The sequence below is a fragment of the Maribacter corallii genome (assembly GCF_047345415.1).
Taxonomy (GTDB): domain Bacteria; phylum Bacteroidota; class Bacteroidia; order Flavobacteriales; family Flavobacteriaceae; genus Maribacter_C.
This window is the reverse complement of sequence record NZ_JBLFEP010000004.1, coordinates 288,358-403,700: the sequence shown is the minus strand read 5'-3', so window position 1 is coordinate 403,700 and position 115,343 is coordinate 288,358. Positions and strand designations below refer to the sequence as shown.

The following is a 115,343-nucleotide window of genomic DNA, read 5'->3' as shown; positions in this document are numbered from 1 at the left end:
CTTGCCCTTGTTTTAACGGGTTGTGGTGCTTACCTGAGTCAGCCCTATGCGCCTCAAGATGCCAGAATCGGTGAGTTGACCTCAAAGACCGAGGTGCTGAGAAATTTTCCCGAACCCTATCAAGAGATTGTGGTCGGGGTGTATAATTTCAAGGATCAAACCGGGCAATACAAGGCACAAGAAGGGGGCAGTACCTTTAGTACGGCCGTTTCACAAGGTGCCACCACAATGTTGATCCAGTCGTTGAAAGATTCGAGATGGTTTACACCAATTGAACGTGAGAATCTGGGGAATTTACTCAATGAACGTAACATCATTCGTTCTACTAGGGAAGAATTTTCAAGAAATGCCAGCGTACGCCAACCCGCTTTGCCCCCATTGTTATATGCCGGAATACTTCTGGAAGGAGGCGTAGTATCTTATGATACCAATATCATTACCGGTGGGGCCGGAGCTCGTTATTTTGGAGCCGGAGCCTCAACCAAATACCGTCAAGATCGAATTTCAATGTACCTAAGGGCCGTCTCGACCAGTAACGGTAAAATTCTTAAAACGGTATACGTGTCCAAGACCATTTTGTCACAATCAGTAGATGCTAGTCTGTTTCGCTATGTGAGCTTTCAACGTTTATTGGAGGCCGAAACGGGCTTCACAAAGAACGAGCCTGTGCAATTGGCCATGAAGGATGCCATTGAGAAAGCAGTCGAAGCACTGATTATAGAGGGCATCGAAGAAGGGCTTTGGACGACTAAGGAAGGCGGATTGACCAATAAAAAATTGATGGACGCCTATAAGGCCGAAAAAGAGTTTGAAGAATCACAATTGTTATATGACCGATTACAGACAACGGAGCAGTCGAAAAATGCATTGACCTTGAGTGGTACTTCCTCGGTATTAAATGGCGATTTGGGAAATAAAACACTTTCGCCCGGCTTTAATTTTGGTTATTTACGGGCCTTAGGTCCTAAAATGAACCTTGCGCTGAGTATGGATTATCTTAATTTAAAAGGAGGAAATTCCTTTTCCCGTGAGAACGTTTCCGCCCAGCTTAATCTTGAACTGAAGATCTTGCCCTATGATCAATTGTCTCCATACGTCTATGGAGGTGGGGGAGTGATTTTTGATATCGCGGAATCTGATTCAGAAGATAGTGCTACGATGACCACCCCAAAACTTCAGTTGGGTGGAGGACTGAACTATCGTGCTTCCAATAAAGTCGACATTCGACTTTTCATAGAAAGCAATTTTACTTTCACCGATGAACTCGATGGTATAGTAAGTGGTAAACGAGATGATTACTACTATAATTTCGGCATCGGTTTGAAATACAAGTTTAAAAAATCGCAAGCCAAAACTAGCAAGTAACCAAGAATGAAGGGCTTTGGGCCTATAAATGCAATGTGCAACCGCAAAATCCGACTATTTCGATAGCGTTGCGAAAAAATGATACAATGAGAAAATGTACGCAACAAACCTTTTTCTATCTGATGATACTATTCTTGATCAGTGCCTGCTCTGAAGAGCCGATCGATGAAAGCACATTCGGTACATTGACGGGAAAAGTAGTGGCTAAGGGTGACAATACCCCATTGCCCAATGTAAAGATTTCTTCTACGCCTGTATCGACGACTGTCTTTACCGATGCCGAAGGTAATTTTGAGATTGGGGAGGTTCAGAGTGGAGAATATTCCATACAGGCCGAACTTTCCGATTTCAAGACGGCCTTTGAAGCGGCGAACATCTTGGAGGGTAAAACGGTAAATATCGTGTTTGAACTTGACTCTTTAGAAGTGAACAATCTCGTACCCTTGACTCCAATGTTGTTATTTCCTGAAGATGGGGCGACGAATATAGGTACACAGGCTGAGTTTGCTTGGTCCTCTTCACAAAACGATGATGACGAAATCAACTATACCTTGGAATTGCGAAATGGGGCAACCAACGAAATAGAGACTTTTGGCGATTTGAAGGATACGACCCTACTTGTCGATAATCTGGCTATTGGCAAGAACTATTTTTGGCAGGTGACGGCTTCAGATGGTGTTAATACTTCAGTGAAAAGCCCATTGGCAGGTTTCTCGACCGATGGGGGAACCTCAAATCGGTTCTTGTATGTTAGGGACATTGCGGGCAATAATATCATTTTTTCAGGAGGAGAGCCTGTAGGAAACGATGATGAGGAATTGAACCAAAACGAGTTGCAATTGACTCCTTCGAACACCAACAGTTATCGACCTAAAAAGGACAATACGGTCAATAAGATTGCCTTTCTACGATCGGTAGGGGCCGAGACACATATCTTCACTATCAACACCGATGGAACCGGATTGACTCAGGTAACCGAGGCTGTACCTGTCGCTGGATTTAGGCAAGAAGAGGTTGAATTTACGTGGTATGATAATGGGGCCAAACTCTACTATCCGAGTTTTAACAAGCTATACTCGATAAATGCTGATGGTTCAGGTTTAGAAGTGGTGTATTCCACTGCTATGGGTGTCTTGATTTCAGAAGTAGCGGTTAATCCCGCCAATAATCTAGTGGCCCTAAAAACAAATAACCTTGATGGGTATAATGCCCGGATAGTTGTGGTAGACGTCGATTCCGATTCGGAGGTCGAAGTGGTATCCAACGGCCAAAATGGAGGTATGGGCGGATTGGATTATTCGGCCGATGGAAACAGGCTTTTGTTCACCCGAGACGTTTCAGGAGTTGAAAATGCAGAATATCGTCAATTGGATTCCCGTGTTTTTGAGTATAATCTAACCGACAATAGTACGAGCGAAATCGATACCATAAAAGAGAGTGGAACAAATGACCTAGATCCAAAATATGCCCCTGACGACGGCGCTATTATCTTCGTGAATACATCGAATGATGGCATTTCGGAAAAAAGAATATATCGTACGGTCGATAATAATAGTAACAACATTCGAAAAGAACCGCTCTTTACCGATGCCTTTATGCCCGATTGGGAATAACAGATAATTACATTGAAATCTGGTGAATCCCGCTCCGAAAAGGAGTGGGATTTATTCGTTAAAGCAACAACTTCGTTAGACTTATTCTTCTATTTTTGCACAAACTTTATAGAATGAGTTCATCCCATAGTGAGAGATATAGCCAGAGAGGGGTTTCCGCCTCAAAGGAAGACGTTCATAATGCCATCAAGAATATCGATAAGGGATTGTTTCCCAAGGCCTTCTGTAAAATAGTACCGGATTATTTGACCAATGACGAAGCGTACTGTTTGGTCATGCATGCAGATGGTGCCGGCACTAAATCTTCGTTGGCCTATATGTATTGGAAAGAAACCGGTGATCTATCAGTTTGGAAAGGTATTGCGCAAGATGCCCTCATTATGAATATCGATGATTTGATATGTGTAGGGGCAACTGATAATATCATGCTCTCCTCGACCATAGGAAGAAATAAGAATCTGATTCCCGGAGAAGTCCTTTCGGCTATTATCAATGGCACCGAAGAACTCATTGCTGATTTAAGATCCCACGGCATCACGATCCATTCAACCGGCGGAGAGACCGCCGATGTCGGTGATTTGGTACGTACGATTATCGTTGACTCGACCGTTACTGCGCGAATGAAACGAAACCAGGTCATAGATAACGCCAATATCAAGGCGGGGAATGTTATTGTGGGACTGGCCTCTTTCGGTCAGGCTACCTATGAAAAGGAATACAATGGAGGTATGGGTAGTAATGGACTCACTTCGGCACGGCATGACGTTTTTTCGAAATATTTGGCCGAAAAATACCCCGAAAGCTTTGATGGGGCCGTACCGAATGAACTAGTGTACTCAGGTGACGTGAAGTTGACCGACCCCATTGAAAACTCCCCAGTCGATGCAGGTAAGTTGGTGCTTTCACCAACGCGTACGTACGCTCCAGTCGTCAAAAAAGTTTTGGAAAAATACGATGCGAAATCCATACATGGCATGGTGCATTGCAGCGGGGGTGCCCAAACTAAAATACTTCATTTTATCGACCGGTTGCATGTGATCAAAGACAACCTGTTTCCGATACCACCACTGTTCCGATTGATTCAAGAACAATCGGGAACGGATTGGAAAGAAATGTACCAAGTGTTCAACTGCGGTCATCGTCTAGAGTTTTATGTGGACGGTTCCATTGCGAATGACATTATTGCCATAGCCGGACAATTCGGTATTGAGGGTAGAATTATAGGTCGTGTGGAAGAGAATTCTTCCAAAAAATTAACGATTCAGAGCCCGTTCGGAACATACCGTTATTAAGGCATACGATTACCTCTAAAACTGCGTTTTGTATAGTAAATAAAAGCTATGGAAAGAAAGCAGTTTTTAAAGAGCTTGGGTGCCGGTGCAGCTTTTGCATTGACATTCCCTTGTATTCATGGATGTTCGAGCGATAATCAGGAAACCCCGGGTACTATTGTGGAAGAGCCATCAGGTGTCGATTTTACTATAGATTTAATGTCTTCGGAAGCTACAAAACTGGCTAATAATGGAGGTTTTATTCTTAAGAATCTAGTTGTTGTGGTGAAGAACCTCGAAGGCGAATTTGTAGCTGCCAGCCAAGTTTGCAGTCATGAAGCATACGATCAAGTGCGATTTGTAGAAAATGATGGTGGTATTTTTTATTGTGATGTACATGGTTCACGCTTCGCCCAGAACGGATCACCTTTGAATCAAGTAGACGGTAATCCCGCGAGACAACTAAAAGTCTACAACACCGAATTGAACGAGGAGGAAAATGTACTTCGCGTTTTCGAATCTTAGTTTTCAAAATAAATAAATTGAAAAAGCTTTTTTTCCTTGTCATAATGCTTAGCATGGCCGGTAGCTATGCACAAGATTGGCAACCCTCATATACCGAGGCAATAACCTTGGCAGTGGAGCGTGAACGGCCACTTATTCTTGTTTTTTCCGGTTCTGATTGGTGCGCGCCCTGTATAAAACTGGATAAATGGATTTGGCAATCGGATGAATTTCGGTCGTATGCCAAGGAGAACTATGTCTTGTATCGGGCCGATTTTCCACGCAAAAAAGACAACGGACTATCAAAAGAGTTGGTGGCTCAAAACAGGTCATTGGCCGACCGATTCAATCCTAAAGGCTATTTTCCACTAGTGGTCCTCCTAAACGGAAGCGAGGAGGTATTGGGGGCAACCGGATTTAAGAAAGTGACGCCTTCGGAGTATATAACACACTTAAACACCTTCATAAAGTGAGGTTTCTCTTTTCGATCTTTTTCGTTTTTCTTGTTTTTTCCGGCTTTTCGCAGGATTCCAAGCATGTGACCGTCAAAAGAACGATGAAACTCATGGGCAGTCGTTTTGATATTACCGTTCTGGCTATTGATGAAGAGCTGGGGTATATCAACATTGAAGAAGCAGCGGCCGAGATTACCCGTATCGAAAAAATAATTTCAGCATGGGATGAAAACTCCGAAACGGCATTGATCAACAGAAATGCGGGAATAAGACCCGTCAAGGTTAGCCTAGAGCTGTTCAAGTTGATTGAACGTTCAAAGCAGATTTCCGAACTGACCGATGGTGCCTTCGATATCTCTTACTCCTCCATGGATAAGATCTGGAAATTCGACGGCAGTATGGAAAAAATGCCCAGTGCGACCGAGATAAAGAATTCGGTTGCTAAGGTGGGCTACAGAAAAATCATCTTAGATCATGATAATCAGACCGTATTTCTCGAGCAAAAAGGCATGAAAATCTCCTTTGGGGCTATAGGAAAAGGGTATGCGGCAGATAAGGCGAAAGAACTTTTAGTGTCGAAGCAAGTGGTCGGGGGAATCATCAATGCCGCAGGAGACCTATCTACCTGGGGTACCGATCTCAGCGGAAAAAAGTGGATTATAGGCATTGTGAACCCTTTAAGCAAAGACAAAATAGTGTCATGGTTACCGGTAGTGGAATCTTCGGTAGCAACTTCGGGTAATTATGAGAAATACGTCACTTTCGATGGAAAACGATATTCACACATCATCGATCCAAGAACAGGGTATCCCTCTTCAGGAATTACCCAAGTCACCATCTTCGCCAAAAGTGCCGAGTTGTGTGATGCCTTGGCAACAGCCGTTTTTATAATGGGTAAAGATGCAGGACTTTCGTTGATCAATCAATTGGGAGGTACTGAAGTCATCTTGTTTGACACCGATAACAAAGTACATAAAAGTAGTGGAATATTGTTTGACCGAAAACCGTAATTTTAAAGCATGGGGAAAGTAGCGTTAGTAGTGTTGTTCGTAGTTCTTAGTACCTCTTGTGTAGCGGTCAAGGAGTACGAAAAAGTGTACCTGAACGATGATGAGATGCAACTGTCGGCCAAGAGCATGGAACGTTTTGAGACCAATTTTCAAATTTATAGAGAAGCGGCCGCTGGTGCCAATGGAGGCAAATCGGGTGGCGGCTGTGGGTGTAATTGAACAAGATGTTCGAGGCCAACATGACACAGATTTGTTTTACCACAAAGAGATGAATGTTCATCCTGGCCAACCGAAGGATTTTTAGTAGTATAAATGGAACACCTGAAATATTATTTTTTGAACAAATTGCTGCTTTTCGTTATCGTGTTCGTAGGAACGGTCTCTTTTGCGCAAGAAGATACGAGTTATAAAAAACGGGTTTTAGAGGCTACCGAAATTGAATTGCTATTCAGTTACTATGGTCAAGATGGTCAGAATGCAGCAGTAACCGGTGGTGAAGGTACCGAAGAGTTGACCGATGCTACCTCAAGTATTGTGGTTAAGATTCCGCTCAACGAAGACGATGTACTGACCGTCGATGCAGGTATTTCAGCCTACACTTCCGCCTCTTCAAGTAACGTGAATCCTCTTGATGGAGACGCGAGTAGAACGGTAAGCCCGTTTAGTGCTTCATCCGGAGCTTCTCGGCAAGACGTCTTGACCTATTTCAATCCTTCATATCAACATACTTCGAATGATCGCAACTCCATTGTAAATGCCAAGGCCTACGTTTCCGCCGAGTATGACTATTTCTCTCTTGGATTCGGTGGGGGATATGCCCACTTGTTCAACGAAAAAAATACTGAAGTTTCGGTGAATGTACAGGCCTTTTTGGATAAATGGAATTCACAATACCCCATTGAGCTTCGAAACGGTTTCTTTGATTCGCGAACGAGCGGTACTGGTACCTACGCTCCCGACTTTACTGCTTTTGAAAAAGAAACGAGAAACTCGTATTCAATTTCTTTGGGGCTATCCCAGGTATTGGGCAAAAAGCTACAGGGGTCTGTTTTCTTGGATTTGGTATCACAGACGGGATTATTGAGTACACCATTTCAACGGATTTACTTTGCCGATTCACCTGATTTTTTTATCGAGGATTTTCAACTGGCCGATGATGTAGAACGATTACCCGACAGCCGATTTAAGGTTCCCATTGGCGGACGGTTGAACTATTACTTGAACGACCGTGTTGTGCTGAGAAGTTACTATCGCTTTTATGCTGATAATTGGGGTATTACCTCGCATACGGCGAATCTAGAAGTTCCTATCAAATTGAATGATAGTTTTACGGTCTACCCCTCCTATCGCTACTATTCGCAGACGGCGGCCGACTATTTTTATCCAAAGAAAATAGCGCTTTCTACACTCGATTTCTATACCTCTGATTACGATTTGTCGGGTTATACCGCCAATCAATATGGAATAGGAATTCGGTACAAGGATATTTTTGCAAAGGCCAAGGTTTTGACCTTTGGTTTGAAGAACATAAATCTGCGCTTCAATGCCTATGATCGAAGTGATGGTCTGAATGCTCTTATCATGACCTTGGGTACTACCTTTGTTGGGGATTAGAACTTATGTACCCCTCATTTTCCAAGTCTTTTTTTGATTGAATTAATTTAGAGTAGCCGTTTTTAAGAAGGTAGGTGGAATCACTAATGCTTAAAATTTCTCGATAGAAATGGTCGGTAATAATGATTGCGGAATCATTTTTCTTTTCTAAAATCAACTTTTTGAACTTCTCGACATAGATTGGTGCCACAAAAGAAAAAGGTTCATCGAGCAAAATTATTTTTTTGCCCGAATTCAAGATGAGATAGGTTTCAATTACGCGAAGCTCACTGGATGAAAGTTCATTTATTTTACTGTTGGTATATATCCCAAAAGAATCGAACGTATTGGTAAAGTTGCTCCAATTAGCCTGAAAAAAATCAAAGGCACGGGATATCTTCATATTGACAGGGAGCATTTTGTGCTGGGGAAGATAAGCTACTAAATTTCTTTCGAACAACGATTCTTTTAGGTGGTTTCCATCCAAACGGATGTTCTTGTATGTAGGTTTTAAGTCCCCGAAAAGAATGCGTAGTAAACATGTTTTTCCAGAGCCGTTTCTTCCAAGAACTCCTGTAATTTTTCCCGTTTCACCCTTTAGATAAACACCATAAAGAATTTTCTTTTGGTCAAAACTTAGTTCTACACTGTCAATTTCAACTGTCAAAATTGATGCAAGGTTAGTATGAGAATACTAGTAAAAAAAGAATCGATTACAAAAGAAGTGAAAATTAGAAATACTGCCGACATTCCGAAGTTTTTGTAAAAAATCAGCTTTTGTTTTAAACTTGGTTCGAAGTAGGCAATCAATAGAATTACGAAAAGCAAAAACTTAAATACCAGAATCACTGCTAGGGACATTTTCATAAACCCGAACATAAGTGAAATCAATAAACTTAGAACAAGAAGCCTTTTGTAAAAGTGAAACCCAAGCTGTAGCGTTTTTAATCTGAAAATAGAATGCATCCAATACTTCCGGTATCTTTAAATGTACAAATTTATTGTAAATTCGTCCTTCGAATTGATGCACGATTATGATTGACAAACTTAACATAGTAAAGCAACGCTTTGACGAGGTTTCCGACCTGATTATACAGCCCGATATCATATCGGATCAAAAGCGCTATGTGCAATTGACGAAGGAATATAGTGATCTTAAAGCCCTAGTCGCAAAACGAGATCAATATGTCGAGCTCACCAATAATATCGAGGAAGCCGAAGAGATCATTGCCGATGGAAGTGATGCCGAGATGCTTGAAATGGCGAAAATGCAGCTTGAAGAGGCCAAAGCGGGATTACCTGTTTTGGAAGAGGAAATCAAGCTGATGTTAATACCCAAAGACCCTGAAGATGCCAAGGATGTCGTCATGGAAATTCGTGCAGGTACAGGTGGTGATGAAGCCAGTATTTTTGCTGGAGATCTTTTTAGAATGTATACCAAGTATTGCGAATCAAAAGGTTGGAAGACGAATGTTATCGATTTGAGCGAGGGTACCAGTGGCGGTTATAAGGAAATACAGTTTGAGGTGTCCGGCTCCGATGTTTACGGCACTCTAAAATTCGAAGCGGGAGTGCATCGCGTGCAACGCGTGCCACAGACCGAGACCCAAGGCCGTGTTCACACCAGTGCGGCTACGGTAATGGTGCTTCCAGAGGCCGAGGATTTTGATGTTCAGATCGACCCCAAGGACGTGCGTATCGACTTTTTCTGCTCATCTGGTCCTGGTGGACAATCTGTGAATACGACCTATTCGGCAGTACGGTTAACACATATACCTACGGGATTAGTGGCTCAGTGCCAAGACCAAAAATCACAACATAAGAACAAAGACAAGGCCTTTCGGGTACTACGCTCTCGTTTGTACGACTTAGAACTGGCCAAAAAACAGGAAGAAGATGCTGCCAAGCGAAATTCACAGGTCAGTAGTGGCGACCGTTCCGCGAAAATTAGAACTTATAATTATGCGCAAGGTAGGGTGACGGATCATCGTATCGGATTGACACTCTATGACCTACAGAATATTATCAATGGTGATATTCAAAAAATCATTGATGAACTTAGCCTGGTAGAAAACACCGAAAAACTCAAGGAAGCTTCGGAGACCTTCTAATTACTTATGGAATGACAACAGAAGCTTTATTAGAACAAATACATAAAAAAAAATCGTTTCTCTGTATCGGATTGGATACCGATCTCGAAAAAATCCCTACGCATTTGTTAGCGGAGGAAGACCCCATTTTCGCCTTTAATAAGGAGATTATCGATGCTACACATCATTTATGTGTGGCCTACAAACCCAACATTGCTTTTTATGAAGCCTACGGTATTCAAGGATGGGTGGCACTAAAAAAGACGATTGACTATATTAATTCAAAATATCCCGAGCTCTTTACAATAGCCGACGCTAAAAGAGGGGATATTGGCAATACTTCTACGCGATATGCCAAGGCATTTTTTGAGGAGTTGGCGTTTGATTCCATTACGATCGCCCCATATATGGGCCGAGATTCCGTAGAGCCTTTTTTAGCGTTCACAGATAAACATACCATTCTACTGGCGTTGACCTCGAATGACGGCGCTTATGATTTTCAAACCAAGAAAATAGAAGGTATTGAACTGTATAAAGAGGTCTTGAAAACCACACAGACCTATCAAAATTCTGAGAACCTGATGTATGTCGTCGGCGCCACCAAGGCAGAATATCTGTACGACATACGGAAAATTGTTCCAGACAATTTCTTGCTTATTCCGGGTGTTGGTGCGCAGGGTGGAAGTCTTGAAGAAGTATGCAAATATGGTTTGACCTCGAAGGTAGGCCTTCTTGTAAATTCCTCTAGGGGAATAATCTATGCGTCAAACAAAACTGATTTTGCGAATGCGGCCGCGAATTGTGCCGAGAGAATTCAAGTTAAGATGTCAGGGGCGTTGAAAAACCTTAATTGAATGCTATACCAAGTTTTCAAGAACTCTTTTGATTTTATTGGCTTTCTGCTCAAAAAATTCCACTAATCGGGCATCGTTGATATCCGAAGCTTTATCCAAAAAATTCTGGTATTGGTACTCTAAAATATGAATCATGTTTCTGTTAGCCGCGATAGGGGTAACACTTCCTACTTTGCAATATTGATTTTCCATAGTCTTATAAATAAGTTCTGGTAAATATACGCTCGGATTGATGCTTTGGATGTTTAAAATCGTTGTATTTGTCGATAAATCAGTTCTTTTAATAATTTCTTAGGAATTTCTTAATTCACAAATCACGTCCAAATGGGTTAAAGTGTTAAATAATCCGTTAAAGAGCACGAAGCTGCGAAAAGATTTAATACATTGCAATGTTACCAAAATAGGTACGCGAGACACTTTGCTGAATTACAATACATATCTTCATCAAGATTCAAAAGTCTGGGTAACTTTCGTCCATGGCGCTGGCGGTAGTTCGTCTATTTGGTATAAGCAACTGCGTGAATTTAGAAAACACTTCAATGTGCTGTTACTTGATTTACGAGGGCATGGCAATTCGGAACCGAAATTAAAAGAAGCCTTCAGTGATAAGTATACCTTTGATGTCATTACCAGTGACATCATAGAGGTAATCGAGCACCTGCAAATAAAAAAATCACATTTTGTCGGTATTTCATTAGGTACGATACTCATACGAAATCTGGCCGAGCGATGCCCTGAAAAAGTGGAAGGCCTGGTCATGGGAGGTGCTATAATGAAGTTGAATTTAAGGTCGCAGTTATTAATGCGACTAGGCAATATCTTCAAGTCGGTAGTGCCGTATCTATGGCTTTATAAGTTCTTCGCATTTATCATAATGCCAAATAGCAACCACCGGGAATCTCGCTTACTTTTTGTTCGAGAAGCGAAAAAATTATGCCAGAAAGAGTTCTTACGATGGTTTACATTGACTTCCGAAATCAATCCCCTGTTGCGTCTATTCAGAGCTAACGATATTAAGATTCCTACCCTGTATGTCATGGGAGGAGAAGATTATCTTTTTCTTCCGTCCGTAAAAAAAATTGTTCAAAAGCATCAACATTCAAGTCTACTGATGATCGAACATTGTGGACATGTGGTAAACGTGGAACAACCTGAAATTTTTAATAGATTGGTAATTAACTACCTATCGGATTTAAGTTGGGAGTCTATTTTGGTCCAAGAGGCATTAAAGCAGGAACGTACCACCTTGTCAGCTGTTCGGTAACTACTGCAACAGAATCATGAAATCAACTAGGATACTCTTCATAGGTGTATTTGCTCTTGTAACGGGAACTATGTATGCTCAAAAAGCACCATGTAGCTGTTGTACTGAAAATCACAGCGCCTTTGATTTTTGGGTCGGTCATTGGATCATAACGGATGGTTCCGGTACCGTTGTCGGTACCAACCATATTCAAAAACTAGAAAACGATTGTGTTTTACAAGAGCGGTGGAAAGGGAGTAGTGGTAGTACGGGTATCAGCACCAATTTTTTTAATTCCCAAACCGGATACTGGGAACAGTTGTGGGTAGATAACCAAGGTACCCATCTCAAACTTAAGGGAGGTCGCATCGGAAATCAAATGATTCTTTCTTCTGAAGCGTTTACACATACGGATGGAAAGGTCTACAGAAATAGGATTACTTGGACACATAATACCGATGGCACCGTTCGTCAATTATGGGAAATGGTCGGTAATGATGCCCCGGTTATAATTATTTTCGACGGCTTGTATAGAAAAGAGGAGTAGCTTTTCCCGTTAATCGGAATCTATTCCTACGTCCGGCGGGCGGCCCGATTTGGTGAATTTGGTTTCTTTCAAATACCTTGTTAGCCCACTCCGATGTTGTTTGCTTTTCCTCAAAAAAAAAGACCGATATGAAATCGGTCTTTCTTAAATTCAATTTGACTGGCTATTTTAGTTATATCCCTGATTCTGCTCCAATAAGGGATTTCGATCCCTGGCGGATTGCGGAATCGGAAATACTAATTTGTTATCGTCAAAAGGCAAGCCTCCGATAGCTCGTTGTGTCCTTTTATAATCATGTAATGTAAAGCCTTCAAAAGCTAGTTCCAATTCGCGCTCAAGAAGAATAAGGTCTAAAGTTAGGCTTCCAAGTGCAGGGGCTGAGGATCTTGCGCGAAGTGCATTGATTTCGTCCAAAGGGGGTAGTCCGACGCTGCTCCCCAACCTAAAATTACATTCTGCCCGAATCAAGTGCATCTCAGCAATTCTCACTGGAGTGGCATTTGCAAATTGTCGCGTGTGTTTTGACGTCAGTGTTAACCCCGTACTTACCCCTTCTCCCGGATAATTGAAGTTTTTGCGTTCGTCAACATCGGAATCAAATTTATCTAAATAGTCTTGTGTGATGGCGATATCACCGCCTCTACCTCCCAAAGCTTCTGTAGCATAGTGCGTATTGGTAAGATTCGTACCCTCTTGGTTGTTGATGATCCATGAAAAAATGGTTTCTACCGTATTGTCATCGGTATCAAATGCCTCGGCGAAAGTGGCCGTCAATTCATGTCCACTGTTTTGAAGAACGTCGTCCGCTGCATCTCTTGCAGCTGTAAAATTACCTTGTTGGAGGTATACACGTGCCAGCATCGCTTGAGCAGCGTACTTATCGGCTCGCGCATCATTGGTGTCGGGCAGTTTGGCATAGGCATCGCCTAAATCCGAGACGATTTGTGCATAAACTTCCTCTACCGTATTTCTGGGAATACGAATAGTGATATCCGGGGGGGTGAGTATGATAGGTACTCCGAGTTGTGTGTTACCTCCCGAGGCATTATACTGTTGGCCATATAGCTTTACCATATCAAAATAGACGAGACCTCTTAAGAATTTCGCCTCTCCTTCTACTCGATCTCTCTCGGCCGCATCATCGAACTTATCAAGATTAGCGAGAACCGTATTGACATGGCCCATTATCGCATAGCTGTCATTATAAATATTAAGCGCGCTGCCGTTGTTGTTGAGAAGAGCCTTGCTGGCAATCTCGGATAAGTTCGCAAAGGTTCCGTTCCAACTCACTTGATCCGTATTTCCCAAGAGTTCTGAAACGATGTTCAGTTCGCCACTATAGTTACCGTTATATAGTGGTGCTACATTATCAGGGCTCGTATTTCTACCGATGTCATAGGCAGCCAGAAGAATTGAATTGATATTTTCCGGTGTTTCGGTTGCCGCACCAATACTAATACTTTGCTGCGGTTCTAGATCTAGTTCCTTTTCACATGATATGGCGATCATCGAAAAGAAGAGAATAACTAAGAATTTTATCTGTTTCATGTGTATATTTTTTATTTAGAAAGAAAGATTGATACCCATCGTATATACCTTAGCTGGTGGTGCCGAATAAAACGTGTTTCCAACATTCGTATTGGTATTCGCATCGTCGTTTGATGATTCAGGGTCGTAACCTCGGTAGTTCGTAAAAGTCAGCAAATTAAGTCCTGACACATAGATTCGAACACGACTCATACCCAGTCTATCCAGTGCTGGGGTGGGCAACGAATAACCCAGTGTAAGGTTTCTGAGGCGTACGAAGTCTGTATCTTGTAAATATCTCGAACTTGGCGAATGCCCATTATTTACAAAGAGTCGCGCTTGAGGTACATCGGTAATGTCACCCGGGTTTTGCCATCTATTATTATAGATATACTCATCTTGGTTGTCTAGGCCGTTGCCAAAACCGGTTTCTTGGTATTGACCGGCATTGTTATAGAGCTGGGCTCCCCATTGGCCTTGAAAGGTAAACGAAAAGTCTATGGTTTTATAGTTCAAAGTACTGGAGAACCCCCCGATGATATCTGGATTCGGGTTACCGACTACTACACGCTCGGCTTGCGAAAAATCATTGGTCACGCCTTTGTTTAGCGTGCCATCGGCATTTTCGGTGTTGAGCACGTACTCCGCATCCCCTGTTTGAGCGTTGACACCGGCGTACTCTACCATGTAGAACGAATTTATAGGTTCACCTTCTCGCAAAATATTACGACCCGTTATTTGGTCTTCTGCATTCGGCAAACTTGTAATTTCATTCTTGTTCGTTGCAAAGTTGATACTGGTTTTCCAAGTGAAATCCTCGGTTTGTATGTTGGTGGTATTCAAGACAAACTCAAAACCACTATTTTCTAGGTTACCGATATTCTGAAGCACTTGGGCTGAAGGCAACTGGGCTTCAAAAGGCACACGGGTAAAGAACAAAAGGTCTTTCGTTTTTTTGACATAGTAGTCGATTTCACCGCTTATGCGGTTGTTTGCGAAACCAAAGTCCAAACCGAAATTCGTCTGTTCCGTTTCTTCCCATTTCAAATCAGGGTTTTCACCTTGTGTAAATTCAAGTCCGGATTGACCGTTATAGTTCGTCCCGCCGTAAAGTCCTAAACTCGGAAAATTAGCAATCGGGGTATTACCATTGATTCCCCAACTTGCCCTAAACTTAAGTAGGGATAACGTATTTGATTCCTTAAGAAAATTTTCTTCGGAAATAATCCAACCTAAAGACCCTGATGGAAAATATCCAAACCTATTGTTTTCCCCAAAGCGCGATGAACCATCTTGTCGAATACTTGCCTTTAAGATATAGCGGTTTTTATAATCATAAGTGGCCCGAGCAAAGTAAGATATTTGTGCCCAATTCGTGAAGGTACCCGTACCGTCCGATATGGTGGCAGCACTTGATACCGATTTGAAATTATCCGTCGGAAACCCATCACCGGTTACTGAACTGGCCCTATTCTTAAATCGGGTGTAGTTGGTTCCCAATACAAAATCTAAATTGGAGTGTTCACCGAATAACTTGTTGAAGGTCAGATAATTATTTGTGGAAATGATTTCAGTACCATTGTCCGAGGCAAATGATTGGCCATTGGTGGATTGAAATGGCGCTAACCTTCCCGTATTTCTATCAACGGTCTGATTGAGGTAGTCGTACCCTATTTCAGATTTGAACTTCAAAGATTCTAATAACTTCAATTCCGCAAAGAACTTGCTGAGAAGCCTTCTCCTTTTTGTTAGGCGGAAGGAGTGTTTGTCTTGCAATAGAAAGTTGGCATAGAGAGTACTTCCGTTCAATTCCCCGTCTGATAGAAAAACGGGTGCTGTAGGTACTTGGGCTATGGCCTGCAGAGGAGTGGTAAAAGAATTATCCCCCGATATCCGATCAATTACCGTGCTGGTATAACCCAAGTTGAAGCCCACATCCAACCAATCGTTTATATCATGGTCGATATTCGCTCTCATACTAATTCGTTCCAGGCTATTGCCTCTAATAATACCGTCAGAATTGTTATACGACGCCGATAGAAAGCTTTTGGTCTTTTCCGTACCACCTGCAAAGGAAATATTAGCATCGCGAACAAAACTATTTTGAAATGCCTCTTCTTGCCAATCCGTATCTATGTTTCTATAATCTTGATCACCCTGATATCTTTGCAATCGTACATCGACCCACTCATCGGCTTCTGCTTGCGTAGTAAAATCAAAAGCTGGGGAGTTAAAAGCCGATTCTTGCAGTAGTTCGATATACTGAGCTGAATTTAACCAATCCCTTTTGTTTGTCGGTTGACCAAAACTGGTAGATAGATCTACGGAAATCGTTGATTTTCCTTCTTTACCTCTTTTGGTGGTTATCAATACCACCCCATTGGTACCTTTCGCACCGAAAATTGCAGTCGCAGAGGCATCTTTAAGAATATCGATGGACTCAATGTCATTTGGATTGATGGCTAAGAGCGGATTCAAGTTCGACTGTATAGAGGAAATGTTATTGTTGTTCATCTCGATACCATCGATGACATAGAGCGGTTCTTGCGAAGCCGATACGGACGAAAGCCCACGAATGATCACTTTGACACCACCTTCGAGTTTACCATTGATTTGGGTAATCTGTACCCCTGGTGCCTTGGCGACGAGCGCATTTTGTAAAGCTGGAGTAGAAATGCCGCCTATTTGATCAGAGTCGATCTTGGCCACATTATCGGTTAAAAGACGTTTTGATTGGGTTCCGAAACCCACCACTACAACTTCTTCCAATTGTGATGCATCTTCTTGCATTTGTACATTGATAATCGACGAGGAACCGACAACCCGTTCAATTGTGGTTTGGCCCAAATAAGAGAAAATCAATACCTCTCCCTCACTCGCATTGATGGCATAGTTTCCATCAAAATCGGACTGGGTACCTCGGGTAGTTTCCTTTACAACGATGTTCACGCCGGGCAAGGGAACATTATCTTGATCCGTAATGTTTCCTGTTACTGTTTTTTCTTGAGCTTGAACCCATGATATACTCATTATGAGTATTAGGAGCAGCCCATAACTTTTTTTTCGCATACTTCAGATTTTTAGATGTAAAATGCAGCCCTGAAAGTTGATAGCTAATTCAAATAATTACCCTAAAAACTGAGACAGAAGTTCTTTTTTAGAAGTAAGTCTTCAGAGCTGCTGTTATTACAATGAGTTAGTCACTGGGTCAAAGTAAGTGGCTCTTAACATTCTTTTGGGAAACACTTATAAACGTTTCCTTCTCCGAAGAAAGTTTACGAGTATTTTACCTTAGAAGTAGAAGTAGAAGTAGAAGTAGAAGTAGAAGTAGAAGTAGAAGTAGAAGTGGAAGTGGAAGTGGAAGTGGAAGTGGAAGTGGAGGTAGAAGTAGAAGTAGAAGTAGAAGTGGAAGTGGAAGTGGAAGTGGAGGTGCTGGAACCACCTTACCTATATAAAGTTGAAAGTGGTGTTTGATCCATCTTGATTGGGTAGTAGTGGTCGGCCTCTGAAGGCGCCGATAGAATGGTCGAGTGTAGCTTTGGGAAGTAGTAAAGGGCAGCCCGAGCGGGTCGTATTGATGACTAATTCAAATAACTACTCTAAAATGAGAAAGAAGAATGATTTCTAAGGAGTATACCCTTCGGAACTGCCATTTTACCATTTGATTGATGAACATCCAAATTAAATACAAAAATGGAGTAGCGGGGAAAGCCTTATAAAAGTTTCCCTTACCGAAGAAAGTTTACGAAATGTTTACATGGCAGAGCTAAGCGCCATACGCTGGTACTGGCTTGGTGTAAGTTGCGTATCTTTTTTGAAGGCCTTATTGAAGGTTACTTTGTTGTTATAGCCCACCTCATAGGCAACATCTATGATATTCAGATTTTTTTGAACATCATTGTTCAAGATTTCTTTTGCTTCACGAATTCGATATCTATTGATCAGTTCATGAAAACTCATATGAAAGTGTTCGTTAATGACCTGAGAAGTATTGTGTCTGGTGGTATTCAACCTATTGGAGAGGGCTTCTAAACAAATAGAACTATCCTTATATATTTTTTCTTCGTCGAACAAGAGGATGAGACTATCCTTTAGTTCAAGCGACAGACTTTTTGTGAGTCCAGATTTTTCATACTTATAAAACAGTTTGCTAAGTGAATAAGATCCATTGAAAACCGCTGGTTGAACGTTAGCGGAATAACCAAGGTACATGACCATTAAGGCCATACACATTACTTGCATATGATACAAAAAACCAATGGTCATGTTATTGGCCAGTAAAAATCCATAGGCCGAATAGCAAACCACATAGAGCATATGAATAACGAAAATATTCTTTTGCCACTTACTATTTTCAGAACTAAGCTCCGTATTCTTTTTAGATGACACATAGAGTTTTCTGATAAAATAACCATAAGTCAGCAGCGATAGTAATTTGAATACGATGATGGCAACATCCGAAAAACTTCTGCCGTCAGTTCGACTCAGCATGATTTCCAATTTCTGATCAGCAGGCAATAAATAACCTGGAATCAGATAGATAATGAATAGGACGGTAGGTAAAAAGTGCAGAAGGTCGATTTTCTTGAACTTGTATTGATGTGTAATTCTCTTAAAGTAGAGGTAGAGTAGCGGCCCGTAAAGAAAAGAGAACACTGTTGAAATTCTATACGTATGTGGAAACTGCAATTGATATTTGGTGATGTACAAGAAAATATGAAGTATGAAAACCGAGTGCAAGAATATAAAACCACTGATTAAGACTTTTGCGACAAATTCTACCTTCTTATTGAAATGGAGAATTATAGCGATATAAAAACCGATTAGGGCAACGTAGAGGTAGATAAAAGATAGGGTGCTTAATTCTGGTTCGGGTATTTCATGGCCCGCGGTAGTTTCCTTGATATTTTCCAGTGTGCCCAGACCATACCCGACAAAGTATTCAGAGTCGAATTCCCTTAGGTCATAGTCATTTGAACCCATAAGGTTCGGCAATAGATATGAGGTCATACGATTCGATGCCTCTCCTCTAAAGTCTATAGACAGACTAGGGTAGCATAATTCGCATACGAGTAAGAATAATACCGTTATTCCTGATTGCCTCATTTTGATTGATGGATGAATTAGCTAGGTTTAAGTTAGGAATAATTACACTTCTAGGCTATTAAACTGATTGAAAAAAGTAACTCCCGATAATAGTTTACCCTTTGTTCTTGCCCTAAGAATGGTCTTTTATCGATGAAGCGCAGTATTTATTAACATTTGAAGCTTCTCCGCATATGTGCAGGGTAAATGGAAAAAATCTCGGAAAAGAGCAAAAAAAAACCGATGCTCCCACCGGTTTTTTACTAACTAACTAACTCAAAAAATTACTAACTCAAATAATTCAATATTCTTTTCTTGTATAATGCGCTAAAAAAGAGCGAAACAAAGTTGAAATTCTCTTTAAACTCTTAAAATAACAACGGCGAAATCAACAGAATATTGTTGGAATACAAAGAATAATTTTTGGTTTCAATCCTGCAATCCAAAAACCTTTCGTAGCAAATCCGTAGTTCTTGAGGAAACTTTGGTACGTATCTCTTTTTCCTCCACTGCAATCATGGTATAAACACCATTTAAGGCCTCATTGGTAACATAGTCGGTCAAATCGGGGTTAACATTTTTTGTTAAGGGTATGCTATTGTATTTCGTAATCAGGTTCTGCCAAATTTTATCGGCCCCTACTTTCTCAAAAGAACTTTTGATGACCGGGTTGAACTTGGCATACAATTGTTTTTGAGTCGCTGATGTAAGGTATTGGGTAGCGGCATTATCATTACCCAAAAGAATACCTTTTGCATCATTGAAGGTAATCCCTTTAACGGCGTCCACAAAAATGGGAGTTGCTTCGCCCACAGCATTTTCAGCCGCTCTATTCAATACTTTAAGACCTTCGTCAGCCAGTTTCCCTAACCCGATATCGCGCAAGGTCTTATCCACTTTTTGAAGTTCTTCGGGCAAAAGTATTTTGACCAATTCGTTTTTGAAAAAACCATCTGTTTGGGTCAACTTGGTGACTTGCTTGTCAATGCCCATGTCTAGGGCCTGCCTTAGGCCGTTTGCTATTTCTGCATTTCCTATGCCTTGCCCTTGTGGCAATTGATTCACAACTTGCTGAAGTTCTGCACAGGCCGTAAGTTGAAAAATCACAATGATTGCTAAGATGGTACGTTTCATATACTGGTTTTAAATCTTTTGTTCGATACTAGAACGATTGACGTTTGTCGATAGTATTCGAAACCGCCATTCTTTAAGCTTATATTTCTTTTTGAAGACGCCTACTAAGAAAAGATGACCGTTTTGTTGTTGTAGACCATCGTTTTGCGCTGTACATGTAACTGTATACCTCGGGATAGTACGATTTTTTCAAGATCACGGCCCTTGGCAATAAAGTCTTTTACCGTATGTGTATGAGAGACCGTGGTCACATCTTGCGCAATGATAGGTCCGGCATCAAGGGCTTCGGTGACGTAATGACAGGTAGCCCCAATAATTTTTACCCCGCGCTTGAAGGCGGCATGGTAAGGCTTTGCCCCTGCAAAAGCAGGTAAAAAAGAGTGATGAATGTTGATGATTTTGTTGGGGTAGGCATCAATAAGCCGGCTGCTGACAATTTGCATATAGCGTGCCAGTACGATAAAATCGATTTGACCTGACTTGAGAAGCTCTAACTGCTCCAGCTCTGCTTGGACCTTTGTTTCTTTTGTTACCGGAATATGGTAGAAGGGAATGGAGAATTGTTCCGCTATCGATTTCAAATCGCTGTGGTTGCTGATAATAAAGGGAATAGCAACGGCCAATTCACCCGAATTATGCCGGCTCAGTATATCGTACAAACAGTGATTGTATTTTGAAACGAAGAGGGCCATTTTTGGAACTGTATCATCCGCATGTAAGCTCCAGCTCATTTGATATGGATCTATGACGGTTTGCTCAAATTCCGCTTTGAATTCCGTTATGGAAATCCGGCCTGACTCAAATTCACTTTCCACTCTCATAAAGAAAACATTGGCCTGCTTATCCACGTGTTGGTCTAAGTAGATGATATTTCCTCCATGAGAATGAATAAAGCCCGTAACGGCATGTACAATACCCGACTGGTCAGGACAATGAATACGAATGGTGGTTTTCAACTGCTACTGATTTGACCGTAAAATTAGAACAATTAACGAATCAAAACCTTTAAAATGTGTGGTATTTGTAAATGTGGATTGAGTACTGGGCCTTATTCGCTCGTTTCCTGTACTTTCAAGAAAGGCATCGTCTAGTCATTTCGAATGGTCCTTCTCCATTTCGTGAACGATTTGCGAAAACTCTTGACTTCGGTACGTAAAAGGTTGAGGTATTCCTTGTCTTTCACCCCATCCTTTTCAAGACCAAGACAATAGGAATTGATATTTCGAATCATGATGTTGATAAAAGAAGCACTGCTTAGACGCTCGGCATAGGATTTGGATTGCTCGGCCTGAGCAATCTGTTCTGGAATCAATACAGTATCATTGACTAATGAATCAGCAATGGTGTCTCGCAAACTCATGGACTGATAGCGGGTAATCACATTCCTTTGCATAGAAATATACGAAGCTATCGCCTTGCTGATTTCACGCAATTCCAGCGCTTTTTGGTATACCGGTATGGAACCTAAATTTTTGGAAGACATTCCTCTTGTATAATAGCAATTTATTAGTATAAAGTTACGCGCAAATCCATTCTGTTCGCTTTGTAATAAAAAGCTATTTTGTATATTTACTTTCGAAAAATAAAAAATATCGAAAAATAGTTTTGAAAGTTAAGATAGATGATTTAAACTGGAAGATTCTTGAGTGTTTGCAGGAAAATGCAAGGGAATCTTTTGCGAATATCGGACGAAAAGTGGGGCTTACGCCACCGGCAGTGGCAGAACGGGTAAAGAAAATGGAAGACCTTGAAATTCTTCAAGGATACAATGCTATGGTATCACATGCTCTTACCGGTCATCAGCTAAAGGCCATTATTACACTTCGAGCCTTCATGGGTAAGCTAAAGCCCTTTTTGGCTACAGTGGTCACCTTTGAAGAAGTGGTGAACTGCTATCGCATAACCGGTAATGAAAATATCGTTATGGAGGTAGTACTAAAAGATCAGTTTCACCTTGAAAAGTTTATTGACCGACTCATTCAGTACGGCGAAACCCGAACCCATATTATTTTATCGAATGTGGTGAGTAACGCACCTATCGTGAAAGGTTGATGTTCGGTCTTGGCTCGTATAGAGAGCTATGGTTAAGCATTACTTAAATAGTCATGAACGCCTAATTTTGGTTAACTTTATTAGCCATAAACTTTTTGTTCATGCCGATTATCTTGGAATATGCAATCACTGCAATAGTCTGCCTCATTACAGCGGTGGTCATTCAGCGCATTTACAAAAAGGAAGAACAACGAACGGATTCTACTGACGATATTAAGGGTATCAGCTGGTTCGGTCTTGCAATTTTCATTTGGGGTTTAGGAAGTTTGATCAACCTGATCGCTGTTTGGGGAATACAGGTATCGCCATCAAACAAGTTTCTTATCTATTGGGGGGTTGTGGTATCGCTTCTGAATTCGATGTTTATATTGCTCTCGTTGCCCTCTATCGAATATAGGGGTGAAAAGGGATTGCTCATACGTTTGGTAGAACGCTTTTCAGAACGTGAGTTCATCCGTATGTATCTGGGCATCATGTTGATGCTTTCGTTTGTCTTTTTTTCGTCTTCCTATACCAACCCGGCGATCAGTAATTCGTTGATTTGGCTAATTGATATTCCTATTTCCGTTATCGTTGCATTTGCACTTTTCAACGCCTTGAACAAAGCATTCCGAAACCGGAATATGCGTTTTATGTATTTGCCCAGTTTTTCACTTTTCGCCCTTATCCTTGTTGCTGTGACCCATAGAATTGTACCCATTGATATCTTGCCGACTTCAATTGACATCGATTCTTGGAATATTTTGGGAATGGTTACCAGTATCTCCTTCAAATTTTTATTCATTCTCCTTTTTTCGATTCTATTGTACAGCTGGAAGTTTTTATCTGAAAAAGAAGAACAACAGTCCCAACTTGAAAAATTGATTTTCGAAAGGGAAGAACTGCAGATCAATACAGAGGAATTGGTCTTGCAGAACAAAAATTATCGAAGAGATATCGCGATGCTTGAACAAGAATTGAAGTCCTTGCAGGAAGCATCGAAAATAGCACTTTCCGACCGGCAGAAAGAAGTGCTGGGAAATCTAGGGGCGCTGGGTAACAAAAAGTCATACACTGAAATCGCCGAGGCCATGCATATCAGTGCCGATGGTTTTCAAACGCATGTCCATCAAATCAAAAAGGCACTTCACATAAGTGGCAATGCTGGAAAGAACCTTCTGATTCAATACGCCCTAGAGAACGATATGCTGCAGTACGCAACATTGGATTCAGATTGAAATCTAGCATTTTCCAATAGCCATACTTCACTAGTTCCCTTCAAAAGTTAAGCAGTACGTAACCTTTTGTAATCCCAAGGTATACCTCAATTTCGAGCCTAATTGTATTAATTAGTTAGCATGAAGTATATCTTATTGCTGTGCACGCTTTTTCCGATCGTAGCGGCAGCTGAAACGAGTTTTGACCAACAAATTAATGAAGCTTTCGGTAACGCTACAGGGTGGTTCGTAAGGGGGATATTTGCGCAGATACCCCTGAACGAAACAATTGGTGTGCCTTGGGTCTTGATCATTTTGATTGCCGGGGCAAGTATTTTCACTATTTACTTTAAGGGGATAAACCTTCGAAGTTTTGGTACGGCCATTCGAATCGTTAGGGGCGATCATGACGATCTTGAGGTCCTGCCAAAAGTGGAACTTGAAGATAACCCCGATACCATAAAGGTAGAAGGTCCTCAAGGCGAGGTATCCCATTTTCAGGCGCTGACTGCTGCGCTGTCCGCAACTGTGGGTTTGGGAAACATCGCTGGGGTAGCCATTGCACTCAGTGTTGGAGGGCCCGGAGCTACCTTTTGGATGGTTTTGGTCGGTTTTTTGGGTATGGCATCCAAGTTCGTGGAATGTACTTTAGGCGTCAAGTATCGTGAAATCACTCCGGAAGGTACCGTCTACGGCGGCCCTATGTACTACTTGACCAAAGGTTTGCAAGAAAAAGGCTTGAAAAAATTGGGCAAAGTGCTGGCCATCATCTTTGCGGTAATGTGTATCGGTGGTTCTTTTGGTGGAGGTAATATGTTTCAGATCAATCAGGCTTTTCAGCTCTTTGAATACGTTACCGGAGGTCAAGAGAGTTTCATTTATGGCCAAGGTTGGATTTTTGGGGTCATCATGGCTATCTTGGTAGGTGTTGTTATCATTGGGGGTATTCAGAAAATTGCCAAAGTGACCGATAAAATCGTACCGGCTATGGTCGTTCTTTATGTGCTTGCCGTAATCACCATTTTGGTAATTCAGATGGATTGTCTTCCGAGTGCTTTCTACTCCATTTATGAAGGGGCATTTATGCCAGAAGGCATTGTCGGTGGTTTTGTAGGTGTACTGATCCAAGGTTTCCGCCGAGCGGCCTTTTCAAATGAGGCAGGTATTGGGTCTTCCGCAATAGCACATTCCGCTGTGAAAACCAAATATGCGGCCAGTGAGGGAATGGTAGCTCTCTTAGAGCCCTTTATCGACACGGTTGTTGTTTGTACCATGACAGCATTGGTGCTTATTGTTACGGGGCAGATTACTGTCGGTGCTCAAATATCCGATGCCCAAGGGGTAGTGCTGACGTCAAATGCGTTAAAAAGTGGGTTTTCGTGGTTTCCCTATCTCTTGTCTTTTGCAGTGGTTCTTTTTGCTTTCTCATCAATGATCTCATGGTCCTATTACGGCTATCAGGCGTGGTCCTTTTTGTTCGGAAGGGGAAAGAAAGTAGAATATGCCTATAAGCTGATTTTTTGTTTCTGCGTGGTTATCGGTGCTGCTGCCAGTCTAGAAGCCGTAACCGATTTTTCGGACGCCATGATATTCGCCATGATGGTGCCGAATATGATAGGACTTTTTTTGCTGCTACCAAAAGTGAAGGAAGAATTGGTGCGATATAAAAAAGCGATCAAAAATCGGACATAAATGATTCTGAATATTTGTAGGAAAGCGATTTAATCGTTTATTTTATATTCATGGAAATGGACAAGATCAATGAGTATCTGCAAATCGCAATAGATAAGGCCGTTTTTTTCTTACCGCGGATTATTCTAGCCGGAATTATTCTATGGATAGGTTTTAAAATTGTCAAGAGATTGGTGATTTGGGTGGGAATAGCACTGGAGAAAGCAGGGTTTTCCGAAACCTTACGACCGTTTCTTACTTCGACAACAAGTGTAGTGCTCAAAGGTGCCGTACTTTTTGTTATCGCCTCATTCATTGGCGCCGATTTGACGGGTTTAGTGGCGATACTGGCCGCAGCGGGCTTTGCCATCGGCATGGCGCTTCAAGGTAGTTTGGGCAATTTTGCCTCTGGTATTCTTATTTTGACACTAAAACCCTATAAAATCGGGGATTGGATACAGATAGAGGACAAGTTTGGAAAAGTAGAGGAAATCGGGATTTTCAGCACGGATGTACTGACACCTGGAAACAAGATACTGGTAGTTCCGAATTCCATGGTGACCGATACCGTTGTCACCAATTTTTCGGAAAAAGGAAAGATACGATTAGAATTAGCGGTGACCATGCCTTATGACGAGAGCTTTCCGAAAGTAAAGAGAATCATTGTCGACGCCCTATTGGCATTGCCCAAGGTGCTTCAAGACCCGATACCTGAAGTGGGAATCGAAAATTTTGATTCACATAGCGTTCAGCTTTTGGTACGGCCCTATGTACTGCCTGAGGACTTTTGGGAGGTCACCTTTGAGGCGCACAAAGCGATCAAGTCTACGTTTCACACCAATGATATTAAAGTGGCCTACTCGGAAGGAGTGGAGATGGGTCGCATTGGTGAATAGAAAGGGCTTATTTAAAAAAGGAGTTACTTGTGATTTATTGCTTAATTTTAAGCAACGGGGCTTTTGGCCGGATTTTTGATGGATTTCTTGATTAAAGAGCCAATTACACAAATGAAAAAATACGTACTCCTTCTTTTCCTTTCTTTTTCCCTTTATAGTACCGCACAGCAAATCACTTTAAAAAAAGGAGCCATCATAGATGGTATCATCACAAAAGATTCTGTATCGGAAACTTTTGCCGTTTATTTGCCCAAGGCATTTGAGATGTCAAAAGAATGGCCGGTGCTCTTTATCTATGATACGAAAGGTAGGGGTAAGCGAGCTATCAGTATGTTCAAAGAAGCGGCCGAAGAGCAGGGTTATATTTTGGCGGCATCGAACAATATACAAGATAGCCTATCGCTATCGAAGAACGTATTGATTTCAAGCAGAATGTTCAACACGCTTTTTTCTATGGTTCCCATAAGGCGTAATCAAGTGTATACCGGAGGATACAAAGAAGGTGCCCGTTTGGCTTCCCTCATACCGACGTTTATAAAGCAAGTCAAAGGAGTTATTTCCTGTGGATCAGCAGTCGCGAATAGCGAGGTCTTAAGTAGCAAGAACCCTTTTCATTTTGTGGGTATCGTTGGTGTGGAAGATTATAATTATACCGCTATGTTGAACACGGAAAAGGTGCTGAACCGATTGAAGTTTCCGAATCATCTTTTGATTTTTGAAGGAGGGCAAGATTGGCCTAAATCTTCACAGATAAGTAGGGCAATGCAATTGTTGACCTTAGGGGTGATGGCAAAAGGAGAATTGCCAAAAGACGAGGCATTTATTGAAAAGGGCTATAAACAAAGTTTAGGGGAAATTAGTAGGTTGGTCACTGAAAATAAGCCGCTGCTGGCCAATAAGCTGCTTCAAGAAATGATAGAAGGATATCGCTTATTGAAAAATGTAGATTCCCTGAAGCTAAGTGGGAAAACCTTGCGGAAAACGCGGCAGTTCAAGAATGCGAATCGGGCCTTGAACCAGGTCTTTTTCAAAGAAACTTTTATAAAGGAAGACTATGTGTATTATCTGGAAGAAGATATTGTAACCTACAACTATAACAATTTGGGCTGGTGGAAGTATCAAATGGAGAAACTACAGGAATATGAAAAAGCCATTAATAAATATGAAAAACAAATGGGACGACGGCTTAAAGGGTTTATCAATGCGTTGATCGCAGATAATATCGATATTGCCAAAAGTCAAGAGCCTGCGGATGAAGAAGCAATGAATTTCTTATGGATGCTCAGTACCATAACCGATGTCAGCGCGTACCAATCGTATTTGAACATCATTTCGTATAATGCAAAAATTGAAGACTATGGCACGGCCCTGTTCTATCTGGAGGAACTGCTGAAAAATGGCTATACCGATAAGGCTGAACTATACTCGTTAGAACATACTGCCCTGTTTCGTATAATGCCACAGTTCAATAAGGTCGTGGCCAAATATTTGAAAGACTCCCGATACGATGTCATTGAACAATAAGATGAGGTGCCTTGGCAAGGTTCCAGTCAATGACCAGGCCTCCTGCCAAAGATTCCGCAATTTCCTTTCCATATAAATACTCGCAAAGATATAGCGCAGCTTCAAAGCTTTTTGCACCTCCGGCAGAAGTGATATACTTACCATCATGTACGAACAGCACACTATCTTTTACTTCAAGTTGAGGAAACATTTTTTTATAGGTACCGATATCACTGGGAAAGGTAGTAGAGGCCACGTCGTTCAGCAGCCCGGCCTTTGCCAGTACGAAGGCTCCGTCGCAATGACTCGTCATGAATAGCGCATTTTTATCTATTTTTTTGACGAAATCAAGCATGGCAGTGTCGTTCAGGTCGGTATCCAAATGATGTTCTGCGCTGGGTACCACTAAAATGTCTATTTGCGGAAGACTATCTTTCGTATAATCGAAATCCGGAATAATACGTACCCCCTCAAAGGTGGTGATCGGTTGCAAAGAATTGGCCACGGTGAAGGTATTCATCGCCTTTATGTTTTTCCGGTATTGAGTATGCTGAAAAATATCAAAAGGGGCAGTGAATTCAGTGTTATAGGTGCCTTCCATAATCAAGAAGGCGACGTTGTATCTATTGTCTTTCAAAGAAGGTAACCCACTATCATCCTCGGGAGTTGCCTCCGGTTCTTTTTTCTGATCCGCGCATGATGTGAGAAGTATGAAAAGAGAAATCGTAAAGAATATAGGTCTCATAAAGTTAGAGTTTTTTGCAAAATACGACCAAAAACCTAAACTATAATGAATCGCTTTTAGTTGTATTTTTATAACTTAAAATAAACGTATGAGATTTTCGGTTTTTCTTATTTCCGTTTTCTTGGTATTGGGAACGGCCTGCAAGCAAAAGAAGAAATACCATGATACTGTACAGGAAGAACGTATTTCGGAAAGAACGGATGCGATTCGCAGTATTATCGAATTTCAGGAAGAATTGAATAAAGAGTTCGAAGATCCCGAGACCTCCCCTTTGCCCGATCGTTTTAGAAAAGACTTCGAAACGCTTGATTTTTTTCCAGCGGATACCTCTTATGTTGTTCAAGCTCGTTTTGTTCGAACACCCGACGCCATTCCCTTTATGATGCCCACGACTACCGATAGAACCTCGGAAGAGGTCGTTTTTGGAGTGGCGCATTTTTCCTTGAACGGCAAGAAACATCAGTTGGAGATCTATCAAAATAAAGAATTGATGCTCGAAGAGGGGTATGAAGAATACCTATTTCTGCCGTTTACTGATTTGACCAATGGAGAGGAGACCTATGGGGGCGGTCGCTATTTAGATTTGTCAATTCCCAAAGGGGATGCGATAACGCTTGATTTTAATAGATCATATAATCCGTATTGTGTCTATAATAAAAAGTATTCCTGCCCTTTAGTGCCTAGTGTCAATCATTTGTCGACCAAGGTAACGGCCGGGGTCAAGGATTTTAAAAAAGGATATGACTAATACTAAAAAAAACCCTAACGATTCCGTCAGGGTTTTTGAACTTAAAAACTATAAATAACTCAACCAATTAAACTCATGTTTATTAAAAGGAGTACACTGCTGCCAATATAAAAGAGGCCAGACTGCCTTGTGGCATTAAATCTCCATCAAGAAAAGCATCTTCAGATGCGCTATCCAAGCGTAATTCCGGTTTGATCATTAAATCACCAATAGTTGCGCTTCCTGTTAAGGTAACGGCTATTACATTTGCGTCTCCATCGGCATCAGTTGCACCAATAGCTCCAAAGCTTCCGGTCTCCGCAAAGTATTCCCCTCGCAATCCAATAGCAAAATTCTCCGAGGTGGTTAACTGTGGATAAAGGGCCACTCCGGTAAATCCTGTACCATCAGTATCTTGGTACGAGGCATTGATTCCTAAGAAGAAGGAGTCGGATACATCGAAACCACCAGTATAGTCTATTTGAAATAGCGATTTAATATCTGTATCAACGATGTTCCCGTTCGCCGCATCTACTTGCTCGCCAAAACCTTGGGGGCCATATACCAGATTTAAATATTGACCGGAGTATCCTAATTGAGCACCAAGAGTATAGTTGCCAAATGGATTCACATCGGTTAAATCCGTAGCGTTCATTACGGCTAACATAGCGGACCAGTCGTTCCCTAAATCAAAATCCGCTTTAAGACCTGCATGAGAGAAGGGACCATAGGAAAACATGTATGAGGTACTGTAGTTAAAATTAGCGCTAGGAGATATTACTTCATATCCTAAAAAAGTATTGAAATTACCCAATGTTAATGTCACCTTATCGCTGACGTTCCAGTATACATATAATTGGTTCACAATATTTGCCGATCCGATCGGAGAACCAAAAACAGCTTCCTCACCTCTAGGACCGAATACGAGGTCAGCAACAAAACCCACTTTTTCTCCTTCATAACCTGCAATTAGATTAACCATACCTAGGGCGAAACCAGGGCGATTTGCAAATGAAGTGCCTGGTACCGTTGGTGATATAACTTCCGTAGTATTTCCCGCGGCATCCACAACGGGCAATACCTTATTCAATCCTCCTAGATTTGTTCTGTAGTAGGCATCGACACTTCCGCTAAAACTGAATTTGGATTTGCTTTCTTCTTCCTCTTCTTGAGCACTCATGTTGGGAGTAATCATAAGCAGTAATGTCAATAGAAAGATATTTTTTAAGTACTTTGTATATAGAATCGCTTTCATAATATTTGAGTTTAAATTTCCCTGCGACGGGTTTTTAAGATTTGATGTTTGTTAGCGTTTTAAAAACGGAGCGTTCTGCAAAACGCTCCGTTTGCCTTTATTTCAATTAGTCATTCGTAAAGTCTGGATAGGCGTCCATACCATGTTCGTGAAGGTCAAGTCCTTCGATTTCTTCTTCTTTCGATACTCGCAATCCTGTAATGGCTTTAAGTGCGCCCAGAATGATTCCTGAAGTGATCACACAAAAGGCGCCGATGATCAATACTCCGTAGAGTTGCACCATGAATTGTCCTCCACCGGCTTTAGAACCAAAGATTCCAACGGCCAATGTTCCCCAAATACCACATATCAAGTGTACCGCAACAGCTCCAACAGGGTCGTCTAATTTAAGTTTGTCAATGAGCGCTACGCCCAAGACAATAATAATACCGGCAAGTAGCCCTATGATGACCGCCTCGTTGGGGGACATTAAATCGGCACCAGCGGTAATTCCGACCAGACCGCCTAAGATTCCGTTCAAGAACATGGTCAAATCAAGGTTCTTGTATAGTATGTAAGAGAGAATCATTGCGGCCACACCTCCTGCAGCTGCCGACAAGCTCGTGGTTACCAATACCAAAGAGGTCAATTCAGGGTCGGCAGATAAGACCGATCCTCCGTTGAAGCCGAACCAACCCAACCATAATATGAGTACACCTGCTGTGGCAAGCGGGATACTATGCCCCGGAATCGCCTTGGGCTTGCCGTCTTCCCCGAATTTTCCGATTCGAGCCCCTAATAGGGCGATAGCGACCAATGCGGCCCATCCGCCAACGGAGTGTACCAATGTGGATCCTGCGAAATCATAGAATCCCCATGCATCCAAAAAGCCGCCTCCCCATTTCCAGGCCCCAACGATGGGATATACGAGTCCTACGTAGAAAATGGTGAATATCATAAATGCACCTATTTTGATGCGTTCCGCTACCGCTCCTGAAACGATTGTGGCGGCCGTAGCTGCGAACATTCCTTGAAAAAGGAAATCGGTCCACCAGGTATAGCCGCCATCGGCATACTCAGGGGTCATTCCACCTTCCGGGGCAGCAATACCGAAGCCTGCAAAACCAAATATTCCTGAAGAACCTTCTTCAAAACCGGGATACATCATATTGAAGCCCCAAGCATAATAAAGCAAAAGCCCTACTGTAATGATGAAGATGTTCTTAAATAAGATGTTTATGGTATTTTTTTGTCGTGTTAATCCTATTTCCAAAAATGCAAATCCGGTGTGCATGAAGAATACTAAGGCCGTGGCCAACATCATCCATACATTATTTGCTGTAAATAATCCTGCGTCCATTTTTTAAAAGTTTAGTGGGTTGTTTTTAGTTGATTCCAGCGTGACCGCTTTCTTTGGTTCGTATTCTGTAGGCCTCCAGTACTTCGGAAACAAAGATTTTTCCGTCTCCTACATTGCCGGTATAGGCCGATTCTAAAATGCAGTTGATCGTTTTTTCCAAATATTCATCGGAAACCACTATCGAGAGATAGCGACGTTGAATGTCGGTTGTACTATACGAAATACCTCGGTATACATGACCTTGTTTTTCATTGCCTACTCCAGTTACATCCCAATAACTGAAGAAGTTCACTTCAATCTCATGAAGCGCTTTCTTGACGTCATCAAATTTTGACTTTCTGATAATTGCCTCGACTTGTTTCATTGTGTTACTATTTAAAAGGTTTAATTGGTTATAAATGATGAATCGAATGTTCGAGAAAACAATTCGCGAATACATTTAAACTCATCATATTGTTTTTGTTATTTATAGCGTCAAATGTATGTGAAAAAAAATAAGACCCTGTAATTTTTAGGGTCTATGTCGCAATTTTTATGTTTATATAAAATTATACCCCTAAATTTTAAGGGTATGTGAAATTTATATTAGAAATAATGATGATTTACTTAGAAGAGGGTCGATGAAATGTTGTTTTTTTTGAAAAAATAGAGGTGTTTGGTGCAATTCTTTAAGAATTGTTCAAAAAATAACGAAAAGGTTGCTATTCTGTTAAATAATTAAAAAAACCAGGGTATGGCCGATTTATAGGGACTTCGCTAGCCAAAGTCCTAATGCGATTGCTAGAATGCCCACCACAATGCTCAAAACCGTATAGATGGCGAAGTGAAAAAATGCCCCATCGTTTAGAAGTGAATGCTTTTCGAATGCGAAAGTGGAGAAGGTGGTGAAGCCACCACAAAAACCCGTGCCTAGAAGTAGTATTTGGTTCTGTGAAAGATAGTTGTTCTTTAAAGACAGTCCTAGTACGAGACCGATGAGTAAACAGCCAACGATATTCACTAAAAAGGTCCCTAAAAAGAAGTGTTGAAAATAAGGGTTGAGGTTTTTTGAAATGAAATACCTGAGCATACTTCCCAATCCTCCTCCCAAAAAGACCAATAATAGTTGCTGCATACTCAAAGGTATGAAATGAGTATTTAGGATATAAACTAGTGTCGGAAAAGTTAAATGTGGTTAATAGTAAAAAAGACTGCTTTGAGACGGAAAAGAATAGAGGATTACACCGCTTTCTTATATTTGGAAGAAATCAAATCAATTGGATATATTTTGGATGCCGAAGTCTCCGCGCGTCCATCGGTCGTCTTTCTTTTTCGGCCAACGGTGTTCGAACTTATGAACAGCATGATGGCATTGACTCCGATAATTACAAAAAGAATAGTAAAAAATGTTATCATTTTATTGCCCCTTATACGATAAACAACGCAAAATTACGATGTTTGGTATATTATACGCGATAAAATGCAAAATTGTTCTTAAAATCGATGTTTTTGTCACACTCTCAAAGAATATGTTAATTTTTAAGTAAATACTTAATACAGAAGAGAATAACTAAGAATATTATGAAGGAAATGCCTACCCATTTTACTCCTTTATAATTTTTTAGATGTAATTTTTTATCTTTTCTGTAAGAATAAAAGACGATTATCGCAAAAACTACAATAAATAAGAGTGCAAAAACTATTTGCCCGTTGCTGAACATATTTTCTATTTTTACGCAAAGCTAATCGAAAACAAATAACAATGAAAAGTAAGATAGAAGCGGTACGGTTGTTTCATAACTCATTTGGTTTGGGTGTATCGGAACGTATGCGTGCCGATTTGGGGGAAAACACAAACAAACTTCGGTTTAACTTGATGGACGAAGAGAACAAAGAGTACTTTGAGGCTGCACAAAACAACGATATGGTTGAGGTTGCCGACGCCTTGGGTGATATGTTATATATTCTTTGTGGTACTATTTTGGAGCACGGAATGCAACACAAGATAGAAGAAGTTTTCGAAGAAATACAGCGCAGTAATATGAGTAAATTAGGAGCCGATGGAAAACCTATTTATCGTGAAGACGGCAAGGTTCTCAAGGGGCCCAATTATTTCAAACCCAATATCGAAGCGATTTTAGAGGTATAACAAACACCGAAATAGATGCTTCAAGCGTTATCAGGTAGCGCTTCGAATTCCTTTCTTTTATTCTCGAACCATGCGGCCATAGCTTCTGGCGATTTCATCAATTGCCGCATATCTTCCATGGCTTTAAGATGGTCTGCATCGCTTTTTTGAAACATTTCGGTACCATGTTTTTTGCTCATTTCAGCGATTTCCTCGAAAGTATTGGCAGTAAATTCGAGGTCGCAAGCGCCACCCAATTGGTGACAGGTCATTGTTTTCATACGATATACTTTAGAGTAATTTACTAATTTCTGAATAAAGAAGTTTCGATAAGCTTTGGAGGCATATTGCCGATTTTAAGAAGTCTCTCATGAAAGTCCCTCAGCCTATACTGGGCACCCATTTTTTCCTTGAAACGCGAGCGCATCTTTAGTATTTCGCTCATTCCCATAAAGTAGCCGATAAAATAACCTGGTCTCTCCGAGGCCGAATCTATTTCGAGCTGTGCGGCCCACTGAAGAAAACCGACCTTCTCGGTCATCATCGCTATGGCTTCTTCATAGGTCATTTTCCCGGTATGCATGCCCACATCATAAACTACTCTTGCATTCCGCCAGAGTCGTAGTTGTAATTGTCTCAGGTGAATTCTCTTATTCGGAAAGAATCCGGTCTCGCTCATCAATTGTTCATTGTAAAGTCCCCAGCCTTCGCTGAACAATGATATTCCGTTTTGTCTGCGGAGGAGACTCGGATTGTGCATTTGATATAGTCCTTGAACGTGATGTCCGCCATAGGCCTCATGAGGGGCCGTTACTATGATGACACCCCAATCATGTTCTACGAGATATTCTTGTTTGGTCTTTTCGTCCCATTGGTCTTCAAACGGATTGATCATCCACTTTGCGGTGAACACACTATCCTTGTCTTTTTCGCGAGCTCGTGAAAAGTTACCATAATAGGATGTTTTTCTCAAGTATTCCGCTCTGGGCACTACCTGTACTTGTTCTTTCCAAGGTATAGGTATGAGGTCTTTACTGATAATATGTGCCTTTGAACTATCGACCCAAAGTTGATGTGCCGCTATCATTTGGTCCGGCTCGGGGTACTCGTTTTTGATTTCAATGACCAGTTCTTGCCATGTTTTGGACGGGTCTATTTCCGTAGCCAGGGCTTCTAGTTCCGTGACTGTCTTATCAAACTGCTCTCGCCCGTATTTCCAAAGGGTCTCATCATCGTAATCCAGTAAGAATTGACTCTTGAGTACACGATTGTACGTTTCTTTTCCCATCGCGAAATGGCGCTTCGGTTTTTTAGGTAGTTCCTCGTCAATAAAGAGGGTAAACGATTCAAGGCTTTCTCGGGCCTTTGTGATGAGCGGAATTAATTTTTGGCTTTCCTCCGATGCGGTAGCAAATGTCATTAAATCCGAACCGAATAGCGTTTTCGCGTTATTGGCCATAAACAGGGATAGCTCTTGAAATCGGGGTACATAATACTCTAATTGATTCTGACCGTTCTCTAATTGAACGGGTATCGCCTTTAAGCGCATTTCCAATTGTTCGATTTTTTCGGATAGTGCTCCTGGTCGCTCCATGCTATTGCCGAGCGCACGAAAAGACATATAGTTTCTTGGATCGAATTTCCAGGTTTGATGTTTCGCTTTCCTGATCTCTCGCCCTTTTAAAATACTATGCGCAAATCTCCAATCGATCCTATCTTCGAAAGAGAGTTGATGGGTGTCGATCTTGGCCAATGATTCCAGTTGTTCGCGCGTACGCTCAAGTTCAGAAGCAAAGTGTGTTGCACTTAAATCAGGAATGTCCGTCGATGTGTTCGAGGAATTAAAACTTTCGATGAAGCGTTGGAAGTCAGAGATCGTTGAGGATTCCGCTTCCTTTTCTTTTTGGCATGATAACAATACTATCAAGGCCAATATGGGTAGTGTTTTTCTCATAATTGTTCGAGTGGCGCTTCTTTAAAAATACAAAAAGGCCAGAACATGCTTTCCTGAGCGTACTATAACCCAATAAGCGCTATTTCCCGTAGACTATCTTTCCATTAAAAATGGTCATTACGACCTGTGTTTTTAAGACGTCACTTTCAGGAACCGTCATCAGGTCTTGATCATATATGGTAAAATCGGCAAGTTTGCCCGGCGTGATCGATCCTTTGATAGCTTCTTCGAAAGCCCCGTAGGCAGCGTCAAGGGTGTATGATCTGAGTGCCTGATCACGTGTCATTTTCTGTTCCGGTTCATATCCCTCTTCTGGAAGACCTTTTAGGGTTTTTCTACTGATACTGGCGTAAAAACTTGCAATTGGGTTTAATGGTTCTACGGGTACATCTGTTCCGTTGACGATAGGAATACCGCTTCGTAACAGGTCTTGCCACATATAGGCACCTTCTTTTATTCGTTTTTCACCCAAACGGTCAATGGCCCATGGTCTATCGGATGACATATGTACGGCCTGCATAGCGGGTATGACGCCAAGACCGGCAAAACGGGGAATATCTTCAGGGTGAAGATGTTGGGCATGCTCGATTCTGAACCGGTGATCTGCCCGAAGTTCTGGCAGCTCATCAAAAGCAGCCTCGTAGCGGTCAAGTATTTCGCGGTTGGCACGATCACCTATGGCGTGGGCACAGACCTGAAAACCGTTTTGCAATCCGTTCAAGGCGGTTTCCTTTACAAATTCCATAGGTAGGGTCTCATGACCAAAATGATCAGGTCTATCGGAATAAGCTTCCAGTAACCAAGCTCCCCTTGAACCAAGTGCCCCATCGCAGTTCAGTTTAACGGAGCGAATGGTGAACAGATGATCCGGATCTACGACCGGACCCTTCTCATACCACTCTTCCAGCAGTTCTTTGTCCCAACCGGTAAGCATGGCATACATTCGTATACCCAACTTATCCTCATCCTTCATTTGATTATAAAGCGCAATAGTCTCACGACCGATACCCGCATCGTGAAAACCTGTGATGCCATTTCTATGACATGCCGCAACGGCGAGCTCGAATGCCTTGATGGACTTTTCAGGAGTGGTCTCAGGAATGTGCTGGGTAATCAGGGTCATGGCACGCTCATTGAAAATTCCTGTTGGACTTCCTAGATTATCCATCATGACTTCACCACCTTTTACTTCAAATTTATTGACGCCCTCCTTATCCAATGCAGTGAGGCCTGCAATTTCCATAGCCTTGGCATTGGCAAAACCAGCATGGCCACTGGCATGTCTCAAGTATACCGGATTGTCCGGTGATACCTCGCTGAGTTTATAATGGGTTTGAAATCCATTGACGGCATCTTCGGGTAGCGCATCCCATTTGCTTTGGTGCCATCCTCGCCCGGTAATCCATTCACCGGGTTCGGCACTTTTTACGGCCTGCGCGACCGCATCAACGATTTCTTGATAACTTGTCGTATGGATCAGGTCAAGGTTCAGTTCATTATAACCCAGACCCATAAAATGCCCATGCCCCTCAATCAAACCCGGGGTCATGGTCCTTCCTTGAAGGTCAATGATCTGTGTTTGCTCGTTTTGATATGCTTCCGCTTCGGCAAGACTACCGGCGAAGAGTATTTTATTGTCTTTGGTGGCTACCGCCTCTACCATGGTTTGGGTAGTGTCGACCGTATAGATAGGTCCTCCATGTATAAGTAGGGTAGCGGGTTCTTTTTTAGGGTCTGAACATGCGATGGTCATTAGACCCAGAAAGGCGGTGGTAAAAAATAATCTAAAGGACATGAAAGTTGGTTTTGTGCTTGAATTTACAACTTATTGGTCAAGTTGAATTGCGATTGCGGAAGATTTGGTAAATCACTTGTACTAATCCCATACAAATTTCCACTCTCCATTGGTCTGTCTCCTCCAGACGGTGTGAAAAATTCCGGTATTCTCCTTGATCGCACCTGTAGAATCTACTGATTTGAATATGTAGTCGCCATAGGTGTAGGCCAAATCCCCCGAGTTGCTGACTTCAACAAAAGTGGGTGTCCATTGGAGCGTCTCGTTTGGTCTCATATCTTGTAAATACCAGTCTTTTATGGCGGATTTGCCTTGAACGACTTTGTTCTTTCTTCTGATGACGCCATCAGACGCGGCATAGTGATGAAACGCATTCGCTAAGCCCTCGCTTTGGGCCATTGCATTGAAATCCTTTTCAACTTGTACGATTTCAGATTTCCATTGTTCAATGTTCGGTTTGGGTTTTTCGGGGCCACAGCCGCATAGTACAAAGATTACAAAAGCGGATAATTGAAAAAGTCTTTTCATAGCGGTTACTATTGATAGCTTTATGGGTTATTGGTGATATCCTTTTTTTACCAGACGTTTGGAAATCCACCAATAATTTCCGCTGGGGTCTACAATTCCGGATTGACGGTCTCCATAATCCATGTCCATTGGTGCAAATTCTTCTTTGGCCCCATATTCAATAGCTCTTTGGTGGACTTCATCTACGTTATTGACATATAAGTAAAAGGCCGTTCGCATGTTGAGAAAGGGTTTCCGTGCTTGACTTATCATGAAACAGGAAGTACCGATCTTGAGAATAACGTTGGCCAGATCACCAGTTTTTGGATTGACGGTACGATGAACCTCTTGCGCATCAAAGGCCTCTTTTAAAAAGGTAATAAGTGCTAGGGGTTTTTCCGCGAATAGATACGGGTTCATGGTGCCGAACCCATCAGGTGTATAGGTGTCAAATATAGTATTCATCTCAGGTTGTGTTTCATTGTGTATGCTGCGAAAGCAATTTGAATCAAGAGGTTCGCAAGATTTTTCCATTTTTTGCCTCTGGCCAGTTCATCTACTAATTGGTCAGGTTGGTGTACTACTTAGGTCAAGGTTTTTCCGATTTCCTCTACAAGACAGCTTCAGCGAACACCTATAATACAATAGAAATCCGGTTGCTTTGCGGCACCTTCGAACAATTCCGCAAAAGTCGCTTTTGAGGTGGTCAACGCTCTCAGTTCACTTTCCGAATAGCCCATGAGCCACAAAATTGCTTGGTGCGATATGTTCGTCGTGAGGACTTGTATCCCATTTTGTCCATTTAAACACAGTAACAATCGGGCTTTGGATTTGCGATTATTGAAAAACTTCGCTGATTTGAACCACAGGTTGAACATTGGTGTAGTTGGGAATATCCCCGACTATTTTTTCCGCATTCGGCCCAAAAGTACTTTGATAGTCTTCAAGGCTATCAAAATAGAGGTATCCAATCGCTAAATAGGGCATCTGTTCATTTGGTCTTCCTGCCGCTATTCCCTTGTCGATTTTTACAGCCTTAATGGTCTCACTGAGGAGATTGGCGACCATGGGCATATGCTTTTTCGAATAATAGTCCATGTCAAATGTTTTCCCTTCTCCATTAGGGTATAGTATCGTCACTTTGACCATGCCTGGTTTCTCTTCCGGGGTGTCGGATGATATGGTCTGTTGACCATAAGAAAAAAATGTGGCGGCACTTAACATTAAGATAAAGATCTTGGTTCTCATTTTCTGCTATTTATGATTGCCTAAAAGTTACCAATTTTTCTTCGCATACCTTCCTTATCTTGAGTGTTTTATATTGATGCTAGAGCTGACATGTCAATCGACCATGAAAAGGGCATTAGCGAAAAAGAGCTTCCCGTTTTCCCAAAACCCCCTGAAAAGCGGATTGTCTACCATATAGACGACACTGCCGCGGCCGAAGTCCTCGACCCCGAATACTAAGGTTTTGTTGATATTTTTTTGCGCGATACTGCCGGCAAAACCTGATACGGGTTTGTTTTGTTTTTCCTCAAGGTACACCACATTCCCTTCGCTCATATAGTCGAAGGCGTCATTGCCCAATTTTAAGGTAAAGTAGTTGTCATCGTAGCCAAAAGCCAGTGGATGAGTGTTGTCCACTTTAGTTTTGAAGATAGCTCCTGTAATGGCATTTTTAATGCGTTCTCGTTCTGAACCATCAAAGGGGCGCATTGTATGAGCACTGTCTTTTTTGATTTCCTTCTTATTTAGACCAAAGCCCTTCTCACCTGAAATGGCATCTATAGATCCACCCATGGCTATCAATTTTCCGCCGTTTCGTACCCACTCCTTCAGATCTTTCAGCGTATCTTCTTTCATGAATCTTCGATACCCCCAACCACCTGGAAGGACCAAGACATCGTATTCCGAAAGGTCTACCCGGTTCATGTAATCCGCATCGATCACAGCAAAGGGGTAGTGGAGTTGCTGCTCGAAAAAATGCCAAATCTCCCCAAAGCGAAGAGTGGATGTTGGTTCTCCAGATAACACGGCGATTTTGACATCATTGACCACCTGTACCCAACCTGAACCAAAGTCTTTGCCACTATCTACGAATCCGGTTTGGGCAGGAGTCAGGTTTTTGTTGTGCTTTTCGGCAACTTTCTGCAAGGTTCCCAAATAGGCTTTATGGTTTTTATTGTCTCCCTTAGCGATAATCAATGTCCCCCTGGGATAACTTTTTCCATCAAGGGTGAAGGGTTTATAGTTATAACGTACGCGAATATTCTCTTGAATCAACTCGGCCAAAAACCGTGCGTCGTTCATGCTGTTCCAGTCGGTTAAGAAGGCATAGGAACTTTCGCTTAAATTAGTTGTTGCTGATTCCGTTTTGGCATATGCCGTACCCGATACTGCTGTGGTGGTAGCTATGGCATCTAATCCATACGCATGGGGTAATGACCAAGCAGTAATATCATAGGTCACCGAATCACTGAGTTTGGCATTGGGCTCAAAGAGAACCTTTACAAGCGTGCCTTTTGATTGGTCTCCAGGTATAATCAAACTATTGGAGCTGGTTTTCATACTACCTGTCTTGCCGGTCTTGTATCGAAAACCTTTTACAGTTGCTTGTTTACCGGCCTGATATGTAATCTCATGTTGGTCTAGCAATCGGGTCAAGGCATCTATTTTATCTTGATCTCCGTTTAAGACATAACTTTTGTACGTAAAGTTTTTGTTGGTATAAAATTTCTTGAATTCATCGTTCAATTTTTGTGCATTTTTTGATGCGACCTCAACGGTAGAAAGTCCGGTCGTGTGATGATGTGCGATTCTATCCTTCAGTGTCAGGGTATCACCGATACTCGTGATAATACCTAGGCCGGCGCGTCCGCTTCCACCTTGTTCATAGGTCATGCCGATCCCTCCATTGTAGGTAGGGTACGTGTCGCCGTAGCTCGGATATAAAAGGTCGAAAACTTCCTTTGTAAAATAAAACCACCCATTTGCATCAAAATACCTGGCATGGTTTTTCCCAACGGTTTTTTGAAAGTCGCGTTGAAAATCTGTAATTACTTCATGATAAGGTTCCGCAGCCGGAGAGAAATAGTAGGGGTTGTCCACACCCTGCTCATGAAAATCAACGTGAACGTGTGGTAACCATTTATTGAAAAACTTCAGTCGCTGTTGACTCTCCACTTGGGTCAACCATGCCCAATCGCGGTTCAGGTCGAACATGTAGTGATTGGCACGTCCACTGAGCCAACCTTCGTGGTGTTCCTTACTATTAGGGTCTACATTATTTGGCGTGTTTTTGGTTTCGTTATACCAATTCACGTAACGGTCACGACCGTCAGGGTTGATACAGGGATCGACCAAAACAACCGTATTCTCCAAGTAATCCGATTTTGTAGTGAGTAGTTCATAAGTGGTTTGCATCGAAGCCTCAGTACTTACACTTTCGTTGCCATGTACATTATAGCTCAACCAGACAATAGCCTTTGAAGGATTGCCTTCGCCAGATGTATTCTTCAGATGCTCTGCACGAATATTTTCAAGATTTTTTATGTTTTCAGCCGAGCTGACATAGGCCAGTAATAAGGGGCGTCGTTCATTTGTTTTGCCATACTCGTTTAGTTGCACGCGGTCAGGTGCCACCTTGGCCAAGTATTGATAGTAATCGACCACCTCATGGTGTCTTGTGAATTGAGTGCCGAGTTCGTAACCTAAAAATTCAGAAGGTGATTTTAGTTCTTGTGCAAGGGCGTTGACCATTGCTAAAAGAGCGAATAGTAGTAAAGCTTTTTTCATCTAGCGTTTCATTTTGGCGTAATCTCAAATCTAACGATTACTACTGAGAATTCTAAGAATAATCTTTGTTCTGCACAATTTTTAAGATGAAGTAATTAACTTATTTTTAATACGTCTAAAACCCAGTATTTTTATATTTACGGGATTTTATTTTTCACTATGGATGTTGACTGTTTGCCCTTTAAGAAAACCTGTTATTTTTCTCAATTAATTTGCGATTATTTGGATAACAAAGAGGAGCTGAGACCTTTTTTCAATCGATTCCCGGATAAGAAGGGTTTTCAAGGACAAATAGAGGAGAAAGCGCAACAGTTTCAACAAGCGAACCGAGATATACTGTATCAATCCCTGAACCAGCAGTACGAAGGGTTTGCCATTACCAAACAGACCCAAAATCATATCAAGCAGTTAAAGGAACCTATTACCTTCACGGTAACGACAGGGCATCAGTTAAACCTTTTTACGGGACCGCTATATTTTTTATATAAAATAGTCTCGACCATCAATTTGGCGAAACAACTGAAAAAGGAATATCCGAGGTATAACTTTGTTCCGGTGTACTGGATGGCCACCGAAGACCATGATTTCGATGAAATCAATTACTTTAATTACGCCGGTAGAAAAATACAATGGAATAAAGAAGCCTCTGGGGCAGTAGGCCATTTATCTACTGAGGGGTTGGCCGAAGTCTACAATACCTTTGCCACTGAGTTGGGGACTAGCCGAAATGCAACTGCACTTAAAGAACTGTTTGTAAAGGCTTATGTTGATCATACGAACCTGACCGATGCCACAAGGTATCTGGCAAATGCCTTATTTGGTGATTATGGCCTTGTCATTGTTGATGGTGATGATGTTGACCTGAAACGCCTTTTGATACCTTATGCTAAAAAGGATATTTTTGAAACTCTTCCATTTACCAAAGTCAACGAAACGATAGCCACCTTGAAGGGGGTATCGGATGCCTATGGAATACAGGTAAACCCACGCGAAATCAATTATTTTTATTTGTCGGAAGGTGTCCGTGAACGCATCATCGAAAAAGACGAGCGATACCATGTGAACGATACGGCAGTTTCGTGGAGCAAATCGGAGTTATTACTGGAGCTCGACGAACATCCGGAGCGCTTTTCCCCGAATGTTATCGCCCGACCCCTCTATCAAGAAGTGATCTTACCCAATTTGTGTTACATTGGAGGAGGCGGTGAAATCGCTTACTGGCTTGAGTTGAAAGCTATGTTCGAAGCGATGGAGGTTGCCTTTCCGATCTTATTGCTCCGTAATTCGGCATTGGTTATTACCAAGAAACAGTGTGATAAATTAAAAAGGCTCGAATTGAAGGTTGAAGACCTTTTTCTAAAACAAAATAACTTCATCAATAGGAAAATACGCGAAATATCAAATATCGATATAGACTTCTCGCCACAGAAAAAGCTTTTGGAAGATCAGTTCAAATTCCTTTACGACTTGGCAGAACAGACCGATGTCTCTTTTATTGGTGCTGTGAAGGCACAGGAGGTGAAACAGAAAAAGGGGCTTGATCGCCTTGAGAAGCGTTTGCTGAGAGCACAGAAACATAAACTGAGGGACCACGTGAACCGAATGACGGCAATTCAAAATGAGTTGTTTCCTGGGCAGTCCTTACAAGAACGTAACCAAAATTTCTCTGAATTGTATTTAGAACGTGGAGCAGTGCTTATTCCTGAATTATTGGATGCTTTAGATCCCTTACATTTGGAATTCAGTGTTCTGAGTTATTAGAATTCCTTGGGTTTTAAGCAAAGGCATTTCCTTTTTAAACACTGTTTGGATATAACGTGCCATAATAAGAAAGGCCACAATCATTACAATTGTAGCCTTTCGGGTATTGGTCAATGGTTTGGTTAATTGACCAAGAAATGTTTGCTTTCTGCCCAGTAGTGACCTTGGGCCTTGACAATGTATTTACCACTTGGAATATTGTTGATGTCCAGATGAATTGTCGCCTTTCCGTCAATCATTTTGAAGGATCTAGGTACACTAACCATCCTTCCATTGATATCGTAAACGACCACTTTTACATCCTCTTTTAACTGAGGTCCAAGCGACTTCTTACCAGCCAATTTTGGTGTAATTGTTCCAAATTCAAGGGTCAAGGCATCTCCAGAAGCTACTGGAATCGGATATACCTTTGAAATTTTAGTTGGGTTATCGTTCACAGGGGTTTTATTGCAGTTAACTTCCCCAACTACGATTTTATCCTCGGCAAAGCAGTCCATGCAGTTCATTGCTTCAAAAACGTAGGTACCGGGTTGGTCAACACTGATGGTTTTCTTATATGGGTCACTTATAATATTGCCATCTCGAGTTGTCCACCTGTATTCCACACCGTTTTCCTGACATTCGGCCAAGGTAATATTGATATCACCATTGGAATAATAGCCATCACCACCCTCGGTCGAGAACCAGCCAGACGCTCCGAATCCTGATCGTACTACATCTGCACCTACGCCCATTTGAAATGGTGCTCCCAACATAGTAACCTTGTAGACACCGTGGTTTTCAGAAGTAATGGTACCGTTCCAATCGGTCCAATATTCCCAATCCGATGCATCATAATCTTGACAATCGTTTAATTTAGGGCTACCTAAAGTGGGTGTCTTAGTATATCCTGAAAAAGTCACATCTACATCGATCTTGTCCACACCATTGGTTGCCTGAGCCGTATATCTGGCATCTCCGTTGGCCAGTCGTTCAAAGCGCTGTTCAGAAGCACTGAATTTTGCGGAGGTTCTTCCTATTGAAGTCAACCAAATTTCGAAGCTGCCCGTAGGTCCGTAACAGCGTTCTTGTTCAAGAATAGGATAAACACACCCACCTTCACAAGCATCGGACTCATCTTGAATGGTTGCTGTTAACTCGATAACTTGGCCTGAGTTTCTACAAATTGGGCGAGATTTTCCAGCATCAACGGTGATGCTACAAACCTCTTTCAATCGCAAGCCCGCGTCTATTGTAAGGTCATTTTCTTCCGAAATGTTGAAACAGTTCGTTTTTCCATCTTCTTCCGCATTCGAATCTAATGAACTATCTCCTGCAAGGGCTGATGTGAATTCGAACTTTTCAGGCTCCGCCCCGAAAACTATATAATAGTCTCCTGAATTCGAACAAACTTCAAACTGATAGTATCCAGCTTTGCCATCGCTATCATCCGCAGAAGTGGTCATGTCAACTAGGTCACCGCCACATTGATATAGCTCCACCGTAATGTTATTGACTCCAGCCGAACCATCGTCTTGGAGTCCGTTTTGATTTTTATCCAACCAAACATAGTCGCCGATAACGATTTTATTTTCAACTGTAACTGTCACTTCTTCAGTAGCTTCACAGGATCCGTTTGTCACGGTCACGCTATAAGTGGTATCCACTTCAGGGGCCACCTCGATGGTCTGCTTGGTTTCGCCCGTTGACCATAAGTAGGTTCCTTCTCCCGTTACCGTCAGGGTAGTTGAGTCTCCTCTGCAAATGTTCTTATCTTCTCCGACCTCAGCGGTTACCGTATCGATATCCACGTAGACCGAACGCATATCTGTGCAGTTATCACAACCCTTTACTGTCACAGTGTAATTGCCGGATTGTGTTACAGTAATAGAGGGAGTAGTTTCACCGGTTGACCACAAATAGGTCAAATCTTGCCTACTAGGGCCTGTGTTCATGGGTTCTAGCGTACCGAACCATTCTGTACATTCCCCGAATGTACCTCCGGTCCAAGCACCTATTCCGTACTGACCTTGTTGAAAACCTGCGCCATCAGCCAAAATATAGTGTTGCTTAATATCCTTCAATTCAACGGTCATTGTCCGTCCATTGGCCGTAATGGTACCGCTGAAGGACTTATAAAAGGTTCTTGGGTCCGCGGCGATTCCAACTTGATAGCAATGGTCTTGCCAAGTGTTACCATTGTTGGCTTTGTCATAAAGTTTAATGTTAACAGTACCGACAACACCATTTGGGTCAATCACGGACCCAGAGATTTTTGCCGTATTATTGGAGAATTCCTGTAGCATTAAATCCGTTCCAGCTCTCCAGATATCATGTAAACCTTTGCAATCGCCACCTTTTTGAAAGATGACTCCGGTCCCCCAAGTGGGAAAACAGGACTTGCCTTCTGTGCTGGCGTCCTTTATTTTATATGATGAAATAACTTCTTGACAAGTGTTTCCGGAATAAACGTCTGTCGTCAAGAGCGCTTCGCCTTGACAATTTTTTTGAATTACATCTATATCAACGGTTAAATCGCAATTTGTTTGTTGCGCAACCAATAAAGTACCTGCCGGCCCCATAAGGAGTAATAAGAAGGCCAATAGATAGCCTTTTACTCGGGTTGTTTCAATGTTAATGTTCGAATGGTAGTGTAGATTTTTATTCATATTGGTTGGGTTTTTGGTATATGTTATTTAAAGTTTGATAAAAAAAGACATACCTCTTCAGAATCGATTATTATCAGTAGTTATACTGAGCGATCCTGTTTTAAGAGATGTAAGAAGTCACCGCTGAAAGCGTTTTTGCGGATTTATGATCAGTTGTCATCAGTAGCGATACTGATTGACTCTGTTCTAAAAAGGTGTAAGAGGTCACCACTGAAGGTGTTTCCGCTGAAATGTGGTGTTGAAGATTCTTCGAATTCAATATTTTTCATGGTTTGTATTGATTTGGGTTGTAGGTCAAAAGTAGCCATTGCCCTATAAAGGGTAAGATAACGGTGTCAGAAGTTCGATAAGGCGTCGAAAAACTCTACCAGCAACCTTAGTGCTGTCGTTTATCGATATTTTTTGAATTTATGTGAGAATCCATTTTTCCGTCTAAGTGCTTAAAAAACAGGATGTAAAGGAGTATTGATGTTCTGTTGCTACTATTTATATTCAACTTTTTTTTCAAAAAAATGACGAATAGGGTAGGGTTTTTAGATGCACCATTGTTTCATATACAAATTGCTATGAAAAAAGATTTGATTTCAGCGTCCCCATCGAATTAGCTTTGAAAGACGTTGAATGATTCTAATAAGTTTATGTGTTTAGGTTGGTTTTTTGATTTTGATGAAAAGTCCGGGGTGGTTCCCGGACTTTTACTTTTATTGCCCTTGAAGCATAGATAGCTATCGTACAGTGAAAAAAACTATACTTTTTTGTAAGGAGTCATTTTTAATGGCGTCTTATATAGTGACTTTGAAAAAGAAAGTTAGTTAAAAAAGTTTGGTTGGTTTTCCCTGGTGGTTCGGGGATGAAACAAAAAGCTCGGAGTACTTACTCCGAGCTTTGTTTTTTTTCATTCCATATCCGCATCACTGCTCCACAACAATTGTTTTTTCCGATACCTGATACCCTGCAAAAATACCTACGCCGCTTTCTCCCTGAATGTTATTCGGAGCGATGCTGTATTCGATAAAAGGGTTGCCGTCATTATCACGGTTCAAATTTGACGCTTGAATGTTTTGGTAAACGATTTCGTCGATATGGGCTACCTGTAAAGTAACTTCTTGGGGTTGTGTATCCCCTTGCTCCCCAAGGTAGATTCGAGTGGTTTCACCTAAGGTAATTCCGTCTTCTACACTATCGGACAATAGGCCATCTGATTCAAAGAATAATGGAGACTCGAAGGTATTCGCATCGAAAGTTTCTTGCGTAAATCCACCTAGAATATAAAAATTACGCTCTCCCAGAATATCCTCAAAGGTAATATCTATTTCGGCGATTACACCTCCAAAATCATTGTTGAATATGCGTATAATTTCCACTATCTCCGGAGCACGTTTCGGAATAGTGCAGGTGGCGCTAAAGGTTTTTCCGTTGGCAACTACATTCAAAACATATTGTCTGCCTTCTAAAATAGGGAGGTTCGTGGCATCGGAGATATAGGTTTCCTCTTGTTCCGAATAGCTGAAATCCGCCGTATTACCCTCGGAGTCCGTAATACTTACTACGGCATCCTTAATCAAAAACAGTTCGTTGTTCGCCTCCTCATCGTTGTTGCTCAAGACGGTGCCAATTGCGGGAAGCGCCTTTGATACCTTAACACGCAGTATGGTGTCAATAGGGGAAATGTAACTCGTAATCGACACCTTTTCTTCGGTATCTAGGAGCTTGTCGGCATCAACGGTTTTTTCACAAGCGATAAGCAACGTAGCGGAGGCCAAAACGGATAAGTATATCGTTCGCATAGTTTTAAAATTTAAAGGTGTAATTGAATGATGGGATGAGCATGAGTACCGATATGCGGGTCAGCTCTTTTTCCCTTGTATCGTTGGTAAAGTCGTCATCGCCTTTATCGTCGAACTTTTCATCGACCCAATAGATAAAAGGGTTCTGACGGGCATAGGTGTTGTATATCGAGATGCCCCAGGTGCGTTCTCGGTTCTTTCGTAACTTTTTATGAAACTGTACGCCCAGATCTAGCCGATGGCTGGTCTCTCCCCTAAAGTTGTTGCGGCCCGTGCTGAAATCTTCAGTGGAGCCAAACCCACCAAAAAAATTACTGGGATTACCGACCGGTAGATTTCCTTGGTTACTCAACCGTTGCAAATTAGGTAAGGTGTAATTGTTTCCCGTTGAGAGCACCCAGGTGGCAGACCAGGTTATTCGTTCGTGGGGCTTATAAATGCCGACGACGGAAATATCATGTCTTCGATCGTAGCGGTCAAAAAACTTTTGGCCTAAATTCAATTCGTCGAATTGACGTTCAGACCAAGATAGGGTATAACCTAACCACCCTGTTAAGGGGCCTGATTGTTTTCTGAACAGTATTTCGGCACCATAGGCCCACCCTTGGCCTGAAGTAATGTTCTCTTCCCAGTTGGTAGTTTCCCCGGATTCCAGGTCATCGATTGCTAAAAAGGAGGCCCCTTCCTTGTATGCGATAACGTCGTCCATTTTTTTATAGTACCCTTCTACGGTCAACGAGTAATCCTTATCTAAAAAGTCTTTTGCAATACCGATGGCAAATTGTTCAGATCTTTGTGGACGTACGACATCGGTAGATGACACCCATAAATCGGTGGGTAGGCCTATTCCGGAACTTGACAATAAATGGATGTACTGGTTCATTTGAGAGTAAGACGCTTTAAGAGCCAGGTCCGGTTTTATATTATAGGAAAGTGCCAAACGAGGTTCGAAATTGAAATAGTTCTTTTTCTCATAATTGAATGCGCTGAATCGCAATCCTGGGGATAAACTCAGTTTGTCGGTTACCCTCCAATCGTCTTCAACATAAACCGCACTTTCTAAGGACTTGAGTTCTTGTTCGGTATCTACATCATTATTGAACTCTTTGATCAAGACCCGTTGCGGAGTAAAGTTATGACTTGTGGCCATGGCTCCGAAGCGTATGCTATGCTTATTGTTCGGGTAGTAGTCGAAATCGGTTTTTAAGGTGTAGTCGTTGATGCCCGAACTGGTACTGAAGGTGTAATCATTGCCATCGAATTCTGATTTGGATTCTTCCTCTGAATTGACCTGGAATTCATAGTTGCTGAAAATGGCCGATGTATTTGCGAAAAGTTTACTGCCGAATTGATGGTTCCATCTAAGAGTTGAGGTGATGTTGCCCCAGCCCAATTTATTTTGCCCTTTCGAAAACTCATCATCGTAGTTCGCATAGAATTTGTCCCGTCCATAATAATTACTCCAGTAAAGTTTGTCTTTTGAACTAAAGATATGGTGTATCTTAAAATTGAGGTCGGCAAAGTAGTACCCACCGGTACCTTCACCATCGGTTTCGTTTCGAATAAAGGGTTGGGCGAGCACATCGGCATAGGTGCGTCGTCCGCTAACGATAAATGAAGTTTTGCCTTTGTTGATCGGGCCTTCGAGTAATACTGATGAGGAAATCAAACCAATATTGAACTTGCCGGAAATCTTTTCTTTGTTACCATCCTTCATATCGATTTTGATGACAGAGGATAATCGACCACCAAAACGGGCGGGGAATCCTCCTTTAAAGGCTTCTACTGATTTAATGGCATCTCCATTAAACACGGAAAAGAAGCCGAAGAGATGATTGGAGTTATACACCACGGCATCATCCAGAATGATCAGATTTTGATCGGGAGTACCTCCACGAACAAAAAATCCGGAGCTACCTTCTGAACCTCCTTGAATGCCCGGTAATAACTGTAACGATTTCAAAACGTCCTTTTCTCCTAATAAGGCAGGAATATCCTGCACGTCTAACGGATTGAGACGCATCGAACTCATTTGTGTCACTTTGCTTTCCTTTACTTTTTCGTCTGCAGTGACCACTACTTCTTCCAAGGATTCCGTAGCCGGCCTCAAATCAACTTCCCAGGTGATATCCGCAGTGAGGTCTATTTGTCGTTTTTCGGTGGCAAAGCCGATATAAGAAATAAGCAATTCATGCTGTCCTTCAGGTAGAGTCAAGGAAAAGAACCCGTAATCATTGGAAACGGTTCCAAGTTTTAATTCAGGAACATAAATGGAAACACCTAACAGGTTTTCGCCGCTACCGCTTTCCTTGATATACCCGCTGATGGTATATTTTGCCTGGTTTTGTTGAAGAATCCTAAGGTAATCAGACTCATGGCTGGTTACTTCCGAGGAGAATGGTTCCAGTGCTGGAAGGTGACTTTTATTTTTTCCATTGGCCACGTAAAAAAAGCATAGAAAAAATACGGAGCAATAGATGCGTTGCTTCAAATTGGTTGGTGTTTTCGGTTCGTAAAATTACCTTTCCCTATTACACTTAAGAACGGAGAAAAAAGATAATGAGTGTTTGTTCTGGTTTATTTTTTTACGACTGGAAAGACACAATTTCAAGAGTATTTGGTTTGGTTTTGAGGTGACAAGTACAGGTTATTTTAAAAGCGATGTTGTTAAAGAACTAATAAATATGCGTTAATGCTTACAATTTTGAACTAGTGTAAATAACTATAAGCTATAAAAATAGGTATAATTTTATTTTTGTAGGAATCGATTTAAATAATTCTAATTCAGTATTTTAAAAGAAGTTATTTAAATAAAAACCACACATAATTTTTGACCGAATACAAGTGGTGCAAAAAGCCCCAACACAAGGTCGGGGCTTTATGACGAACTCAAATTAATGCTTAATTAATTACCCAAGGTGCGGAAAATTCTTTTTCTGAATCTTGGGCAAGAGGATTCCAGATAGTAAATTCAGTGCCATCCTGGTTAAAGAAGAGTTGCCTAATATTGCTATTTCCTCCAATGGCGATTCGACAGGCCGCTCCGATTCTTTCGAAGTGCGTTTGACTTGCATCTCCCCAGTTATTGACATCATTTTTATCAGCCCAAGTTCCGTCTCCATAGTAACCGGCATATTCATTCCCTGGTTTTCCGAAGAAATGAACGATGTTGGCACCATCGGAAGACCTGTTTTCAAAGTACCTTGACGCAGCTATAAACCCGTCACCGGCGAAAGGAAATGGTGAATCACCAAACATGGAATTTACAGGATATTTGATGTTCTCACCTTGGGAATTCGTATTGTAGGCTCCAATAGGCAAGATTGTAGGTATTTCAGTACCATTACAGTTACAGGCTTTATAGCTGAATATCTCACCTAAAAGCCCAGTTTCGTCATAAATATGTATTTTGCCATCAGCAATATTAACCGCCGCGCCAACCGAATCGAAGGAAGATACCCCTAGCGGACCACTGGGGTCCTTGATGTCGAAGACACCCAGTACCTGCCCTAAATCTACATTGTACCAAGCGTATTTAGTACCTGCTTTGTTATAGAACACTGCATTGGGTCCTTCAATTTGAGCGGCTGCACCAATTCCATCATCAAAAAGATCGACCAAAGCTAGATAGCTTTCGGGTGGCAAAGTGCCTTTCAACTCGCAGTCAACCACTTCGAGTTCGGTTGAGATATTGGTTCCGACGACCTTGTCCGGACGTTCTACACTTCGAACTACGTATGACAATGGGAGGCCGGAACGTATGTCGTTCGTCTCATCTAAGAGCTCCGCAATACGCTGAATGTTGGTTTCGCCAACCAATTTCGAACTACCATTACCCCCGTAGGCAATAACTTTGATTTTCACATCTTTCAATTCTTCAAGAGCACTCGCCTTGACCTCACCACTGACGCCTACAGTCACACCTTCATAGGTAGCGCTAAGTTTGGCCTCCATCTCTTGTCGGCTTGAGGTGGACTCCACAAGCATATAAAAAATCCTTCCATACACCACCGATGATATAAATGTGGCGGGATTATCGGCTTGAACATAGGTGGCCAGATTTTCGGGGGTAACACTTTCATCGAAAATCTCATCGAGACTTGTAGGTAGATCAAAACTCATGTCATAGAACTTCTGCGTGAGTTTTACCAGGGTTCTATTGTAGCTTTTCCCGGAACTGAAAGACATGTTGCTTTTGACTTTGGAGGCAAAGGTCTCTACTTTTATGCCCATTTCCAGAGCCAATTCCTTCTCCGATTCTACTTGAAATATCTCAAGTGCGAAATTATCGGGAAGCGCTTGACTGCCTGCTATGATTCGGTTCATTCCGTTTTGGATGCTACTTTTTTTGACCTCATCGACTTTAAAAAAAGACTGTGCGTTACCATCGTTGAGGTTGTAGGAAATCGTACCTCCGGCCCTTTTGACCACTATGGGCGCGGGAATCGTTTCATTCAAGGTTTTTCCTTGAAGTAGGGCTCCTGGGAAAATGACTTCCGCGTTCGTATCGAATAATGGAAACTCACCATTACCGTCGGTGACACTAACACTTCTTTTGGTACAGATGTAACGCTTGGTAACATTCTCTCCATTTTCGTTCGTTTCGGTAGGATTTTCAGTTTTTACCGATAGGGTGTCTTTGGTGACTTCGTTCCTTGAGGTCGGGAATGATTCCGTATCACCGCCAAGTTTGATAACATCTTCAAAAGTAGTAACCTCTGGGGTCGGACCTGGACCTGGTTCCACGGGATCATCCTTACTACAGGCAAGCCCAAGTAATATAAGAGTGAAAGTAATCAGTTTGCTGAAAAATCTGTTTTGTGTTTTCATGATGCTATTGTTTTGTGGTTAAACGAGATACCTTTTGTGTGACTTACTCGATTGTTAGACTGCAGTTCCTCATCGAGTAAGACCACAAAACGGTTGTCATTGTCTAGATTGTTTTTCAATGACACCACAAACCTAGAGCGTAGGTTTTAGGAAGTAAAAAAAAGAGGGTGGACAAGAGGTGGACACCCCTAAGTTAATTCGAGGACAAAAGGTAGACAGGCTCGGTAGCGCCTTACTTCAAAGGCTTAGCACCAAATCTTGTAAAGAGTCTTCGGTGGACAAGTCCAGCTTTTTACGAAGGCGATAACGTGCTTTTTTTATCCCTTCGGGGGAAATATTGAGGATATTCGCAATCTCCTTAGAGGAAAGATTCATCTTTAAAAGCGCCAAAAGGCGCAATTCATTTGACGTAACTTGGGGGTATTTTGATTTGACCGTGCTATTGAAGTCTTTGTGTACTTCCTCAAAATATCGTGAAAAGTTTTCCCAATTATTATCATCTTGTAAATCAAAGTTGATGGAGCGGATCAATTGGTTGTATCCCGCACCCATGTTTTCTTTTTCCTTGAGTTCCTGCGCTTTTAACTTCAAGTTTTCCAGCGTTTCGTTTTTTCGGGCAAGGTTTAGCGCATGGGTGGTCAGTTCTTTCTTCTTGAATTCCAGTTCAGCATCGACTTTTTCTTTTTCAAGTCTGTTGCGTTTCATTTTTTGGCGAATGGCATAAAAGCCGATAAGGGAAAGAAGTAAACCGATACCCATCAAAATGCGCTGAAGGTTGCTTATGGATGCTTGTTGCTCCAAAACGGTGATTTCTTTTTCTTGAAGAACAATCTGCTGTTCTTTTTTTTCGGTGTCGAATTTGGATCGAAGTTCTTCAATTCGCTTTGACTTGTCTGAATTTAGAATGCTGTCCGAGATGTTGTGGAAATCCACATAATACGCATAGGCTTGCTTATGGTTTCCCAATTCGCTATATAGTTTCGATCCATCAAAATAAGCCCTTTGCAATAAATCTTTGTTCCCTGTTGATTTTGCATTTTGAAGTGTACTATCTAAATATTGGATTGCTATTTTGGGCTGGTTCACCTTGCTATAGAACAAACTGGTTGACAGCCAGTTTTCACCTAAAATTGCGGGTCTTTTGGCTTCCTTTGAAATTTTTGTGGAGGCCTTGATATAATCTATTGCCTTGTAATACTCCCCCTTCTCAGTAGCAATATCTCCAAGAGCGCCCAAAATCATGGTCTCAATCGATGGGCTCTGAATTTCACGGGCTAATGGTAGGGCGTCATTTAGGTAGTCCATGGCCGTATCATACTCTTTTATTTCCATATAGGTGTCGGCTATGGTGAGCATCGATTCCGCCTCATAAAATTTGTCATTAATACGTCTATAAATCGCCAAAGATTTTTTATCATATTCCAAAGACTTGTCTATATTGCCCAGATGATATTCTATTTCCCCAAGAAGGGCAATGGCGTCTGCCTCTCGGTCCGGTTGGGCAATTCTTTCGAAAATTTTTAATGCTTTCAACGTCTCGACGAGGGCAACCTTATAATTTGCCTTTTTTACCTGCGTATATCCTTTTAAATAAAATGATGAGGCCAAGCGACTGGAATCGATAGGTCTTTGAACGCTTTGAATCTCAATATTCTCTTCAATTAGGTTAAGGGACTTATCATAATCCGATTCAGCAAACTTGAGAATAGCAAGACCATGTCTAACGGCCGTTTCTCCCGAAATATCCTTGATTGCGATATATTGTTGTAATGATTTTTTGTAGGATGCAAAGGCGGAATCCTTTTTACCAATATTGTTGTAGTAGACCCCTAGGTTGTAGTTTGACTGCGCAATACCCTTTTTATAATCTAGCTGTCTTGCCAGTTTTACGCTTAGATCAACATAGTTCTTAGCGGCATCGATGTCATTGTATAAAGTTAATTCATGGGCTTGGGCAAGTACCTCGTATTTGCGTATGCCATCATCCAAATTTTGATATAGCGTGAGTAGGCTATCCAGTTTTTGATTTTGCTGGGCACAGAGCGGGGGAGATACGACACAAACAACCAATAACCAAAATACTATTTTGGATTTCATATGGGTTTGGCTTTGTTTAAAGATACGGTTTCTTTGTAATTAGGGTCATTTTTAAACCATTTATTGGGTAACAGGCCCACCCTGAATTTTTGGGCCTTGTTCAGACGGAAGAAGTCGATCAACGTTTTTTGTTAAAAACCTCTCGTAAATAACCTTCAAGAACCCTTTCCCAAATTTTCGATTTTCCTATTTTTGCCCATGCAAAACAAAGTCCTGATTCTAGACTTCGGTTCCCAATACACCCAACTCATCGGTAGACGTGTTCGTGAGCTGAATATTTTTTCCGAAATCAAACCTTTCAACAAGCTTCCCGAAGATGTATCGGAGTACAAAGCGGTCATTCTTTCGGGCTCGCCTTTTTCGGTTCGTGCCGATGATGCCCCACATCCGGATCTTTCGCAAATCAAGGGTAAGATACCCTTACTGGGGGTTTGCTATGGGGCGCAATACTTGGCGCATTTCAATGGTGGCAATGTTGAAAAATCGAATACGCGTGAGTACGGTCGTGCAAATTTAACAGCGATTTCGAGTACGGAGCCCTTTTTTTATGAGATTACAGAAGGGTCACAAGTTTGGATGAGCCATGCCGATACGATTAAACAACTTCCGGAGGATACTACGCTTTTGGCAAGTACCAATGATGTCAAAAACGCGGCTTTCAAATTTGATGGCGAAGACACCTATTGTATTCAGTTCCATCCTGAGGTATATCACAGTTCGCAAGGCAAACAATTACTTGAAAATTTCTTGGTGCATATTGCGGGCTTAAAACAAACCTGGACGCCCGATGCCTTTGTCGAAACCACTGTTGCCGAGCTCAAGGAAAAGATTGGGGATGACAAAGTGATTTTAGGACTTTCAGGCGGAGTAGATTCTACGGTTGCGGCCGTCTTATTACACAAAGCCATTGGCAAAAACTTGCATTGCATTTTTGTCAATAATGGATTATTGCGTAAAAATGAGTTTACCGATGTTTTAGAACAGTACGAAGGCATGGGCCTCAACGTAAAGGGAGTAGACGCTTCGGCACGCTTTTTGGATGCCTTGGCAGGGGAAAGTGACCCCGAAACCAAACGAAAGACCATAGGTCGGGTGTTCATTGAGGTATTTGATGACGAGGCACATCTAGTTGAAGATGCCAAATGGTTGGCACAGGGTACGATTTATCCTGATGTAATCGAATCGGTTTCCGGTACGGGAGGCCCGTCGGCTACCATCAAGAGCCACCATAACGTTGGGGGATTACCCGATTTCATGAAATTGCAAGTGGTAGAACCACTCAAAATGCTCTTCAAAGACGAAGTGCGGCGCGTAGGTAAAAGTATGGAGGTAGGTGATGAGCGATTGGGAAGGCATCCGTTTCCAGGTCCAGGATTGGCCATTCGCATACTCGGGGATATAACTCGTGAAAAAGTAGCGATCTTACAGGAAGTGGATCATATTTTTATTCAAGGATTACGCGACTGGGGATTATACGACAAAGTTTGGCAGGCCGGCGCCATGTTATTGCCAGTGAACAGCGTAGGAGTCATGGGTGACGAACGTACTTACGAAAAATGTGTAGCTTTACGAGCAGTGGAAAGTACGGATGGCATGACGGCGGATTGGGTAAATTTACCCTATGAATTTTTACAAAAAACGTCAAATGACATTATCAATAAAGTCCCTGGAGTGAATCGTGTCGTATATGATATTAGTTCCAAACCACCAGCAACGATAGAATGGGAATAACTATGAATCAAGTTTTTAAAAGCCTGTTGATGCTCCTCCTGTTTGTTTTTATGGGATGTAAAGCAACAGCACAGCAATTTTCTACGCACTCGGTCAGAAGTGGTGAAACCTTAGCGGGTATCGCAAAAAAGTACAATGTGACCGCGGCAAGCATCCTTACGTATAATAAGGAAATAAAAGCGGGTCAAGACCTCAAGCCAAATACCATTTTAGTGATTCCCGCCGCCGCAAAACCCACTGCTATCGGTGATCAGTCATCCGAAGCCGTGCCTGAAGAGCCGATTGGTTTTACCTCGCACAAGGTTCGGAAGAAAGAGACGCTTTATGGTATTGCGAAGCGCTACCATATCACGGAAGATGATATCAAACGGTACAATCAAGAACTATACTCTAATCAACTAAAAAAGCGCATGGTGCTGCGTATTCCGAAATACAAAAGAGTGGCTCCGGGCGAAAATACCATCAACGAAGACGATTTTGAAATCTATACGGTAGCGGCCAAAGAAACGCGTTGGAGTATTGCCCATAAATATGGAATTACCCTCGATAGTATGGTAGTTCTCAATCCGGCATTGGAGAAAAATTCGAGTTATCTGGCCGAAGGGCAAGAATTGAGAATGCCTAAAAAACCGGGGAGCAGTGTTCAGAATCAAGTCACGGAACTCTACATCTCGTATACCGTTCCGCCGAAAATGAACTTTTATCGGCTTCAACAACAGTTTGGGGTCAAGGCAGAGGAAATCGTGAAATTGAACCCTGAACTTAAAGACGGGCTTAAGGAGGGGATGGTCATTCGCATTCCAGAACGAAAAGTTGAAGGGGGAGACATCAATACTGATAACTATATTTTTTATGAGGTAAAACCAAAGCAGACCGAATTCTCGTTGACTCGAAAATTGGGTATTTCCTATAAAGAGTTGTTGGCCCTGAATCCTGATTTGAAAGAGGGTTTGAAGGCTGGGATGGTCTTAAAATTACCCAAGGGACAGACGGGTAATTTTGAAGTGCGAAATGCCTTGGTGCTGGACAAAATCGATTTGTTGGATAGTATCAACCCTGAAAATAGACCTAAGGTCATGTTCCTGTTTCCGTTTCGTTTGAACAGATTGAATCTTGCGAATAAGGAGAATGTACAAAGGACTATCGGTACTCGAAATAGCTTGAAATACAGTCTGGGGCTTTATTCAGGAGCCTTAGTCGCCTTGGACTCTATCGCTTCGTTAGGTATTTCTGTGGATGTGCGAACGTTCGACAACGAATTGGACCTAGCCAAAACACGTGAAATTCTCCTTCGGGAAAACCTGTCGAGCTATAGTGCGATCATAGGACCTTTAGATGTTGCCTCCTTGCGTGAGGTGGCTGTGCGTTCTTCTCAATATCGGGTGCCAGTGGTAGCACCGATACCTGCAAAGACCGATTTGAGTATGACCAATGTTTTTTTCTCCTACACCCCAGATGAAGTTTTACGGGTTCGAATGCTTGATTATGTAGAAAAAACAAGGGAAGAGCAAAATATTGTAATCATCGCCGACGGTGCGAATACAGTTGCCAAAGATTCTATTCTACTTCGGTTTCCCGAAGCCAAGATTGCCGAGGTGATAGAGGAAGAGAAGAATATCGGAGTGGTACGTGATAAGTTAGGCGCATTGCTGTCCGAGGAAAAAGAGAACTGGGTTTTTGTGGAATCCGGAAACTATAAACTGATTTCCAGTGTGACCTCGATTTTGAACTCTTTTCATAATGCCCTCTTAGATCCAGAAAAAAGTAAGGAAAAATTACAACTGCGTATGTTTACTACCAATAAGAACAATGCCTTTGAAAACGATGTGATTTCCGGATCGCATTTGTCGAATTTGAATTTTACCTTTCCGTCAGTGTATCGTGAAGCAAAGAACAATAGTTTCTCCAAAAGGTATCGAAAAAAATTCGGCGATACCCCTGATCGTTATGCAGTTCGCGGCTTTGATCTTACCTATGATCTTTTATTGAAATTGGCGTATAAGAATGATTTGATGCAAGTATCCCGACTTATCGGCCAAACGGAATATACAGGCAATAAATTTTCATATGAAAAGGATATCGCCTCTGGATATTTTAATCAAGCCTCTTATATTATGGCCTACGATGATATGCGAATCGAACAATTGACCGATTGATATGACTTCAAAAGTAACATACAAGGGAGGATTGCGAACCAGTTGCGAGCATCTTCGTTCCGGAGATGTCTTTTTGACCGACGCTCCCATAGACAATAACGGAAAAGGAGAAGCTTTTTCACCCACTGATACGGTGGCCACGGGATTGGCCAGCTGTATTTTGACCATGATGGGTATGAAAGCCGCTGGTTTGGAAGTCGACCTTGCCGAGGCCACTGCGGAGGTGACCAAGCATATGTCATCCGATCCAAGGCGGATATCGAAAATCGAGATCGATTTACAACTTCCCAAAAACGTGTCAGAAAAGCATCGGAAGATTTTAGTACACACGGCTAATACGTGTCCGGTGCATTACAGTCTGCATCCCGATATCGAAAAGATAATCACGTTCAATTGGGTGCGCTAAAAGTTTTTTTGATTACGGGACTATGCTTGTTCGGTCTTGGTCCACAGCAAGAACTTGAAACGATTTCATGGAGTGAGCGAAAGTTGACCTGGGAAGATTTCAAGGGAGAACCTCCCCAAAGCGATCGGGTAGCAGCGACCACGGCCAGTGGCATATCATATCGATTCACGACCCTGTCCAATACATCGAAACACCTTAAGGTAAATTTTGAGATCAGTACCCATTTCTACCCAAATGAATCGTGGTATAAGCCTGAACTATGTGATGATATTATCTTAGGTCATGAGCAACTACATTTCGACATCACCGAGTTGTTCGCACGTAAACTGAGAAAAGAGTTTTTACAAGCTACCTTTGACCGTACGAATATAAAGTCCAAGGTCAAATCGATTTACAATAAGAACAACAAGGAACTTAGCGCTTTTCAAAATCGGTATGATGCTGAAACGAATTTTTCGAGAAATCGAAAAAACCAGCACATTTGGAACTTGAAAATAAAAGAGGCGTTAGAAAACCAGTAGCCTTGTGCGACTCGAATCGGTTGCTAAAAACGAATCGAACCTCCGACCGTTAAAAAAGCAACACCGTATCCCGCTTCCGCAAAGACCCCAAACGTATCATTGAAATACCATCTACCCCCCACAAAAAGAGTGGGTGCTATTCTACTGCGCACTTTGAATACTACTGAATCACCAGAAAAATTCGCAATATTATAGGCGATCATCGCACCCCCATAGAGATCAAGATTTTCCACTTCAAGTCCATTGAAATGGTACGCCCCGCGAAATCCCACCGTAGTATACGTCCATTTTGAATTCACCCCAACGGTTTCGTAACGGTAATTCTTGATTCCGAGATACCCTCCTAGGCTGATAACCCCAGGGCCTCCAATGTCCCATATTCCCCGCTCATAGCTGGCGCTGATTCCGGGTGAAATCGATGACGTCAAGAAATCACCATAATCGCCTCCCAGGCCGATACCGACGTTCACAACATTGGTGCCTACATTAAATTCTTGCGCATTGACAACCCCAAGGGCGAAAAATGCGATAAGTAATGGAATGATATTTTTCTTCATAATAGAAAGTCAAGAATAGTTTAAATACCGTTTTTAAATCAAATTAGGGCCGACTAAAGTAAAAGTGACCCTGCTTATTTGTCCTACAAAGGTGCAAAAAAAACGGATTCTAAAATGTGAAGATTCTATTAATGAACGATTTTTAATCAAACATCGCAGATGGTGACTCCTTCTTTTAAGGCAGCGATCGGGTCATCCCAAGTGGGAATGAATTCCTGGGCAACATATCCCTTGAATCCCGTATCCACTATAGCCTTCATTATCGCTGGATAATACAGTTCTTGCGTTTCGTTTATTTCATGTCGACCGGGATTTCCTCCTGTATGATAGTGTCCGAAGTATTGGTGGTACTCCTGAATGTTTCGAATGACATCACCTTCCATGATCTGCATATGGTAAATATCATATAAGAGTTTGAAGTTGTCGGAACCAATAGCCTTACAGAGCTCCACGCCCCAAGCCGAACGATCACACATGTAGTCCGCATGGTCGACCTTTGAGTTCAGTAATTCCATTTGGATCACAACCCCGTGTTTTTCGGCTGCGGGCATGATTTTCTTTAATCCCTCGGCGCAGTTTTTTAGTCCTTCGGCGTCATCCATTCCATTCCGGTTTCCACTAAAGCAAATAAGATTCGTATATCCCGCTTCGGCCACCAAAGGAATTACCCTTAAGTAATCGGCAATTAATTCTTCATGTAGTTTGGGGTCGTTCCACCCCTCTGGTATTCCCTTGCCTGCACCCCAGCACATTGAGGCATGGATGCCGTACTTTTTCATAAGGGGCCAGTCTTCCGGACCGGTCAGGTCCATAGCTTTGACACCCAACTCATTGAGGTTCTTTAAAAAATCCTCCATCGGAATTTTACTGTAGCACCACCTACAGGCACTGTGATTGATATTTCCTTTAAGATCGTTCATTTCCTTTATTTCCGGGGCGGGCATTGCTGCATTGGTTTTGTAGGCGATAAAACCGACTGATGCGGCCGCTGAAGCTCCTATAAATTTTCTTCTTTCCATCTTTGGTTGAAATTTAAGTCTTCTAAAGATATATTTTTTAGTTTTAAAAAATGGAAATCTCCCCTGATAAAGAACGATTAATAGAGCTCGCACATTACAAAATGCCATTCGGGAAATTCAAAGGCCGTTATTTGGTCGATTTGCCAGAACCCTATTTGGTTTGGTTTCATCAAAAAGGTTTTCCAGAAGGTAAGTTGGGCATGATGTTGAAATCGATGCACGAAATAAAGGTCAACGGCCTAGAGCCCCTGATACGCAAGGTGCAAAAAGATTTTCCACCTAAGAAGTATTGATTTCATTTCGGTATTTGTATCTTTGAATCCCGTAACACAGAAGTCGATCCATGTCAAAGACCAAGTATATTTTCGTTACGGGAGGCGTTACTTCATCTCTTGGAAAAGGTATTATTGCCGCGTCACTTGCGAAATTATTGCAAGCTCGGGGTTATCGAACCACGATTCAAAAATTAGACCCCTACATTAATGTCGATCCGGGTACACTGAACCCATACGAGCACGGAGAGTGTTATGTTACCGATGATGGTGCCGAAACGGATTTGGATCTGGGGCACTACGAACGTTTTTTGAACGTAAAAACGTCTCAGGCCAACAACGTGACTACGGGTAGAATCTATCAAAGTGTTATTGAAAAGGAGCGCAGGGGCGAGTTTTTAGGGAAAACGGTCCAAGTAGTTCCTCATATTACCAATGAGATCAAAGAGCGCGTACAAGTATTGGGCAATAGTAAGGATTATGATATTGTAATCACCGAAATTGGCGGTACGGTAGGGGATATCGAATCACTGCCCTACATAGAGGCCGTTCGGCAATTACTTTGGGAGTTGGGCGACAACAATGCCATAGTCATTCATCTTACATTAGTGCCGTACCTATCGGCTGCAGGGGAATTGAAAACAAAGCCTACGCAGCACTCGGTCAAAACCTTAATGGAGAGTGGGATCAAGGCGGATATTCTCGTCTGTAGAACGGAGCATGAGATTTCCGATGAGAAGAAAGAAAAATTGGCGTTGTTCTGTAATGTGAAGCGAGAGGCCGTGATACAGTCCATAGATGCCTCTACCATTTATGACGTTCCTGTTTTGATGCAGGAAGAAGGGCTAGATACCGTAGCGTTGAAGAAATTGGCACTCAAGGCGAAAAAAGAACCGGATCTTGAGCAATGGAAAAAGTTTTTGAAACGTCATAAAAACCCAAGAAACGAAGTTGAGATCGGCTTGATCGGAAAATACGTAGAACTTCAGGATTCCTATAAGTCTATTTTAGAATCGTTTATTCATGCAGGTGCTGCCAATCAAGTGAAAGTAAAGGTACGTTTCATCCACTCCGAGCACTTGAACATGGGCAATATCGAGAAGAAACTTCAAGGACTCAATGGTATTCTTGTAGCACCGGGCTTTGGAGAGCGAGGTATAGAAGGAAAAATCAAAGCCGTGCGTCATACAAGGGAAAACAATATTCCTTTCTTAGGTATTTGTTTGGGCATGCAAATGGCCGTTATCGAATACTCGAGGACTGTTCTAGGATTAAAGAAGGCGAACTCCACGGAGATGAACAAAAGCACCAATGCTCCTGTAATCAGTTTGATGGAAGAACAGAAAAACATTACCGATAAGGGCGGAACGATGCGTTTGGGCGCCTGGGATTGTGAGTTGAAAAAAGGAACCTTAGCTTCAAAAATCTACGCCGGAGCAACCGAAATTTCCGAACGTCATCGCCATAGATATGAATTCAACAATGAATACAAAGACCAGCTTGCCGAAGCCGGCATGGTAGCCTCTGGGATCAATACAAAAACAGGGTTGGTCGAGATCGTTGAACTTCCCGAGCACCCTTGGTTTGTGGGTGTGCAGTATCATCCTGAGTATAAGAGTACAGTGGCCAGCCCACATCCGCTCTTCGTAAGCTTTGTCAAGGCCGCTTTAAAGCATAAAAAAGAACAAACTAGTGCCACTATGGCATGAAAACCGTAATTGGGCATATATTTGCTGAAGCTCAGGCAGCATCAGTACAAATCAAACGTTACCAAAATTATTCTTAAATAGATGGAAGAAAAGAAATTGGATATCAATTCCATAATCGGCTTTGTGCTTATTTTCGGTATACTCATATTCATGTTTTACCAGAACAAACCTACCCCTGAAGAACTAGAAGCTCAAAAGGCGCAACAAGAACAGGTCGAAGCTGAACAAAAAGAAGCTGAAGAGGCCGTACAGGAAAATGCGACCCTGACCACAACAAGTCCCCAAGTAAACCTTCAAGATTCCACGGCGATTGCGAATTACAAAAGTGCAATTGGCGCTTTCGGCTATACCCAACCTTCTGAGGGTACCACAACACTTGAGAACGACCTGGTCTATCTTGAAATCGGCAATAAAGGCGGCCAAATTATCGAGGCCCGCATGAAGCAGTTCAAGACCTACGATTCTATTCCGGTGTACCTTGTAAAAGATGGTAACGCTCAATTCGGACTTAGTTTCTCTACATCCGATAATAGGGTTTTGAACACCAAGAATCTTTATTTTGAACCCACCTTATCCACAAGTGGTGAAAACCAGATCTTGAGTATGAAGGCCAAGACCGGGCCAGATCATTTTTTGGAGTACCGTTATGAAATGAAACCCGATGATTATTTGGTTGATTTCACGATACGCTCCCAAGGCCTTAACGGTGTGCTAAATAGTAGTCAACCCGTGAAAATGGAGTGGAACCTAAAAGGAATACGCCATAATAAAAGCATAACGTATGAGAATAGGTACACCCGTTTGACCTATTCGTATGAAGATGGGAAGATAGACAAGCTCTCAGAAGGTGGTGATGATGAAGATACCGAGCAAGATATCAAATGGTTGTCGTACCGGCAGCACTTTTTCAGTAGTATCCTCGCGTCTAAAGATGAGTTTAAGACAGCCGAGCTTACATCGATCAACTTAGTGGAGGAAGAAAGTAGAACCGCTCGTTTTACCAAGGAATATACTTCTGTCGTTCCCTTAGAAGTTACAGGAGGTGAGCTTTCCAAGAACATGCATTGGTATTATGGGCCAACTGACGTAGCCGTTCTGGACCAATACGCTGATTTGAATCTCGACGATAGTATACCCTTTGGATGGGGAATTTTCGGATGGATCAATAGATATGTTTTCACGCCGTTCTATGCTTTTCTCAGCGGCATATTTCCTTATGGTATCGCTATTATCATTATGACGATTCTAGTGCGTCTGGCGATGTCGCCCGCCACCTACAAATCGTACCTGTCACAAGCGAAAATGAAGGTTTTAAAACCCGAGATTACGGAGCTTGGCGAGAAATATAAAGACAACGCCATGAAGAAGCAGCAGGAGACCATGAAACTGTACGGCAAGGCAGGGGTCAGTCCTATGAGCGGTTGTATTCCCGCTTTCATTCAGATGCCTATTTTCTATGCGTTGTTTATGTTTTTCCCCACTTCCTTCGCCTTACGTCAAAAATCGTTTTTATGGGCTGATGATTTATCGTCATTCGATACGATTTATCAATTTCCGGAAGGCTTTTCGATTCCCTTCTACGGAGATCATATAAGTCTTTTCCCGATACTGGCTTCCGTAGCGATTTTCTTCTACATGATGATGACCACGGGCCAGAACATGCCGCAACAACCCGGTATGCCAAATATGAAATTCATCATGTATTTGATGCCTTTCTTCATGCTTGTTTTCTTCAATAACTATGCTAGTGGATTGAGTCTGTACTATTTTATCTCTAACTTGATTACCATTGGTATCATGCTGGTCATCAAGAATTTCATTCTGGACAATGATAAAATACATGCCCAAATACAGGAGAATAAAAAGAAACCCAAGAAAGAGAACAAATTTCAGAAAAAGATGCGCGAAATGATGGAACAGGCCGAAGAACAAAAGAAGGCAGGAAAGCGATAATTGACGATAAGGATTGAAAGAAAGTTTCTTGTTCTACATGACGCTTTTGTCATTTAAACCAATATTTGTGCATTTCATCGATAATAAGTTCATAACTAGTACCTTATTAACATAATATTAAGAGCTTTGTGTATCATAAGCTGATATTAAAAGTTGTAGACCTAACCAAAACTGAATGTATGATTTAGATTTTTACCTCGATGTAGTTACTTTTTCTTCCCGCTCAAAGTCGGCTATATCAACTCCCCCCGGAGTTATCTAATTCATTGTTTTTTACGGCTATTTGTAAAGGTTATTGATTCATAAGATCCCCACAATCTTACTGATTCTTTATAGCTGTCTTATACCCTATGGTGGAGTTTAATCGTTAAATTAAAACTTTACAAATGGGAAGTACCACAAACCAATTCTTTGGCCATCTTTGGCGTATTTCATTTAAAAACTTTTTAGGAATTCTACTTTTGGGACTGTTTTTCATTCCAAATGTATCCAATGCTCAAATTGACTATTGCACGAGTTGTAGTGGCAATGGTGCCGAATGTGACAATCCGACCACAAATCCGAACAATAATCCTGATTTGACCGCCTCATGCGGCGAATTGGATATAGTTTTTGTATTGGATGAATCAAATTCAATAAATACTACCGCTGAAATTAATGCGGTAAGGCAAGGAACCCTTTCTTTTCTGAATTCCCTAAGCTGTACCGGTACTCGGGTGGCTATGGTAGAATTCGGTACTACCGCTAGAATACTTAATAATTATCGTGATGTAGATGACGATTATGTCAATGACGTTACGGATTATTTCGATGGTACCAATAACGCCGGGGTTGGTAACTTGAATTATCGAGACGCAAGTGCCACTGGAAATGCAGGTGCTACAAACTGGCAAGCCGCAATGCTGGCAGTTGATGAGTTCGCCGTGCCGGATGTTATACTGTTTTTTACGGACGGAGTACCAACAGCATGGTCGACAGGACAAAACCCAACCAAGGATAGTGCGACCAGTTTTTGTGGTAGTAGTAATGGGTCCTCTACGCAACCTCCTGAAATAGCGAATCCTGTAAAATTATCCAACAAGCTTAAAGGTGAAGGAGCGCATATGTTTATGCTAGGAGTAGGTATGGGTGCAAATGCCAGTACTCTTCAACAAATGGCCGGAAATAATGAGCTTACTCCAACGAATGGAGGAACTTTGGGTACATCGGATTACATTCTTGAAGATTTTGCTGGCTTAGCCGAGTGTTTAGTGACACTGGTTTCAAATGTATGTCCCTTCGATAGTGATGTGACTTCGGCGGATGTTTGTACCGGAGATACTACCGGAAGTGCTGAAATATCAGTGCCGAATAACTTTCTCCCCTTTGGCTACGCATATTTCAATGATGTCACCAATGTGGAACTTGGTTCCGGTACGAGCAGCGTTTCACCGCTTATGATATCTGGATTAGGTGTAGGTTCCTATCGTGTTGAGGTACTTGTTGAAGTACCTGGTGAAAATTGTACAAGAACAGAATCGTTTTTCTTCGATATTCAGGAATCACCCTCTCCAATTTTGACAGCTGTCCCATCGGATAGTAGTTGTTTTGGTGAAGATGACGGTGCTATTGATATTACTGCTTCGGGTGGTACACCGCCATTTGTTTATGCGTGGACCACAACCAATGGAAGTGGATTGGTCCCTACCGATGAAGATCAAACGGGTCTTTCACCGGGAGAGTATGAGGTAATGGTCACCGATGACAATGGATGTACAGCTTCCGATACAATTACTATTGAAGAGCCAGATGAAATAGAGGACGCTGTTATAGAGATAGCGAATGCGACCTGCGATGCCGCGGGCACTGCCACGATCACGAACTATGACGCTGCGCTGACCTATACCTTCGTTCCGAACGACGGCACGACCGTTGGGGCCGGCGGTGTGATCAGCGGTTTCGTTCCCGGTACGGACTATACGGTTACGGCCTCGAGCGAAGCACAGAACGGCGATGACTGTTCCTCGCAACCTGTGGACTTCAACGTGTCCCCTGCAACGGACGCGCCGGACCAACCTGTAGTAGAGGTGACCGATGCGACCTGCGATGCCGCGGGCACTGCGACGATCACGAACTATGACGCTGCGCTGACCTATACCTTCGCTCCGAACGACGGCACGACCGTAGGTGCGGGCGGTACTATCAGCGGTTTCGTTCCCGGCACGGACTATACGGTAACGGCCTCGAGCGAAGCACAGAACGGCGATGACTGTTCCTCGCAACCTGTGGACTTCAACGTGTCCCCTGCAACGGACGCCCCGGACCAACCTGTAGTAGAGGTGACCGATGCGACCTGCGACACGGCGGGCACTGCCACGATCACGAACTATGACGCTGCGCTGACCTATACCTTCGCGCCGAACGACGGCACGACCGTTGGGGCCGGCGGGGTGATCAGCGGTTTCGTTCCCGGCACGGACTATACGGTAACGGCCTCGAGCGAAGCACAGAACGGCGATGACTGTTCCTCACAACCTGCGGACTTTGGTATAATCGAACCTACACCTCCAAATGCCGGAGACGACAATGAAATCACCGTATGTGATGGTGCTTCAGTAGATCTTACATCCCTAGTAACCGAATCAGATGGTACATTCAGTGAAGCAATGATATCTGGAGGACTTGATGGGGATAGTTTTGATACTACAGGATTATCACCTGGAAGCTATGAGATCATATATACTGTTGAAGCCGGTCAATTATGTCCTGCGGATACGGCTACGATTACCATTCATGTGGCCGAACCGGTCGATGCAGGTGCCGACAATACTATTTCGGTATGCGAAGGTACAGTTGTCGACTTAAGCGAACTGGTAACGGTTCCCGGAGGAACGTTCTCAGCCACCAATGGTGGGTCGGTAAATGGAAACGAATTCGATACTTCAGGCTTGTCACCCGGTGACTATAGTATTGAATATACCGTAGACGGCGGCGATTTTTGCCCAGATGATACAGCATTGATCACCGTTAGTGTAGCAGAAGATATTATAGTTCAAACTTGTGAAGCTGTGGATGCAACTTCTTGTAATGACGGCACCACGAGATTCAATTTTTACTGGTTCGGTAGTAATGCATCACCAGGTGGTTCTAACGCATTTGGATCCAATGCTACCAACAACCTTTCTTTTACGGAGTTTAATGATGGAACTGCCTTGATTCAAGGTACGACGGTCTTGGGTAGCTGTACTGCAGCACTCTACATAAAGTTGGTTGGAAAGACCGACTGGGCCGGTTGGCAACTGGAAGGCGGTACCTTTAAGAAAATGGGATGTACGAATCCTGATCCTACCATGCTTCATTACTATGTAATTGACAACACGGTAAGTACGATAACCACCACTGGAGGTGATTGTCTTGAAGAAGGTACCTTTATCGTCAGTCAGAAACCAGACCCCAATGATCCACTTACTCCGCATCTTGGTGTTGTTATGGGCCCCGGAGGAGTTCTCCATGGCGTCGATCCTACGGCTACCGGTATTGCCGGATGGGGTTTTATGGGACCTGAGAATGATCCGAAGAAATATGATATCGACTTCAATTTCGAGCTGGATTGTGAAGACGCGACCGGTTGTGAAATCAAAGTTGAAATATGCGACGGAATCGATAATGATGGAGATGGTCAAATCGATGAAGGATTTGACTCAGACGGAGATGGTATTGCCGATTGTGAAGATGTTGAAGAATGTGATGGTATTGATAATGATGGCGATTTGTTAGTAGATGAAGGGTTCGATTCCGACATGGACGGTACGGCGGATTGTTTCGATGAAGAGATTTGCGACGGATTGGACAATGATGGGGACGGAGAGATCGATGAAGGACTATCCTGTGGTGATATCGAAGTATGTGATGGAGTGGATAACGACGGTGATGGTGAAATTGATGAAGGGTTCGATGATACGGATAATGACGGTATTGCGGATTGCGTTGATCCATGTGATAATCGTTTTGATTCCGATGGAGATAATATTCCCGATTGCGAGGATGTGGAGGAATGTGATGGTCTAGACAATGATGGTGATGGTATGGTCGATGAAGGATTTGCCGATACCGACAATGATGGTACAGCTGATTGTCAGGATGTTGAAGAATGCGATGGACTGGACAATGATGGAGACGGTGAGATTGATGAAGGATTCGATTCAGATGGGGACGGTACACCTGATTGTCAGGATGTTGAAGAGTGTGACGGACTCGACAATGATGGCGATGGTACGATTGATGAAGGTTTTGCCGATACGGATGGCGACGGTATTGCGGATTGTATAGATGTCGAGGAATGTGATGGTAAAGACAACGATGGCGATGGTGAGATCGACGAAGGGTTCGATTCGGATGGTGACGGCACACCTGATTGTCGTGATATTGAAGAATGCGATGGAGTGGATAACGACGGTGACGGTGAAATAGATGAGGATTTGGACTGTACTGAAGTCTGTGACGGAATTGACAACGATGGCGATGGCGAAGTCGATGAAGGCTTCGATTCGGATGGGGACGGCACGCCTGATTGTGAGGATACCGAGGAATGTGATGGCGTCGACAATGATGGTGATGGAGAGATCGATGAAGGGTTCGATTCGGATGGTGACGGCACAGCTGATTGTGAGGATACCGAGGAATGTGATGGCGTCGACAACGATGGTGATGGAGAGATCGACGAAGGGTTCGATTCGGATGGTGACGGCACGCCTGATTGTGAGGATACCGAGGAATGCGATGGCGTCGACAACGATGGCGATGGTGAGATCGATGAAGGGTTCGATTCGGACGGGGACGGCACCGCTGATTGTGAGGATACCGAGGAATGCGATGGCGTCGACAACGATGGCGATGGTGAGATCGACGAAGGGTTCGATTCGGACGGGGACGGCACACCTGATTGTGAGGATACCGAGGAATGCGATGGCGTTGACAACGATGGCGATGGGGAAATTGATGAGGACTTGAACTGTGACGATGCTCCTGAGGGCTGTGAAACGGCTTTCGCTCGATTGGAAACAAACAATACCTGTTTCTTAGATGATGGATTTAATCGATGGGGATGGACCAATCAGTTAACGACGGAAGGGAATTATACGATGGACCTCTATTCAGGTGCCGGCCAATGTGATTTGACCAAAGGTGAAAAATCAGGAACCGTCGAAGTGGAGTATAGCAATGGGTCCGTTACGGTATCGATTGAATTGTCACCCGGATTCGTGATGACCGAGGCACAGTTATATGTTGGTGGTGCACCGTATCCTGTAAAGGGAAATAATCCTACGGTGGCTCCGGGTCAATACCCGGTGAAGGAAGAAGGTCTGGATAAGGTTACACGTCTGGATTTTGACCCGATCGATGTGAGTCACATTACTGGCGATTTGTACATTATCGTTCATGCGGTGACGTGTGAGGTCGAAACGGATGATTCGACCGCGAAGACCGAGGTGCAGGCCTTTCCGATGACATTTAAGAATGAATTGAACTTGCGAGTCGAGATTCCCTATGACTCGAACTTAACGGTCGAAATGTTCGATGTCAATGGTAGATGTGTCCTGGAAAAAGGAGGTATGAGCTTGAAGACCGGTAAGAACGATATTCGTTTGAACCTATCCAATATGGCACCGGATGTGTACATCTTGATTCTCAATACGGAACGAGAACGGATCATTAAAAAGGTCATGTCTCGAAAGTAGAACTGTAAAAAGTAGAAATGTAAAAAGCCCTGACATGAGTCGGGGCTTTTAGCATCAAGTAGGTTAAGTAAGGTAAGATTTGGGAAGGTAAAGATGAACTATTCATACGCTTTATAAAAAACTTAGTTGTCAAGTAGTTGTTTTTGTATGCTAACCGATGTTTACCTGATGTATACATTCCCAAATGGATGCTACAAAAAACGAAAAGGAAAAGACGTCCGTTCATGACATTGGAAAACGCAACAGAAAGCTTTTCAACAACCTATCCGTAATGCAAGATTTTCGAAGATTTACAAATTGCCATAGTGGTGAAGATGCAGGCTCGAAGATATGGGTTAAGGTAGTCGTTGTAAACATAAAGAGGAGACTCATAGATTTGAGTCCATTATCCAATACAGAGTCTCCCCCAACAGTATTCTTTATGTAGCGCAGTTTTCATCGGTATTGAACACATCACAAAGAAAAAATCAACCTTTAGATTTTAGATAGAATGAAATAACCCGCCACTAGGCGGGTTATTTCGGTTTTATATGCTTCGTATCTACATTAATTCGTGGTGTCAGGAAGCAACACGTTATTGGTAATGAGGTGAATCACACCGTTACTGGCTTGTATATCGGTAGGACCAATGATGGCACCTTCATTTCCTGATCCATCCGTGATTTCCAAACCACCATCTTTGGAAACAATCGTAATCTCATCTCCTTCCAAAGTCGTCACTGCCTGACCCGGTATGATATCGGAAGAACGTACATTACCACTTAATGTATGATGTTCAAGGACGGCTGCCAAAAGGTTTTCTTCAATATCACTGACAAAGTTCCAATCATTATTCGTATCCAGAAGGGCATCAAAAGCCGCGGGCACCGGAACAAAAATAGTATAGGGGCCACCAGTACTTTCTTTGAGGTCCGACGGCAAATCGCTCACAACAGCTGCTGCATCCAAAGCGGTACCGAAAACCTCTAGATTGGCATCTGCAGACATAAAAGTATCTAACGTAGGTAACGAAATAACTTGGTTTATAATATGGATAATTCCATTTTCAGCTACAACATCAGCTTGAGTTACCGTTGCCAGACCATTCAGTACTACACCATCCGTGGCATCGAAATACAATGATAATTTAGATTCACCCGGTCCGTCAGCTAAATTCTGCAAATAATTGCGCTGCAAGTCGGCTAGAGGTGCGGAATCGATACGTCCACTGACAACATGGTTGAGCAATAGTTGCTGCAAGGTTGCGGTCGGAACGGCATCGACACTCGCAAAGCCGTTGGAGGATAAAAAACTGGAAAAAGCTTCATCAGTTGGTGCAAATACCGTGAAAGGACCATCTCCCTTTAAGGTATTTGCCAAGTCCGCTCTTTCCAAAGCCGCCAGTAAAGAGTTCAAATTTTCCGCTGTGGCCACTTCTACAATATCTGTTTCCGGTATGGGTATAGTTGCCGGTCCATCGTCCAAATTACAGGAAAGTAAGACCGAGGCCATGATTACTAAGGTTAAGAATTGCTTTAATTTTAAGGAACTTTTCATAACATTGTGTTTTTCCAAAGTTAAACATTTAACTGGTCTTAACTTTCCGATTCATATCGTTCCCGATTTTCAAAGGTGCCGATAGAATGGGTAAAACCAGTTTGCTTCAATGAATGTCGCTTCAATCAGTTGATACTTACACCTAGTGATTTCCTCCGAAACATTTAGAATTAAAAACAGGGCATTGTATTCATTCATTTCAAAAATGAGATGCGCTTCTTTGAGAACGGTTGCTTCAAAAAGATAAAATGCGCTGAATGTTCTTGTACTTTCGATACCCGCGTAATTTCGTATTTTTGTCATTTAATCGCGTGACGCAATGAAAAAAGTAGTTGTAGGACTTTCGGGAGGTGTTGATTCAAGTGTTGCCGCATATCTTTTAAAAGAACAAGGATATGAGGTCATCGGTCTGTTTATGAAGAATTGGCACGACGATTCCGTTACGATTTCAGAAGAATGCCCGTGGCTCGAGGATAGCAACGATGCACTTATCGTGGCTGAAAAATTGGGCATTCCGTTTCAAACGGTAGATTTGAGTGTAGAATACAAAGAGCGTATAGTCGATTATATGTTCAATGAATACGAGAGAGGCCGAACCCCCAATCCGGATGTGCTTTGTAATAGGGAAATAAAGTTCGATGTATTTCTGAAAATCGCGTTGCAGCTCGGAGCGGATTATGTCGCTACGGGGCACTATTGCAGAAAGGGCACTATTCAAAACAATAGCGGTTCGGAAACCTATCAACTACTCGCTGGAGTAGACTCCAATAAGGACCAATCGTATTTTTTGTGTCAGCTTTCTCAAGAACAGCTATCCAAGACCCTTTTTCCGATCGGTGAATTAACGAAGCCTGAAGTGCGAAAATTAGCTGCTGAGAATAATTTGATCACTGCCGATAAGAAAGATTCGCAAGGGTTGTGTTTTATTGGCAAGGTTCGCCTACCCGACTTTTTACAACAGAAGTTAAAACCAAAGCAAGGTGTTATTGTTGAAGTTCCTTCCACTGTTTCACAATTTCAAAAAGTTCCTCCCCAATTTGATAGTTTGGAAGAAGAATTGAATTACTACGCTGAAAAACCGGAATATCAAATCGGGGATGGACAGGTAGTGGGAGAGCACCAAGGCGCCCATTATTTTACAAAGGGACAACGAAAAGGACTTGATGTAGGAGGAACCAAAGAACCCTTGTACGTCATAGAAACCGATGTTGATGCCAATGTAATCTATACCGGACAAGGTAAAGACCACCCAGGGTTGTATCGAAGAACGCTCTTCGTTTCCAATGAAGAGTTACATTGGGTACGACCCGATCTGACGTTGCAATTAGATGAAACGATGGAGGTAAAGGCGCGTATAAGATACCGTCAAGAGTTACAGCGGGCCAAATTGTATAAGGTAGATGCCGGACTTTATGTGGATTTTGAGGAACGTCAATCTGCAATAACCGAAGGTCAGTTCGTGGCTTGGTATGTAGATGAGGAGCTAATCGGATCGGGTGTTATTTTCTAGAATCTAAAAAAGATAAGCCTTCGCTTCTTGAATTGGATGTAACGGTCATGCAACATCGGAGGCAAAGGAAACTTAATGAAGCTACATCATGAAGAACCGTGTTACGGCCCTTTTCGATATTGAATATCCGATCATACAAGGGGGGATGATATGGGCCAGTGGTTGGCGTTTGGCCTCCGCTGTATCCAACGCTGGGGGTTTGGGTTTACTTGGGGCCGGTAGTATGTACCCTGAGGTTTTAAGGGAGCACATTCAAAAGTACCAACAAGCGACGCAAAAACCCTTTGGCGTGAATGTTCCTATGTTATACCCGGATATCGACAAGCTAATGCACATCATTGTCGAGATGGGGGTGAAGATCGTTTTCACTTCTGCCGGGAACCCTAAGACATGGACGCAATTTTTGAAGGAGCGGGGAATAACCGTAGTTCATGTGGTCAGTAGTTTGAAGTTCGCGCTGAAGGCACAGGCAGCCGGGGTAGACGCAATTGTTGCAGAGGGTTTTGAGGCCGGAGGCCACAACGGACGTGATGAGACGACCACCATGGTTTTGATTCCTGCTATCCGAAAGGAAATCGACATTCCGTTAATTGCTGCTGGGGGCATCGCAACCGGAAAAGCGATGTTGGCGGCCCTAGTATTGGGAGCCGATGGAGTTCAAGTGGGGAGCCGGTTCGTCGCTTCACATGAGGCCTCGTCACATATACTTTTTAAACAAAAGGTAGTTGAGGCCGGAGAAGGTGATACGCAGCTTACCCTAAAAGAATTGGCTCCCGTTCGATTACTCAAAAATAAATTCTACGATGATGTACAATTGGCCTATCAAAACCATACTTCCGAAGCAGGTTTGAAACAACTGTTAGGAAGAGCCCGTGCCAAGCGCGGTATGTTCGAGGGAGATATGGAAGAAGGAGAACTGGAAATCGGGCAGGTTTCTGCACTGATCCGAGAGGTAAAACCGGCAGCGCAAATCATAGAAGATATGATGCGGGAGTTTGAGGAAGCTAAAATCGAGGTTTCGCATTTTTAACTTTATTTAAGCAAGTGTCGATTGGCATATCTATTTGATATATTCGATTATATCTCATAAAAGATGAGTCGACAGGAGAGGAAACCTCTCTAAGTAAAGCCATGACCATTCGTTCATGTTCCCATTTATCTTGCCGTATTTTTTCCATAAAAACGTCATCGACGTATCTCAAATCTTCCAATATTGAATTTTCCGTTTGATAATTCTCAAATCGCGTGAGAGATTTTTTAATCTCTTTATCAGAAGTTTTTTTAAGCTCAAATTTCAATTCACTTTGTGCGTTCGTTTCGAACTCTATTAGTTCTGAAAAGACTTGCTCATTTTGATACCCGACAACAAAACCAATAGCCTTCTCAGCTTTTGGCATAATCATTTCCTTGCGATTTTCATTTCCAACATAAAAAGTCTTGGAGTCTGCACTATTCAATCGATATAGACTTTTCATTGATGTATAGATAACATACGCATATATTCTATCGAAAGTATCCGTATTTGAGACTATAAATTCCAGGGGTGAATAGTCCCAGTCCTTTGGTATGACGCCTCTATCAATATTTAGCCAACCTGTCGATGTCATTTCAAATCCATAGCCTGTCATGCGGTACGCCTCTCGCTTGTCGAGTAGCTTCTGATATTCTTTTACAAGTTTTTTAGACTCTTTAGTTTTTTTATTGAACGCTTTTACCGCCTTGTTTCGCTGATTTGTCAATTGGTTTTTGATGGTTTTTAATCGTTTTTCGTAGAAGCGTTTTAATAGCTTCAAGTTCTTGTTGGGTTCTTTGATACTTGCCCATTTTTGTAAAGCGAACTTTTCAAAATCTTCTTGGTATATATTATCATCTAACACACTGGCCACAATACTGTCTAATTCCCAGAGGTTTTTATCAAGGTTGTGGGTATATATATCTATTATATCTGTTCTGCAGATTTTGAATATTTTCTGAAGTCTTTCTTCAAATTGTCTTGTTGCTAGAAGTGTATTTTGAAACTTCTCATTTTTTATGGTCTTTATTACCGCAGGGTCAACACCATAAATAGGAGGTTTTTTTGAGTCTAAGGGCAATGAATCCGGTTCAGAAGCAGATTCATTTCCGTAATAAGTTTCTTTAAGGTCTAAATTGGGTAAGGTTTCTTCAATTAGTTCATTGCCCGTTTCGAAATATAAGCTGTAGTACAAACTATCAATTAATTTTTCATTGGCCGTTTCATAATTTCGAAAGGGCATTTCTTTTTCCACAGCTTCAGCAAAACCGTTAGGTAAAAAATCTAAGGTAAAAAGGTCGACGGGCAATAAGTAGTTTTGAATGGGTATGGGATTGATCCAATCCATATTACCATTTTTATCACGTATTCCTTTATATACGGACATTCCGTACTTGCGTTCTTTTGTTGGTATTTCGATATAAACCGGTTTTTCAGAATTTACAATTAGTTGTTTTCCTTCAGATGTGGCGTTGAAGTATATCATTCCGTCCGTTTCCAAAAATTGCCCCCAAGAAGTAGTGGTTAAATTACTTAAGAGCATATCATCAAGTGTCAGGGCTTCAGCAAGTTCTATGTCAATGTTGTCAGTAACAATATTCGCATTGGCGTCTAAAAAACTTCCTTTCTGAAAAACAAGAACAGTACCTTTTTGTCCGATAAGAACGGTATCTTTTTTAGCGTTGATATGAAATATATGACTCGATGCAATAGTAGTTTTAAACGGATCTTTATCGTGGTTTTTAACAACCGTTTCAGGATGTGGTTTACATTGGGAAATTGAAAACAACGAAAAAATAATCACCAGACGATACAAGTATTTTTTGTACATAAAATGAATTTTCAAGGAGGTCTTAGAAACTACTATGGAGATTAAAGGGAATATAGCATCACCTTCAATAAATATGCCAACTTCTCATCCTTTAATGTTCAGGTATTACGGAGTGTGTTCCAGCGGAGGAAAGCCTCAAACTTTTAATTCAAGGTCAAAGGCTCGACTACTTTCAAACTTGCTAAATACTCGATCAAATCACGTAATTCCCTTTTAGTGATCAGCTTTCCCATGGCAGGCATAGCGGAGACACTATTTTCTCGCTTTTGAATACGTGAATGTGCAATTTCAAGCGGCTCGGCGTCCGATGTTCGCAATATCAATTCGTGGTCCGTTTCTTTCTCCAAAACCCCAGTAGCGGTCTGACCGTCTTTTAAGGTAACGGTAACCGTTCCATACCCTGGAGCCAACCTAGCGCTAGGTTCGATAAGGGATTCCAGAATTTCTTCTCTAGTCAGCACATTGCCAATATTGTCCAAAGGCGGGCCGACAACTCCACCTGCACCTCCTACGGCGTGGCAACGGACACACTGAGCGGTCGGGTTACTGTTGAATACGGAATTACCGCCCCACCAGTTTCCACCATGTAGGGTTTCCTGGTAATTGTCAACCGAAGCTGTACCACTTTTCAGAACCGATAACTGCGCGATCAGTTCCTCTGATTCCGTGGCCTCAACAGCTTCAATGAGATCCAAGATGACACCCTCTTTCAATTGATTTTTGTCTGCTCTTCGAATAAGGTTTTGCAGTACGGTTTCACTCTTGTTGGCAGGCATTTCAGCCAACACACCCAATATCTTCTGTTGCTCACGTACTGTTCCCGTATTGAAAATAGGGTTAACCACTGCAGGAAGGTCATCTTCCGAAATATTCAGTTCCGCTATTAATCCAACGGCGGCCTCTCGTACTTCTTGTTCCGTGTCTCCCATTCCTGCCTTCATCGCCTTTTCGATATTTTTGTAGCGTAGCTTGCCGAGGGTGGTCAGCATCGCGGCCTTAACTTGAGGAGACCGATTTTTGGAAAATACCGAAAATACCTGATCACTGTTATCGTTCATACCTAAATTGGCCAGTGTCTGCGCAACTCCAACCAGGATGTCAGGGTCGTTATCGGATAAAAAGATCGGGATTTCTTGCTGTAATTCCTTGCGCAAAAGACTCCCATCACGCTTCACTTCACCTCTTAACCGACCATCGACACGATCCAATACCGAGGGAGATTCCCAAGTGCCTAAGGTCGCAAGGGCTTCACCTCTTAGTTCGCTCGGAAATGCTGGATTTTTGGCAAATGAAATAAGATTGCGCATTTCCGTTTCACCACCGACTCTCAACGCGGCATTGATACTTCGGCGTAAGAGTGGTTCCGAAGTAAACCTTTCTTGTTCCAGCAGTTTTGCCAGGGCAGGTAGTGCCTCTTCGATAGACCAATCGTCATTGATGGCCCTGGCCGCTTCGGTAACGATGTATTCATCTTCGTCATCCAAGAATTTCGCTACTTCCGGACTTTGTAATCTGCGTAAAACCAGAACAGCGGCAATACGTAAACTGCGGTTGTCACTATTGGCCAAATCGGCGATAGGAGCTATTTTTCCGATTCTGGAAAGGGCCAAGACCGCAGCATGTCGGAGATATACATCTTCGTCAGCGTTGGCTTTTATCATGTCCAAAAGAGGTTCTAGTGCCGCCGCGCTTTTCGTTCTTCCAAGCGCCTGCGCAGCAAAGAACTTCACCCGATCGTTTTCATGCTGAAGCAAGGAAATGTACTTATCCGTAGCTTCGGTATATTTGACATCACCTAAAACCTTTAACGCTTGTGCAATGATTTCCGCGTCGCTATCATCAAGAAGCGCAACTAAGGCTTCCGCTTTGCCCAGGTCTTTGGCTGCAATCTGTCCAATTCCCCAAATGGCATGGACGCGGGCAAATTGATTTGGATTTTCGTTAATGACCGTTTTTAGTTTTCGATACCCCCAGAACGTACTTTTTGCCAGGGCGAATTGGGCCTTTTGTCGAATTCGCATATCGGGATAGGCCAATAGTTTTACCAACTCATCATTCGATTGCTCATCATAGTCCAAAATCATTAATTGCTGTGTTTCCGCACGCTCTTGTGCCAAATCGCTATGACGCTCATCAACATCCAATTTCCAGACGCGCCCATAGTCTTTGGTGCCCCAACCATTGATCCAATCCGCTAGGTAAAGCGCGCCGTCGGGTCCGAACCTGATTCCCGTAGGCAACACACCGCTCAACATATCGATATCGGTATCGAGTTCAAAAGAGGCGCCTTTCGGCTTCAAATCGAACGACCAAATATGCGATCTACTGGGGTCACCGACAAATTCGACCAAGAAGAAACGGTCTAACCAATCTTTTCCCAGGGCGGTACCCGGGTTATATACCATTCCAGTGGGTCCGTTGTGAAAATTCTGAATAGGAGGAATGATATAGGCCGCTTGGCCCTCCCATCTGGGGACGTAGAGTTTTTCATCCATCCAGACCTTGTACGAGTTATTTTTGGAATCGGTGTATTTTCCGAACTGCCAGTTGGTTCTCCATCCCGAATCCGAGCCTTCGACAATATGTACCAGACGTTCACTTTCGCCTCTGTGGTCCCCATCATTGTCGGAAGAGATTATATTTCCATAGGCGTCAAAGACAAATTCATGGGTATTGCGATGCCCTCTTGAGAACACCTCGAAATCGCTTCCATCCGGATTGCAGCGCACGATTACCCCTTGATTGGGATACTTGTGATTCGCTCCGTCTACCGTAGTGATATTCGCTCCAATATCGCCGATACCCCAATACATTTTACCATCGGGGCCTTGCACCACACCTGACATACCATGCCCTCCAAAACCGATATGTACTGCAAAACCATGGGCGATGGAGGTTTTTTCATCTAAGACTTCATCTCCATTGCTATCGGTCAGTCGCCACATATCTGGGCCAATACCGACAAATATGTCATCGTCTCTGACATGTAAGGCACCGGCAACATCGGTAATTTCCTCGTTGAAGTCTTCCAATATCCGTTTTGAAACGTCTGCCATCCCATCGTTGTTGGTGTCTTCCAACATCCAAACTTCATCTTTTTCCACGGCCAGGTCTTTCCAATCATGGCTCGAATCGTTGTTCAGGTCTTTTAACCAATTATTCTGTTCGCTCAGCTCGGGTGCAAAGGTCTTACGTAAAAAATCACGTCGGTCCTCTACGGATTGAAAGGAAATAGATGGGGTCATCCATGGTTGATATCCCCGAATATCGAATTCCGAATTCTTTTGCCGATTGGTTCGGGTAAGATAAACACGTCCTTTGGCGTCAATGTCCATTGCGATAGGGTCGGGGGCAAGTGAATCAGAGGCCCATAACTTTAGTTCCAGACCATCCGCCAGCTTGGCAACAACACCATTTTCTGCATCCTTTGCTTTCTGCATGCCCAAAATCGAATCTTCATATACAGTGAGGGGTACCTCAATGGGCGCATTCGATTTATCGGTGCATGAAGTCGACACACAAAGGGATAGGACTACGGTTGTTAGAATAACTCTTCCGAAATAGGATTTCATTTGGTCGTGGGTTTATAAGGGTTGTCTTAAGGAGTATCGGTCGCTTGATCCAAAACGGATTCGGCCTTCTTGAGTTCATCTTTATGAACGTAAATTTCACTACTACTTGTGGTCGAGGAACCGAAACCGGCCAATCGGGCCGACTCTGCCTCATCTTTCACCACAGGATTGATACCGACAGCGGTTAGACGCCCTACCAGACTTTGTGCCTGAACTTGACTTCCGATGAATATTCTCGTATAATTTGAATCCATAAGTTCGTATTTGTTTAATTTAAAGCTACAGCATTGCGTTTATTTCTTGCAGGTGCTTATCGAAGTTTTTCAATGTATTGGCCAATTTGTCGATTTGTTCTTCAGCTTCCTTCCAATTTTTTTCCTCTACAGCTTCCCGCACACCGGGCAGGGTTTTTACCCCATAGCCCGTATAAAAGCCAGGAGCATATATTTGGTGCTTGTACCAAGATCTTCTTGGAAGTCCCTCTTCCGAGGTCAGTACCTGTTCCGCTAGCATCAATCTCTTGTTCAAACTGCTACGCCTTTCTTCCGTAAGATTCGAAAGATCGATTTTCGAAAGAGTTTCAATGGTACGCTTAAGAGCGATGAGTTGGTTTTGTAGCGGAGTAAAATCAAGATAGGGAACCGACTCTTTTTTAACCGGTTTGACAAAGGCTTTTGTCGGGTCCGAAGCCAATTCGAATCTATTTTTTTCTACTAGGGAATTGTGTTTTTCAACATCGGTTCGCATCTGGTCCGTCTTTTTCATGATACCGTCCAAATAGCCCGTCACGGTTTTGTGCCACTGCTTGAATTCAAAGGGAAGAACATCGGCATTGGCCAATCGCAGGGTAATGCGACCGGCAGTATTCGCCAAAGCAATACCGTAGGCAAAACCGGGGTCTTTAAACCTTTTATAGTGCGGATAGGTATCGTAAATGGTATGGTATTCGCCCCCACCGTTTTCGCCCCCAAAGCCTAAATTTAGAGAGGCTATACCGGCATGTTGGATGAATGGGGTATAGTCAGATCCGGAACCAAGCGCGTAGATTTCAAAATCTTCGGTTCCGCCCCGTACCATATCTACAGCTATTCTTCTTTCCTTGACCGAAACCCCATGTTGGGGATCCATAACATTTTCAGCGACCTCTCCGACCATGGCCTGTAGACTATGTGAACCGCCAGCACCGAGAAACCCGCGTCCGTTGCCGTCAGTGTTAATATAAGCCACGACTTTTTCTTGTAATTCTTTCTTATGATCTTCTACCCATTCGGTCGATCCAATAAGGCCGGGCTCCTCCGCGTCCCACGCACAATAGACCAAGGTACGTTTCGGTCTGTTGCCCTTTTTGGCCAGTTCGCCCACGGCCCTTGCCTCTTCCATGAGGGCTACCATACCGCTAATAGGGTCATTTGCTCCGTGAACCCAAGCGTCATGGTGGTTTCCACGCATGACCCATTGATCGGGGAACTGTGAACCCTTCAGCGTTGCAATGACGTTATGTGCGGGTTTTAGCTGCCAATCGAATTCCAATTTCAAATGCACCTTGGCGGTACCAGGGCCTATATGATAGGTAATAGGCAGGCCTCCCCTCCAAGATTGCGGAGCGACCGGTCCACCCAATGCGGCCAGTAAGGGTTCCGCATCTTCGTAGGAAATAGGTAAAACCGGGATTTTCGTAATCGTAGGCGCATCTTTTCGGTCGAGTCTCTTGGCATCTTTTGTGGCTCCATAACCAGGTGTGAGCACATCACCGGGGTAGGTGGGCATATCCATAACGGAACCCCGCTGAACGCCTGTCTCATTTTTGTAGGCTCCTTTGGGGTATACATCCCCACGGCCATAACCGTCATCCGAAGGGTCGGAATAAATGATACACCCAATAGCTCCTTTTTCCGCAGCTAATTTTGGTTTGATTCCACGCCATGAACCCTGATATTTGGCAATCACTATTTTTCCCTTCACATCGATTCCGAGTTTATCGAGTTCTTCATAGTCCCTTGGGATGCCATAGTTCACGAAAACCAACTCCGCTTCTACATCACCGTCTGTTGAGAAGGCATTATAACTGGGCAATAAGGCATCGCCCTGGGCTGTAAAGGGATCACCATCAACTGGAACCGCGGTCAATTTCGCTTTGTAGTTTGTGGGAGCCGTCATTTCAAGTAACCGTACCTTTGGATAAGGAAAGAGCACATGGTATGTTTCAATTTTGGTGTCATAGCCCCAGGACTTGAATTGTTTTTGGATCCATTTGGCATTCTTTTCTCCATATTCCGTGCCCACCCAATGGGGTTCGGCCGCCATTAGTTGCATCCACTCATCTAAATTATCCGCGTTAAGTTTGGACTCGAATACGGACTCTAATTGTTGTTGTTTTTTAGCATTTTCGGAAGTAAAACCTAAGATGGAATTTTGTGCATTGACAAAACCTACCGTAAGACAAAGGACGGTAACGAAAACTCGTATGTTCATGGCGTTGGATTTAGCGAATGAAGATACTGATTTTTTTGACTCGATAATCGAGATTTATACCTGCCTTCCCGTCTGCTAAGCGGGCATCGATTTGCTGAAACTGTTTTCCTTCAAATGCCTTTTGAATTTGTTCCGGGCGGTTTACGGTAGCGAGCCGATTTAAGAAGCGGACTAAGGTTATAGTATCCTTTTTATATCTTGCGTCAGGCGATCGATTTCTTCATTTTTGGTACCGTCATATACCCCTCTGATCCGCTTTTGCCTATCGACCAATATGAAGTTCGGCGTATGAATGAAATCTTGTAAACCCCCATCTCCTTCATTTACAACGGCAAAATAACTTTTTCGGGCAAGATTATAGATGTGTTTCTTGTCTCCTGTGGTAATATTCCATTTGCCATTGATTGCGCCATGTTTCCGACTGTACTCTTGTAGAATTGCCACACTATCCAATTTTGGGGTAACCGATACCGAGAGTAACATCACATCAGGATCAGCTATGAACCTGTCCTGGATTTTTGCCATATTGTTGGTCATCACCGGACAGATACTCGGACATCTTGTAAAGAAAAAATCGGTAATATAGATTTTGTTCTTATAATCGTTTTGAGTGATGATGCTATCATTTTGGTTGCGCAGCTCGAAATCGGCCACGGTGTGATCCTCGGACTCCTGCTGTAAACTAACGTCGACTAACTCGGGATTGAAATTAGTGGGGTTGTATACCGGAAGTACTTCTGCGCCACCACCCATAGTAATAAAATATACGAGGTAAATTATGGCAGTTGAAATGAGAAGCGACCCTATTAGTTTTTGAATTTTCCCTTTCATGATTTCACGATTACTAGCCTTGTTCTGGGTTTTAGGCATAGATATATCAAAGTATGGACGTATCGATTTCGATATCGGCATGTTGCCAGGCCTTTTGAAATTCTATTTTTACTTCCTGAGCTTCTTTCTCTTTGCCTTGTGCTTTTAAACTATTGTATAACCCCATTAAGGACCATCCATTTTGGCGAAGTACATCCAAATCTTCCTTAAATACCTTCTCAGCTTCCTTAAACTTTTTACCTTTCATTAAGATAGCACCAAGATTTTGTCGGGTAGGGATATGCCAAGCTGCTGGTTCGGTATAGGTAAGACCATCTTCATATTCAACAGCCTTTTCAAGATGTTCTACTGCTTTTGAGGTATCTCCTTTTAGAGCGGCCAGTTCGCCTGCTATTAGCTCAGAAGCAATATTTGCCGAATGAATGGACGCATTATTTGCGGTGGCGACCAAGGTTTCCAATTCAGGGTCTTGCTGAAGTATTCGAATGGCATCCAATTCCTCTTGGGCTTCGGTGATGTTCCCTTTTCTGATGAAGGCCATCCCCCGTGCATAGTGCCGTATCAAATTTAGATGCTTGATCTCTGGGTTAGGTGCGGGAATGGTCAAGATTTCATTCCACTTTCCAAAACGCGTATAGGCCAATAGGGGAGTTGCTGCAAAATCCTGTAAAAAGGGTAAGGTCACCAATTCACCGGTCGGTACTTTCTCCGCTGTTTTTTTAGCGGCATCAATGGCAATCCGGCTATCGCCCAATAAGCTGGCTGAAGACCATAAAAAATGAATGTTGTGCGGGTAGTAGGCCAAGGGATATAGCCCTTGCGAAAAACACTGCGAAATATAGTCCTCATCGGCAAGAATGGCCGCCTGATTGACTTTAACGGCATCTAAATAGCGACCCACTCGAATGTAAATATGGGAGGGCATATGTACAATATGACCGGCCCCGGGCATTAGGGAAGCCAATTTATCTGCGCTGGCCACACCCATATCGGGATAGGGTAACTCGACCATATGAATGTAATAATGATGGCCTCCGGGATTTTCGGGTTCTAGATTCATCGCGATTTCAAGAGCCGTTTTGGCCTCTTTTATGTTCGGAGAAGGATTTCCCTCCTTATCCCAATAATTCCAAGGCACGGTATTCATTACCGAAGCAGCATATAGAATTTGAACATTCGCATTTTCTGGATATTGTTTGACTATCTGGGCCATTGCCAACATATAGTCCATATTGAGTTCGGCAACGTCTTTGGTCAAATCTTCGCTATACCGCTTGTCCAACGCCATGATCAAAGCTCGCTCAATAGGAGCGGCATTAGTTGCCAGGCGCTTGGCCTTTACCATGGCCTCATTGATTTTGTTCTTGCGTTCCTCATCTGGTAAGGGATCATTGATGTTAGGGCCTAGGGCAAAAGCTTGGCCCCAATACGGCATCGCAGCATTCGGATCAAGTCTTGCGGCCTCCATAAAAGAACGATGTCCCTCCGCATGGTTGAAGGCGTATGATAACTTCATGCCTTGATCAAAAAATGCCTGAGCTCTTTCATTCTCAGTGGAAATCGGAAAATGAAGAGTGCCTAGATTGGTAAATAGTGGTGAAATCTGCTGGGTCGTATCTATGACGTCCAACATGAATTTGGTAGGGGTACACTTTGTGAAGCTGAAAGATGCTTTTTGATAGTTTTTTGTTGACTTGCTATTTGACGTTTCTTTAAGAAGGTGAACCGATATCAAAAGTACTATCGCGAATACCCCCAAACTGATCTTTGTTTTCATACTGTTCTGTTTTTAAGATTGTAGAATGAACCGCTTAGCTTCGATGATTTCAGGTCGTGTACTATTTGAGTTTTTGGCTAATTCTATGAGTTGTTCAAAATATAAGCTTGCTTTTTCCTTATCCCCAGACTTCTTGGCGGCTACAGCCGCGCCATAAATACCATTGAAACGATTGGGTCGCTTTTGAAGATTCAGTTCATAAATCTCCAGTGCCTCTTGCGTCTTATTAAGCGCCATAAGCATATCGCCATAAAGTTCATCTGCTGGAACTACTTCACCCGGAGTTACGGGATGTTTCGATGTCTTATTTTCCATTTCAACCGCCATTTTCATAGTTGATAACGCTTCTTCTTTTTTTCCTTTTGCCAAAGAGAACCATGCTTCGGTCATCTTAACCTGTATGTGAACTTGATTGGCTTTGTAGGTGTCATTTGATTCCGTCAATTCTTTTTGAAATGATCTTAAAATGTTCAACTCGTTTTCAGCTGCACTTAGGTTCTTGGTATGTATCGCTCCCATCGCACGAGTGAAATGCAGTATGGACTTCTCCCAAGGAAAGGACTCCCAAGATAATCCTAGATTTTCGGGTAATTTAAGGGCGACAGCTTCTTCCCAATTTTTGTTCTCCATGGCAATACGAGCCGGTATGGCCGAGGCCGTATATGCAATTTTAAAATTGGTTGGAAAAACTTTTTCAAACGACTTTAGATAATTGTATTGTTCAATAGCATTTGAATTATTTCCGGTTTGTAGATACGAATACACGAGATATCCCATTGCGTGAACCTCCTCATCCCAATGAGCGCCTGGAGCAATACTTTCGGCATAGCAAGTTGCTGAGGAAGCTGAATTGATATTGGTGTTGATAGACTCTTCCCATAATCCTAAACGTGTAAAGATGTGCGAAGGCATATGTTGAGCGTGAGCGGAATTGGGTGCAATTTCAGCATATCTCCTAGCGGTGCTTAAACCCAGTTCGGCCAATTCCGGATAATCATAGGAATGAATAATATAGTGAGCGATTCCGGGGTGGTTGGGTTCTTTTTCAAATAAAGCTTCCAATATTTTACCCGCTTCCTTTTGTATGCTATATGTTTTATCCGTTGGTACTGCAGATGCCCGAAGTGCCAATGCGTAAAATACCGAGACTTCCGTATCATCTAAATTGGAGTTGTACATTTCTTTCATTTTTTGGGCATAGCGCTCTTTTCGGGTCTGATTGTCTACGGTCTGCCAGTCTTGATAAAATGCCCCAATTGCTTCTAAGTAGTTCTCGGCCTTATTTGATTTAGGAAGTTTTGCGGCAACCTCAAGTAATTTACTGCCTTTTTCCAGTACTTCGCTTGGTGGTGGTGCCCACAAACCATGATAAATACTCATGGCAACTCCCCAATATGCCATAGCACACCCGGGATCTTGGTCTAGTACTTGTACAAATGCTTTTTCAGCTTCAGTATACTCAAACGAGTGCAACAGGGCAATTGCCAGATTGAATGTTTCCCTAGTCTCATAATTACATGATTCTGAAAAACTGACTTCCCCGAACTGCCCATTTCCGCAGAGTTGCAAATCGCCCCTTAATAAATTTAAAGAAGCCAATTCGGTTTTGTTACTCGAGTTCTTACACCCTAGAAATGCGAGTAGCACCAAGAATAGGACGTTTTTTAAAGTTGACTTCATGTATTTGGTTTTAGCTGTTGTACTACCTGATTTTAAATTATTGTTTTTTGTGTGATTAAACCCGTATCTAGTTTACATAAATCGATATAATCGGTATATTCAAAAGGGGAGGAATTGGTGTGCGTCGTGCGGTCATTTAGTTACACGTAAATTTAAGTTGTCGAATATACCATTGTACGGTCTAATTAAAGAACTTATGTGTGTATTATGAGCATATGTAAGGTTGGTTCGTGTATTTCGCTGTATAAATGGCAGCACTATAAAATAAGCCATCCAATCGCTTATCGATCCGAAATCTTATGCCGCCGCAATATTTTCCAAAGCCGCCACTAGAACATCTATTTGTTTTTTGGTAATGAATATCGCAAAGGATAAGCGCACTGCATTTAATCCGAATGTACTCATCGGACGACAGTCGATTCCGTATTCGTCAAATAAACGCTTTTTCACTTCTTTAACCTCCTTACCCAACACCTCTACGACCTGAATTGCCCCGGATAGGGAGTCAGGGGCCGGTGTTTTTAGAACTAACTGAGGGTTCTCTTCGATACGATTTCTAAAATAGTGCTTGAGTTCGTAAGTGCGCGCATTGATTTTCTGGGCTCCGATGGCCTCTCTATAGTCTAGGGCAGCTCCAAAACCCAAAACTTCCGGGAGGTTTCTGGTATTGTAATTTTCGAACCGTCTTATGCTGGTATCTTCATACCCTCTGGCAACCACCAAGGGTTTGAGGTGACGCTGACTATCTTGTTTTGCATAAAAAACACCGACTCCTTTTGGCGAGAATAACCATTTATGAGCGCTTACCGTGTAAAAATCACAACCGATATCCTTGAGGTCAAAATTGAACATCCCCGTGGCTTGTGCACCATCAATAGCGACTAAGATACCTCTTTCATGGGCCATTTTCGTTACCTCCTTGATCGGAAGGATCATTCCGTTCGTGTTGACGAGATGACAGATGGAAATTACTTTCGTTGCTGGGGTAATCGCGTTACGGTATACCCTAACTACCTCTTCCTTGTTTTTTGGAAGTATGGGTAGGGTAGGGGTGACCAATTTAATCCCTTTGGACTCTTGCCAGTATTTCCATGGATTCAATGCACTGGTATGTTCGTGATCTGCCGTAATCACTTCATCGCCCTCCTGTAAATCCAAACTACTAGCGATAAGGTTCATGCCCTCGGTGGTATTGTGAATGAGGGCGATTTCCTCTTCCGAAACAGAAAAGACATTAGCGGCTTTTTTGCGGACCCCTTCAATCTCATCTTTCCAACCACCCCACATATATTTTGAAGGAAAATCATCCAATGTATCGCGAAAGGTCATGGTGGCTTCTCGGATGGGCTGAGGGCAAGCTCCCAAAGAACCATTGTTGAAATAAGAGAGCCCCTCCGCAAATTTGAATTGTGAACGTACTTCTTCCCAATAGACTTCGGAAGTATCCTCTCGTTTTAAGCCTTCTAGTACTTGTGCTACCGGCGCGGTTGCACGGCCCCATATGGCGGCCGGATTCCCTAGAGAGGCTACGGCACCTACGCCTAGGGTTTTTAAAAACTTTCTACGATTATCGGACATATGAGGTTTCTATGGTTTGGTTCTAGACGGGTCAATTTTAATTAAATTGGAATGGCCTTTAGCAATCATTCGACTTTTATCGGCGTTCCAAATTTCACAGGAGGTATTGATAATCTGATTTCCATTTTTGGTGATGGAGGTTTTGGCTATGATCGTTTCCCCGGCCTTTGCCGAGGCAAAATAATCAACGCCCAAATTCACTGTGGTGTACATATGTGGCTTTCCCAAAGACCAAACCGCTGCTCCTACCGCATCATCAATAATTGCCGCTGTAGTACCACCGTGTAAGATGCCCATAGGGTTGGTCATTTCTTCACGAATGACATAAGAGAACTCTAGTTCACCTTCTTCTACACGTAATAAGGTCGGGTTGAGCCAACGCATTAGAGGAGATATAGAGGCTGAGGAGTCCTTTCCAATCCAAGATCGAAGTACTGTAAGGGCTTTGTTCATTGTTTCGTTTCTGTACTAGTTTTTACTCGCGCTTGCTTCACAACTTGAACGTCTTCTGGTATCGATTAGATAGATGATCTTCCAAGTGCCATTGTCATGAAAAAGTTGAAAGGAATTGACTCCACAATGGCTGAATTTACCATCGAGCCAGAATTCGTATTCCGTCCAGGCATTGGCCATATTACCATCTACCTTTATCGTATAGGAGGTAATACGTTCTTCCCATTTTTCCTTGACCGGGCGACCACTGCCGATGGCCTTGATAAAACCAGCTACATCATCTTGTTTCAACACATCTTTTTGCTCTTTGTTCTTGAAGGCCGTTTGGAAAACCAGTTGGTCCGCCATGGTTTGTTTCATTAATAGGGTATCGCCTTTGTGGAAGCCTTCAAAGAAGGTTTTGACCACTTGTTCTACTTCCTTCTCAAGCTCAGATTGAGCCGACATGGGTAACGTTAGCATGAGCAGCGTTCCCAAGAATAGTTTTTTAATCATGATTTGAACATATTTTAGTACTACTATTTTATTGGTGGCTTTCCAGGTATGGGAAAGTCTTGGTCAGTTGAGTCAAGAATCAACACCCAATCGTGTCCCTTACCGGAGGTCGGAGGAGTGACAATGATGGAACTTTTATTTTCTATAGTCTTATCGAGATACGCATTGCCGGTCCGTGGATCGTACCACCAGCTTTTTAAAGAGCCGCTTGACAATACCGAGAGGTTTAGGTCTACTGATTTTCCTGTAGGGAAATAAATCATGGCGTAACCGCCGGTTTCATCTCGTGTTGCGATGATATAATCATCGTTTTCTTCTTGTTCTGCCAAAATCATGGACTGATCGGGGATGCGGGTTAAAAAGGGTCTTGAAAGCATAAGGTTTTTAAGATGTTTTACCTGATTGGCCATGGGAAGGTTCAATGCCACAGGCCAGGGTCTCAAGGGCTGATTGATACCCTCTTCGTCACCCCTGAACATTTGCCATACATCATGGCAACCATAGGTTTGGCCGAAGGCACCCGCAAATATGTTCCAGTACATGATACGCCTGATATCTTCCGGTAGGCTATGCCCCAATTCTTTGGCGTTGAAACAATTGGGATGGTCTTCGTAAAGGGGTTCTCCGTCCAATACAGGTTTTTTTGGGATGAGGTTATAATCATGGTTAATATGCTTATAAGTACCTTGATTCGCGCAATGTCCGGTTTGATGCATGTTGAAATCAAGCCAATCTTCATCATGGAACCAGGTAGAAGAACCGCCGTACTCCTTGGGCTGAGGATGGTAACTCATCAGGGTTTTGTCATACCCGCCAGCGCCTGACGCCACACCTTCGGCCATTTGGTTCCAGACTTCAATATCGTTACTTTGTTCTCGAGGATTACGATCACCACCGATAATCCAAATGATATTATCATAAGTTCGATAACGTGTACCGATCCACTGACCAAAACGATATGCATTTTTTTTGTTGAACACCTCAGGTCCTACACCCCAACTTTTTGTATTGAGTTTATCGCCCCATGTCGGTAATAAAGCGAAGTACATACCGAGACTATCCGCTTTCTTGATGATGAAGTCGACATGTTCGAAATAGGCAGGATTGGGACTTTCCGGATTGTTGTTGATCAGTGGAGTCTCACCATACGGGTTGGGTGTATTCAGCCCATCTAATTCCGCTAAGGCAACGGCCTGTATCACGTTAAAGCCCTGCTCCTTTCTTTTTTCAAGGTACATAAGGGCTTCCTCTCGATTGCATCTATGAAATAACTCCCAGGCCGTGTCGGCCATATAGAAAAACGGCTGACCGTCTTCGGTAACCAAAAAACGCCGATTCTCACTGACTTTTAATTTTTGGGCGCTAGTAACCCGAACAAGGACGAAAAGAAACAAAAGGGATACTATGAAACGCATCGCAACACATTGATTGAGGAAGATAACGATTTTTTGAATAGTCATTTCCTTAAACTTAGAATTTTAGGATGAAATCGATTTCTTATATTTGAAATCTAACATAACGCAATTCCTATGAAGTCAAGATTCGTTTCAGTAGCCTTTTCACTAATATTGTCAATGGTCACATTTGCACAAGAAGGACATCCTTTAGAGGGCAAATGGAATTTGACTATCACCGAAGATGGAAAGGAATTCCCCTCTTGGTTGGAGGTGCGCCATTCAGGAACCAACACAATGGTAGGGCGTTTTTGTTATAAGTTCGGGAGCGCTAGACCGGTGGCCGAGGTGAAGATCAAAGAAAAAATGTTCAGCTTCTCGATTCCCAATCAATGGGAACCTAAAGGTATTGACATGCAGTTGATCGGAACCCAAGAAGGGAACGAGCTCAAAGGGACCCTCATCTACACCGACGGAAAAATATATACGTGGACGGGAAAACCGTCACCTGAATTACCCTATACCGAAAACCCAAAGTGGGGAAAATCGAAAAAGCTTTTTAATGGCAAGGATTTGGAAGGATGGAAGGCTATGGGGGAAAACCAATGGGTCGTAAAAGACGGAATTCTAACGAGCGACAAACAAGGAGCTAATTTGGTGAGCGAAGAAACGTTTTCAGATTTCAAATTATCGGTTGAATTTAGGTACCCGAAAGGGAGCAACAGTGGTCTTTATCTCCGTGGCAGGTATGAGGTACAGATTGCGGATAACAAAGGACTTGAACCCTCGGATATTTATTTTGGTGGAATCTATGGACACTTGACCCCCAATGAAAATGTGGCGAAAGCGGCCGGTGAATGGCAGACCTACGATATTACGTTAATCGGTCGCCGTGTGACGATCGTTGCCAATGGAAAAACGATTATCAGCAATCAAAATATACCGGGCATGACGGGTGGTGCCTTGGATAACGATGAAGCGGCCCCAGGACCTATTTTAATTCAAGGTGATCATGGTCCGGTAGAGTTCAAGTCGATTGAGATTACGCCGATGCAGTAGGCAATTTGTTCTTAAAGCAACAATTTTATAAATATGTTCTATTGATTGCTATTCTGTATCAATTGAACATAGAAGGCTATGGCGTCGTAAAAATCACTGACCGCAACACGTTCATTAAGTCCGTGAAAGGACTTTTGACTGTGTTTGTTCAGATGTATCGGTGAGAAACGGTAAATATTATCGGTCACCTCTCCATAATGCCGAGAATCAGTGCCACCAACCACCAAATACGGTGTAACGATAACCTCAGGAAAAAGCTGCAATATGGTCGTGTTCAACGTATTGAATTGAGCGTTATCGGTAGCGGACAGCTTAGAGGGTTCCGATACAAAACTTCCTTTTGTAATCGTGATACGGTCATCATTGATTATCCTTTTTACATGGGCGATGACGTCATCGGAAGTGGTTTCCGGCAATATCCTAAAGTTTACGGTAGCGCTTGCTGTCATTGGGATGATGTTATCTTTTACGCCACTATTAAAAATGGTCGGGGAGGTTGTCGTTCTGATTTGGGCATTTCCCGAACTGGTAGATTCGTAGACATTGAGCAAGATCGGCCCTAAAACCGATTTATTGGCGAATACCATCTTGTTCAAAAAAGGCATTTCAGGACCTAGATATTCCATGAACTGTTCGAGGGGAATGGTGATTTTTGCCGGTAACGGATTGTTTTTAAGTGCGGTAATGGCATTACTCATGACATCTATGGCGGTTTCCTTACCGGGCATTGATGAGTGTCCTCCTTCTATACGTATGTTTAGATTTAAAGACAGGTATCCTTTTTCGGCCGTACCGATTAGTGCAACTTCTTTTGTCATATCCGGGACCAGTCCTTCTGAAATAACCCCACCTTCATCTAAGACGTATTCTGCCTTGACACCCTGTTGTTGCAGATAGTTGGCCATGGCTACTGCTCCGTTTCTACCACCGATTTCTTCATCATGGCCGAAGGCGAAATACATGGTTCGCTTGGGTTTGAAGTTTTGGGAAAGCAGTTGTTCGACCGCTTCCATGATTCCAACAACCCCTACCTTGTCATCAATAGTTCCGCGCCCCCAGATGGTATCGTTCCTGATGGTTCCTGCCCAAGGGTCGACTTTCCATTCCGATAGGTTTTTCTCTATCACGGGTACCACATCTAAATGTCCCATAAGGATAATAGGCTTCAAATCGGAATCTGAACCTTGCCACTTATACAGATGACTGAATGAGTTAAAGATTTTTTTGTCTAGAAGTGAATCCACCAAGGGGTAGGTCTCCGCTAAAAAATGATTGAATTTACCAAACTGCAAGGAATCGAAATCAATACTTTTTTCAGGAGAAACCGTCCTAATTTTTAGCGCTTCCGCAAAGTGATCGATTGCTTGAGGGTTTCCTACCGCAGGTGTTACCGGCGTTACGGAAATTTGCTTGGAATCGAAGCCGAGCGTATTGATAAATAGATACCCCACAAAAAGAATGAAGGCGAGCAGTAGGAATAACAAAGATTTTTTTAAGATTTTCATGCAATACAGTATTTGGAAATTAATAACCTACCGCTCCACTATCCGGTTGACCGGAATCGGAAGCGCCAATAAAAACCTGTTTTTCGGGGTCGTAGGTTATCCCCATCAGTGCCCCCATGTTAAAACGTTCTTTTAAGATATGTCCTTTTGCCTCCAGCGCTTTTCGCGTATCCGGGGAAAGCAAAAGCTTTTCATAGACAATTTGATCGGGCAGCCATTGGTGGTGGATTTTCAAGGCTTCAATCGCCTTATCAACGGGCATCTCGAATTCTAAGACGTTGAGCACGGTTTGAAAAACGGTATTGATGATGGTTCGTCCACCAGGACTACCGATCACCAAAAACGGTTTTCCGTCTTTCCCGATTATCGTTGGAGTCATACTCGAAAGCATCCGTTTCTCTGGTGCCACAAGATTCGGAGCCGTACCGATTTGACCATTGCTTTTGGTGATACCGGGTTGCGGGTTGAAATCGCCCATTTCGTTGTTGAAAATGAAGCCCAACTCGTCCGAGCCCATTTGAGAACCATAACTGTATTCCAAAGTATAGGTCAACGAAACAGCATTTCCTTCTTTATCCATAGTCGACAAATGCGTAGTGCTCTCGCCATCATAAAGCCTTCCGAATTGGGTGGAGTCACTTACCGAAGCTTTCCCCATATCAATACCTTTAAAGCGTTCTTTTGCAAACGTTTTTGAAGTTAGTTTAGCCAAGGGCATATTCAAATTAAAATCGGGGTCACCAAGATGTTCCGCCCGGTCAGCAAATGCCCTTCGCATGGCCTCGGCTACCAAATGTAAATGTTCGGCCGAATTGAATTCAATGGTTTTGAAATCCGCCAGCTCCATCAGGTTCATCATTTCAACCAAGGCGACTCCACCGGAACTAGGCGGAGGCATGGAGTAAATTTCATACCCTTTGTAGGTGCCTTTAATAGGTTCGCGTTCTATGGCCTCATATTTTGCTAAATCTTTTTTGGTAATGATGCCCTCATTTTTCTTCATGAAATCGGCAATTTTCTTGGCCGTTTTTCCTTTGTAGAACCCGTCACGACCGTTATCGCGTATCAGGGCCAAGGTGGTTGCCAATTCCGGTTGCGTCCATAGCTCACCGGGTTCCGTAACTTCCCCTTCTTCATTGCGGAAGTATTCGTCCATGAAGGCATTGGTGCCCTCGTTTTTAGTGAAGTATTGTGCTGCTCGATATAATGACCAATTAAAAACAAATCCATTTTGGGCTTGGTCAACTGCTGGTTGCACGACGGTTGCCCAGTCGAGTTTGCCGTATTTTTGATGGGCCAAATACAATCCTGCCACGGTGCCCGGTACTCCTATGGATAGGGCACTTTTATGGTTGATTCCATCGATAAGGGTTCCTGTTGAATCGAGATACATATCGTTGGTCGCAGCTAAAGGGGCTTTTTCTCGAAAGTCGATGGTAGTCGTCTTTCCTTCGGAATTCATGAAGACGATGAATCCTCCTCCTCCGATGTTTCCCGCCGAAGGATGGGTGACCGCTAAAGAAAAGGCAGTAGCCACTGCCGCATCAATGGCATTCCCTCCTTTTTTCAAGATGTTCGCTCCCACCTGGGAAGAACTTTTATCTGAGGAAACGACCATCCCATTTTTGGAATACGTCTGGGCGTTTAGAAGTGCAGCGCCAAGGAATACCAATAAGATGGTACGGTGTATATTCTTCCATTTCAAGATCGGCATAGTTAGTTGGTTTAGGAGGTCCTGAATTTACTAAAGATTCATTGCAATACGTTGCTGAAGATAAGAATAAAATACAATCGTGTTTGAGAAGTTATTCCGAGCTTTTCAAGATGTCATGATCAGTTAGAAAGTACTTCTGCTAAATCAAGGCTTACCGAGATACGTAACTTTTCACGAAACTGATTCTCTTCGTCGGACAGACCGAGTAAAAAGGCGATATCGACATCGGCGTAACGCCCATGGAAACCACTCCCTAGAGTAAAAAACGTATCTGTTACTCTGTTCAGACCACGCGAATAGCCTGATCTTACACTAATTTTTTTTCTGTAAATGAACTCAAACCCCAGTGCAAGGGCCGAACCTTCTAAACCAAAGTCAAGTCTTTCGCCTTCTTCATTCTCAACATATGAATCGAGTAGCATTTTGTATTCCGTGGTAACACTCAATTTTTTTTCGTGGTCGAAAATGAAGTCAAAACCTGCACCTATTTTCAGCATTGATGGCGCATAGATTTCAATATCCGTATTATCGAATAAGGATTTCCCTCTTAAATTGGAGATGCTAAAACCAGCCCTCCATCGGCCATTGAATTTACTGTACGCTATTTCATTTCCGTTGAAGAAACCAGCAACATCAATACCGTACAGATTTGATGCGGATTCACCGCCAAAACCATCGATAAGCGGTACTTTCCCTTTTAAAGAAATAAACCGACCCGACACCGACATAGCAAATTCGTTACTTAGGCGTATTGCATATGAGCCTTCTATGGCCACCTCATGTGCTGTTTGAAAAGCCCCGGATTCGACAAATGAATCTATACCATACGCATAATTGCGAACACTTATTGCATAAGCGCTGCTATGTTCAAGATTGTTATAAAAAGTTACATTGAGCTGCTCAAAATTAGTCAAACCACTACCATTATTAAGAATTTGGGTCAGTGCGATTTTAGATTTCACTTCGGAGAAAACATATTTTGAGGGATTCCAAAATTGAGAAAAAGCGTCAACGGAAGTCGCGACGCCTAGGTCTCCTTGACCAGCGGCTCTTGCATCAGTAGCTATGCTGAGATAGGCATCTCTAACCGGTTCTATGTTCGTGTCTTGGGCTACACTTTTGAAAAGAAAGAGGCATGTTATACCAATGAATAACCACAGTGTGAAAGATTTATCGGTATGATAAACATCCTTGCGGTGGTACATTTGGTAGTGGCTAGTTTTGTTCTGTTGAATGATAGCCACAAACCCTTCCAATGAGGTAGCCACCTAACAGTCATAACGGAGGTTTTAAAAGAAACTTATGTGATCGAGGATAAAATCAGAATAATTGTCTTCAAACCAGGTCTGTTCCGACTTTAGAATGATGATGTTTATCTGGTGGGATCGAAAGTTGCTATTATAACAATCCCCTTGCCTTAATCTCCAAATATTTATTGATGGTATTAATGGTCAACTGTTCCGGTTTGGTTAGAATCGTTTGAATACCATATTGCTGAAGCTCTTTTTGCATCAACCTCTTTTCCAAGGCGAATTTTTCGGCGATAGTCTTATGATAAATGGTCTGCACGTCTTCGGCATCTTGGGTAATCAGTTCCTGCAATTCAGTATTTTCAAAAAATACAACTACCAGTACATGCTTTTTCGCAATGGCCAATAAAAAAGGCAATTGTCGTCGTAATGCGGAAATATGCTCAAAGTTGGTATAAAGCAGTAACAGGCTTCTATTGGTCACTTTTCTTTTGATATGGGCATATAGCAATCCGAAATCGGAATCGGTAAACGCCGTATCGATATTATAAAGCTTTTCGAGTATGGTATTCAGGTGCGTTATTTTTTGCACTGCTGGCACATAGGTCGTTATGTCTTTGGAAAACGCGATGAGGCCGGTCTTATCGTTTCGTTTCAAAGCGACATTCGAGAAAGCCAATGTCGAATTGATGGCATAATCCAATAGTTTGAGCTCGTTGAATGGCATTTTCATGACCCTTCCGGTATCGATAATCGAGTAAATGGGTTGTGATTTCTCGTCTTGATATTGATTGACCATAAGGGCGACATTCTTTGCGGTGGCTTTCCAATTAATGGTTCTGAAGTCATCACCTTGAACATACTCTTTGATCTGTTCAAATTCTTGGGTATGCCCGATGCGCCTGATTTTCTTCAATCCGAATTGAGTCAGTTTGTTGCTGATCGCCAAGAAATCATATTGTTGCATCTGTATGATACTAGGGTATACCGGAACCATATGGTCTTTTTGGAATACATATTTGCGCTTAACGATCCGTAAGAACGTAGAGGCGAACAGTATCAGGTTTCCGAAAACATATTCGCCTCTGTCTACCGGGCGAACGGTGTATTCAAATTCGGAGATTTCATTCTTTGAGAGGCTGGTACGATGCTCAAAATCCCGTTTTTGAAATTGAATGGGCAATTCATCAATTAGTGAAATGAATACTTTGAACGGATATGTCGAACTAAAGGTAACTTGTATCGGATTGAAGTCACTATTCGATAGTTTGGCCGGTAATGCACGCCGTGCTTCAAGATGGTTTCCGGAGGCATACAAGAGGTAGGTGTCTACGATAAAAAGCAACAATAAAATAAAAGTCGATAACCAGGCAATCGGGTAGAGGAGCGGTAACCAGTACGATAGCACAAAGCATGCTGAAAGTATGGCGACATACCTGAAAAAGCTGTTATGTATGTAAAACGACTTTAGAAATTGCATACGCTTATCGCGGAATTTGAATTGATTCAATGATCATATTCACCACACTTTCAGTGGTCATACCCTCCATTTCACGTTCGGGTGTTAGAATGATGCGGTGATTCAAAACGGGAATCGAGGCCCGCTTGACATCTTCAGGAATCACAAAATCACGCCCTTTCATGGCCGCCATTGCCTTTGCGGCGTTCAAAGTGGCGATTGAGGCACGGGGCGAACCGCCTAAATACAGATGCGGATGGTTTCGTGTTTTTGTAATAATGTCGGCGATGTATTTAATGATTTTTTCCTCAACAATGACCTCCTGGATCTTGGCTTTAAAGCTTTTCAGTTTTACTGGTGTCAGCACATCGTTGATAAGCGCTTGTGGTTTAGATCCTTTACGCTCGTGATGCGTTTGAATGATCTTGATTTCTTCTTCGGCAGACGGATAGGCTACCTTGATCTTGAATAGAAATCGATCCAGTTGCGCCTCCGGAAGCGCGTAGGTGCCCTCTTGTTCAATTGGGTTTTGTGTGGCGAGCACCATAAACGGGGTATCCATGGGATAGGTAACACCATCCATGGTCACCTGCCGTTCTTCCATGGTTTCGAACATGGCAGCCTGTGTTTTTGCCGGAGCCCGATTGATTTCATCGATGAGTATGATGTTCGAGAAAATAGGCCCTTTCTTAAATTCGAATTCAGTAGACTTGGCATTGAACACCGATGTTCCCAAAATGTCACTAGGCATCAAATCAGGAGTGAACTGAATACGACTGAATTCGGTCTTGAGGGTTTTTGCGAACAACTTTGCCGTAATTGTCTTGGCGATGCCCGGTACCCCTTCAATGAGTACATGCCCGTCAACTAGGAGCGAAACAATCAGCAGTTCGATGAAATCTCGTTGACCTACAATTACTTTCGCCAGTTCGGCTTCGATTGCTTCCACGGCATTTTTAAGGTCTTCCAACGGAATACGGTTACTAAAATTCAGCGCTTCAGCAGCTGGTACCGTTGCGTTGCTGTTTTGTGATATTTCTTCGGTTTTCTTCAGTTCTTCGGAAGACTGTTCGTTGGTGTTCGATTCTTTATTTTCCATTGGCTTTATGTTTGAATTTTTCTATGGACGTATTTAGTTTTGCGAGTTCGGTATCACTGATTTCACTTTGGTCCCTTAGGCGTTCAAGAAATGTAAATAGCGCTTTGACTTCGTCAAAGGTATGTGCGCTTCTGGAAGCGAGATTTCTATAGAACTCTTCTTCGCGTTCTACGGTTTCCATGTGCAAATGGGAACGGATATATTCTAGAAACTGTTCTATTTTATAGGTCACGATAGGCCGACGTTGGTTCTTTTCATAGTACATGTCCGCAATGGTACGAGTAAAAGCCAAGGTCTGATTTTTCAAAGGTATCACTACAGGAATCGCCCGTTGCTTTCTTTTCCCCTCGAACAGCACATAAATAAGGGCGGCAACTAAAACGAGATAATAAGCCCATTTGAATTCCTTGGTGTTCAAGAAAATATACATGGGCGAGGTATAGAACTTTTTTCCGGCTTTGTAATGGTTATCGATAAAAATGGACCTTGAGGGGTCGAGATACGACAAGAGACCAGCTGTATAGTTGCGATTGTCACCTTTCAAAATAAAGTAATTCGTGAAGGCCTTCGGAAAAGTGGAAAGAATGATTTCACCACTGCCATAGTCTTGTCGAATCACATCAAAATGTTTTTTGGCCACTGCCAATGAGTCTATGTGATGGTCCACAACGCCTAGAACGGTGGTTCTGAGCGTATCGATTTCACTAAAGTAGTTGGAATAGGTATCCTTTGAAAAGGGGTAGCTCGCTTCCGGATCTAAATCCGGATTGACCAATTGATGAATTTGGCTGTGGTCTTCCCCAAATTCCGCAAAGAGTCCTGAGGTGCTGAGGTTCAAGGTGTCCAACAATAGTTCCTCGAAGGAACTAGAGGCCACAAAAAGGGTATTACCCTCCGACGTCCATTCCAATAGGGTGGCCAATTCCGATTCTCCGAAAGCAATGTTGTCATTGACCAAGAAATAGGTGCCTTGCGCCTCAAAATGTGCGTTCAGGTATTCAAAGGGAGGTTCGTTGACCTGCTCGATCTGGGGAAATAGTTCTCCCATGAGCTCATTAAGTACAAAAGTGCCATATGGAATCTTATGCTGGGTGACATATGACGGAAACCAATTCAGCTCTTTGGGCTTATTGTATTGCAGCACCATCAGCAGTGCTATGGTGACCCCAACGATGATAAGATAGCTATTCGTCTTTTTAAGCATTGTTTAGGGTTTTGCGGACATCCGAGAAAATGATCTCTGCCTGCTCGTATTGTGACTGATCGATATCGAAATCCCCATACCAAATGTAATCGTAGATGCGGGTGATTTTGGTGAACGCTTTCTTTAAATCCGGTTTCTTGATTTCTTTTTCGTAATCATGATTGGTTTTCTGAAGTTGCCAGTCGATGAATTTCTTCTCACTGAGCAGTTGTAGTACGTAGAGATAGTAATAACGTACTGCTAGTCTATAGTTTTGTGAATCGAGGGCCTTTTGAATCAAAGCTTGAATATCCTCATTTTTGATAATATGTTCTTCTTCCGAAAGGGATACGAGCGGTTTTTTACCACTGCTACTTTCTGCTGCGCTCATATTTGCATTCATAAAGAACCTGATGAACAAGAAAAGCAGCAAAACGAGAAGTAGATAGGGGAGTATCCGTAAAAATAGGGCCAAAGCGCCGGCGGCTTCATCTACACCAAAAATCCATTCAAAAAAGCGCAGAAAAAGATTGCCCAACCAGGCTTTGAAATCGTCCCACCAAGTCGGGTTGCTTTCTACGATTTCATAATCGAATTTAGGATCCTTCTTGAATTTTTCTAGATCCCCATCCGATATTTTTTGAATGGTGACCCGTTCGGTGTCATAGTTGACGCTAAGCGAATCTTCTTGTGCATGGCCTGGTACAAGTACATAGAAAACTAAAAAGAACAAGAAGTAAAGTCTTTGCATGCCTAATTGTCGCGTATTTCACCTAGATTTTGAATTTTTTCATAAGTACCTGTGAAGTTTTTCTTTTCGTTGAGATTGAAATAAATGAAAGCCCCTGCAACCACGGAGATGAGATTGAGTAAAAACTGTGCTACCGCGCTGATGATGTTGAGCAATAAATAAATGGGGTCTTTAAAGATGTCCACTACAGTTTCCGCGTCCATTTCACCTGAGAAAATACCCATTTTTGCAATTTGGTATACTTGGGCGGGTATGGAAAAGGCATAATTGGCAACACCAACGATGATGCCAATGATCAAGAGGGTTGCAAAGGTAATCCACCATTCATCCTTGACCAGGGCAAAACTTTCGCCATAGGCATCGGTAGCCCCTTTATCACTAAAGACCAAAATACTGAATGAGAGGGCTAGAGGCACCCATAGGTAAATACCGGGGATGAAGCACAACATAAATCCGACGACCACTGAAATGCCTACCAAAAAACCCAGTCCTATAAAGCTTCCGAATTTTTTGTAGACATCCGATTTGATTTCATCAAAATTGATTTGACCCTTTCCATTGGCATATGACTTGATATAGTGCAATGTGGTCGATTGAGACATGACATACACCACAAGAACGGCAATGATATAAAGGAAACCGACTACGAAAAGGGTAGCAAAATTTATTGCCTCGTTGTTTGAGCCGGCACCCAATAATAAATTGTTGAAGCTATTACCTGCAAAATACATATACAAGGCCATGCAAATGACCATCACCAAAAGGTAAGGGCCTACAATTTTTAAAAAAGTATTGAAAAAAGGTTTGAACTCATTTCTCAGAAAGGCAAAGGTGTCGGATAGAATATCTCCGAGTTCACGTTTTTTCTTAAATTCTATATAGGTTTTCATGGTATTGTTTTTTTATTGAGTTGGTAGGGATATATGATATAGTAAAAAATAATAAGTGCCAGTGATCCCGATATAATGAGGATGGCAAGCCAGTCTGGCATTTCGGTGTGACGGGTTACAAAACCTTCGAGGAAACCTGCGATAATAAAAAAAGGAACGGTACTTAGCATGATTTTCAAACCATTGACTACGCCTCTTTTGAACGACTCTAACCGAGTGTAGGTGCCTGGAAAAAGCATTCCATTGGCAAGTACTAATCCTGCACATCCGGCAATGATAATGACCGATATTTCGATAGTGCCGTGGATCCAAATAGTTCTAACGGATTCCCATCCCAAGCCCTTATCGAAAAAGAAATACTGAAAACTGCCCAACATGATGCCGTTTCTCAGCATGATATATAAGGTGCCGATACCCAATAAAATGCCAAAAGCAAAGGCATATACGGCTACGGTAATATTATTAATGGTAATACCGAGGAACATGTTGACCTCTCCCATTTGTTTGTAAACGGCCATTGGATCGTCATTTTCGATGTTTTCGAGGGTCATATTGACGTATCCATCCCCTAAGATCGACCGGACAAAATCGCCCTCATTTGCCGACGAAAAAGCACCTACCGCAGTGAAAAAGGCAAATACCAAAAACGCAATAAGCAATTCGCGCCTATGATGATAAAATAGGGTCGGAAATTCTGTTTTCCAGAAACTGATAATTCGATTTTTTGAATCGCGCTGGGTCTTATAGATTTGTCGATGCGCCTGCGAAGCTAAGCCGTTGAGATAGAATTCGGTGTTACTCCCAGCGTAAAAGGTTTTGGCATAACTTAAGTGGTCGGTAATTTCTATGTAGAGGTCGGACAATACATCGGGTGCTATATCCGTTTTGTTCGATAGTGCGTTTTCAAAGACCGCCCATTTATCCTTATTTCGTTTTACGAATGCGGCTTCTCGCATTACTATGAGGGATTAAGAGATTATTTTGATTCGTGTTCTTAGAACTAATATTATCTACTTTTGTTGTGGAGTAAAGAAAAAATAAGATAAACGGATAGCCCAACTGAATGAAAATTGCAAGAGGTTTCTCAACGATAGAGTGGACTTCCTGCACCCAAAGAAACTAATTATATGGAACAATTTCAAATTGAAACTGCCCAAAATATAAGCATTCATCAAAATACAGCCCACCTTGGTGAGCGTATGTTGGCTTATATCATTGACAGTTTTATTATTTGGGTCTATGTGGTTCTTATGTTCTTGTTGTTGATTACCATGGATATCGACATCGAAGATATGTGGGCCCTTTATTTGGTATTGAACTTGCCCGCTTTTTTGTATTACGTACTACTGGAAACCTTTATGGATGGCAAGACGGTGGGTAAAAGCCTGGTACATATACGCGTGGTAAAACTTGACGGGTCCAAACCTAATTTTTCAAGTTATGTCGTACGGTGGGTGCTCAGAATTATTGATGTGGCCCTTTCCTCAGGAGGTGTGGCCGTATTGACGATCCTACTTCGTGGAAAAGGACAACGCGTTGGCGATATCGCGGCGGGTACCACGGTAATCAGTGAGAAGAAAAGGGTTTCGATCAAAGATACCTTGCTCAGTGACCTTCCAGAGGCCTATATACCCAAGTTTCCGCAGGTCACTGTTTTCAAAGATCGAGAAATGCAAACGATTAAAGACCTCTACACCTCCGCCAAACGAAATGGTGACCACAACGTTATCGTATCTTTGAGCGATCGTATTAAAAAGGTAACCGGAATAACTACTGAATTGAGAGCCCTAGACTTCGTAGATGTCATTATCAAAGACTATAGTTTTTATACACAGCAACTCTGACAATGCATGAATGTTGGAAGATGAAGCTGTCAATGAACTTCATTGGTTCTAAAGAGATTCCATTTTTGCGATTTACCTACGCTTATGACAAGTTGTAACCACTTAAAAATCAAAGCCAACTAATGTTTTACTTTGCCATTGATATTCTGGGAACCATTGCGTTTGCGATTTCAGGGGTTTTGGTCGCCATGGAAAAAAAGCTTGACCTGTTCGGAGTGATCATTATAGCCTTTGTAACCGCCATTGGAGGTGGAACCTTGCGTGATGTCTTGATTGGCAATACCCCGGTCGTCTGGATGCGCGAATTGACATACGTCATCGTCATTCTTAGCGCCGTAGTCGTTGCCATTCTCTTCTCAAAGCATTTGCGATATTTGCGTAAGACTCTTTTTTTATTTGACACCATAGGTATTGGACTCTTCACTATGGTCGGTGTCGAGAAAGGCCTTAATGAAGAATTACTGCCCGTAATGTGTGTAGCCTTGGGTACTATTACCGCTTGTTTCGGTGGAGTCATACGCGATATCCTGTGCAATGAGATTCCCGTTATTTTCAGAAAGGAAGTGTACGCTACGGCTTGTATCTTAGGGGCGTTTTCTTATTTCTTGTTACGAATGTTACCTTTTACCGAAGAGTATGCCTACAGTGCTGCGATATTGATTATCATCGGAATACGTATCGTCGCGGTAAAATTCAAGATCGCCCTGCCCAATATTTATCGCTAGAGCATGCCACTTATAAGGATTTTAACGGATATCGCAATTTTTTATGACTAAAAGCTAGGGTGAGCTGTAAAACGACTCATCGAATAACTTCGATTTTCTCAATGTAAACATTATTTGAAGGCCAGTCTCCTTTGCCGACAGGCACTGCATTGATGTCGTCCACAACGTCCATGCCTTGAATGACCTTCCCAAACGGGGTATAACTGCCGTCTAGATGATATGAGCCTGGTTTAGTAACCACAATGAAAAATTCGTAAGGAGAGGCCAATTTGTGCGGATTATCTCGTTCACTACTTGGCATGGAAAGCACTCCACGATGATGTTTATACCCCTTTTTGCCATCAGGGGGAAGCAGGTATCTTCCGATCTTCCTTCTTTTTTGGGGGGTCTCTCTGTCATCGGCATTGCCTCCTTGAATGATAAAGTTCTTCACGATTCGATGAAACTGAGTGCCATCAAAGTACCCCTGCTTGGCGAGGTATATGAAATTGGCCTTGTGGTAAGGAACGTTGTCGAATAACTGCACAGTGAAACTACCCATGCTGGTGGTGATTTTAAGGACGTTCTCTTTGAGGTCTTTCTGGTATTCAAAAAAGAACTCAATGGCATTCTCCTCAGTTAGCATAAATTCCTCTGCTTCCTCCTTATTCGGAATGGTATCTTTTGGTGCCGTGTCAACAATCGTGTCTTTCTCGACCACTCGAGTATTTACTTCCTTGGTCTTATCTTTACATCCGCCCAAAAAAAATAGTATTAATATTGCAGCCCTAACGATTCTTTTCGTACTCATGGATTTTAAGGTTTTTTCACAACAAGTCTCAAAAATAGAAAATCTGCCTTTACCGGGTGAAGCTTCCCATTTTAAAATGGCACCGGAATTTAGAGTTGAGGAGTTGCGGATGGCTCGTATCAAAAAGAGAAATCCAAAAAAAGCTGCCGTACTAGCCTTGTTTTACCCGAATGAAGGCCAGCTTACCAACTTACTGCTTATCCTTAGAAAAACATACAAAGGAGTCCACTCCAATCAAATTGCGCTGCCAGGAGGCAAGACGGAAGCTTCGGATTTGGATCTGAAGGAGACTGCCCTACGGGAAACACATGAAGAAGTAGGCGTTTCGCCAGAAAAAGTGACGATTATCAAATCGTTAAGTGAAGTGTATATACCGCCCAGCAATTTTGAAGTGCAACCCTATGTTGGTATAAGTCGCTCTAAGCTTTCTTTCATTCGACAAGAAACAGAGGTGGAGGAAATCATTGAGGTGGCGCTGACCGACTTTTTGGACGATTCCAATATATTTCACCAGAAGTTGAGTACTTCCTATGCGGAGAATGTTGAGGTACCCGCCTTTAAACTTGAAGGTTACACGGTTTGGGGTGCAACGGCAATGATGCTCAGTGAAATCAAAGAACTGTTGAAACAGGCATTATAAGGCATGAATTCGTAAATTTGTCGAAACTTACCTCGAACACTATGGGCTTATTCAAAGAGAATCCTTTCGGACACGTACTGTTTTTGAAAAAGTGGCTCATCCGCATTTTGGGGGTGATGACCCATCAGCGGTATAAGGGTTTTAATAAGCTTGAAATCGAAGGTTCGGAAATCATACGGGATTTGCCTGATACCAATGTGCTCTTTGTCAGTAACCATCAAACCTATTTTGCTGATGTTGTAGCGATGTTCCATGTGTTCAATGCGAGCCTAAAGGGCAGAAACGACAGTATTAGGGGCCTAGGGTATTTATGGAATCCGAAATTGAACGTCTACTATATTGCTGCGGCGGAGACCATGAAAAAGAGTCTGCTCACCAAGATATTGGCCTATGCCGGCTCTATAAGCGTGGAACGCACCTGGCGGTCCGAGGGAAAGGATATCAATCGCCAAGTTAAAATGAGCGATATTTCAAATATAGGTAGGGCCTTGACCGATGGATGGGTCATTACGTTTCCACAAGGTACAACTACGCCTTGGAAACCATTGCGAAAAGGAACGGCCCACATCATTAAGAAGTACAAACCTGTTGTAGTACCGGTGGTCATCGATGGTTTCCGGCGCTCGTTCGATAAAAAAGGACTGCGTGTCAAGAAAAAGGGCATTCTACAGTCGATGCATATCAAAGAGCCGTTGGATATCGATTATGAGGCAGAGTCTTTTGAAGCGATTATCGAGAAATTGGAGTACGCTATAGAACAGCACCCTTCTTTCTTAAAAGTAATTTCGAAGGAAGAACTTCTTGCCTATGAGGAAGAACACCAAAAACGCCGCTACAGCGCCAAGAGTTAATGTGCTATACTTCCAGTTTTTTCAATTGGGAGTAGTTTCTCTTCAGCTTTTTCAAGAGCAAGCCATAGAGTAGAAAATAAATCCCGCCCAATACTATGGTAAAAGCTATTCCACCGATAATCATGGCAAGTATAGCGGCGGTCTTGATTTTTTCCAGCGAGACCTCCGAAGTGCGTTCCGAAACACCTTCAATGGACAGTAAAAAGGCATCATTGAAATAAATGAAAAAAGCAAAGATCACGAACATGATAAAACATACGGATAACGAAAAAATCACGTAATGCTTTACGGTTCTACGGGTCTTTATGATCTTCCGCATCAGGCTTTTGGCATTATCGAGCACCGATATCTCTTTGTACCTTCGATAAAATTGGTAGATAAAATAAGCAACACCAATATAATAGACCGCGGATACGCCGAAAAAATAAGGACTTACACCTGCTTGTTTATAAATCTCCATACCTTCTTTCATAGACGGAATCAAGTACAGCAATTGTGGAAGCAAAATTTCTAAAATGCTGATAATCAATATCCATTTTACTATAGAAGAAGATTTCTTCCATAACATGGTATGAATGTCGTTGAAAGACAGTTTCGGAAGATGTTCTTCTTTTTTCTGCCAATCTTTCTTTAAAAGGTCCAGTTCGTCCGTCATAACCCTAAGGATTCAATATGGTTCTTAATTTTGTCTTGATACGATTCATCTTTACCCTGGCGTTCACCTCTGTGATACCCAAGGTCTCGGATATTTCGCTATAGTCTTTATCTTCTAAATACAGAAAAACCAGGGCTTTATCAATATCGCCCAGTTGTTTGACCGCTTTGTACATCAATTTCAATTGTTGTTCTTCCGTCTCATCGTATTCGTCGGCCTTGATCTTAAAAATTACAGATTCATAATCTTGGGTCTGTATCCGTCTTTTCGATTTTCTATAGAGTGTAATTGCGGTGTTCAATGCCACGCGGTACATCCATGTACTGAACTTTGAATCACCCCTGAACTTCGGATAGGCCTTCCACAATTGAATTGTTATCTCTTGAAACAAATCATTGTGCGAGTCCCTATCATTCGTGTACAGGGTACAGACCTTATGAACAATATTTTGATTGCTCTCTAGTTCCGTCACAAATTGGTGTTCCAGTTCTTTATTCACTTATGATTGGTGGTAGTTGTTACCTATTAGTTGATGGCTTCGCCGTTTTGTTACAGAAAATGGCCGATAATTCGACCATTTTCCGTTTCAGTTCGTAAACCGAAATCAGTTTCTGTAGTCTAAGGCGGGCGCGCGATCACCAAGTAGGGGAACGTATTTGAAATCGGCCCCTCTCTTTTCAATGAATTCGGCCTTTGCCTTGGCGACTAAATCTTTATTCTTAAAAAGATCAATGGCCGTCAGGGTGAGGGTTTTCGCTGCGACCATCATCCCCTTTTTTCCTATGGAGGTTCCGCCGGCGGCCACGGCTTGCCAGCTATGGGCAGGCGTACCAGGCACCCAAGTAGCCGCTCCCATTCCGACCGTCGGTACAGTAAAACTTACATCACCTACATCCGTAGAACCAAAAGCACGGGCCTCGGTCTTATAGGGTTGCACGTTTTTTGCGGTAGCGAGATCGGCCTCTTTTTGTCCCAAACTGACCGCGATTTTATCTGCAAATGCTTTTTCTTCGGCAGAGTAGGTAAGTCCACCTACTTTGGAGAGATTGTCATGCATGATTTTTTGAAGTGTGAGGTTGGGAAGTAGTTCGTGGGTGCCCCCTATCATTTCATAATCCATTGTGGTGCCGGTTCCGAGCGCTGCTCCTTCGGCTGCTTTGACGATACGATCAAAAATGTCAATGACCACATCACGGGTATTATGACGGGCGTAGTAGTACACTTCGGCAAAATTAGGTACCACATTCGGGGCTTTCCCCCCATCCGTAATCACATAGTGTATTCTAGCTTCCTGGATGACATGTTCACGCATCATGTTGACCATGGCGTTCATCGCCTCAACACCATCTAAAGCAGATCGACCCATTTGCGGCGCTGCGGCAGCATGTGAGGAAACACCGTAAAAACGAAACTTGGCGGATTTATTTGCCAATGCGGCACCGGCACTGGCAGCATTTTGCGAACTCGGATGCCAATGCAATGCGATATCCACATCGTTAAAAAGTCCCTCACGTACCATATACACCTTTCCTGATCCACCTTCTTCTGCTGGAGTACCATAAAAACGAATGGTGCCTGAGGTTTTAGATGCTATCATCCAATCTTTGGTAGCAATTGCCGCTGCTGTCGACGCAGTTCCAAAAAGATGGTGCCCACAGGCATGTCCCGCTGCTTTTCCGGCCGATTTTTTTTCAGGTACTGCCTCCTGTGACAGTCCGGGTAGTGCATCGTATTCTCCCATTATGGCTATTACGGGTGCACCGCTACCATATTCGGCAATAAATGCCGTCGGAATTCCCGCAACCCCTTTTTTGATGGTGAAGCCTTCTGCACTCAAAGTTTCTTGTAATAGCGCGGAACTCTTTTCTTCTTGATAGCCCATTTCGGCTAATTCCCAAATATTTTGGGCAATGCCACCGTAAACTTCGGACTTACTGTCTAATTTCTTGAGGACATCCTCCGTCTTTTTCTGGGCGTTGCCGACAAAAACGAAAAGAAGTATACTTGTAATGCTGAGTATTGATTTTTTCATGTACGATACGTTAAATGAGTTTTAGTTGAGTTGTATTCTTTGTTGATGTGTACTTTCGAATTCTTCGTCAAGATCAAGTTTTTTGATCTTTTCGTTATCAAGCTTATACACCAAGACGAATTCCATATCCGTGATATTGATAAAAGTGGAGTAGAGCGTACCCCCGGTTTTCCCTTTCTTATCTGTTCTCGGTGTTTGTACGGCGCCCTCTAAGGTCTTGGCTACACTTAAAAAGTCGATGGGTCTGTCACTGGATTCCATACGGGTTATGGCCGATTCAATGGCACTGTATCTTCGACAAGGATAATTTCCGGCTTCGGGGTTCGATACCAGATAATTGGTCATAATCAACCGATTCTTCTCGATCGGAATGACTTTTTTAATCCCATCTATCCATTCCACGATAACGGCTTGTCCAGAAGCATCACCAAGCATCATGTGGGCATCTGATAACCCGATCCTTTGCTTTTCCAGAAACTCAAGGGCTTCCTCAACCGACTTGCATTCAGCTAGAATGTCACTTCCTAGGTTGCCTTTATACTTCTTGGCTCCCTTGATTTTTTGTTGATCTGGAGTAACCGCCCCATCAAAAAAAAGGCCGGCTTGATTGACGCCCCCTTGGGCAAAATCATCCCAACCATACCAAAGATGCGCCCATTTGCTTCCTGATTTTGGTTCTATTTGAAGGTAAGCTTCAACGTTGTACCAGTAGTCTTCGTTATTGGCAACATAGATTTTTCCGGTTTCCGAATCAACATAGTACAATACCGAACATGCGTGACTTAAATAGGTGAAAAAAAAGAATGCCAAGAATGCGTAGGGATAAATTTTTTTCAAAAGTGTCTTCTGGTTTTAAATTGTCTTTAAATATAGTGAATCGGCCGATATCCGACTCACTATGGTTAAAACAATTTGTAGACCATGGCTTGATATGGGCGTACTTCGAATGTACCGTTATCCACCCTTGTATTGGCATCGTCATTTGAAATCAGTAGCTTGGCCTGTGTGCCGCTCATCTCATCGAAATGCACGGTAGCTCGGTCTTCCGAAAAACTAAGTAAAATCAAATAACACTCTTTTTCCAAGCTGCGGGTATAGGCATATACCTGCTCATTTTCAGGAAGCAAAAGTTGGTATTCGCCATAGATCAGGGTCAGATGGCTTTTTCGCAACTGCACCATTTTACGGAAATAATTTAGTACGGAATGCGTATCGGCTTCTTGCGCTGCCACATTGATTCCTTCTCTGCAGTTGCCATTGACGCTGATCCAAGGGTTTTCAACCGAAAACCCGGCATTTTCAGAGCTATCCCATTGCATCGGGGTTCGTGCATTATCACGGCTTGCATCTTTTTCGTTTTCAATGAAGGCCTCTAAATTGCCACCTTGCTGTCTTATGGTTTCCGCCCGGTTAATGGTATTGATATCACGATAGTCGGAGAGCGTTTCAAATTTGATGTTGGTCATGCCGATTTCTTCGCCATAATAAAAGTATGGTGTGCCTCTCATGGTCAGTAGAAAGGTTTGTAACATGGTCGCCGAATTGTACCAATGTGTTTTTGAATCGTTGCCCCAACGACTGACACTTCTTGGGAAATCATGGTTGTTGAGGTACATGCTTCCCCAACCTTTGTTGGCGAAAACGCCGTCCCAATCACTGTGTATTTTTTTGAACTCGGTCAGTTTCCAAGGCTCCTTTTGCATCATGAACGTTTCTCCGGTCTCCCGATCCAATGACATTAAATCGAAATGAAAAAACATATTGAGCTCGTTTCGATCTTCATTTACAAACTGTAACGCCTCGTCAATATGTACTCCAGGAGCCTCGCCTACGGTCATCACATCATACTGACTTAACACCTTTTGATTCATTTCAAGCAGATAGTCGTGCAATTTTGGGCCATTGGCATAAAAAGGGATAAATTCCCCATTGTATTTTTCAGGTAGCTTCGGAAAATCAGTGTCTTTTGAAATAAAGGAAATGACATCCATGCGAAAACCATCTACGCCCTTGTCAAACCAAAAACGCATCAAATCGTATATCTCTTCGCGTAGTTTTGGGTTTTCCCATTTCAGGTCCGGCTGTTTGACGGAAAAGCAATGGAGGTAATAGGCATCGGTCTGTTGATCATATTTCCATGCGTTACTTTCGACATCGAAGAAGCTCCATCTTTTTGGGGGAATTCCTTTTTCCGCTGGCCACCAATGATAGTAATCGCGGTACGGATTCGCTCTCGATTTTCGAGATTCTTGAAACCAACGGTGTTCATCACTGCTGTGGTTGACTACGAGATCCATGACCAATCGCAATCCTCTTTCTTTCATACCCGCCAATAGCTCATCAAAATCGGCCATTGTACCAAACTCTTTCATGATACTGCGATAATCGCTGATATCATAACCATTGTCATCGTTTGGGGATTCGTAAACAGGGTTCAGCCAGATGATATCCACACCTAGGCTTTTAATGTAGTCCAGACGTTTGATGATACCACGAAGATCACCGATTCCGTTACCGCTAGTATCCTGAAAACTTCTAGGATATATTTGGTAAACGATACCTTCTTTCCACCATTGACGGTTCAGTTCCAAGTGTTTTTCTTTTTGCATTAGTAGATAAATATAGGATATGATTATGATAAAATCCTAAGGAAAATACCCTAAAAACCAACTACAACGATTGCGTTTATTAGGTAGTTGGGGAATTCCTAAAAAACACCTTTAAGATGTAGATCTTAAGAAGGAAATACCAACTGGGTTTGACCTTATTTTTGTTAAAAAAGTGGTAAGGTTCATTGTGTGAAGTTGATCATGTTATTATTTGCGTTAAGTTTAGGAAGAAAGTGAGGGTTTATGAGAAATTTACGTTTTACTTTTTTTACCTTTTTTACGATGTCTTTGCTGATGTCACAGTCTGTTGATGAGCTGCCTTCCGAAAGTTCTTTTGGGATATCAAGGTGGTCTTATGACGGTTTTTCCTATGCCGATTTTGGTACTCAAGAACAACATTCCTACTTTTCCGTAATGTATCGGTTGAGTCCTAAATTACAGGCGGAATTACAGGGGTTTTATGATACCTATAGAACTGCTGATATTTTCGACATTTCCCTTAGGCTCAAATGGTACCCATCTGAAAAAATGTACCTTTTTTCTGGAGTAGGACTCCAAATAGAACAGAAAAAGGTCTTGGGAGAGTCTCCCGTTCTATCCATGCCTATGAGAGTGTTGAACGGAGTGGGCTATGAACTGAATGAGGCTATGCAACTTGAAGCGGTTCACGATTTGAACTTCAATGCTAATTCTTCTGGTAGCAATGGCATTCCAAGTCTTCTGAAAGTGAAGGGAAAGTATCGTTTTTGAATTCTCAATCCGATGATCTTGGATGAAATTGATGGATCACATCGGCCAGGTAAGTTCGATCAACATGCATATACACCTCGGTTGTCGTAATACTTTCATGACCTAACATTTGTTGAATAGCGCGTAAATCTGCCCCATTTTCCAACAAGTGCGTGGCAAATGAATGTCTAAACGTATGTGGACTGATGGTTTTTCGGAGGCCTGTTTTTTCCGCAAGTTGTTTAACAATAGTAAAGATCATGGCCCGGGTGAGTTGTTTGCCCCTACGGTTTAAGAAAAGGATATCTTCCGAGCCTTTCTGTACCTTTTGATGAATCCGGATCTGTTTGCGGTAGATATCGATGTATTTCTTGGTGATATCGCTTATCGGTACAAAGCGCTGCTTATCTCCTTTACCTGTGACCTTAATGAAGTCTTCTTCAAAATAGAGGTCCGATATACGGAGGTGGATCAACTCGGATACACGAAGACCGCAACCATATAGGGTTTCTATGATAGCCCTATTTCGTTCGCCTTCGGGCTTTGACAGGTCAATGGCGCGCGTGAGCTCGTCAATCTCGTCTAGCGATAAGGTGTCGGGCAGTTTCCGACCTATTTTTGGCGATTCGATAAGGTCCATAGGATTGTCAGGTCTGTAGTCTTCGAAAACCAGATAATTGAAAAAACTTTTAAGTCCTGATATGATACGGGCCTGAGATCTGGGATTGACCTCTTTTGCGATATCGTAGATGAATTGCTGAAGGGTATCTTTTTGGATTTGAATGGGGCTATCCGAAATCGTATTTCCATTCAGAAAGAGGACTAATTTCTCGATATCCAATAGGTAGTTCACGATGGAATTCTGTGCAAGTCCCCGTTCAATTTTAAGATAGCTCCTATAGTCTTCTTGAGCCTGTTTCCAGTTCATATACCAAAGATACCTTTTCTGGAAGCAAATCCGATCGCCATGATAGGATGTCAAAAAAACAAAAAAAGAAAAGGTCGCGACCTCAAAAAGACAGCAGTTTACAACGTATTTTGATGCAGTGACAACTAATAATTATCAAATACCGCTGTAGATGCTAAGTTTGTAAATGAAACCAACAAACCAACCCTTATCATGAGAATTTTTATAGTGTTAGTATTACTGGTCACAACTTCTTTGTCGCTGCAGGCGCAGCGGGTGGACCGTACGAATTTCAGAGCAGGAATCAACGGAGGTCTCGTTGTCGGTGATTTCTCGGAAGCATATAGTTTTACCTTGGGCGTAGACCTTTACCATCATTGGGGGGTGTCAAGGGAAATCGATTTAGGTATTGCTACCGGATTCTCCAATGCATTTGGAGAAACACAAGAAGCAGGAAGTATACAGGCCAAGTTTGATAATGTGCAATATGTTCCTTTGGCGGGTTCTGTGCGCATCTATCCAACTTCCGGATTTAAATTCGGAGCCGATGTGGGGTATGCCCTTGGCGTGAATAGTGGAAACGAAGGCGGATTTTACTATAGACCCTCCCTAGGTATTGATATGAACGGCGGCACCAAGGAATTTCATATTTCCTATTTTGCCGTGAATGGTGACGCCACCTTCTCTTCGGTTTTAGCCGGCTTTTTAATCTTGTTCTAGGCATAGTAAAACAAAAAATATGGCAAGGCGTGAAGAAATTCACGCCTTTTTTGTTTTTCAAAAGACCGCTGAAATGTTCAGCGGACTTTAAAGGAGTCGATGTACTTCTTCAAAAAGCAAGACAAAGCAAGGGGAGGTCCCATTTTCGTTGAAATGCCGTGAGGTTTGGCATTTTGATGGCCAATTTTTTTATATTTATGATCTATAAACAACGAAACACAACTATTATGAAAAAATCCCTCTACATGGCCTTATGTGCCATATGTATGTCCGCTACCCTTTTCGCCCAAGACGATATTAAGATCGGAGTGACCGGTGGACTGATCAACTCGAATACAAGCGTTAATTTATCCGTAATAGGTTTTGATCTGCTCGATCTCAATGCCATTAACAAGGTAGGATTTTATGTAGGCGCCATCGGTGATGTCGGTATTACCGAAAAATTTCATGCGCAGGCAGAGTTAACCTACGGCAGCGCTGGGGATTTGGGCTTTATATTTTTACCCATTATGGCCAAGTATTACATTTTAGATGGACTGAATATTCAGGTAGGGCCTCAATTCAATATTTCTACGAATGTTGGGGAAATCAAAAGTGCCATACGTGATATTGAAGATGTTGTAGGGTCGAATGGCAACCTTGATGACGTCATCAGTAAAACCGGAGTCGATCTTGGTTTCGGAGCGGGTTACGATATTACGGACAACCTCTCTGCCCAAGCCCGTTTTGCTATTGAAATGACCAATCGCTATAACGGTCCGTTGAACAACTCGTTAAAAGTCAGGGCATCGAC

The 115,343-nt window shown here is 42.6% G+C and carries 97 protein-coding genes (2 of these 97 only partly in view); 40 read left to right on the top strand and 57 right to left on the bottom strand.

Annotation, left to right across the window (positions count from 1 at the left end):
* The 8 genes from ACKWCA_RS16025 to ACKWCA_RS15990 all read left to right on the top strand — a co-directional run.
* On the top strand, positions 1-1,365 hold the 3' portion of the coding sequence (locus tag ACKWCA_RS16025) for a CsgG/HfaB family protein (protein ID WP_413979218.1). The gene continues 39 nt to the left of window position 1, outside the view; only the last 1,365 of its 1,404 coding nucleotides appear in the window; the start codon falls outside the window, past its left edge; the stop codon is at positions 1,363-1,365.
* Between the two features lie 86 nt (positions 1,366-1,451).
* The gene (locus tag ACKWCA_RS16020) at positions 1,452-2,978 is read left to right on the top strand and encodes a carboxypeptidase-like regulatory domain-containing protein (protein WP_413979217.1); all 1,527 of its coding nucleotides are present in this window, start codon (positions 1,452-1,454) and stop codon (positions 2,976-2,978) included.
* Between the two features lie 113 nt (positions 2,979-3,091).
* Complete coding sequence (locus tag ACKWCA_RS16015; protein WP_413979216.1) at positions 3,092-4,270, top strand: AIR synthase related protein; 1,179 nt, start codon at positions 3,092-3,094, stop codon at positions 4,268-4,270.
* A gap of 48 nt (positions 4,271-4,318) precedes the next feature.
* Positions 4,319-4,774 (top strand): QcrA and Rieske domain-containing protein, encoded by a 456-nt coding sequence (locus ACKWCA_RS16010; RefSeq protein WP_413979215.1) that lies wholly within the window; start codon positions 4,319-4,321, stop codon positions 4,772-4,774.
* Between the two features lie 17 nt (positions 4,775-4,791).
* Positions 4,792-5,226 (top strand): thioredoxin family protein, encoded by a 435-nt coding sequence (locus ACKWCA_RS16005; protein WP_413979214.1) that lies wholly within the window; start codon positions 4,792-4,794, stop codon positions 5,224-5,226.
* Positions 5,223-6,218 (top strand): FAD:protein FMN transferase, encoded by a 996-nt coding sequence (locus tag ACKWCA_RS16000; RefSeq protein WP_413979213.1) that lies wholly within the window; start codon positions 5,223-5,225, stop codon positions 6,216-6,218. The genes ACKWCA_RS16005 and ACKWCA_RS16000 overlap by 4 nt, the downstream gene beginning before the upstream one ends.
* A gap of 9 nt (positions 6,219-6,227) precedes the next feature.
* Positions 6,228-6,437: a DUF4266 domain-containing protein gene (locus tag ACKWCA_RS15995; protein ID WP_413979212.1), complete on the top strand. Its 210-nt coding sequence runs from the start codon at positions 6,228-6,230 to the stop codon at positions 6,435-6,437.
* A 93-nt stretch (positions 6,438-6,530) separates the two neighbouring features.
* Positions 6,531-7,832: a DUF3570 domain-containing protein gene (locus ACKWCA_RS15990; protein ID WP_413979211.1), complete on the top strand. Its 1,302-nt coding sequence runs from the start codon at positions 6,531-6,533 to the stop codon at positions 7,830-7,832.
* Here the strand turns inward: ACKWCA_RS15990 and ACKWCA_RS15985 are convergent.
* Positions 7,813-8,478, bottom strand: a complete 666-nt coding sequence (locus tag ACKWCA_RS15985) for an ATP-binding cassette domain-containing protein (RefSeq protein ID WP_413979210.1) — start codon at positions 8,476-8,478, stop codon at positions 7,813-7,815. The two genes, ACKWCA_RS15990 and ACKWCA_RS15985, sit on opposite strands and share 20 nt — an antisense overlap.
* A gap of 367 nt (positions 8,479-8,845) precedes the next feature.
* On the opposite strand from ACKWCA_RS15985, the gene prfA reads away from it, so the two are divergent.
* Together prfA and pyrF are read left to right on the top strand one after the other, a co-directional pair.
* Complete coding sequence (gene prfA / locus ACKWCA_RS15980) at positions 8,846-9,922, top strand: peptide chain release factor 1 (RefSeq protein WP_413979209.1); 1,077 nt, start codon at positions 8,846-8,848, stop codon at positions 9,920-9,922.
* Positions 9,923-9,933: 11 nt separating this feature from the next.
* Positions 9,934-10,755, top strand: a complete 822-nt coding sequence (pyrF, locus tag ACKWCA_RS15975; RefSeq protein WP_413979208.1) for an orotidine-5'-phosphate decarboxylase — start codon at positions 9,934-9,936, stop codon at positions 10,753-10,755.
* A 3-nt stretch (positions 10,756-10,758) separates the two neighbouring features.
* Here the strand turns inward: pyrF and ACKWCA_RS15970 are convergent, their stop codons facing one another.
* Complete coding sequence (locus tag ACKWCA_RS15970; protein WP_413979207.1) at positions 10,759-10,947, bottom strand: hypothetical protein; 189 nt, start codon at positions 10,945-10,947, stop codon at positions 10,759-10,761.
* Positions 10,948-11,173: 226 nt separating this feature from the next.
* Here ACKWCA_RS15970 and ACKWCA_RS15965 point away from each other — a divergent pair, with 226 nt between their 5' ends.
* A complete protein-coding gene (locus tag ACKWCA_RS15965; protein WP_413979507.1) occupies positions 11,174-12,019 on the top strand; it encodes an alpha/beta fold hydrolase in 846 nt (281 codons plus the stop codon).
* Between the two features lie 16 nt (positions 12,020-12,035).
* The gene (locus ACKWCA_RS15960) at positions 12,036-12,545 is read left to right on the top strand and encodes a hypothetical protein (protein WP_413979206.1); all 510 of its coding nucleotides are present in this window, start codon (positions 12,036-12,038) and stop codon (positions 12,543-12,545) included.
* A 168-nt stretch (positions 12,546-12,713) separates the two neighbouring features.
* On the opposite strand, the gene ACKWCA_RS15955 is transcribed toward ACKWCA_RS15960, so the two are convergent.
* A complete protein-coding gene (locus ACKWCA_RS15955) occupies positions 12,714-14,093 on the bottom strand; it encodes a RagB/SusD family nutrient uptake outer membrane protein (protein WP_413979205.1) in 1,380 nt (459 codons plus the stop codon).
* A 15-nt stretch (positions 14,094-14,108) separates the two neighbouring features.
* The gene (locus ACKWCA_RS15950; protein WP_413979204.1) at positions 14,109-17,141 is read right to left on the bottom strand and encodes a SusC/RagA family TonB-linked outer membrane protein; all 3,033 of its coding nucleotides are present in this window, start codon (positions 17,139-17,141) and stop codon (positions 14,109-14,111) included.
* Between the two features lie 276 nt (positions 17,142-17,417).
* Between ACKWCA_RS15950 and ACKWCA_RS15945 the strand changes: the two genes are divergently transcribed.
* Positions 17,418-17,546 carry a hypothetical protein gene (locus tag ACKWCA_RS15945; RefSeq protein WP_413979203.1) on the top strand — a complete coding sequence of 43 codons (129 nt, stop codon included), beginning with the start codon at positions 17,418-17,420 and terminating at the stop codon, positions 17,544-17,546.
* A gap of 279 nt (positions 17,547-17,825) precedes the next feature.
* Here the strand turns inward: ACKWCA_RS15945 and ACKWCA_RS15940 are convergent, their stop codons facing one another.
* From ACKWCA_RS15940 to ACKWCA_RS15925, 4 genes are all read right to left on the bottom strand, one after another.
* On the bottom strand, positions 17,826-19,178 hold the full coding sequence (locus ACKWCA_RS15940) for a helix-turn-helix domain-containing protein (RefSeq protein ID WP_413979202.1): 1,353 nt from the start codon (positions 19,176-19,178) through the stop codon (positions 17,826-17,828).
* A gap of 408 nt (positions 19,179-19,586) precedes the next feature.
* Positions 19,587-20,291 carry a DUF4197 domain-containing protein gene (locus ACKWCA_RS15935; protein ID WP_413979201.1) on the bottom strand — a complete coding sequence of 235 codons (705 nt, stop codon included), beginning with the start codon at positions 20,289-20,291 and terminating at the stop codon, positions 19,587-19,589.
* A 104-nt stretch (positions 20,292-20,395) separates the two neighbouring features.
* On the bottom strand, positions 20,396-21,247 hold the full coding sequence (gene purU / locus ACKWCA_RS15930; RefSeq protein WP_413979200.1) for a formyltetrahydrofolate deformylase: 852 nt from the start codon (positions 21,245-21,247) through the stop codon (positions 20,396-20,398).
* A 131-nt stretch (positions 21,248-21,378) separates the two neighbouring features.
* Positions 21,379-21,774: a hypothetical protein gene (locus ACKWCA_RS15925; RefSeq protein ID WP_413979199.1), complete on the bottom strand. Its 396-nt coding sequence runs from the start codon at positions 21,772-21,774 to the stop codon at positions 21,379-21,381.
* Between the two features lie 122 nt (positions 21,775-21,896).
* On the opposite strand from ACKWCA_RS15925, the gene ACKWCA_RS15920 reads away from it, so the two are divergent.
* The 5 genes from ACKWCA_RS15920 to ACKWCA_RS15900 all read left to right on the top strand — a co-directional run bounded on the left by ACKWCA_RS15920 (position 21,897) and on the right by ACKWCA_RS15900 (position 27,630).
* Positions 21,897-22,343, top strand: a complete 447-nt coding sequence (locus ACKWCA_RS15920; protein ID WP_413979198.1) for an Lrp/AsnC family transcriptional regulator — start codon at positions 21,897-21,899, stop codon at positions 22,341-22,343.
* Positions 22,344-22,444: 101 nt separating this feature from the next.
* The gene (locus ACKWCA_RS15915; RefSeq protein WP_413979197.1) at positions 22,445-23,560 is read left to right on the top strand and encodes a helix-turn-helix domain-containing protein; all 1,116 of its coding nucleotides are present in this window, start codon (positions 22,445-22,447) and stop codon (positions 23,558-23,560) included.
* A gap of 120 nt (positions 23,561-23,680) precedes the next feature.
* Positions 23,681-25,231, top strand: a complete 1,551-nt coding sequence (locus tag ACKWCA_RS15910; protein ID WP_413979196.1) for an alanine/glycine:cation symporter family protein — start codon at positions 23,681-23,683, stop codon at positions 25,229-25,231.
* Between the two features lie 56 nt (positions 25,232-25,287).
* On the top strand, positions 25,288-26,106 hold the full coding sequence (locus tag ACKWCA_RS15905) for a mechanosensitive ion channel family protein (protein ID WP_413979195.1): 819 nt from the start codon (positions 25,288-25,290) through the stop codon (positions 26,104-26,106).
* 111 nt (positions 26,107-26,217) lie between these two features.
* Positions 26,218-27,630 carry an alpha/beta hydrolase gene (locus tag ACKWCA_RS15900; RefSeq protein WP_413979194.1) on the top strand — a complete coding sequence of 471 codons (1,413 nt, stop codon included), beginning with the start codon at positions 26,218-26,220 and terminating at the stop codon, positions 27,628-27,630.
* Here ACKWCA_RS15900 and ACKWCA_RS15895 read toward each other — a convergent pair.
* Positions 27,617-28,354: a DJ-1/PfpI family protein gene (locus tag ACKWCA_RS15895; RefSeq protein ID WP_413979193.1), complete on the bottom strand. Its 738-nt coding sequence runs from the start codon at positions 28,352-28,354 to the stop codon at positions 27,617-27,619. The two genes, ACKWCA_RS15900 and ACKWCA_RS15895, sit on opposite strands and share 14 nt — an antisense overlap.
* Before the next feature lie 88 nt (positions 28,355-28,442).
* Between ACKWCA_RS15895 and ACKWCA_RS15890 the strand changes: the two genes are divergently transcribed.
* On the top strand, positions 28,443-29,102 hold the full coding sequence (locus ACKWCA_RS15890; RefSeq protein ID WP_413979192.1) for a DUF1684 domain-containing protein: 660 nt from the start codon (positions 28,443-28,445) through the stop codon (positions 29,100-29,102).
* Positions 29,103-29,184: 82 nt separating this feature from the next.
* Here ACKWCA_RS15890 and ACKWCA_RS15885 read toward each other — a convergent pair whose 3' ends face one another.
* From ACKWCA_RS15885 to ACKWCA_RS15865, 5 genes are all read right to left on the bottom strand, one after another.
* Positions 29,185-30,336, bottom strand: a complete 1,152-nt coding sequence (locus tag ACKWCA_RS15885; RefSeq protein WP_413979191.1) for an outer membrane beta-barrel protein — start codon at positions 30,334-30,336, stop codon at positions 29,185-29,187.
* A gap of 106 nt (positions 30,337-30,442) precedes the next feature.
* Complete coding sequence (locus tag ACKWCA_RS15880) at positions 30,443-31,675, bottom strand: ammonium transporter (protein WP_413979190.1); 1,233 nt, start codon at positions 31,673-31,675, stop codon at positions 30,443-30,445.
* A gap of 25 nt (positions 31,676-31,700) precedes the next feature.
* Positions 31,701-32,039, bottom strand: a complete 339-nt coding sequence (locus tag ACKWCA_RS15875) for a P-II family nitrogen regulator (protein ID WP_413979189.1) — start codon at positions 32,037-32,039, stop codon at positions 31,701-31,703.
* A 378-nt stretch (positions 32,040-32,417) separates the two neighbouring features.
* On the bottom strand, positions 32,418-32,789 hold the full coding sequence (crcB, locus tag ACKWCA_RS15870) for a fluoride efflux transporter CrcB (RefSeq protein ID WP_413979188.1): 372 nt from the start codon (positions 32,787-32,789) through the stop codon (positions 32,418-32,420).
* A 104-nt stretch (positions 32,790-32,893) separates the two neighbouring features.
* On the bottom strand, positions 32,894-33,070 hold the full coding sequence (locus ACKWCA_RS15865) for a hypothetical protein (protein ID WP_413979187.1): 177 nt from the start codon (positions 33,068-33,070) through the stop codon (positions 32,894-32,896).
* A gap of 346 nt (positions 33,071-33,416) precedes the next feature.
* Between ACKWCA_RS15865 and ACKWCA_RS15860 the strand changes: the two genes are divergently transcribed.
* On the top strand, positions 33,417-33,803 hold the full coding sequence (locus ACKWCA_RS15860) for a pyrophosphohydrolase domain-containing protein (RefSeq protein WP_413979186.1): 387 nt from the start codon (positions 33,417-33,419) through the stop codon (positions 33,801-33,803).
* A gap of 20 nt (positions 33,804-33,823) precedes the next feature.
* Here the strand turns inward: ACKWCA_RS15860 and ACKWCA_RS15855 are convergent, their stop codons facing one another.
* The 8 genes from ACKWCA_RS15855 to ACKWCA_RS15820 form a co-directional block, all read right to left on the bottom strand.
* A complete protein-coding gene (locus tag ACKWCA_RS15855; RefSeq protein ID WP_413979185.1) occupies positions 33,824-34,063 on the bottom strand; it encodes a DUF1059 domain-containing protein in 240 nt (79 codons plus the stop codon).
* 23 nt (positions 34,064-34,086) lie between these two features.
* The gene (locus ACKWCA_RS15850; RefSeq protein ID WP_413979184.1) at positions 34,087-35,736 is read right to left on the bottom strand and encodes a DUF885 domain-containing protein; all 1,650 of its coding nucleotides are present in this window, start codon (positions 35,734-35,736) and stop codon (positions 34,087-34,089) included.
* Between the two features lie 79 nt (positions 35,737-35,815).
* Entirely contained in the window at positions 35,816-37,531 is a 1,716-nt protein-coding gene (locus ACKWCA_RS15845; protein WP_413979183.1) for an amidohydrolase, read from the bottom strand.
* 81 nt (positions 37,532-37,612) lie between these two features.
* Positions 37,613-38,059, bottom strand: coding sequence for a YybH family protein (locus ACKWCA_RS15840; protein WP_413979182.1), 447 nt, complete (start codon positions 38,057-38,059; stop codon positions 37,613-37,615).
* Positions 38,060-38,086: 27 nt separating this feature from the next.
* Complete coding sequence (locus ACKWCA_RS15835; protein WP_413979181.1) at positions 38,087-38,503, bottom strand: VOC family protein; 417 nt, start codon at positions 38,501-38,503, stop codon at positions 38,087-38,089.
* Positions 38,504-38,661: 158 nt separating this feature from the next.
* Positions 38,662-38,916 carry a DUF2200 family protein gene (locus tag ACKWCA_RS15830; protein WP_413979180.1) on the bottom strand — a complete coding sequence of 85 codons (255 nt, stop codon included), beginning with the start codon at positions 38,914-38,916 and terminating at the stop codon, positions 38,662-38,664.
* A complete protein-coding gene (locus ACKWCA_RS15825; protein ID WP_413979179.1) occupies positions 38,876-39,286 on the bottom strand; it encodes an EthD family reductase in 411 nt (136 codons plus the stop codon). Before ACKWCA_RS15825 ends, ACKWCA_RS15830 begins: the two co-directional genes overlap by 41 nt.
* A 93-nt stretch (positions 39,287-39,379) precedes the next feature.
* Complete coding sequence (locus tag ACKWCA_RS15820) at positions 39,380-41,833, bottom strand: M14 family metallopeptidase (RefSeq protein WP_413979178.1); 2,454 nt, start codon at positions 41,831-41,833, stop codon at positions 39,380-39,382.
* A 159-nt stretch (positions 41,834-41,992) separates the two neighbouring features.
* Between ACKWCA_RS15820 and bshC the strand changes: the two genes are divergently transcribed.
* A complete protein-coding gene (gene bshC, locus ACKWCA_RS15815) occupies positions 41,993-43,594 on the top strand; it encodes a bacillithiol biosynthesis cysteine-adding enzyme BshC (RefSeq protein WP_413979177.1) in 1,602 nt (533 codons plus the stop codon).
* A 122-nt stretch (positions 43,595-43,716) separates the two neighbouring features.
* Here the strand turns inward: bshC and ACKWCA_RS15810 are convergent, their stop codons facing one another.
* The 5 genes from ACKWCA_RS15810 to ACKWCA_RS15790 form a co-directional block, all read right to left on the bottom strand.
* A complete protein-coding gene (locus ACKWCA_RS15810) occupies positions 43,717-46,242 on the bottom strand; it encodes an SdrD B-like domain-containing protein (RefSeq protein WP_413979176.1) in 2,526 nt (841 codons plus the stop codon).
* Between the two features lie 911 nt (positions 46,243-47,153).
* On the bottom strand, positions 47,154-48,029 hold the full coding sequence (locus ACKWCA_RS15805) for a DUF4249 family protein (protein WP_413979175.1): 876 nt from the start codon (positions 48,027-48,029) through the stop codon (positions 47,154-47,156).
* Between the two features lie 4 nt (positions 48,030-48,033).
* Positions 48,034-50,520, bottom strand: a complete 2,487-nt coding sequence (locus ACKWCA_RS15800; RefSeq protein WP_413979174.1) for a TonB-dependent receptor — start codon at positions 50,518-50,520, stop codon at positions 48,034-48,036.
* A 410-nt stretch (positions 50,521-50,930) separates the two neighbouring features.
* Positions 50,931-52,859 carry a thiol-activated cytolysin family protein gene (locus tag ACKWCA_RS15795; RefSeq protein WP_413979173.1) on the bottom strand — a complete coding sequence of 643 codons (1,929 nt, stop codon included), beginning with the start codon at positions 52,857-52,859 and terminating at the stop codon, positions 50,931-50,933.
* Between the two features lie 237 nt (positions 52,860-53,096).
* Positions 53,097-54,956 (bottom strand): transcriptional regulator, encoded by a 1,860-nt coding sequence (locus ACKWCA_RS15790; protein WP_413979172.1) that lies wholly within the window; start codon positions 54,954-54,956, stop codon positions 53,097-53,099.
* Positions 54,957-55,154: 198 nt separating this feature from the next.
* Here ACKWCA_RS15790 and guaA point away from each other — a divergent pair, with 198 nt between their 5' ends.
* Genes guaA through ACKWCA_RS15770 form a run of 4 tightly spaced genes read left to right on the top strand, consistent with a single transcriptional unit; the run spans position 55,155 to position 59,770 of the window.
* Positions 55,155-56,687 (top strand): glutamine-hydrolyzing GMP synthase, encoded by a 1,533-nt coding sequence (gene guaA / locus ACKWCA_RS15785; protein ID WP_413979171.1) that lies wholly within the window; start codon positions 55,155-55,157, stop codon positions 56,685-56,687.
* Between the two features lie 2 nt (positions 56,688-56,689).
* On the top strand, positions 56,690-58,843 hold the full coding sequence (locus tag ACKWCA_RS15780; RefSeq protein ID WP_413979170.1) for a LysM peptidoglycan-binding domain-containing protein: 2,154 nt from the start codon (positions 56,690-56,692) through the stop codon (positions 58,841-58,843).
* Between the two features lies 1 nt (position 58,844).
* The gene (locus ACKWCA_RS15775; protein WP_413979169.1) at positions 58,845-59,249 is read left to right on the top strand and encodes an OsmC family protein; all 405 of its coding nucleotides are present in this window, start codon (positions 58,845-58,847) and stop codon (positions 59,247-59,249) included.
* A gap of 8 nt (positions 59,250-59,257) precedes the next feature.
* A complete protein-coding gene (locus tag ACKWCA_RS15770) occupies positions 59,258-59,770 on the top strand; it encodes a DUF922 domain-containing protein (protein WP_413979168.1) in 513 nt (170 codons plus the stop codon).
* A 23-nt stretch (positions 59,771-59,793) separates the two neighbouring features.
* Here ACKWCA_RS15770 and ACKWCA_RS15765 read toward each other — a convergent pair whose 3' ends face one another.
* Positions 59,794-60,327 carry a hypothetical protein gene (locus ACKWCA_RS15765; protein WP_413979167.1) on the bottom strand — a complete coding sequence of 178 codons (534 nt, stop codon included), beginning with the start codon at positions 60,325-60,327 and terminating at the stop codon, positions 59,794-59,796.
* A gap of 146 nt (positions 60,328-60,473) precedes the next feature.
* A complete protein-coding gene (locus ACKWCA_RS15760) occupies positions 60,474-61,346 on the bottom strand; it encodes a hydroxypyruvate isomerase family protein (RefSeq protein WP_413979166.1) in 873 nt (290 codons plus the stop codon).
* A 50-nt stretch (positions 61,347-61,396) separates the two neighbouring features.
* On the opposite strand from ACKWCA_RS15760, the gene ACKWCA_RS15755 reads away from it, so the two are divergent.
* The 5 genes from ACKWCA_RS15755 (at position 61,397) to ACKWCA_RS15735 (ending at position 71,424) form a co-directional block, all read left to right on the top strand.
* A complete protein-coding gene (locus tag ACKWCA_RS15755; protein WP_413979165.1) occupies positions 61,397-61,639 on the top strand; it encodes a DUF3820 family protein in 243 nt (80 codons plus the stop codon).
* Between the two features lie 50 nt (positions 61,640-61,689).
* Entirely contained in the window at positions 61,690-63,327 is a 1,638-nt protein-coding gene (locus ACKWCA_RS15750; RefSeq protein ID WP_413979164.1) for a CTP synthase, read from the top strand.
* 81 nt (positions 63,328-63,408) lie between these two features.
* Positions 63,409-65,280: a membrane protein insertase YidC gene (gene yidC, locus ACKWCA_RS15745; RefSeq protein WP_413979163.1), complete on the top strand. Its 1,872-nt coding sequence runs from the start codon at positions 63,409-63,411 to the stop codon at positions 65,278-65,280.
* 386 nt (positions 65,281-65,666) lie between these two features.
* Positions 65,667-70,997: a VWA domain-containing protein gene (locus tag ACKWCA_RS15740; RefSeq protein WP_413979162.1), complete on the top strand. Its 5,331-nt coding sequence runs from the start codon at positions 65,667-65,669 to the stop codon at positions 70,995-70,997.
* A 184-nt stretch (positions 70,998-71,181) separates the two neighbouring features.
* Positions 71,182-71,424, top strand: a complete 243-nt coding sequence (locus ACKWCA_RS15735; RefSeq protein WP_413979161.1) for a hypothetical protein — start codon at positions 71,182-71,184, stop codon at positions 71,422-71,424.
* Between the two features lie 119 nt (positions 71,425-71,543).
* Here the strand turns inward: ACKWCA_RS15735 and ACKWCA_RS15730 are convergent, their stop codons facing one another.
* Positions 71,544-72,533, bottom strand: coding sequence for a fasciclin domain-containing protein (locus ACKWCA_RS15730; protein ID WP_413979160.1), 990 nt, complete (start codon positions 72,531-72,533; stop codon positions 71,544-71,546).
* Positions 72,534-72,852: 319 nt separating this feature from the next.
* Between ACKWCA_RS15730 and mnmA the strand changes: the two genes are divergently transcribed.
* Positions 72,853-74,043, top strand: coding sequence for a tRNA 2-thiouridine(34) synthase MnmA (mnmA, locus tag ACKWCA_RS15725; RefSeq protein ID WP_413979159.1), 1,191 nt, complete (start codon positions 72,853-72,855; stop codon positions 74,041-74,043).
* 88 nt (positions 74,044-74,131) lie between these two features.
* Positions 74,132-75,073: an NAD(P)H-dependent flavin oxidoreductase gene (locus tag ACKWCA_RS15720; RefSeq protein WP_413979158.1), complete on the top strand. Its 942-nt coding sequence runs from the start codon at positions 74,132-74,134 to the stop codon at positions 75,071-75,073.
* Here ACKWCA_RS15720 and ACKWCA_RS15715 read toward each other — a convergent pair.
* From ACKWCA_RS15715 to ACKWCA_RS15665, 11 genes are all read right to left on the bottom strand, one after another.
* A complete protein-coding gene (locus ACKWCA_RS15715) occupies positions 75,048-76,886 on the bottom strand; it encodes a hypothetical protein (RefSeq protein ID WP_413979157.1) in 1,839 nt (612 codons plus the stop codon). The genes ACKWCA_RS15720 and ACKWCA_RS15715 overlap by 26 nt on opposite strands.
* Positions 76,887-77,029: 143 nt before the next feature.
* The gene (locus ACKWCA_RS15710) at positions 77,030-80,458 is read right to left on the bottom strand and encodes a DUF7133 domain-containing protein (protein ID WP_413979156.1); all 3,429 of its coding nucleotides are present in this window, start codon (positions 80,456-80,458) and stop codon (positions 77,030-77,032) included.
* A 26-nt stretch (positions 80,459-80,484) separates the two neighbouring features.
* Positions 80,485-80,712, bottom strand: a complete 228-nt coding sequence (locus tag ACKWCA_RS15705; protein ID WP_413979155.1) for a putative signal transducing protein — start codon at positions 80,710-80,712, stop codon at positions 80,485-80,487.
* Between the two features lie 25 nt (positions 80,713-80,737).
* Positions 80,738-82,930, bottom strand: a complete 2,193-nt coding sequence (locus ACKWCA_RS15700; RefSeq protein ID WP_413979154.1) for a transferrin receptor-like dimerization domain-containing protein — start codon at positions 82,928-82,930, stop codon at positions 80,738-80,740.
* A 177-nt stretch (positions 82,931-83,107) separates the two neighbouring features.
* A complete protein-coding gene (locus ACKWCA_RS15695) occupies positions 83,108-83,761 on the bottom strand; it encodes an SCO family protein (protein ID WP_413979153.1) in 654 nt (217 codons plus the stop codon).
* Positions 83,762-83,807: 46 nt separating this feature from the next.
* Positions 83,808-85,538 (bottom strand): tetratricopeptide repeat protein, encoded by a 1,731-nt coding sequence (locus ACKWCA_RS15690; RefSeq protein WP_413979152.1) that lies wholly within the window; start codon positions 85,536-85,538, stop codon positions 83,808-83,810.
* Positions 85,539-85,550: 12 nt separating this feature from the next.
* Entirely contained in the window at positions 85,551-87,218 is a 1,668-nt protein-coding gene (locus ACKWCA_RS15685) for a tetratricopeptide repeat protein (RefSeq protein ID WP_413979151.1), read from the bottom strand.
* A gap of 297 nt (positions 87,219-87,515) precedes the next feature.
* Positions 87,516-88,796, bottom strand: coding sequence for an aminotransferase class V-fold PLP-dependent enzyme (locus ACKWCA_RS15680; protein WP_413979150.1), 1,281 nt, complete (start codon positions 88,794-88,796; stop codon positions 87,516-87,518).
* Between the two features lie 9 nt (positions 88,797-88,805).
* Positions 88,806-89,249 carry a PaaI family thioesterase gene (locus ACKWCA_RS15675; protein WP_413979149.1) on the bottom strand — a complete coding sequence of 148 codons (444 nt, stop codon included), beginning with the start codon at positions 89,247-89,249 and terminating at the stop codon, positions 88,806-88,808.
* A gap of 15 nt (positions 89,250-89,264) precedes the next feature.
* Entirely contained in the window at positions 89,265-89,744 is a 480-nt protein-coding gene (locus ACKWCA_RS15670) for a nuclear transport factor 2 family protein (RefSeq protein ID WP_413979148.1), read from the bottom strand.
* A gap of 23 nt (positions 89,745-89,767) precedes the next feature.
* On the bottom strand, positions 89,768-91,204 hold the full coding sequence (locus tag ACKWCA_RS15665) for a glycoside hydrolase family 140 protein (protein ID WP_413979147.1): 1,437 nt from the start codon (positions 91,202-91,204) through the stop codon (positions 89,768-89,770).
* Positions 91,205-91,273: 69 nt separating this feature from the next.
* Here ACKWCA_RS15665 and ACKWCA_RS15660 point away from each other — a divergent pair, with 69 nt between their 5' ends.
* Entirely contained in the window at positions 91,274-92,197 is a 924-nt protein-coding gene (locus ACKWCA_RS15660; RefSeq protein WP_413979146.1) for a 3-keto-disaccharide hydrolase, read from the top strand.
* A gap of 38 nt (positions 92,198-92,235) precedes the next feature.
* On the opposite strand, the gene ACKWCA_RS15655 is transcribed toward ACKWCA_RS15660, so the two are convergent.
* The 9 genes from ACKWCA_RS15655 to ACKWCA_RS15615 form a co-directional block, all read right to left on the bottom strand.
* Positions 92,236-93,702, bottom strand: a complete 1,467-nt coding sequence (locus ACKWCA_RS15655; RefSeq protein ID WP_413979145.1) for a M20 family peptidase — start codon at positions 93,700-93,702, stop codon at positions 92,236-92,238.
* A 19-nt stretch (positions 93,703-93,721) separates the two neighbouring features.
* Complete coding sequence (gene ggt, locus ACKWCA_RS15650; protein ID WP_413979144.1) at positions 93,722-95,416, bottom strand: gamma-glutamyltransferase; 1,695 nt, start codon at positions 95,414-95,416, stop codon at positions 93,722-93,724.
* A gap of 119 nt (positions 95,417-95,535) precedes the next feature.
* Positions 95,536-96,621, bottom strand: a complete 1,086-nt coding sequence (locus ACKWCA_RS15645; protein WP_413979143.1) for a PorV/PorQ family protein — start codon at positions 96,619-96,621, stop codon at positions 95,536-95,538.
* Between the two features lie 193 nt (positions 96,622-96,814).
* On the bottom strand, positions 96,815-98,146 hold the full coding sequence (locus ACKWCA_RS15640) for a DUF58 domain-containing protein (RefSeq protein WP_413979142.1): 1,332 nt from the start codon (positions 98,144-98,146) through the stop codon (positions 96,815-96,817).
* A gap of 4 nt (positions 98,147-98,150) precedes the next feature.
* Entirely contained in the window at positions 98,151-99,224 is a 1,074-nt protein-coding gene (locus ACKWCA_RS15635) for an AAA family ATPase (RefSeq protein WP_413979141.1), read from the bottom strand.
* Positions 99,214-100,428, bottom strand: coding sequence for a DUF4350 domain-containing protein (locus tag ACKWCA_RS15630; protein WP_413979140.1), 1,215 nt, complete (start codon positions 100,426-100,428; stop codon positions 99,214-99,216). The genes ACKWCA_RS15635 and ACKWCA_RS15630 overlap by 11 nt, the downstream gene beginning before the upstream one ends.
* Complete coding sequence (locus tag ACKWCA_RS15625) at positions 100,421-101,158, bottom strand: DUF4129 domain-containing protein (RefSeq protein WP_413979139.1); 738 nt, start codon at positions 101,156-101,158, stop codon at positions 100,421-100,423. The genes ACKWCA_RS15630 and ACKWCA_RS15625 overlap by 8 nt, the downstream gene beginning before the upstream one ends.
* A 2-nt stretch (positions 101,159-101,160) precedes the next feature.
* A complete protein-coding gene (locus ACKWCA_RS15620) occupies positions 101,161-102,048 on the bottom strand; it encodes a hypothetical protein (RefSeq protein ID WP_413979138.1) in 888 nt (295 codons plus the stop codon).
* Positions 102,045-103,004 carry a stage II sporulation protein M gene (locus ACKWCA_RS15615; RefSeq protein ID WP_413979137.1) on the bottom strand — a complete coding sequence of 320 codons (960 nt, stop codon included), beginning with the start codon at positions 103,002-103,004 and terminating at the stop codon, positions 102,045-102,047. The genes ACKWCA_RS15620 and ACKWCA_RS15615 overlap by 4 nt, the downstream gene beginning before the upstream one ends.
* Positions 103,005-103,175: 171 nt before the next feature.
* On the opposite strand from ACKWCA_RS15615, the gene ACKWCA_RS15610 reads away from it, so the two are divergent.
* Entirely contained in the window at positions 103,176-103,892 is a 717-nt protein-coding gene (locus ACKWCA_RS15610; RefSeq protein ID WP_413979136.1) for an RDD family protein, read from the top strand.
* 122 nt (positions 103,893-104,014) lie between these two features.
* On the top strand, positions 104,015-104,617 hold the full coding sequence (locus ACKWCA_RS15605; RefSeq protein ID WP_413979135.1) for a trimeric intracellular cation channel family protein: 603 nt from the start codon (positions 104,015-104,017) through the stop codon (positions 104,615-104,617).
* Between the two features lie 76 nt (positions 104,618-104,693).
* Here the strand turns inward: ACKWCA_RS15605 and ACKWCA_RS15600 are convergent, their stop codons facing one another.
* Positions 104,694-105,407, bottom strand: coding sequence for a peptidylprolyl isomerase (locus tag ACKWCA_RS15600; RefSeq protein ID WP_413979134.1), 714 nt, complete (start codon positions 105,405-105,407; stop codon positions 104,694-104,696).
* On the opposite strand from ACKWCA_RS15600, the gene ACKWCA_RS15595 reads away from it, so the two are divergent.
* Positions 105,406-106,047 carry an NUDIX hydrolase gene (locus ACKWCA_RS15595; RefSeq protein ID WP_413979133.1) on the top strand — a complete coding sequence of 214 codons (642 nt, stop codon included), beginning with the start codon at positions 105,406-105,408 and terminating at the stop codon, positions 106,045-106,047. The two genes, ACKWCA_RS15600 and ACKWCA_RS15595, sit on opposite strands and share 2 nt — an antisense overlap.
* A 41-nt stretch (positions 106,048-106,088) precedes the next feature.
* Entirely contained in the window at positions 106,089-106,898 is an 810-nt protein-coding gene (locus ACKWCA_RS15590) for a lysophospholipid acyltransferase family protein (protein ID WP_413979132.1), read from the top strand.
* A 4-nt stretch (positions 106,899-106,902) separates the two neighbouring features.
* On the opposite strand, the gene ACKWCA_RS15585 is transcribed toward ACKWCA_RS15590, so the two are convergent.
* The 5 genes from ACKWCA_RS15585 to ACKWCA_RS15565 form a co-directional block, all read right to left on the bottom strand.
* Positions 106,903-107,553: a hypothetical protein gene (locus ACKWCA_RS15585; protein ID WP_413979131.1), complete on the bottom strand. Its 651-nt coding sequence runs from the start codon at positions 107,551-107,553 to the stop codon at positions 106,903-106,905.
* 4 nt (positions 107,554-107,557) lie between these two features.
* Complete coding sequence (locus tag ACKWCA_RS15580; protein ID WP_413979130.1) at positions 107,558-108,052, bottom strand: RNA polymerase sigma factor; 495 nt, start codon at positions 108,050-108,052, stop codon at positions 107,558-107,560.
* 105 nt (positions 108,053-108,157) lie between these two features.
* On the bottom strand, positions 108,158-109,585 hold the full coding sequence (locus ACKWCA_RS15575; RefSeq protein WP_413979129.1) for an amidohydrolase: 1,428 nt from the start codon (positions 109,583-109,585) through the stop codon (positions 108,158-108,160).
* A gap of 21 nt (positions 109,586-109,606) precedes the next feature.
* Positions 109,607-110,422 (bottom strand): carcinine hydrolase/isopenicillin-N N-acyltransferase family protein, encoded by an 816-nt coding sequence (locus tag ACKWCA_RS15570; RefSeq protein WP_413979128.1) that lies wholly within the window; start codon positions 110,420-110,422, stop codon positions 109,607-109,609.
* A gap of 65 nt (positions 110,423-110,487) precedes the next feature.
* Positions 110,488-112,194 (bottom strand): glycoside hydrolase family 13 protein, encoded by a 1,707-nt coding sequence (locus ACKWCA_RS15565; protein WP_413979127.1) that lies wholly within the window; start codon positions 112,192-112,194, stop codon positions 110,488-110,490.
* Positions 112,195-112,437: 243 nt separating this feature from the next.
* Here ACKWCA_RS15565 and ACKWCA_RS15560 point away from each other — a divergent pair, with 243 nt between their 5' ends.
* The gene (locus ACKWCA_RS15560; RefSeq protein ID WP_413979126.1) at positions 112,438-112,944 is read left to right on the top strand and encodes a hypothetical protein; all 507 of its coding nucleotides are present in this window, start codon (positions 112,438-112,440) and stop codon (positions 112,942-112,944) included.
* A gap of 4 nt (positions 112,945-112,948) precedes the next feature.
* Here ACKWCA_RS15560 and xerA read toward each other — a convergent pair whose 3' ends face one another.
* Entirely contained in the window at positions 112,949-113,851 is a 903-nt protein-coding gene (xerA, locus tag ACKWCA_RS15555) for a site-specific tyrosine recombinase/integron integrase (RefSeq protein ID WP_413979125.1), read from the bottom strand.
* 192 nt (positions 113,852-114,043) lie between these two features.
* Between xerA and ACKWCA_RS15550 the strand changes: the two genes are divergently transcribed.
* On the top strand, positions 114,044-114,550 hold the full coding sequence (locus tag ACKWCA_RS15550; protein ID WP_413979124.1) for a hypothetical protein: 507 nt from the start codon (positions 114,044-114,046) through the stop codon (positions 114,548-114,550).
* Between the two features lie 227 nt (positions 114,551-114,777).
* Positions 114,778-115,343: the 5' portion of an outer membrane beta-barrel protein gene (locus ACKWCA_RS15545; protein WP_413979123.1), read on the top strand. 31 nt of this gene lie beyond the right edge of the window; the window shows 566 of its 597 coding nt (coding positions 1-566); it begins with the start codon at positions 114,778-114,780; its stop codon lies beyond the right edge, outside the window.

Excerpts from the sequence above, each read along its gene's own strand:
- ACKWCA_RS16020 (WP_413979217.1), top strand. The coding sequence starts at position 1,452 with ATGAGAAAATGTACGCAACAAACCTTTTTCTATCTGATGATACTATTC.
- ACKWCA_RS16015 (WP_413979216.1), top strand. The coding sequence starts at position 3,092 with ATGAGTTCATCCCATAGTGAGAGATATAGCCAGAGAGGGGTTTCCGCC.
- ACKWCA_RS16010 (WP_413979215.1), top strand. The coding sequence starts at position 4,319 with ATGGAAAGAAAGCAGTTTTTAAAGAGCTTGGGTGCCGGTGCAGCTTTT.
- ACKWCA_RS15995 (WP_413979212.1), top strand. The coding sequence starts at position 6,228 with ATGGGGAAAGTAGCGTTAGTAGTGTTGTTCGTAGTTCTTAGTACCTCT.
- ACKWCA_RS15990 (WP_413979211.1), top strand. The coding sequence starts at position 6,531 with ATGGAACACCTGAAATATTATTTTTTGAACAAATTGCTGCTTTTCGTT.
- prfA (WP_413979209.1), top strand. The coding sequence starts at position 8,846 with ATGATTGACAAACTTAACATAGTAAAGCAACGCTTTGACGAGGTTTCC.
- pyrF (WP_413979208.1), top strand. The coding sequence starts at position 9,934 with ATGACAACAGAAGCTTTATTAGAACAAATACATAAAAAAAAATCGTTT.
- ACKWCA_RS15970 (WP_413979207.1), bottom strand. The coding sequence starts at position 10,947 with ATGGAAAATCAATATTGCAAAGTAGGAAGTGTTACCCCTATCGCGGCT.
- ACKWCA_RS15960 (WP_413979206.1), top strand. The coding sequence starts at position 12,036 with ATGAAATCAACTAGGATACTCTTCATAGGTGTATTTGCTCTTGTAACG.
- ACKWCA_RS15955 (WP_413979205.1), bottom strand. The coding sequence starts at position 14,093 with ATGAAACAGATAAAATTCTTAGTTATTCTCTTCTTTTCGATGATCGCC.
- ACKWCA_RS15950 (WP_413979204.1), bottom strand. The coding sequence starts at position 17,141 with ATGCGAAAAAAAAGTTATGGGCTGCTCCTAATACTCATAATGAGTATA.
- ACKWCA_RS15940 (WP_413979202.1), bottom strand. The coding sequence starts at position 19,178 with ATGAGGCAATCAGGAATAACGGTATTATTCTTACTCGTATGCGAATTA.
- ACKWCA_RS15935 (WP_413979201.1), bottom strand. The coding sequence starts at position 20,291 with ATGAAACGTACCATCTTAGCAATCATTGTGATTTTTCAACTTACGGCC.
- ACKWCA_RS15925 (WP_413979199.1), bottom strand. The coding sequence starts at position 21,774 with ATGTCTTCCAAAAATTTAGGTTCCATACCGGTATACCAAAAAGCGCTG.
- ACKWCA_RS15915 (WP_413979197.1), top strand. The coding sequence starts at position 22,445 with ATGCCGATTATCTTGGAATATGCAATCACTGCAATAGTCTGCCTCATT.
- ACKWCA_RS15910 (WP_413979196.1), top strand. The coding sequence starts at position 23,681 with ATGAAGTATATCTTATTGCTGTGCACGCTTTTTCCGATCGTAGCGGCA.
- ACKWCA_RS15905 (WP_413979195.1), top strand. The coding sequence starts at position 25,288 with ATGGACAAGATCAATGAGTATCTGCAAATCGCAATAGATAAGGCCGTT.
- ACKWCA_RS15900 (WP_413979194.1), top strand. The coding sequence starts at position 26,218 with ATGAAAAAATACGTACTCCTTCTTTTCCTTTCTTTTTCCCTTTATAGT.
- ACKWCA_RS15895 (WP_413979193.1), bottom strand. The coding sequence starts at position 28,354 with ATGAGACCTATATTCTTTACGATTTCTCTTTTCATACTTCTCACATCA.
- ACKWCA_RS15890 (WP_413979192.1), top strand. The coding sequence starts at position 28,443 with ATGAGATTTTCGGTTTTTCTTATTTCCGTTTTCTTGGTATTGGGAACG.
- ACKWCA_RS15885 (WP_413979191.1), bottom strand. The coding sequence starts at position 30,336 with ATGAAAGCGATTCTATATACAAAGTACTTAAAAAATATCTTTCTATTG.
- ACKWCA_RS15880 (WP_413979190.1), bottom strand. The coding sequence starts at position 31,675 with ATGGACGCAGGATTATTTACAGCAAATAATGTATGGATGATGTTGGCC.
- ACKWCA_RS15875 (WP_413979189.1), bottom strand. The coding sequence starts at position 32,039 with ATGAAACAAGTCGAGGCAATTATCAGAAAGTCAAAATTTGATGACGTC.
- crcB (WP_413979188.1), bottom strand. The coding sequence starts at position 32,789 with ATGCAGCAACTATTATTGGTCTTTTTGGGAGGAGGATTGGGAAGTATG.
- ACKWCA_RS15865 (WP_413979187.1), bottom strand. The coding sequence starts at position 33,070 with ATGATAACATTTTTTACTATTCTTTTTGTAATTATCGGAGTCAATGCC.
- ACKWCA_RS15860 (WP_413979186.1), top strand. The coding sequence starts at position 33,417 with ATGAAAAGTAAGATAGAAGCGGTACGGTTGTTTCATAACTCATTTGGT.
- ACKWCA_RS15855 (WP_413979185.1), bottom strand. The coding sequence starts at position 34,063 with ATGAAAACAATGACCTGTCACCAATTGGGTGGCGCTTGCGACCTCGAA.
- ACKWCA_RS15850 (WP_413979184.1), bottom strand. The coding sequence starts at position 35,736 with ATGAGAAAAACACTACCCATATTGGCCTTGATAGTATTGTTATCATGC.
- ACKWCA_RS15845 (WP_413979183.1), bottom strand. The coding sequence starts at position 37,531 with ATGTCCTTTAGATTATTTTTTACCACCGCCTTTCTGGGTCTAATGACC.
- ACKWCA_RS15840 (WP_413979182.1), bottom strand. The coding sequence starts at position 38,059 with ATGAAAAGACTTTTTCAATTATCCGCTTTTGTAATCTTTGTACTATGC.
- ACKWCA_RS15835 (WP_413979181.1), bottom strand. The coding sequence starts at position 38,503 with ATGAATACTATATTTGACACCTATACACCTGATGGGTTCGGCACCATG.
- ACKWCA_RS15830 (WP_413979180.1), bottom strand. The coding sequence starts at position 38,916 with ATGTTCAACCTGTGGTTCAAATCAGCGAAGTTTTTCAATAATCGCAAA.
- ACKWCA_RS15825 (WP_413979179.1), bottom strand. The coding sequence starts at position 39,286 with ATGAGAACCAAGATCTTTATCTTAATGTTAAGTGCCGCCACATTTTTT.
- ACKWCA_RS15820 (WP_413979178.1), bottom strand. The coding sequence starts at position 41,833 with ATGAAAAAAGCTTTACTACTATTCGCTCTTTTAGCAATGGTCAACGCC.
- bshC (WP_413979177.1), top strand. The coding sequence starts at position 41,993 with ATGGATGTTGACTGTTTGCCCTTTAAGAAAACCTGTTATTTTTCTCAA.
- ACKWCA_RS15810 (WP_413979176.1), bottom strand. The coding sequence starts at position 46,242 with ATGAATAAAAATCTACACTACCATTCGAACATTAACATTGAAACAACC.
- ACKWCA_RS15805 (WP_413979175.1), bottom strand. The coding sequence starts at position 48,029 with ATGCGAACGATATACTTATCCGTTTTGGCCTCCGCTACGTTGCTTATC.
- ACKWCA_RS15795 (WP_413979173.1), bottom strand. The coding sequence starts at position 52,859 with ATGAAAACACAAAACAGATTTTTCAGCAAACTGATTACTTTCACTCTT.
- ACKWCA_RS15790 (WP_413979172.1), bottom strand. The coding sequence starts at position 54,956 with ATGAAATCCAAAATAGTATTTTGGTTATTGGTTGTTTGTGTCGTATCT.
- guaA (WP_413979171.1), top strand. The coding sequence starts at position 55,155 with ATGCAAAACAAAGTCCTGATTCTAGACTTCGGTTCCCAATACACCCAA.
- ACKWCA_RS15780 (WP_413979170.1), top strand. The coding sequence starts at position 56,690 with ATGAATCAAGTTTTTAAAAGCCTGTTGATGCTCCTCCTGTTTGTTTTT.
- ACKWCA_RS15775 (WP_413979169.1), top strand. The coding sequence starts at position 58,845 with ATGACTTCAAAAGTAACATACAAGGGAGGATTGCGAACCAGTTGCGAG.
- ACKWCA_RS15765 (WP_413979167.1), bottom strand. The coding sequence starts at position 60,327 with ATGAAGAAAAATATCATTCCATTACTTATCGCATTTTTCGCCCTTGGG.
- ACKWCA_RS15760 (WP_413979166.1), bottom strand. The coding sequence starts at position 61,346 with ATGGAAAGAAGAAAATTTATAGGAGCTTCAGCGGCCGCATCAGTCGGT.
- ACKWCA_RS15755 (WP_413979165.1), top strand. The coding sequence starts at position 61,397 with ATGGAAATCTCCCCTGATAAAGAACGATTAATAGAGCTCGCACATTAC.
- ACKWCA_RS15750 (WP_413979164.1), top strand. The coding sequence starts at position 61,690 with ATGTCAAAGACCAAGTATATTTTCGTTACGGGAGGCGTTACTTCATCT.
- yidC (WP_413979163.1), top strand. The coding sequence starts at position 63,409 with ATGGAAGAAAAGAAATTGGATATCAATTCCATAATCGGCTTTGTGCTT.
- ACKWCA_RS15740 (WP_413979162.1), top strand. The coding sequence starts at position 65,667 with ATGGGAAGTACCACAAACCAATTCTTTGGCCATCTTTGGCGTATTTCA.
- ACKWCA_RS15735 (WP_413979161.1), top strand. The coding sequence starts at position 71,182 with ATGGATGCTACAAAAAACGAAAAGGAAAAGACGTCCGTTCATGACATT.
- ACKWCA_RS15730 (WP_413979160.1), bottom strand. The coding sequence starts at position 72,533 with ATGAAAAGTTCCTTAAAATTAAAGCAATTCTTAACCTTAGTAATCATG.
- mnmA (WP_413979159.1), top strand. The coding sequence starts at position 72,853 with ATGAAAAAAGTAGTTGTAGGACTTTCGGGAGGTGTTGATTCAAGTGTT.
- ACKWCA_RS15720 (WP_413979158.1), top strand. The coding sequence starts at position 74,132 with ATGAAGAACCGTGTTACGGCCCTTTTCGATATTGAATATCCGATCATA.
- ACKWCA_RS15715 (WP_413979157.1), bottom strand. The coding sequence starts at position 76,886 with ATGTACAAAAAATACTTGTATCGTCTGGTGATTATTTTTTCGTTGTTT.
- ACKWCA_RS15710 (WP_413979156.1), bottom strand. The coding sequence starts at position 80,458 with ATGAAATCCTATTTCGGAAGAGTTATTCTAACAACCGTAGTCCTATCC.
- ACKWCA_RS15705 (WP_413979155.1), bottom strand. The coding sequence starts at position 80,712 with ATGGATTCAAATTATACGAGAATATTCATCGGAAGTCAAGTTCAGGCA.
- ACKWCA_RS15700 (WP_413979154.1), bottom strand. The coding sequence starts at position 82,930 with ATGAACATACGAGTTTTCGTTACCGTCCTTTGTCTTACGGTAGGTTTT.
- ACKWCA_RS15695 (WP_413979153.1), bottom strand. The coding sequence starts at position 83,761 with ATGAAAGGGAAAATTCAAAAACTAATAGGGTCGCTTCTCATTTCAACT.
- ACKWCA_RS15690 (WP_413979152.1), bottom strand. The coding sequence starts at position 85,538 with ATGAAAACAAAGATCAGTTTGGGGGTATTCGCGATAGTACTTTTGATA.
- ACKWCA_RS15685 (WP_413979151.1), bottom strand. The coding sequence starts at position 87,218 with ATGAAGTCAACTTTAAAAAACGTCCTATTCTTGGTGCTACTCGCATTT.
- ACKWCA_RS15680 (WP_413979150.1), bottom strand. The coding sequence starts at position 88,796 with ATGTCCGATAATCGTAGAAAGTTTTTAAAAACCCTAGGCGTAGGTGCC.
- ACKWCA_RS15675 (WP_413979149.1), bottom strand. The coding sequence starts at position 89,249 with ATGAACAAAGCCCTTACAGTACTTCGATCTTGGATTGGAAAGGACTCC.
- ACKWCA_RS15670 (WP_413979148.1), bottom strand. The coding sequence starts at position 89,744 with ATGATTAAAAAACTATTCTTGGGAACGCTGCTCATGCTAACGTTACCC.
- ACKWCA_RS15665 (WP_413979147.1), bottom strand. The coding sequence starts at position 91,204 with ATGACTATTCAAAAAATCGTTATCTTCCTCAATCAATGTGTTGCGATG.
- ACKWCA_RS15660 (WP_413979146.1), top strand. The coding sequence starts at position 91,274 with ATGAAGTCAAGATTCGTTTCAGTAGCCTTTTCACTAATATTGTCAATG.
- ACKWCA_RS15655 (WP_413979145.1), bottom strand. The coding sequence starts at position 93,702 with ATGAAAATCTTAAAAAAATCTTTGTTATTCCTACTGCTCGCCTTCATT.
- ggt (WP_413979144.1), bottom strand. The coding sequence starts at position 95,416 with ATGCCGATCTTGAAATGGAAGAATATACACCGTACCATCTTATTGGTA.
- ACKWCA_RS15645 (WP_413979143.1), bottom strand. The coding sequence starts at position 96,621 with ATGTACCACCGCAAGGATGTTTATCATACCGATAAATCTTTCACACTG.
- ACKWCA_RS15640 (WP_413979142.1), bottom strand. The coding sequence starts at position 98,146 with ATGCAATTTCTAAAGTCGTTTTACATACATAACAGCTTTTTCAGGTAT.
- ACKWCA_RS15635 (WP_413979141.1), bottom strand. The coding sequence starts at position 99,224 with ATGGAAAATAAAGAATCGAACACCAACGAACAGTCTTCCGAAGAACTG.
- ACKWCA_RS15630 (WP_413979140.1), bottom strand. The coding sequence starts at position 100,428 with ATGCTTAAAAAGACGAATAGCTATCTTATCATCGTTGGGGTCACCATA.
- ACKWCA_RS15625 (WP_413979139.1), bottom strand. The coding sequence starts at position 101,158 with ATGCAAAGACTTTACTTCTTGTTCTTTTTAGTTTTCTATGTACTTGTA.
- ACKWCA_RS15620 (WP_413979138.1), bottom strand. The coding sequence starts at position 102,048 with ATGAAAACCTATATAGAATTTAAGAAAAAACGTGAACTCGGAGATATT.
- ACKWCA_RS15615 (WP_413979137.1), bottom strand. The coding sequence starts at position 103,004 with ATGCGAGAAGCCGCATTCGTAAAACGAAATAAGGATAAATGGGCGGTC.
- ACKWCA_RS15610 (WP_413979136.1), top strand. The coding sequence starts at position 103,176 with ATGGAACAATTTCAAATTGAAACTGCCCAAAATATAAGCATTCATCAA.
- ACKWCA_RS15605 (WP_413979135.1), top strand. The coding sequence starts at position 104,015 with ATGTTTTACTTTGCCATTGATATTCTGGGAACCATTGCGTTTGCGATT.
- ACKWCA_RS15595 (WP_413979133.1), top strand. The coding sequence starts at position 105,406 with ATGGATTTTAAGGTTTTTTCACAACAAGTCTCAAAAATAGAAAATCTG.
- ACKWCA_RS15600 (WP_413979134.1), bottom strand. The coding sequence starts at position 105,407 with ATGAGTACGAAAAGAATCGTTAGGGCTGCAATATTAATACTATTTTTT.
- ACKWCA_RS15590 (WP_413979132.1), top strand. The coding sequence starts at position 106,089 with ATGGGCTTATTCAAAGAGAATCCTTTCGGACACGTACTGTTTTTGAAA.
- ACKWCA_RS15585 (WP_413979131.1), bottom strand. The coding sequence starts at position 107,553 with ATGACGGACGAACTGGACCTTTTAAAGAAAGATTGGCAGAAAAAAGAA.
- ACKWCA_RS15575 (WP_413979129.1), bottom strand. The coding sequence starts at position 109,585 with ATGAAAAAATCAATACTCAGCATTACAAGTATACTTCTTTTCGTTTTT.
- ACKWCA_RS15565 (WP_413979127.1), bottom strand. The coding sequence starts at position 112,194 with ATGCAAAAAGAAAAACACTTGGAACTGAACCGTCAATGGTGGAAAGAA.
- ACKWCA_RS15560 (WP_413979126.1), top strand. The coding sequence starts at position 112,438 with ATGAGAAATTTACGTTTTACTTTTTTTACCTTTTTTACGATGTCTTTG.
- xerA (WP_413979125.1), bottom strand. The coding sequence starts at position 113,851 with ATGAACTGGAAACAGGCTCAAGAAGACTATAGGAGCTATCTTAAAATT.
- ACKWCA_RS15550 (WP_413979124.1), top strand. The coding sequence starts at position 114,044 with ATGAGAATTTTTATAGTGTTAGTATTACTGGTCACAACTTCTTTGTCG.